At 71.9% G+C, this 81,739-nt stretch carries 77 protein-coding genes, 1 pseudogene and 1 riboswitch (1 of these 79 cut by a window edge); of the genes and pseudogenes, 22 read left to right on the top strand and 56 right to left on the bottom strand.

The window, feature by feature from the left end:
- Nucleotides 1-271: 271 nt before the first annotated feature.
- The 7 genes from truB to rimP all read right to left on the bottom strand — a co-directional run bounded on the left by truB (nt 272) and on the right by rimP (nt 7,162).
- Nucleotides 272-1,171: a tRNA pseudouridine(55) synthase TruB gene (gene truB, locus ACFYUS_RS05070; protein WP_388845914.1), complete on the bottom strand. Its 900-nt coding sequence runs from the start codon at nt 1,169-1,171 to the stop codon at nt 272-274.
- A complete protein-coding gene (gene rbfA / locus ACFYUS_RS05065) occupies nt 1,168-1,608 on the bottom strand; it encodes a 30S ribosome-binding factor RbfA (RefSeq protein WP_388845912.1) in 441 nt (146 codons plus the stop codon). Before rbfA ends, truB begins: the two co-directional genes overlap by 4 nt.
- 30 nt (nt 1,609-1,638) lie before the next feature.
- Complete coding sequence (locus ACFYUS_RS05060; protein ID WP_116158557.1) at nt 1,639-1,932, bottom strand: DUF503 domain-containing protein; 294 nt, start codon at nt 1,930-1,932, stop codon at nt 1,639-1,641.
- 143 nt (nt 1,933-2,075) lie between these two features.
- Complete coding sequence (infB, locus tag ACFYUS_RS05055; protein WP_388845910.1) at nt 2,076-5,162, bottom strand: translation initiation factor IF-2; 3,087 nt, start codon at nt 5,160-5,162, stop codon at nt 2,076-2,078.
- Between the two features lie 148 nt (nt 5,163-5,310).
- Nucleotides 5,311-5,592, bottom strand: a complete 282-nt coding sequence (locus ACFYUS_RS05050) for a YlxR family protein (protein WP_388845908.1) — start codon at nt 5,590-5,592, stop codon at nt 5,311-5,313.
- Nucleotides 5,593-5,666: 74 nt separating this feature from the next.
- Nucleotides 5,667-6,662 (bottom strand): transcription termination factor NusA, encoded by a 996-nt coding sequence (gene nusA / locus ACFYUS_RS05045; protein ID WP_376594950.1) that lies wholly within the window; start codon nt 6,660-6,662, stop codon nt 5,667-5,669.
- 2 nt (nt 6,663-6,664) lie between these two features.
- On the bottom strand, nt 6,665-7,162 hold the full coding sequence (gene rimP / locus ACFYUS_RS05040; RefSeq protein ID WP_388845906.1) for a ribosome maturation factor RimP: 498 nt from the start codon (nt 7,160-7,162) through the stop codon (nt 6,665-6,667).
- Nucleotides 7,163-7,331: 169 nt separating this feature from the next.
- Here rimP and ACFYUS_RS05035 point away from each other — a divergent pair, with 169 nt between their 5' ends.
- The 4 genes from ACFYUS_RS05035 to ACFYUS_RS05020 are packed head-to-tail and all read left to right on the top strand — an operon-like array spanning nt 7,332 to nt 10,190.
- A complete protein-coding gene (locus ACFYUS_RS05035) occupies nt 7,332-7,889 on the top strand; it encodes a hypothetical protein (protein WP_388845904.1) in 558 nt (185 codons plus the stop codon).
- The gene (locus ACFYUS_RS05030) at nt 7,886-8,302 is read left to right on the top strand and encodes a ferritin-like domain-containing protein (RefSeq protein WP_388845901.1); all 417 of its coding nucleotides are present in this window, start codon (nt 7,886-7,888) and stop codon (nt 8,300-8,302) included. Before ACFYUS_RS05035 ends, ACFYUS_RS05030 begins: the two co-directional genes overlap by 4 nt.
- A 42-nt stretch (nt 8,303-8,344) precedes the next feature.
- Nucleotides 8,345-9,244 carry an aminoglycoside phosphotransferase family protein gene (locus tag ACFYUS_RS05025; RefSeq protein ID WP_388845899.1) on the top strand — a complete coding sequence of 300 codons (900 nt, stop codon included), beginning with the start codon at nt 8,345-8,347 and terminating at the stop codon, nt 9,242-9,244.
- Nucleotides 9,245-9,290: 46 nt separating this feature from the next.
- The gene (locus ACFYUS_RS05020) at nt 9,291-10,190 is read left to right on the top strand and encodes a slipin family protein (protein ID WP_388845896.1); all 900 of its coding nucleotides are present in this window, start codon (nt 9,291-9,293) and stop codon (nt 10,188-10,190) included.
- A gap of 49 nt (nt 10,191-10,239) precedes the next feature.
- On the opposite strand, the gene ACFYUS_RS05015 is transcribed toward ACFYUS_RS05020, so the two are convergent.
- From ACFYUS_RS05015 to ACFYUS_RS04980, 8 genes are all read right to left on the bottom strand, one after another.
- Entirely contained in the window at nt 10,240-11,943 is a 1,704-nt protein-coding gene (locus ACFYUS_RS05015; RefSeq protein WP_388845893.1) for a proline--tRNA ligase, read from the bottom strand.
- 71 nt (nt 11,944-12,014) lie between these two features.
- Nucleotides 12,015-12,560 (bottom strand): GNAT family N-acetyltransferase, encoded by a 546-nt coding sequence (locus ACFYUS_RS05010; RefSeq protein ID WP_388845890.1) that lies wholly within the window; start codon nt 12,558-12,560, stop codon nt 12,015-12,017.
- Between the two features lie 42 nt (nt 12,561-12,602).
- The gene (locus ACFYUS_RS05005; protein WP_388845887.1) at nt 12,603-13,448 is read right to left on the bottom strand and encodes a GNAT family N-acetyltransferase; all 846 of its coding nucleotides are present in this window, start codon (nt 13,446-13,448) and stop codon (nt 12,603-12,605) included.
- Nucleotides 13,449-13,578: 130 nt separating this feature from the next.
- Nucleotides 13,579-14,736 (bottom strand): flavodoxin-dependent (E)-4-hydroxy-3-methylbut-2-enyl-diphosphate synthase, encoded by a 1,158-nt coding sequence (gene ispG, locus ACFYUS_RS05000; protein ID WP_388845884.1) that lies wholly within the window; start codon nt 14,734-14,736, stop codon nt 13,579-13,581.
- Nucleotides 14,737-14,839: 103 nt separating this feature from the next.
- Nucleotides 14,840-16,147, bottom strand: a complete 1,308-nt coding sequence (locus tag ACFYUS_RS04995) for a M50 family metallopeptidase (RefSeq protein WP_388845881.1) — start codon at nt 16,145-16,147, stop codon at nt 14,840-14,842.
- Nucleotides 16,144-17,394, bottom strand: a complete 1,251-nt coding sequence (gene dxr, locus ACFYUS_RS04990; protein ID WP_388845878.1) for a 1-deoxy-D-xylulose-5-phosphate reductoisomerase — start codon at nt 17,392-17,394, stop codon at nt 16,144-16,146. The genes ACFYUS_RS04995 and dxr overlap by 4 nt, the downstream gene beginning before the upstream one ends.
- Before the next feature lie 34 nt (nt 17,395-17,428).
- Nucleotides 17,429-18,664: a 3-phosphoshikimate 1-carboxyvinyltransferase gene (gene aroA / locus ACFYUS_RS04985; RefSeq protein ID WP_388845874.1), complete on the bottom strand. Its 1,236-nt coding sequence runs from the start codon at nt 18,662-18,664 to the stop codon at nt 17,429-17,431.
- Nucleotides 18,665-18,724: 60 nt separating this feature from the next.
- Entirely contained in the window at nt 18,725-20,650 is a 1,926-nt protein-coding gene (locus ACFYUS_RS04980; RefSeq protein ID WP_388845871.1) for an acyl-CoA dehydrogenase family protein, read from the bottom strand.
- A 134-nt stretch (nt 20,651-20,784) separates the two neighbouring features.
- Between ACFYUS_RS04980 and ACFYUS_RS04975 the strand changes: the two genes are divergently transcribed.
- The gene (locus tag ACFYUS_RS04975) at nt 20,785-21,087 is read left to right on the top strand and encodes a putative quinol monooxygenase (RefSeq protein WP_388845868.1); all 303 of its coding nucleotides are present in this window, start codon (nt 20,785-20,787) and stop codon (nt 21,085-21,087) included.
- A 64-nt stretch (nt 21,088-21,151) separates the two neighbouring features.
- On the opposite strand, the gene ACFYUS_RS04970 is transcribed toward ACFYUS_RS04975, so the two are convergent.
- On the bottom strand, nt 21,152-22,597 hold the full coding sequence (locus ACFYUS_RS04970; protein ID WP_388845865.1) for an aldehyde dehydrogenase family protein: 1,446 nt from the start codon (nt 22,595-22,597) through the stop codon (nt 21,152-21,154).
- A 207-nt stretch (nt 22,598-22,804) separates the two neighbouring features.
- Nucleotides 22,805-23,791, bottom strand: coding sequence for an EamA family transporter (locus tag ACFYUS_RS04965; protein ID WP_388845862.1), 987 nt, complete (start codon nt 23,789-23,791; stop codon nt 22,805-22,807).
- Between the two features lie 208 nt (nt 23,792-23,999).
- On the opposite strand from ACFYUS_RS04965, the gene ACFYUS_RS04960 reads away from it, so the two are divergent.
- On the top strand, nt 24,000-24,197 hold the full coding sequence (locus ACFYUS_RS04960; protein ID WP_388845859.1) for a hypothetical protein: 198 nt from the start codon (nt 24,000-24,002) through the stop codon (nt 24,195-24,197).
- 100 nt (nt 24,198-24,297) lie between these two features.
- Here ACFYUS_RS04960 and ACFYUS_RS04955 read toward each other — a convergent pair whose 3' ends face one another.
- The gene (locus tag ACFYUS_RS04955; RefSeq protein ID WP_388845856.1) at nt 24,298-25,857 is read right to left on the bottom strand and encodes a PucR family transcriptional regulator; all 1,560 of its coding nucleotides are present in this window, start codon (nt 25,855-25,857) and stop codon (nt 24,298-24,300) included.
- Between the two features lie 118 nt (nt 25,858-25,975).
- The gene (locus tag ACFYUS_RS04950) at nt 25,976-28,474 is read right to left on the bottom strand and encodes an ATP/GTP-binding protein (RefSeq protein ID WP_388845854.1); all 2,499 of its coding nucleotides are present in this window, start codon (nt 28,472-28,474) and stop codon (nt 25,976-25,978) included.
- Between the two features lie 257 nt (nt 28,475-28,731).
- Between ACFYUS_RS04950 and gabT the strand changes: the two genes are divergently transcribed.
- A complete protein-coding gene (gabT, locus tag ACFYUS_RS04945) occupies nt 28,732-30,066 on the top strand; it encodes a 4-aminobutyrate--2-oxoglutarate transaminase (RefSeq protein ID WP_388845851.1) in 1,335 nt (444 codons plus the stop codon).
- Between the two features lie 124 nt (nt 30,067-30,190).
- Entirely contained in the window at nt 30,191-30,925 is a 735-nt protein-coding gene (locus ACFYUS_RS04940) for a phosphatase PAP2 family protein (RefSeq protein ID WP_388845848.1), read from the top strand.
- Here the strand turns inward: ACFYUS_RS04940 and ACFYUS_RS04935 are convergent.
- The 8 genes from ACFYUS_RS04935 to ACFYUS_RS04900 all read right to left on the bottom strand — a co-directional run bounded on the left by ACFYUS_RS04935 (nt 30,891) and on the right by ACFYUS_RS04900 (nt 40,555).
- Complete coding sequence (locus ACFYUS_RS04935) at nt 30,891-32,693, bottom strand: chitinase (RefSeq protein ID WP_388845845.1); 1,803 nt, start codon at nt 32,691-32,693, stop codon at nt 30,891-30,893. The two genes, ACFYUS_RS04940 and ACFYUS_RS04935, sit on opposite strands and share 35 nt — an antisense overlap.
- Before the next feature lie 97 nt (nt 32,694-32,790).
- Complete coding sequence (locus ACFYUS_RS04930) at nt 32,791-33,258, bottom strand: hypothetical protein (protein WP_388845842.1); 468 nt, start codon at nt 33,256-33,258, stop codon at nt 32,791-32,793.
- A gap of 116 nt (nt 33,259-33,374) precedes the next feature.
- Complete coding sequence (locus tag ACFYUS_RS04925) at nt 33,375-34,793, bottom strand: NAD(P)/FAD-dependent oxidoreductase (protein ID WP_388845839.1); 1,419 nt, start codon at nt 34,791-34,793, stop codon at nt 33,375-33,377.
- A gap of 37 nt (nt 34,794-34,830) precedes the next feature.
- Nucleotides 34,831-35,625, bottom strand: coding sequence for an ABC transporter permease (locus ACFYUS_RS04920; protein ID WP_388845836.1), 795 nt, complete (start codon nt 35,623-35,625; stop codon nt 34,831-34,833).
- Nucleotides 35,625-36,554, bottom strand: a complete 930-nt coding sequence (locus tag ACFYUS_RS04915) for an ABC transporter permease (protein WP_388845833.1) — start codon at nt 36,552-36,554, stop codon at nt 35,625-35,627. The genes ACFYUS_RS04920 and ACFYUS_RS04915 overlap by 1 nt, the downstream gene beginning before the upstream one ends.
- Nucleotides 36,551-37,699: an ABC transporter ATP-binding protein gene (locus ACFYUS_RS04910; RefSeq protein WP_388845830.1), complete on the bottom strand. Its 1,149-nt coding sequence runs from the start codon at nt 37,697-37,699 to the stop codon at nt 36,551-36,553. Before ACFYUS_RS04910 ends, ACFYUS_RS04915 begins: the two co-directional genes overlap by 4 nt.
- 44 nt (nt 37,700-37,743) lie before the next feature.
- The gene (locus ACFYUS_RS04905) at nt 37,744-38,991 is read right to left on the bottom strand and encodes a PotD/PotF family extracellular solute-binding protein (RefSeq protein ID WP_388845826.1); all 1,248 of its coding nucleotides are present in this window, start codon (nt 38,989-38,991) and stop codon (nt 37,744-37,746) included.
- A gap of 49 nt (nt 38,992-39,040) precedes the next feature.
- The gene (locus ACFYUS_RS04900) at nt 39,041-40,555 is read right to left on the bottom strand and encodes a gamma-aminobutyraldehyde dehydrogenase (protein ID WP_388845823.1); all 1,515 of its coding nucleotides are present in this window, start codon (nt 40,553-40,555) and stop codon (nt 39,041-39,043) included.
- A 175-nt stretch (nt 40,556-40,730) separates the two neighbouring features.
- Here ACFYUS_RS04900 and ACFYUS_RS04895 point away from each other — a divergent pair, with 175 nt between their 5' ends.
- Nucleotides 40,731-41,279, top strand: coding sequence for an NADAR family protein (locus ACFYUS_RS04895; protein ID WP_388845820.1), 549 nt, complete (start codon nt 40,731-40,733; stop codon nt 41,277-41,279).
- 62 nt (nt 41,280-41,341) lie between these two features.
- Here the strand turns inward: ACFYUS_RS04895 and ACFYUS_RS04890 are convergent, their stop codons facing one another.
- On the bottom strand, nt 41,342-42,046 hold the full coding sequence (locus tag ACFYUS_RS04890; RefSeq protein WP_388845817.1) for a DUF4190 domain-containing protein: 705 nt from the start codon (nt 42,044-42,046) through the stop codon (nt 41,342-41,344).
- Nucleotides 42,047-42,120: 74 nt separating this feature from the next.
- On the opposite strand from ACFYUS_RS04890, the gene ACFYUS_RS04885 reads away from it, so the two are divergent.
- The 6 genes and pseudogenes from ACFYUS_RS04885 to ACFYUS_RS04860 all read left to right on the top strand — a co-directional run bounded on the left by ACFYUS_RS04885 (nt 42,121) and on the right by ACFYUS_RS04860 (nt 47,739).
- A complete protein-coding gene (locus ACFYUS_RS04885; RefSeq protein WP_388845814.1) occupies nt 42,121-43,152 on the top strand; it encodes an adenosine deaminase in 1,032 nt (343 codons plus the stop codon).
- Nucleotides 43,153-43,171: 19 nt separating this feature from the next.
- On the top strand, nt 43,172-43,861 hold the full coding sequence (locus ACFYUS_RS04880; RefSeq protein WP_388845811.1) for a glycerophosphodiester phosphodiesterase: 690 nt from the start codon (nt 43,172-43,174) through the stop codon (nt 43,859-43,861).
- Nucleotides 43,858-44,637 carry an SAM-dependent methyltransferase gene (locus ACFYUS_RS04875; RefSeq protein ID WP_388845808.1) on the top strand — a complete coding sequence of 260 codons (780 nt, stop codon included), beginning with the start codon at nt 43,858-43,860 and terminating at the stop codon, nt 44,635-44,637. Before ACFYUS_RS04880 ends, ACFYUS_RS04875 begins: the two co-directional genes overlap by 4 nt.
- 14 nt (nt 44,638-44,651) lie before the next feature.
- Complete coding sequence (locus tag ACFYUS_RS04870; RefSeq protein WP_388845805.1) at nt 44,652-45,770, top strand: sensor histidine kinase; 1,119 nt, start codon at nt 44,652-44,654, stop codon at nt 45,768-45,770.
- Nucleotides 45,767-46,473 (top strand): annotated as a pseudogene (locus tag ACFYUS_RS04865) (response regulator). The gene ACFYUS_RS04870 and the pseudogene ACFYUS_RS04865 overlap by 4 nt, the downstream one beginning before the upstream one ends.
- A gap of 96 nt (nt 46,474-46,569) precedes the next feature.
- On the top strand, nt 46,570-47,739 hold the full coding sequence (locus ACFYUS_RS04860) for a serine hydrolase domain-containing protein (RefSeq protein ID WP_388845803.1): 1,170 nt from the start codon (nt 46,570-46,572) through the stop codon (nt 47,737-47,739).
- On the opposite strand, the gene ACFYUS_RS04855 is transcribed toward ACFYUS_RS04860, so the two are convergent.
- The 4 genes from ACFYUS_RS04855 to ACFYUS_RS04840 form a co-directional block, all read right to left on the bottom strand.
- Nucleotides 47,721-48,272 carry a hypothetical protein gene (locus ACFYUS_RS04855; protein ID WP_388845800.1) on the bottom strand — a complete coding sequence of 184 codons (552 nt, stop codon included), beginning with the start codon at nt 48,270-48,272 and terminating at the stop codon, nt 47,721-47,723. The genes ACFYUS_RS04860 and ACFYUS_RS04855 overlap by 19 nt on opposite strands.
- Nucleotides 48,273-48,335: 63 nt before the next feature.
- On the bottom strand, nt 48,336-48,866 hold the full coding sequence (locus ACFYUS_RS04850; RefSeq protein ID WP_388845798.1) for an HXXEE domain-containing protein: 531 nt from the start codon (nt 48,864-48,866) through the stop codon (nt 48,336-48,338).
- An 11-nt stretch (nt 48,867-48,877) separates the two neighbouring features.
- The gene (locus ACFYUS_RS04845; protein WP_388845795.1) at nt 48,878-50,041 is read right to left on the bottom strand and encodes a PotD/PotF family extracellular solute-binding protein; all 1,164 of its coding nucleotides are present in this window, start codon (nt 50,039-50,041) and stop codon (nt 48,878-48,880) included.
- 142 nt (nt 50,042-50,183) lie between these two features.
- Nucleotides 50,184-51,620 carry a gamma-aminobutyraldehyde dehydrogenase gene (locus ACFYUS_RS04840; RefSeq protein ID WP_388845794.1) on the bottom strand — a complete coding sequence of 479 codons (1,437 nt, stop codon included), beginning with the start codon at nt 51,618-51,620 and terminating at the stop codon, nt 50,184-50,186.
- 190 nt (nt 51,621-51,810) lie between these two features.
- On the opposite strand from ACFYUS_RS04840, the gene ACFYUS_RS04835 reads away from it, so the two are divergent.
- From ACFYUS_RS04835 to ACFYUS_RS04810, 6 genes are all read left to right on the top strand, one after another.
- Nucleotides 51,811-52,317, top strand: a complete 507-nt coding sequence (locus ACFYUS_RS04835) for an Lrp/AsnC family transcriptional regulator (RefSeq protein WP_388845791.1) — start codon at nt 51,811-51,813, stop codon at nt 52,315-52,317.
- Nucleotides 52,302-53,681: an aspartate aminotransferase family protein gene (locus ACFYUS_RS04830; RefSeq protein ID WP_388845788.1), complete on the top strand. Its 1,380-nt coding sequence runs from the start codon at nt 52,302-52,304 to the stop codon at nt 53,679-53,681. Before ACFYUS_RS04835 ends, ACFYUS_RS04830 begins: the two co-directional genes overlap by 16 nt.
- A 226-nt stretch (nt 53,682-53,907) precedes the next feature.
- Nucleotides 53,908-54,636: an ABC transporter ATP-binding protein gene (locus ACFYUS_RS04825; RefSeq protein ID WP_388845785.1), complete on the top strand. Its 729-nt coding sequence runs from the start codon at nt 53,908-53,910 to the stop codon at nt 54,634-54,636.
- Entirely contained in the window at nt 54,618-55,769 is a 1,152-nt protein-coding gene (locus tag ACFYUS_RS04820) for a hypothetical protein (RefSeq protein ID WP_388845782.1), read from the top strand. The genes ACFYUS_RS04825 and ACFYUS_RS04820 overlap by 19 nt, the downstream gene beginning before the upstream one ends.
- 175 nt (nt 55,770-55,944) lie before the next feature.
- Nucleotides 55,945-57,081, top strand: a complete 1,137-nt coding sequence (locus tag ACFYUS_RS04815; RefSeq protein ID WP_388845779.1) for an LOG family protein — start codon at nt 55,945-55,947, stop codon at nt 57,079-57,081.
- Nucleotides 57,082-57,159: 78 nt separating this feature from the next.
- Nucleotides 57,160-58,134: a hypothetical protein gene (locus ACFYUS_RS04810; RefSeq protein ID WP_388845776.1), complete on the top strand. Its 975-nt coding sequence runs from the start codon at nt 57,160-57,162 to the stop codon at nt 58,132-58,134.
- Between the two features lie 4 nt (nt 58,135-58,138).
- Here ACFYUS_RS04810 and ACFYUS_RS04805 read toward each other — a convergent pair whose 3' ends face one another.
- The 11 genes from ACFYUS_RS04805 to rpsB all read right to left on the bottom strand — a co-directional run bounded on the left by ACFYUS_RS04805 (nt 58,139) and on the right by rpsB (nt 70,326).
- Nucleotides 58,139-58,786, bottom strand: a complete 648-nt coding sequence (locus ACFYUS_RS04805; RefSeq protein WP_388846002.1) for a dihydrofolate reductase family protein — start codon at nt 58,784-58,786, stop codon at nt 58,139-58,141.
- 109 nt (nt 58,787-58,895) lie between these two features.
- Nucleotides 58,896-59,924: an ABC transporter ATP-binding protein gene (locus tag ACFYUS_RS04800; RefSeq protein WP_388845773.1), complete on the bottom strand. Its 1,029-nt coding sequence runs from the start codon at nt 59,922-59,924 to the stop codon at nt 58,896-58,898.
- The gene (locus ACFYUS_RS04795) at nt 59,924-61,618 is read right to left on the bottom strand and encodes an ABC transporter permease (protein WP_388845999.1); all 1,695 of its coding nucleotides are present in this window, start codon (nt 61,616-61,618) and stop codon (nt 59,924-59,926) included. The genes ACFYUS_RS04800 and ACFYUS_RS04795 overlap by 1 nt, the downstream gene beginning before the upstream one ends.
- A complete protein-coding gene (locus ACFYUS_RS04790) occupies nt 61,594-62,688 on the bottom strand; it encodes a thiamine ABC transporter substrate binding subunit (RefSeq protein WP_388845770.1) in 1,095 nt (364 codons plus the stop codon). Before ACFYUS_RS04790 ends, ACFYUS_RS04795 begins: the two co-directional genes overlap by 25 nt.
- Before the next feature lie 77 nt (nt 62,689-62,765).
- Nucleotides 62,766-62,875: riboswitch (TPP riboswitch) on the bottom strand.
- Nucleotides 62,876-62,904: 29 nt separating this feature from the next.
- Complete coding sequence (gene rlmN / locus ACFYUS_RS04785; RefSeq protein WP_388845767.1) at nt 62,905-64,011, bottom strand: 23S rRNA (adenine(2503)-C(2))-methyltransferase RlmN; 1,107 nt, start codon at nt 64,009-64,011, stop codon at nt 62,905-62,907.
- A gap of 58 nt (nt 64,012-64,069) precedes the next feature.
- Complete coding sequence (locus tag ACFYUS_RS04780; protein WP_388845765.1) at nt 64,070-65,689, bottom strand: MFS transporter; 1,620 nt, start codon at nt 65,687-65,689, stop codon at nt 64,070-64,072.
- A gap of 138 nt (nt 65,690-65,827) precedes the next feature.
- On the bottom strand, nt 65,828-66,931 hold the full coding sequence (locus ACFYUS_RS04775; protein ID WP_388845762.1) for a phosphatidate cytidylyltransferase: 1,104 nt from the start codon (nt 66,929-66,931) through the stop codon (nt 65,828-65,830).
- A complete protein-coding gene (gene frr / locus ACFYUS_RS04770; RefSeq protein WP_026057589.1) occupies nt 66,931-67,488 on the bottom strand; it encodes a ribosome recycling factor in 558 nt (185 codons plus the stop codon). Before frr ends, ACFYUS_RS04775 begins: the two co-directional genes overlap by 1 nt.
- Nucleotides 67,489-67,582: 94 nt before the next feature.
- Complete coding sequence (gene pyrH, locus ACFYUS_RS04765) at nt 67,583-68,347, bottom strand: UMP kinase (protein WP_388845759.1); 765 nt, start codon at nt 68,345-68,347, stop codon at nt 67,583-67,585.
- A gap of 164 nt (nt 68,348-68,511) precedes the next feature.
- A complete protein-coding gene (tsf, locus tag ACFYUS_RS04760; protein ID WP_388845757.1) occupies nt 68,512-69,348 on the bottom strand; it encodes a translation elongation factor Ts in 837 nt (278 codons plus the stop codon).
- Between the two features lie 102 nt (nt 69,349-69,450).
- Nucleotides 69,451-70,326 carry a 30S ribosomal protein S2 gene (gene rpsB, locus ACFYUS_RS04755; RefSeq protein ID WP_388845754.1) on the bottom strand — a complete coding sequence of 292 codons (876 nt, stop codon included), beginning with the start codon at nt 70,324-70,326 and terminating at the stop codon, nt 69,451-69,453.
- Nucleotides 70,327-70,579: 253 nt separating this feature from the next.
- On the opposite strand from rpsB, the gene ACFYUS_RS04750 reads away from it, so the two are divergent.
- Complete coding sequence (locus ACFYUS_RS04750) at nt 70,580-71,029, top strand: peptidoglycan DD-metalloendopeptidase family protein (RefSeq protein WP_388845751.1); 450 nt, start codon at nt 70,580-70,582, stop codon at nt 71,027-71,029.
- Here the strand turns inward: ACFYUS_RS04750 and ACFYUS_RS04745 are convergent.
- The 13 genes from ACFYUS_RS04745 to trmD form a co-directional block, all read right to left on the bottom strand.
- On the bottom strand, nt 71,026-71,592 hold the full coding sequence (locus tag ACFYUS_RS04745; RefSeq protein WP_388845996.1) for a TetR/AcrR family transcriptional regulator: 567 nt from the start codon (nt 71,590-71,592) through the stop codon (nt 71,026-71,028). The genes ACFYUS_RS04750 and ACFYUS_RS04745 overlap by 4 nt on opposite strands.
- 53 nt (nt 71,593-71,645) lie before the next feature.
- Entirely contained in the window at nt 71,646-72,482 is an 837-nt protein-coding gene (whiG, locus tag ACFYUS_RS04740; protein WP_041131468.1) for an RNA polymerase sigma factor WhiG, read from the bottom strand.
- A 239-nt stretch (nt 72,483-72,721) separates the two neighbouring features.
- Nucleotides 72,722-73,996: a DNA-processing protein DprA gene (dprA, locus tag ACFYUS_RS04735; RefSeq protein WP_388845748.1), complete on the bottom strand. Its 1,275-nt coding sequence runs from the start codon at nt 73,994-73,996 to the stop codon at nt 72,722-72,724.
- Nucleotides 73,993-75,606, bottom strand: coding sequence for a YifB family Mg chelatase-like AAA ATPase (locus ACFYUS_RS04730; RefSeq protein WP_388845746.1), 1,614 nt, complete (start codon nt 75,604-75,606; stop codon nt 73,993-73,995). The genes dprA and ACFYUS_RS04730 overlap by 4 nt, the downstream gene beginning before the upstream one ends.
- Nucleotides 75,606-75,971, bottom strand: a complete 366-nt coding sequence (locus tag ACFYUS_RS04725) for a YraN family protein (protein ID WP_388845744.1) — start codon at nt 75,969-75,971, stop codon at nt 75,606-75,608. Before ACFYUS_RS04725 ends, ACFYUS_RS04730 begins: the two co-directional genes overlap by 1 nt.
- Before the next feature lie 131 nt (nt 75,972-76,102).
- Nucleotides 76,103-76,411 carry a DUF2469 domain-containing protein gene (locus tag ACFYUS_RS04720; RefSeq protein ID WP_005311352.1) on the bottom strand — a complete coding sequence of 103 codons (309 nt, stop codon included), beginning with the start codon at nt 76,409-76,411 and terminating at the stop codon, nt 76,103-76,105.
- 55 nt (nt 76,412-76,466) lie between these two features.
- Nucleotides 76,467-76,994, bottom strand: coding sequence for an NUDIX hydrolase (locus ACFYUS_RS04715; RefSeq protein ID WP_388845742.1), 528 nt, complete (start codon nt 76,992-76,994; stop codon nt 76,467-76,469).
- On the bottom strand, nt 76,991-77,758 hold the full coding sequence (lepB, locus tag ACFYUS_RS04710; RefSeq protein WP_388845739.1) for a signal peptidase I: 768 nt from the start codon (nt 77,756-77,758) through the stop codon (nt 76,991-76,993). Before lepB (ACFYUS_RS04710) ends, ACFYUS_RS04715 begins: the two co-directional genes overlap by 4 nt.
- A 74-nt stretch (nt 77,759-77,832) precedes the next feature.
- Nucleotides 77,833-78,765, bottom strand: a complete 933-nt coding sequence (gene lepB / locus ACFYUS_RS04705) for a signal peptidase I (protein ID WP_388845993.1) — start codon at nt 78,763-78,765, stop codon at nt 77,833-77,835.
- Complete coding sequence (lepB, locus tag ACFYUS_RS04700; RefSeq protein WP_388845736.1) at nt 78,698-79,714, bottom strand: signal peptidase I; 1,017 nt, start codon at nt 79,712-79,714, stop codon at nt 78,698-78,700. The genes lepB (ACFYUS_RS04705) and lepB (ACFYUS_RS04700) overlap by 68 nt, the downstream gene beginning before the upstream one ends.
- Nucleotides 79,707-80,516, bottom strand: coding sequence for a signal peptidase I (gene lepB / locus ACFYUS_RS04695; RefSeq protein ID WP_388845733.1), 810 nt, complete (start codon nt 80,514-80,516; stop codon nt 79,707-79,709). The genes lepB (ACFYUS_RS04700) and lepB (ACFYUS_RS04695) overlap by 8 nt, the downstream gene beginning before the upstream one ends.
- Before the next feature lie 69 nt (nt 80,517-80,585).
- The gene (gene rplS, locus ACFYUS_RS04690) at nt 80,586-80,936 is read right to left on the bottom strand and encodes a 50S ribosomal protein L19 (RefSeq protein WP_015036473.1); all 351 of its coding nucleotides are present in this window, start codon (nt 80,934-80,936) and stop codon (nt 80,586-80,588) included.
- Between the two features lie 127 nt (nt 80,937-81,063).
- Nucleotides 81,064-81,739, bottom strand: the 3' portion of a protein-coding gene (gene trmD, locus ACFYUS_RS04685; RefSeq protein ID WP_388845730.1) for a tRNA (guanosine(37)-N1)-methyltransferase TrmD. The gene runs 146 nt beyond the window's last position; the window shows 676 of its 822 coding nt (coding positions 147-822); the start codon falls outside the window, past its right edge — the gene reads right to left on this strand; the stop codon is at nt 81,064-81,066.

Genomic DNA, 81,739 nt, shown 5'->3' with positions numbered 1-81,739 from the left:
TGAGAGCCCGGCTCAACCGAAAAGCTCGGCCTCGGCCTGAGAGCCCGGCTCAACCGAAAAGCTCGGCCTCGGCCTGAGAGCCCGGCTCAACCGAAAAGCTCGGCCTCGGCCTGAGAGCCCGGCTCAACCGAAAAGCTCGGCCTCGGCCTGAGAGCCCGGCTCAACCGAAAAGCTCGGCCTCGGCCTGAGAGCCCGGCTCAACCGAAAAGCTCGGCCTCGGCCTGAGAGCCCGGCTCAACCGAAAAGCTCGGCCTCGGCCTGAGAGCCCGGCTCAACCGAAGACGGCGAGGCTCTTCGCCTTGCCCCGCTGGTCCTCGACGAGCGCGAGCAGCGTGCCCCCCGGGCCGTAGACCGCGACGGGCCCCTTCGGGTACTCCGGCATCTCCAGGCGGACGCCGTTGAGCAGCAGCCTGGCCCGCTTCTCGTCGACGTCCCAGCGCGGGAAGGCCGCCGCGGCCGCGTCGGCGACCGGCATGACCGTGAGCTCCTCCTGGAGCTGGTCCAGGGTCCTGGCCGAGTCCAGCTTGTACGGGCCGACCCGGGTGCGGCGCAGCGCGGTCAGGTGACCGCCCACGCCGAGTCCGGCGCCGAGGTCCCGGGCGAGCGCCCGGATGTACGTACCGGAGGAGCAGACCACCGAGACGACCAGGTCGACGACGGGCGTGCCGTCCTCGGCGGTCGCCTCGCGGACGTCGTACACGCGGAAGGAGGAGACGGTGACCGGGCGGGCCGGGATCTCGAACTCCTCGCCGCCGCGCACGCGCGCGTACGACCGCTTGCCGTCGATCTTGATCGCGGAGACCTTCGACGGGACCTGCATGATGTCGCCGGTCAGCTCGGCGACGCCGGCGTCGATCTGCTCGCGGGTGACCTTCGAAGCGTCGACCGACGCCGTGATCTCGCCCTCGGCGTCGTCGGTGATCGTCGTCTGGCCCAGGCGGATGGTGCCCAGGTACTCCTTCTCGGTCAGCGCGAGGTGACCGAGGAGCTTGGTGGCCCGCTCCACGCCGAGGACGAGGACGCCCGTGGCCATGGGGTCGAGCGTGCCGGCGTGGCCGACGCGGCGGGTCTTGGCGATCCCGCGCATCTTGGCGACGACGTCGTGCGAAGTGAAGCCCGACGGCTTGTCGACGATGACAAGGCCGTCGGGCGTCTTCTGTACGTTGCTCATTCGGCGGCTTCGTCCTCGCCCTGCTTCTTGTAGGGGTCGGCCTCGCCCGCGAAGGTGGCGCCCGAGGAGGCCTGACGCACCTGGGCGTCCGAGGCCCGCGCCTTGTCGAGGAGGTCCTCGATCGTGCGCGCGTTCTCCGGGAGGGCGTCGGCGACGAAGGTCAGGGTCGGGGTGAACTTGGTCCCCGCCGCCCGGCCCACGGCCGAGCGGAGGATGCCCTTGGCGCTCTCCAGGCCGGCCGCGGCGCTCGCCCGCTCCTCGTCGTCGCCGTAGACCGTGTAGAAGACCGTGGCCTCCCGCAGGTCACCGGTGACGCGGGTGTCCGTGATGGTCACGTGCGTGCCCAGGCGGGGGTCCTTGATGCCGCGCTGCAGCTTCTCGGCGACCACCTCCCGGATGAGGTCTGCCAGCTTCTTCGCCCGCGCGTTGTCGGCCACTGGTCCTTCTCCTTCTTTGCCTTGCTCAGATCAGTCTTCATCAGTGTGGAGCCTGCGGCGCACCGAAAGCAGCTCCACCTCGGGACGCGCGGCGACGAGCCGCTCACAGCGGTCGAGCACGTCCGATACGAATCCGGCGTCCCCGGACACCAGCGCCACGCCCAGCCGGGCCCTGCGATGGAGGTCCTGGTCGCCCACTTCCGCCGCGCTCACGGAGAACTTGCGCTGGAGCTCGGCGACGATGGGCCGGACGACGGAGCGTTTCTCCTTCAACGAATGAACGTCGCCGAGGAGCAGGTCGAAGGACAGAGTCCCCACGTACATGCGGTGCCGGATGTCCCGCCGGTTCGGGTTCGGTGGCCTGCCACGCCGTCGCTTGGCAGGGACACCAGAACCGTACACGCAACGGCCGGGGCCGATCGACGGAAATACTTCCCGCCGACCGGCCCCGGACGCAGCCCTGCGCGTTACGCGCGCGGCTTCTCGCGCATCTCGTACGTCGCGATGACGTCGTCGATCTTGATGTCGTTGTAGTTTCCGAGGTTGATACCGCCCTCGAAGCCTTCACGAATCTCGGTGACGTCGTCCTTGAAGCGGCGCAGACCGTGGATGGTGAGGTCCTCGGCGATGACCTTGCCGTCGCGGAGGAGGCGCGCCTTGGTGTTGCGCTTGACCTCGCCCGAGCGGATGAGGACACCGGCGATGTTGCCCAGCTTGGACGAGCGGAAGACCTCGCGGATCTCCGCCGTACCGAGCTCGACCTCTTCGTACTCCGGCTTGAGGAGGCCCTTGAGCGCCGCCTCGATCTCCTCGATCGCCTGGTAGATGACCGAGTAGTACCGGACGTCGACGCCCTCGCGCTCCGCCATCTGCGCGGCACGGCCGGCCGCACGGACGTTGTAGCCGATGACGATGGCGTCGGAGCCCATCGCCAGGTCGATGTCGGACTCGGTGACCGCACCCACACCGCGGTGCAGGACCCGGATGTCGACCTCTTCGCCGACGTCGAGCTGGAGCAGCGAGGCTTCGAGGGCCTCGACCGCACCGGACGCGTCGCCCTTGATGATGAGGTTGAGTTCCTGGACCAGACCGGCCTTGAGCACCTTGTCGAGGTCCTCGAGGGACACCCGGCGGACGCGCTTGGCGAAGGCGGCGTTGCGCTCACGCGCAGCGCGCTTCTCGGCGATCTGACGGGCCGTACGGTCCTCGTCGACGACCAGGAGGTTGTCGCCGGCACCCGGCACGTTGGTGAGACCGAGCACCAGGACGGGAGTCGACGGGGTCGCCTCCTCGACGTTGTTGCCCTTGTCGTCGAGCATCGCCCGGACGCGGCCGTACGCGTCGCCGACCACCACGGTGTCGCCGATGCGCAGCGTTCCGCGCTGGACCAGGACGGTCGAGACGGCACCGCGACCGCGGTCGAGGTGGGACTCGATCGCAATGCCCTGCGCGTCCTGGTTCGGGTTGGCCCGAAGGTCGAGCGAGGCGTCGGCGGTGAGGACGACGGCCTCGAGCAGGGAGTCGATGTGCAGACCCTGCTTGGCGGAGATGTCGACGAACATCGTGTCGCCGCCGTACTCCTCGGCCACCAGACCGAACTCGGTCAGCTGACCGCGGACCTTGACCGGGTCGGCACCCTCGACGTCGATCTTGTTGACCGCGACGACGATCGGGACGCCGGCGGCCTTGGCGTGGTTGAGCGCCTCGATCGTCTGCGGCATGACGCCGTCGTTGGCCGCGACCACGAGGATCGCGATGTCGGTCGACTTCGCACCACGGGCACGCATGGCGGTGAACGCCTCGTGACCCGGGGTGTCGATGAAGGTGATGCGACGCTCTTCGTCGTTGACCTGGGTCGAGACCTGGTAGGCACCGATGTGCTGGGTGATGCCACCGGCCTCGCCCGCGACGACGTTCGTCTTGCGGATCGCGTCGAGGAGTCGGGTCTTACCGTGGTCGACGTGACCCATGACGGTGACGACCGGCGGACGGGAGACCAGAGCCTCTTCGCCGCCCTCGTCCTCGCCGAACTCGATGTCGAAGGACTCGAGGAGCTCGCGGTCCTCCTCCTCCGGGCTGACGATCTGAACGGTGTAGTTCATCTCGTCACCGAGCATCTGCAGCGTGTCGTCGGAGACCGACTGCGTGGCCGTGACCATCTCACCGAGGTTCATCATCACCGCGACGAGCGACGCCGGGTTGGCGCCGATCTTCTCGGCGAAGTCGGTGAGGGAGGCACCGCGCGACAGGCGAATGGTGTCGCCGTTGCCGCGAGGCAGCATCACGCCGCCCACGGACGGGGCCTGCATGGCCTCGTACTCCTGGCGCCTCTGACGCTTCGACTTGCGACCACGACGCGCGGGACCGCCGGGACGACCGAAGGCGCCCTGCGTGCCACCACGGCCACCCGGGCCACCGGGACGGCCACCGAAGCCACCGGGACGACCGCCGAAGCCGCCGCCACCGCCGCCGGGACCACCCGGACGACCGCCGCCGCCACCGGGACCACCGGGACGACCGGCGAAGCCGCCGCCGCCACCGCCGGGACCGGCCGGACGACCGGCGAAGCCGGGACGACCGCCGCCACCGCCGGGACCGCCCGGACGACCGCCGGGGCCACCGGGGCCACGACCGCCGGGACCGGGACGCGGGCCGGCAGCGGGACGCTGCGGCATCATGCCCGGGTTCGGACGGTTACCGCCGGGCGCGCCGCCCGGACGGGGAGCCTGCGGACGAGGCATGCCACCGGGGGTCGGACGCGGAGCGCCGCCCTGGGGACGCGGGGCGCCACCGGGGCCACCCTGCGGACGCGGGGCGCCCGGAACGGCACCGGGGCCGCCGGGACGGGGAGCGCCGCCACCCGGACGGGGCGCCTGCGGGCGCGCCATTCCGGTGGAGCCACCCGAGGTGAAGGGGTTGTTGCCCGGACGGGGACCGGCCGGACGAGCACCGCCCGGACGGGGGGCCTGCTGGCCGCCGGGGCGCGGAGCGCCCTGGCCCTGCGGGCGGGGGGCACCCTGACCCGGGCGGGCGGGACGCTCGCCGGTGGGACGGGGGCCCGGAGTGGCGCCACCGGAACGCGGACCGGCGGCGGGAGCCGACGGGGGCGCGGTGAACTCCGGGGCGGCCGGAGCCGGCGTGACCGGCTTGGGCGCGGGCTTCGGGCCCGGGCGGGGGCCCGAGGCGGCCGGAGCCGGAGAGGGGGTGCTGCTCGCGGGCGCGGCCGGAGTGACCGGGGCCGGCGCCGCAGGCGCGGCGGGGGCCGGCTTGGGGGCCGGGGCGCCGGGCTTCGGGGCAGCGGGACGAGCCACGGCGGCCGGAGACGGCGCCGCGGGGGAAGGCGCCGCCTTGCGGGGCGCGCCGGGCTTGGCAGCGGTCTTGCCGGCGTTGCCGCCGGGACCCTGCAAAGCGTCAGTCAACTTGCGCACGACCGGCGCCTCGATCGTCGAGGACGCCGAACGGACGAATTCACCGAGTTCTTGGAGCTTGGCCATGACGACCTTGCTCTCCACGCCGAACTCCTTGGCGAGTTCGTATACCCGGACCTTAGCCACTTCGCTCCTTTTAGGTCCGGTTACCGCCGGACCGTCGCTACTTCATGGGCGTACTCATCGCGTACTCATCGAGTGCTCATCGCAATCTCGACCTACTTCCAACTCGCGAGGTACCTGACCGCACGGTGTTCCGTGCCGTACTTCTTGTTCACTGCGGTGCCGTCTGCTCGACGTGGTGGCGGAGTGCCTCCGTGTCGAGCGGTCCCTGGACCTTGAAGGCCCTCGGGAAGGCCCGGCGGCGGACCGCCAGGTCGAGACAGACCACGGCGGGGTGCAGGTACGCACCCCGGCCGGGCAGCGTACCGCGATGATCAGGAACACACTCGTCCTTGTTCATCACGATCCGCAGCAGATCGCTCTTGGCCGCTCGCTCCCGGCATCCCACGCAGGTTCGCTCAGGGCACGCGCAGGCATGCGTCCGGCCAGACACGATTAAGTCTACCTCCCCGTACCGACCTCACCTGTTTGGGGCAAGAATCGAACAGTCGTTGGCCAAAAACGGGCTCAGCCCTGCGGCTCGGCCGGCTCGGTGTCCGGACGGATGTCGATGCGCCAGCCGGTGAGCCGCGCGGCGAGGCGGGCGTTCTGGCCCTCCTTGCCGATCGCGAGGGACAGCTGGTAGTCCGGCACCGTCACCCGCGCGGAGCGGGCGGCGAGGTCCACGATCTCGACCTTGGAGACCCGCGCCGGCGAGAGCGCGTTCGCCACCATCTCGGCCGGGTCGTCCGACCAGTCGACGATGTCGATCTTCTCGCCGAGCAGCTCCGCCATCACGTTGCGGACGCGGCTGCCCATCGGGCCGATGCAGGCGCCCTTGGGGTTCAGGCCCGAACGGGTGGACCGGACGGCGATCTTGGTGCGGTGACCGGCCTCACGGGCGATGGCCGCGATCTCGACCGAGCCGTCGGCGATCTCCGGCACCTCCAGGGCGAAGAGCTTCTTCACCAGGTTGGGGTGCGTGCGCGAGAGGGTGACGGACGGACCGCGGACGCCCTTCGCCACCCGGACGACGTACGTGCGCAGCCGCAGACCGTGCGTGTAGTCCTCGCCCGGCACCTGCTCCTGCACCGGAAGGATGGCCTCCAGCTTGTCGTCCAGCTTGACGAGGACGTTCTTCGGGTCCTTGCCCTGCTGCACCACACCGGCGACGACATCGCCCTCGCGGCGCGCGTACTCGCCGAAGGTCACGTCGTTCTCGGCGTCCCGCAGCCGCTGCTGGATGACCTGGCGGGCGGTGCTCGCCGCGATCCGGCCGAAGTCCGACGGGGTGTCGTCGAAGTCCTTGGGCTCCTGGCCCTCCTCCAGGTCGGAGGGGTCCTCCTTCGCCCACACCGTCACGTGGCCGGTGGCCCGGTTCAGCTCCACGCGCGCGTGGCGGCGGGCGTCGGGGGTGCGGTGGTACGCGATGAGGAGGGCCGACTCGATCGCCTCGACCAGCATCTCGAAGGAGATTTCCTTCTCCTGTGCCAAGCCCTTCAGGAGCTTCACGTCGATGTCCACGGCTACGCCTCCTCTTCCTTCTTGTCCTTGCGGTTGAACTCGATCTCGACACGCGCCTTGACGATCTCGGCGAACTCGACCCGGCGGGCGGTGGGCTTGCGCCCCTTCACGCCCGGCACCTCCATGTCGAGGCCGTCCTCGTCCACGGCCAGGATGCGCGCGACCAGGTCCCCGCCCTCGGCCAGCTGGAGCTTGGCCAGGCGGCCGGTGGCGCGCACGTAGTGGCGGCGCTCGGTGAGGGGGCGCTCGGCACCGGGGGAGCTGACTTCGAGGACGTACTCGCCGTCGCCCATCACGTCGGTCTCGTCGAGCTTCTCGGAGATCTCGCGGCTCAGCTCGGCGCAGACGTCCAGCTCCACGCCCTCGTCCGAGTCGACGACGATCCGCAGCAGTCCGCGGCGGCCGGCCCGGGACACCTCGATCTCTTCCAGATCCAGGTCCTTCGCGGCGACGAGCGGCTCCACGAGTCCGCGCAGCCTGTCGCTCTGGGTGGTGCTCATCCGGGTGACTCCTCGGCCGCGTGTGCTGTTGTGGGTTCGTCGCGTGTCAGCACAAAGGGTATCCGGTCCGGGAGGGTGTTGCCGTCCATCGCCCCGGTGCCCGCGGGTACGCTCGCCTGCGGTGATCTCGACGATCTACGACCACGGACGGCGGACGGGGAGAGCAGGCGTGACGACGACGGGCAGACGCGCACTCCTCGTGGCGGGTGCGGCGGCGGGAGCGACGGCCCTCGCGGCCTGCACCTCCTCCGGCGGAGGGCCCCGGCGGCCGAGCGCCGCCGAGCGCGAGGCCGAACGGGTGGCGCGCGCCGAGGCGGCCCTGCGGCTGCGGTCGGTGACCGCGGCGCGCGACCTGCTGGAACGTTACGACGCGGCGCTCGCCGCACACCCCGTCCTGGTACCCCGGCTGACCCCGCTGCGGCACGCGGTGGCGGCGCACGCGAAGGCGCTCGGCGAGGGCGGTGCGACGCCGAAGCCCACGACGTCCGCCTCCCCGGGGGCCACCTCCTCCGCGTCCCCGAAACCCACGGCCTCCCCCTCGGCCGTACGGGTGGCGGCGGACCCCCGGACCGCCCTCGCGGAGCTCGCAGCCGCCGAGCGCACCGCCTCCGACGGGCACACGGCCGCCCTGCTCGCCGCCCCGCCCGAGTACGCCCGGCTGCTCGCCTCCGTGGCGGCGTCCGGCGCCGCCCACGCCTACCTGCTGACCGAAGGAGCCCGGGCATGAGCGCCCTCGACGCGACCCAGGCCGCGCTGGCCGCCGAGCACGCCGCGGTGTACGGGTACGGGGTCGTCGGCGCCCGGATCGGCACCGAGCGGCGGGCCGAGGCCACCGCCGCGTACGAGGCGCACCGGGCGCGTCGGGACGCGCTGCGCCGGACCGTCAAGGACCTCGGCGGGGCTCCGGTGGCGGCGGAGGCCGCGTACGCGCTGCCGTTCCCGGTCGCGGACCCGGCCGGCGCGGTACGGCTCGCGGCCGTCCTGGAGGACCGGGTGGCCGGGGTGTACTCCGACCTCGTACGGGCCGCCGAGGGCCGCGCGCGGGGCGAGGCGGCCGCCGCGCTCCGGGAGGCGGCCGTACGCGCCGTCCGCTGGCGCGGCAGCGACGTAACCTTTCCTGGGCTCGCCGAGCGGGTGTAGTCCCGCCCCGACCGAGTCCCCGACCGAAGGAACAACGTACGCATGGGTTTCGAACCGCCGCAGCGACTGGCCAGGACGCTCGGTGAGACGTACGGGGACGCCGCGGCGGCCGAGTGGCTCGGGAAGCTGCCCGGGCTCACCGATCAGGCGCTCGCCCACGCGTCCCTGGACGCCGAACGGGTGATGGCCCCCGGCGGACGCAGCAGCCTGGTCGTGCTCGTCCGGCGCTCCGACGGCTCCCCCGCCGCGCTCAAGATCGCACCCCCGTTCACCCGGCCGGAGCTCGAACGGGACGCGCTGGCGCACTGGAACGGCTGGGGCCCGGTCCAGCTCCTCGACGGGGCCGGGGAGGGCGCGCTCGTCCTCGAACGGCTGCACCCCGAGGTCTCCCTGCGCTCCCTGCCGGAGGCGAAGGCGCTCCTGGAGGCCGCGGGCACCGTACGGAAGCTGTGGGTCGATCCCCCGGCGGGGCACGGTTTCGAGACGGTGGCGGAGCGGACGGACCGGCAGGCGCGGGCGATGGCGCCCCACCGGTCGGAGGCCGCGACCGCCGAACTGACGGCGGCGGCGCTCGCGGCCCGCGAGGAGCTGGTGGCCTCCTCCCCCGAGTCCCTGCTGCTGCACGGGAACTTCCGGCAGGGCAAGGTGCTCGCCGGCGACCGGACGCCCTGGCTGGCCGTGGGCCCCGAGCCCCTGGTGGGCGAGCGGGCCTACGACCTCGCCCGGCTCGTACGGGACAGGGTCGAGGACCTCGTGGCCGCGTCCTCCGGGGCCTCGGCGGCCCGGCGACGGGTCAACAAGCTGGCGGACTCCCTGGACCTGGACCGGGAGCGGCTGCGCGGCTGGACCCTCTTCCGCGCGGTCGAGTCGGGGACGCGGGCGCTGGCGGCGGGGCGGCGGCAGGATGCCGAGCTGCTCCTGGAGTTCGCGAGCTGGCTGTAGGGGAATACCCTTTTTGTAGCTTTCGGCTCGATTCCAGGGGGCCGTGATGATCCAAGAGGTACTGATGCTGGCGGCCGGCGTGGGTGCGGCGATCGCGGTGTACGCGGGCGCGGCGGCCCGGGTCGTGAAGCAGTACGAGCGGGGCGTCGTCTTCCGCTTCGGTCGGCTGCGCGGCGACGTGCGGGCGCCGGGATTCACGATGATCGTTCCGGTCGTCGACCGCATGCACAAGGTGAACATGCAGATCGTCACGATGCCCGTGCCCGCGCAGGAGGGCATCACCCGGGACAACGTGACGGTGCGGGTGGACGCGGTCGTGTACTTCAAGGTCGTCGACCCCGCGGACGCGGTGGTGCGGGTCGAGGACTACAAGTTCGCGGTCTCGCAGATGGCGCAGACCTCGCTGCGGTCGATCATCGGCAAGAGCGACCTCGACGACCTGCTGTCCAACCGGGAGAAGCTCAACCAGGGCCTGGAGCTGATGCTCGACAGCCCGGCGATGGGCTGGGGCGTCGCCATCGACCGCGTCGAGATCAAGGACGTCTCGCTGCCCGAGACGATGAAGCGCTCGATGGCCCGGCAGGCGGAGGCGGACCGCGAGCGGCGCGCGCGGGTCATCAACGCGGACGCGGAACTCCAGGCCTCGAAGAAGCTCGCCGAGGCGGCGGGGGTCATGGCGACGGAGCCGGCCGCCCTTCAGCTCCGTCTGCTGCAGACCGTCATGGCGGTGTCCGCCGAGAAGAACTCGACCCTGGTCCTTCCCATCCCGGTGGAGCTGCTCCGCTTCCTGGAACGCGCGACGCCGACGGGCCCGACGGACGGGTCCGCACCGGCGCCGCTCCCCCTGAGCGAGGCGTATCTGAAGGGCCGCGCGGCGGCCCAGGAGGCCGTCGAGGACCTCACGGGCCCCTCGATCGAACCGGCCCCCCGGTCCAAGGGAACCTGACCCGCGCCGGGCCGCGGCGGGGCCCCGTGCGGGGCCCCGCCGCGGGCCGTCACGCCGTCAGACGGGCCAGGGCCTCGTCGACCGTGAGCTCCTCGCGCTCGCCCGTGCGGCGGTCCTTGAGCTCCAGGACGCCCTCGCCGGCGCGGCGGCCGGCGACGAGGATCTTCGGGACGCCCATGAGCTCGGAGTCGGTGAACTTGACGCCCGGGGAGACGCCGGCGCGGTCGTCGACCAGGACGCGGAGGCCGGCGGCGGAGAGCTTCTCGGAGACTTCGAGGGCGAGCTCGATCTGGAGGGCCTTGCCGGCGGCGACGACGTGGACGTCGGCGGGGGCGACCTCGGCCGGCCAGCACAGGCCCTTCTCGTCGGCGGTCTGCTCGGCGAGGGCCGCGACCGCGCGGGAGACGCCGATGCCGTAGGAGCCCATGGTCACGCGGACCGGCTTGCCGTTCTGGCCGAGGACGTCGAGCTTGAGGGCGTCGGCGTACTTGCGGCCCAGCTGGAAGATGTGGCCGATCTCGATGGCGCGGTCCAGCTTCAGGCCGGTTCCGCACTTGGGGCACGGGTCGCCGTCCTGGACGACGACGACGTCGACGTACTCCTCGACCTCGAAGTCACGGCCCGCGACGACGTTCTTCGCGTGCATGCCGTCCTTGTTGGCACCCGTGATCCACGCGGTGCCGGGCGCCACGCGCGGGTCGGCGATGTAGGTGACCTTCTCCAGGCCCTGCGGGCCGACGTAGCCGCGGACGAGGTCGGTGCGGACCGCGAAGTCCTCCTCCGTCACCAGCTCGACCGTGGCCGTCGGGCCGAAGTGCTCCTCGACCTTGTCCATGTCGACCTCGCGGTCGCCGGGGACGCCGATGGCGACGATCTCGCCGTCGACCTTCACGAGGAGGTTCTTGAGCGTGGCGGAGGCCGGCACGCCGAGGGAGGCCGCGAGGGTCTCGATCGTCGGGGTGTCGGGGGTGGGGATCTCCTCGGCGGCCGGGACGGCCGAGCCGTCGACCGGCTTCACCGTCTGGTACACCGCTTCGGTGTTCGCGGCGAAGTCGCAGTTCGGGCAGTCGGCGAAGGTGTCCTCGCCGGCCTCGGCCGGGGCGAGGAACTCCTCGGACTTCGAGCCGCCCATGGCGCCGGCGGTGGCGGCGACGATGCGGTAGTCGAGGCCGAGGCGCTCGAAGACGCGCTGGTAGGCCTGGCGGTGCAGGGCGTACGAGTGCGCGAGGCCCTCGTCCTCCGTGTCGAAGGAGTACGAGTCCTTCATGAGGAACTCGCGGCCGCGCAGGATGCCGGCGCGGGGGCGGGCCTCGTCACGGAACTTGTTCTGGATCTGGTAGAGGATCACCGGCAGGTCCTTGTAGGACGAGCACTGGTCCTTGACCAGGAGGGTGAAGATCTCCTCGTGGGTCGGGCCGAGGAGGTAGTCGCCGCCCTTGCGGTCCTGGAGGCGGAAGAGCTCGGCGCCGTACTCGTCCCAGCGGCCGGTCGCCTCGTACGGCTCACGGGGCAGCAGCGCGGGCAGGGTGACCTCCTGCGCGCCGATGGCGTCCATCTCCTCGCGGACGATCCGCTCGATGTTGGAGAGGACCTTCTTGCCCAGCGGCAGCCAGCTCCAGATGCCGGCGGCGGTGCGGCGGACGTAGCCGGCGCGGACGAGGAGCTTGTGGCTGAGGACCTCGGCGTCCGCCGGGTCGTCGCGCAGCGTCTTCGCCATCAACTGGGACATGCGCTGGACCGGTGCGTTGGCCATGGTTCTCGTACTCCTGAAGGGACGGACGGTGATGGCCCCGAGGTTAGCCGGGCGGCACCGGCGACGAGAAATCAGTTCCGGCGCTTGAGCGGCAGCGGGGCGCCCATCACGGCGTACGGGCGGGGGGCGCTCGGGAAGTGCACCTGGCGGGCGAGGTCGACGTAGCCGAGGGCCCGGTAGAGGCCGCGGGCGGGGCTCTCGGTGTCGATCGCGGAGAGGATCGAGCGCGGTTCGGCGGCGCCGTCGGTGATGGTGGTGATCAGCTCGCGGCCCACGCCCCGGCCCTGGAAGTCGGGGTGGACGTGGAGTTCGGTGATGACGAAGGAGTCGTCGAGCCAGTCGGCGGTGCCGGTGGCGCGCAGATACGTCTCGACGACGGTCGACCACCAGTGGGTGCGGTCGTTGGGCATCCCGTACACGAAGCCGACGAGCCGCCCGTCGGGGGTGGTGGCCCCGTAGGCCCGGGCGCCGGGGCTGAGGAGGTGGCGCAGCACGATGTGGCGGCGTACGGCGACCTCGCCCGCGTCCAGGCCGAAGGCGACCGCCTGCACGGCGAGGGCCTCGTCCACCCGGGCGGCGAGATTGACCGGACCGATCACGACCTCTGCGTCATCCATGCGGCGCACCCTACAAGTGCCCGCCCGCGTCGGACAGCACGTTCAGAACAGCACGCTCATGAACGCGCCGGTCTCGCGGAAGCCGACGCGGCGGTACGCGGCCCTCGCCGGGGCGTTGAAGTCGTTGACGTACAGGCTGACGAGGGGGGCGACGTCGGCCAGGGCGTACTGGAGGACGGCGGCCATGCCCGTCTCGGAGAGGCGCTTGCCGCGGTGCTCGGGGGCGACCCAGACGCCCTGGATCTGGCAGGCCTGGCGGGTGGCGGCGCCGATCTCGGCCTTGAAGACGACCTTGCCGTCCTCGATGCGGGCGAAGGAGCGCCCGGAGCCGACGAGTTCGGCGACGCGGGCCTGGTAGAGCAGTCCGCCGTCGTTGGCGAGCGGGGAGACGCCGACCTCCTCGGTGAACATGGCCACGCAGGCGGGCATGATCACCTCCATCTCGTTCTTGCGGACGCGGCGCACCAGCGGATCGGGCGTGACGGCGGCGGAGGGCTCCTCGGCGACCATCAGCGGCTGGTGGGCGCGGACGTCCCTCGCGGGGCCCCAGCTGGGCTCCAGGAGCCTCCACAGCTCGCCGGTGGCCTCTGCGGGGCCGACGATCGAGGAGCAGCGGCGGCCGATCCTGCGGGCCCGGTCCGCGAAGGCGCGGACGGCCTCGGGGGTGGCGCAGATGGGGACGAGGTTGGCGCCGGAGTAGCAGAGGGAGCGGAGCCTGCCCTCGACGTACCAGCCCCACATCTCGCCGCCGAGGCGCCAGGGATCGAGCCCGGCGACCTGGACGCGGGCGGTCACGAAGGCGTTCTCGACGGGGGCGCTCTCCAGGACGGCGAGTGCGGCGCCGAGGTCGGCGGGTTCGAGGACCCGAGTGGTGGTCTCTGTCAGCACGAGGGGGCCTCACGGTACGGATCTGCTGGTCCCCGCACTGTACCTCCGCGCCCTGTGGTGGAGCCCGTCATGCGCGAGAAGCCCCTCCACCGGGTGGGGTGGGAGGGGCTTCACGCTTCGGAGAGGCAGGTCAGGCGCCGATGGCGACCGTCGGCTCGCCGCTCGCGACGCCGTCCTTCTCCATCTGCTCGGCGATCTTGAGCGCCTCTTCGATGAGGGTCTCGACGATCTTCGACTCGGGGACGGTCTTGATGACCTCGCCCTTGACGAAGATCTGGCCCTTGCCGTTGCCGGAGGCGACGCCGAGGTCGGCCTCGCGGGCCTCGCCGGGGCCGTTGACGACGCAGCCCATGACGGCGACGCGCAGCGGGACGGTCATGCCGTCGAGGCCGGCGGTGACCTCCTCGGCGAGCTTGTAGACGTCGACCTGGGCGCGGCCGCAGGAGGGGCAGGAGACGATCTCCAGGCGGCGCTGGCGCAGGTTCAGCGACTCCAGGATCTGCATGCCGACCTTGATCTCCTCGGCCGGCGGGGCGGAGAGGGAGACGCGGATGGTGTCGCCGATGCCCTGGGAGAGCAGGGCGCCGAAGGCGACGGCCGACTTGATGGTGCCCTGGAAGGCCGGGCCCGCCTCGGTGACGCCGAGGTGCAGCGGGTAGTCGCACTGGGCGGCGAGCTGGCGGTAGGCCTCGACCATGATCACCGGGTCGTTGTGCTTGACCGAGATCTTGATGTCGCGGAAGTCGTGCTCCTCGAAGAGGGAGGCCTCCCAGAGGGCGGACTCGACGAGCGCCTCGGGGGTGGCCTTGCCGTACTTCTTCAGGAGGCGGGCGTCGAGCGAGCCGGCGTTGACGCCGATCCGGATCGGGGTGCCGGCGTCGGAGGCCGCCTTGGCGATCTCCTTGACCTTGTCGTCGAACTGCTTGATGTTGCCCGGGTTGACGCGGACGGCCGCGCAGCCGGCGTCGATCGCGGCGAAGACGTACTTCGGCTGGAAGTGGATGTCCGCGATGACCGGGATCGAGGACTTCCGGGCGATCGTGGCGAGCGCGTCGGCGTCGTCCTGGGTGGGGCAGGCCACGCGCACGATCTGGCAGCCGGAGGCGGTCAGCTCGGCGATCTGCTGGAGCGTGGCGCCGATGTCGGAGGTGCGGGTCGTCGTCATCGACTGGACGGAGACGGGCGCGTCACCGCCGACGGCCACGCTGCCGACCTGGATCTGGCGGCTCTTGCGCCGCTCGGCGAGCCGGGTCGGAACGGTCGGGATACCGAGAGAAATCGCGGTCATCTGAAGTGCAACCTCAAGGTTGTGCGTCGGCGGGCTCAGGTCTCCGAGGTTACCGCCCCGGGGGCGGGGGGCCGGACACCACCGGGTCCGGCCCCCCTGCGGGCTACGTGATCTTCACCGGGTTGACGATGTCGGCGGCGAGGACGAGCAGCGTGAAACAGACGAACACGCCGGCCACCACGTAGGCGGCGGGCATCAGCTTGGCCACGTCGAACGGGCCGGGGTCGGGGCGCTTGAAGATCCGGGCGACGTGACGGCGCAGGGACTCCCACAGGGCGCCCGCGATGTGGCCGCCGTCGAGCGGCAGCAGCGGGAGCATGTTGAACAGGAACAGCGAGACGTTGAACATGACCAGCAGGTTCATGAACATCACGAGGATCGTCGTCGGCGGGGCCTCGACGGTCATCAGCTCGCCGGTGATGCGGGCGGCGCCGACGACGCCCACCGGCGAGTCCTCGGCGCGCTCGCCGTCCCCGAAGGTGGCGTCCCACAGGCCGGGGATCTTGCCCGGGAGGGCGATCACCGAGTGGACGCCGTTCTCCATGAGCTCGGTCATGCGATCGGTGGTCTCGCCGAAGGTGAGCGGCGCGATCTCGGTCTTGGAGGCGAAGCCGAGGTAGCCGGCCTTGGTGTACTGCGCCGGCTGGACGACCTTGCCGTCCGCGTCCTTCTTCGGCACCACGTTGGGGACGAGGACGGGGTGCAGGTCGAGGCGCTGTCCGGCCCGCTCGACGGTGACCGTCGCGGGGCCGATGGTGTCGCGGATGTGGTCGGAGAGGGTGTCCCAGTCGGACACCGGCGTGCCGTTGAAGGCGACGATCTTGTCGCCTTCCCGCAGACCGGCCTTGTACGCCGGGGAGACCGGGTCGCCCGCCTTGCAGGTGTCGCGCTTCTCGCTCTGCTTGATGACGCACTTCTGGACGCCGGCGACCTGGGTCGTCTGCCCCGCGGTGCCGATCGTCATCATCGAGCCGAAGAACAGCGCCGCCGCCAGGACCAGGTTCATGAACGGTCCGGCGAACATCACGATGACGCGCTTCCACGGCTTGCGCGTGTAGAACAGTCGCGTCTCGTCGCCGGGTTCGAGCTCCTCGTACGAGGCCTCGCGGGCGTCCTCGATCATCGAGCGCCAGGGCGAGGTGGAGCGGGCCTCGATCTTGCCGTCCTCGCCGGGCGGGAACATGCCGATCATGCGGATGTAGCCGCCGGCGGGGATGGCCTTGATGCCGTACTCGGTGTCGCCGCGCTTCTTCGACCAGATCGTGGGGCCGAAGCCGACCATGTACTGCGGCACGCGGATGCCGAAGAGCTTGGCCGTGGAGAGGTGGCCGAGCTCGTGCCACGCGATGGAGACGAGGAGGCCGAGGGCGAACAGCACGATGCCCAGGGCGTACAGGAGCATTTCGGTCATGCGCGGGCCTCCGCTGTTGCCTTCGCTGCGAGCTCTCGGGCCCGGGCTCGCGCCCAGGTCTCCGCTTCGAGGACGTCCGACACCGTGAGCGAGGTTCCCCGGCTGGGCTTTCCGTGCTCGGTGACGACAGCGGTGACCGTATCCATGATTCCGTTGAACGGCAGCCGTCCGGCGAGAAACGCCTCGACGCACTCCTCGTTCGCCGCGTTGAAGACGGCCGGGGCGGTGCCGCCCAGTTCGCCCACGTGCCGGGCCAGGCCGACGGACGGGAAGGCCTCGGTGTCGAGCGGGAAGAACTCCCAGGTGGAGGCCTTGGTCCAGTCGAAGGCGGGGGCCGCGTCCGGGACGCGCTCGGGCCAGCCGATGCCGATGGCGATCGGGCCGCGCATGTCCGGCGGGGTGGCCTGGGCGAGCGTGGAGCCGTCCGTGAACTCGACCATCGAGTGGACGTACGACTGCGGGTGGACGACGACCTCGATGCGGTCGAACGGGATGTCGTAGAGCAGGTGGGCCTCGATGACCTCCAGGCCCTTGTTCACCAGGGTCGCGCTGTTGACCGTGATCACCGGGCCCATCGCCCAGGTCGGGTGGGCGAGCGCGTCCTCGCGGGTGACATGGGCCAGCTGCTCGCGCGTACGGCCGCGGAAGGGGCCGCCGGAGGCCGTCACGACCAGCTTGCGGACGTCGGCGCGGGTGCCGGCGGCGAGCGCCTGGAAGAGGGCCGCGTGCTCGGAGTCGACCGGGATGATCTGGCCCGGCTTGGCGAGCGCCTTGACCAGGGGGCCGCCGACGATCAGCGACTCCTTGTTGGCGAGGGCGAGGGTGCGGCCGGCTTCGAGGGCGGCGAGGGTGGGCGCGAGGCCGATGGAGCCGGTGATGCCGTTGAGGACGGTGTGGCACGGGGAGGCGGCCAGCTGGGTGGCGGCGTCGGGGCCCGCGAGCAGCTCGGGGAGCGGCTCGGAGCCGTACAGCGCCGTCAGCGCCTCGCGCAGCTCGGGCAGCGCCTCCTCGCGGGCCACGGCGACCGCGGCGACCTTCAGCCGGTGCGCCTGCTCGGCGAGCAGCCCGACCCGGCCGCCGGAGGCGGCCAGGGCGGTGACCCGGAAGCGGTCGGGGTTGCGCAGGACGAGGTCGATGGCCTGGGTGCCGATGGATCCGGTCGAGCCGAGGACGACGATGTCCCGGCGTCCTTCGGACACGTCGAAGGCGATGTGCGGATCGGCGAGAGGAGAGGGGCGGTCGCTCATGCCCCCCATTCTTGCCGCAAAGCCTGTGCGGTCTTCACGCGGTGTGGGCGTACCTGTGGAAAACCTGGTGGAAGTCGGGGAAGGTCTTCTTCACGCAGCCGGGGTCGTCGAAGGTGATCCCGGGGGTGCGCAGCGCGGTGACCGCGAAGGACATGACGATCCGGTGGTCGCCGTGGGTGGCGATCTCGACGGGGCCGGCCGGGGTGCCGGGGTGGATCTCGATCCAGTCGGGTCCGGTCTCGACGGTGATGCCGAGGCGGCGGAGGTTCTCGGCGCAGGCGTCGAGCCGGTCGCATTCCTTGACCCGGGTGTTGGCGACGTCCTCGATGCGGACGGGCCCGTCGGCGAAGGGCGCGATCGCGGCCAGGGTCGGCATGGTGTCGGAGATGTCCCGCATGTTGACGGTGAGTCCGCGCAGGGTGCCGGTGGAGCGGACGGTCGTCGCCGTGTCGGTGATCTCGACGTCGGCGCCCATGCGGCGCAGCACGTCGACGAAGGCCAGGTCGCCCTGGAGGGCGCCGGTCCCGAGGCCGGGGACGGTGACGGAGCGGCCCGGTTCGAGGGCCGCGGCGGCGAAGAAGTAGCTGGCGGTGGAGGCGTCGGGCTCGATCCCGTACGTCCGCGCCCGATAGCCGGTGGGGGCGACCTCGTAGGTGCGCCCCTCCTGCCGGATCTCGGCCCCGAAGGCCCGCATCATCGCGAGCGTGATCTCGACGTACGGCTCCGAGACCAGGTCCGTGACGGTGATGTCGAGGCCCTCGGTGGTGAGCGGGCCCAGCATCAGCAGGGCCGTCAGGTACTGGGAGGACTGCCCGGCGTCGAGGGTGAGCGCGCCGCCCTTCACGCCGGCGGCGTGGACGCTGAGCGGGTGGTGGCCGTCCTTCCCGGCGTGCCGCAGGTCGACGCCGAGCTCGCGCAGGGCGGTGCTGAGCGGGCCGAGGGGCCGGCGGCGCATCTGCGCGGAGGCGTCGAAGCGGTAGGTGCCGTGGCCGGCGGCGGCCAGGGTCGGCAGGAAACGGGCGGTGGTGGCGCCGTCCCGGCAGTACACCTCGGCGTCGGCGACCCCCGGCCCGGCGGGGCGGCCCTCGATGTGCCAGGCGTCGGGCTCGCGGCGGACGCCGTAGCCGAGGGCGGTGAGGCCCTCGGCGAAGCCCTCGGTGTCGTCGGAGACGAGCGGGCGCAGGAGGGTGGTGGTGCCCTCCGCGGCGGCGGCGAGGAAGAGCGCGCGGGCGGTGACGGACTTGGAGCCGGGGATGTCGATGAGGGTCACGGGGCCATTGTGTCGGGCCGCGCCACCCGTGCGGGGGATCGTTCCGCATGGCGGAACGTGCTAGGAGATCGTGCGGTGGACGTTCTCCTCCGTGGACGGTCCCGGGGCCGCCTCCGCGATCCAGGGGCCCTCGCCGCTCGGGTCCACGATGCCCGCCTCCAGCCATGTGTAGCGGCCGGCGAGGACGCCGTCGACGACGCGCCGGTCGAGGTCGTCCGTGTTGGACCAGAGGCGGGTGAAGAGTTCGTCGACGCGGAGGCGGGCCTGGCGGCAGAAGGCGTCCGCCAGCTGGTGGGCCTCGGGGCCGTGCTCCCCGGTGGTGCGGAGGAGTTCGGCCCGTACGCAGGCCGCGCTCATCGCGAAGAGCTCCGCCCCGATGTCGACGATCCGCCCGAGGAAGGCCTGCTTGAGCTCCATGCGGCCCTGCCAGCGGGACATCGCGTAGAAGGTGGACCGGGCGAGCCTGCGGGAGGTCCGCTCGACGTACCGGAGGTGGCCCGCGAGGCCGCCGAACTCGCCGTACGCACCGGGGAGCTGTCCGGCGCCGGTGACGAGCCCGGGGAGCCAGCGGGCGTAGAAGCCCCCTGCCCGGGCCCCCGCCCTCGCCTTGTCGGCGAGGGACTTCTCGGGGTCGATGAGGTCCCCTGCGACGGAGAGGTGGGCGTCGACGGCCTCGCGGGCGATCAGCAGGTGCATGATCTCGGTCGAGCCCTCGAAGATCCGGTTGATCCGCAGGTCGCGCAGGAGCTGTTCGGCGGGGACGGCCCGTTCGCCGCGGGCGGCGAGCGAGTCGGCGGTCTCGTAGCCGCGTCCGCCGCGGATCTGGACGAGTTCGTCGGCGATCAGCCAGGCCTTCTCGGAGCCGTACAGCTTGGCGAGGGCGGCCTCGATGCGGATGTCGTTGCGGTCCTCGTCGGCCAGTTGGGAGGCGAGGTCGACGACGGCCTCCAGGGCGAAGGCGGTGGCCGCGATGAAGGAGATCTTGGTGCCGACGGCCTCGTGGCGGCCGACGGGCCTGCCCCACTGCTCGCGCTCCCCCGACCACTCGCGGGCGATCTTCAGGCACCACTTGGCGGCGCCCGCGCAGGTGGCGGGGAGGGAGAGGCGGCCGGTGTTGAGGGTGGTGAGGGCGATCTTGAGGCCGGCGCCCTCGGGGCCGATGCGGTGGGACGCGGGGACCCGGACGCGGTGGAAGCGGGTGACGCCGTTCTCCAGGCCGCGCAGGCCCATGAAGGCGTTGCGGTGCTCGACGGTGATGCCGGGGGCGTCGGCCTCGACGACGAAGGCGGTGATGCCGCCGGGGTGCCCTTCGGAGGCGGGGACGCGGGCCATGACGACGAGGAGGTCGGCGACGACCCCGTTGGTGGTCCACAGCTTCACGCCGTCGAGGACGTAGGCGTCGTCCCCGTCGGGCACGGCGCTGGTGGCGAGCCGGGCCGGATCGGAGCCGACGTCGGGCTCGGTGAGCAGGAAGGCGGAGAGGTCGGTGCGGGCGAGCCGGGGCAGGAAGGCGTCCTTCTGCTCCTGGGTGCCGAAGAGTTTCAGCGGCTGCGGTACGCCGATCGACTGATGCGCGGAGAGCAGGGCACCGACGGCGGGGCTGGCGGAGCCGACGAGGGCGAGGGCGCGGTTGTAGTACAGCTGGGTGAGGCCGAGCCCGCCGTACTTCGGGTCGATCTTCATCCCGAGGGCGCCGAGCTCCTTGAGTCCGGTGATCGTCTCGTCGGGGATGCGGGCCTCGCGCTCGATGCGGGCGCCGTCGATCCGGGTCTCGCAGAAGTCGCGGAGGGCGGCGAGGAAGGCCTCGCCGCGGCGGACGTCCTCGGCGGCGGGGAGCGGGTGCGGGTGGACGAGGTCGAGGCGGAAGCGGCCGAGGAACAGCTCCTTCGCGAAGCTGGGCCTGCGCCAGTCCCGCTCGCGGGCGGCCTCGGCGACCTGCCGGGCCTCGCGCTCGGTGACCTTGGGCCGCTGGGCGGGTGCGGACATCTCCACCTCCTGGGGCTTCCTGTCCGTCGTACCCGATTCCGCCCGGTCCGGAAAGAGGAGGCGATCCCTCCGGGCATGTCCTCCTGGTGAGACGCTCCGACCGTCCCGCGGGGGCCGCGCGTAGGGTCCGCGGCATGTCTCAGCCGATCAAGCTCATCGTCCTCGTCACCACGCAGCCCGGCCGGGGTGCGGAACAGGTCGCCGCCTTCGAGGCGCTCGCGCCCCTCGTGCGGGCGGAGGAGGGCTGCCTGCGGTACGACCTGCACCGGGTGGCCGACGACCCCGACCGCTTCGCCCTGATCGAGCGCTGGGCCTCGGCCGAGGCCCTCGCCGCGCACGACGCCGCCCCGCACATGGCCGCGGCCGACGCCGCGAACAAGGCCTTCCGCGCGGGGCCGGCCGAGGTGATCCGCCTCGACGACTCCCCCGTGGCATGACGAAAGACGGCCCGAGCCCCCGCACAGTGGGCTCGGACCGCCTGGTCTCTCGGAGGCGTACGCCTTACAGGGCGAGGCCCGTCAGGACGAGCACGCGCTCGTAGGTGTAGTCATCCATGGCGTACTTGACGCCCTCTCGACCCACGCCGGAACGCTTGGCACCGCCGTACGGCATCTGGTCGGCGCGGTACGAGGGGACGTCGCCGACGATCACGCCGCCGACCTCCAGGGCGCGGTGGGCGCGGAAGGCGGTCTGCAGGTCGTGGGTGAAGACGCCCGCCTGGAGGCCGAAGTCCGAGTCGTTGACCGCGGCGAAGGCCTCGGCCTCGCCGTCGACCTTGGCGATCGTCAGGACCGGGCCGAAGACCTCGGCGCGGGCCAGGGTGACGTCGGCCGGGAGGTCGGTGAGGACGGTCGGGGCGTAGGTCGCGCCCTCGCGCTTGCCACCGGCGAGGAGCTTGGCGCCGGCCGCGACGGCCTCGTCGACCCAGGACTCGACGCGCTTGGCGGCGGCCTCGTCGACGAGCGGGCCGACGTCGGTGGCGTCGTCCGCCGGGTCACCGGTGACCTGCGCCTCGACGGCGGCGACGATCTTCGGCACCAGGCGGTCGTAGACCGAGGCGTCGGCGATCACGCGCTGCACGGAGATGCAGGACTGGCCGCCCTGGTAGTTGGAGAAGGTCGCCATGCGGGTCGCGGCCCAGTCCAGGTCGGCCTCGGAGGACCAGTCGGGCAGGACGACGGCCGCGGCGTTGCCGCCGAGCTCCAGGGTGCAGTGCTTGTGCGGCACCGACTGCTGGATGGCGTAGCCGACCTTGTCGGAGCCGGTGAAGGAGATGACGGGGAGGCGCTCGTCCTGGACGAGGGCGGGCATGCGGTCGTTCGGGACCGGCAGGACGGACCAGGAGCCGGCCGGCAGGTCGGTCTCGGCCAGGATCTCGCCCAGGATCAGGGAGGAGATCGGGGTGGCCGGGGCCGGCTTGAGGATGATCGGGGCACCGACGGCGATGGCCGGGGCGACCTTGTGGGCGCCGAGGTTCAGCGGGAAGTTGAACGGCGCGATGCCGAGGACGACGCCCTTGGGGATGCGGCGGGTGAGGGCGAGGCGGCCCACGCCGCCGGCCTCGGTGTCCAGGCGCTGGGCCTCGCCGGCGTTCCAGCGGCGGGTCTCCTCGGCGGCGAAACGGAAGACGGAGACGGCACGGCCGACCTCGCCGCGGGCCCACTTGATGGGCTTGCCGTTCTCGGCGGAGATCAGCAGGGCGATCTCCTCGGTGCGCTCGGCGAGCCGCTTCGACACGTGGTCGAGGGCGGCGGCGCGGACGTGCGCCGGGGTGGCGGCGAACTCGTCGACGACGGCGTACGCGGCGGCCACGGCCTCCTCGACCTGGGCCTCGGTGGGCACGCTGACCTTGCCGACCAGACGTCCGTCGTACGAGTTCGTGACGTCGAAGGTGGCGTCGCCGGTGGCCTCGCGGCCGGCGAGCCAGAAGGCGTGGGTGGTCGTCATTGCGTCCCGGCCCTTTCCGTTTCGGGGAGCGAGCGATTGCTCTGGTGACACGTTAGGGCCGGGGCGGCGGGCGCGGGCTTGTCCGGTATGGAGTAGTGGGGGTGGCGGCTCTGTCCGCTTCGGCCGAAGCGGACGGAGCGTGAGGGACGGTCACCCGTGCCCGAACGGCGGAGGACGCGGGTCATCCGCGTACGGGAGGACGCGTGGTCATCCGCGTCGCTCGGTCGACACGATCAGACAGACTCCGCCGACGACGATCGCGCCGCCGAGCAGGATCGGCCAGGTCAGGGCCTCGTTCAGGACGAGGGCGCCGAGGAGGACGGCGACGACCGGGTTGACGTAGGCGTAGGTGGCGGCGAGGGAGACCGGGGCGGCCTGGAGGAGCCAGGCGTACGCGGTGAAGGCGATGAGCGAGCCGAAGACGACGAGGTACGCGAGGGCGGCCCAGGAACGGCCGGAGACGGCGCCGAGGTCGAGGCCCTGGTGTTCGCCGCGCACGAGACCGAGGGCGAGCGCGGCGAGGCCGCCGGCCAGCATCTCGTACACGCTCGCGGTGAAGGGGTTGGCGGGCATCGGGAGCCGGGCGGAGGAGACGGATCCGGCCGACCAGCACAGGGCCGCGACGAGGACGAGCACGACGCCGCCGATCTTCACCTCGCCGCTCAGACCCGGGACGGTGAGGACGCCGAGGCCCGCGAAGCCGAGCAGGACGCCGCCGAAGGCGCCGGGACCGGGGCGGTCGCCGAGGACCGTGCGGAGCAGGACGACCCAGACGGGGACGGCCGCGACGAGGAGCGCGGCGAGGCCGGAGGGTATGGAGGTCTCCGCGAGGACGACGAGGCCGTTGCCGCCGAGGATGAGGAGCAGGCCGACGAGGGCGGCGGAGCCGAGTTCCCGGCGGGTGACCCTGAGGGCGGCGGGGCCCTGCCGCCAGGCGACGATCGCGGCGAGCAGCAGGCCGGCGGTGATGAAGCGGGCACCGCCGGAGAGGAACGGCGGGAGGGTCTCGACGACGATCCGGATCCCGAGGTACGTGGACCCCCAGACGACGTACACGATGCCGAGCGCGGCCCAGACGGCACCGGTGATCCGGCGGGCGGGGGCGGGGGAAGCGGTGGCGGAATCGGTGGCGGTGACGGTGGTGGTGGCGGTACGGGTTTCGGGGGAGGCCGGATCGGCGGCGGGGCTTGTCATGGACAGGAGAGTATGAAGGATGGGCCCCAACAGCCAAGAAAACTGCCCGGATTCGGGCAGGGTCAGCGGAATTCGGACGGCTCGGAGGCGCCCGGCAGCCTTGCGGAGAAGGGGAGGGATGGAGGGGGATGGAGGGGGATGGAGGGGGATGGAGGGAGGGAGGGAGGAATGGAAGGATGACCGGGACCGTACGACCCCAGGGGGAAGCATGATCCTTTACGTACTGATCGGAGTCCTGGTCCTCGCCGTCGCCGGCTGCGGCTGCGTGGTGTGGGCATCGCGGGGCGGCCCCCGCTGGGTGCGCGCGGTGGCCACCCTGACGCTGCTCGGCGGTGAGGTGGTGCGCGCCGAACAGCGCAGGAGCGTGCGGCGGTCCGGCGACACCGGTGACAACCGCGTGGACTGACGACGGCGTGGACCGACGACGGCGTGGACCGACGACGGCGTGGACTGACGACGGCACGGACCGGGAACGGCACGGACCGGGAACGGCGCGCGCCGGGAACTCAGAGCTGCTCCGCGCCCTCACCCGTGGCCTTCAGCGCCAGCCACAGCTCCATCCGCACGTCCGGGTCGTCCAGGGACCGGCCGAGGATCTCCTCCACCCGGCGCATCCGGTAGCGCAGCGTGTGCCGGTGGACGCCCAGGTCCGCCGCCGCCGCGTCCCACTGGCCGTGCCGGGAGAGCCAGGCGCGCAGCGAGGCCACCAGGTCGCCGCGGCCGGTCGCGTCGTGCTCCCGCAGCGCGCGGAGCATCCCGTCGGCGAAGGCCCGGACGGCGTCGTCGGCGAGCAGCGGAAGCACCGAGCCCGCCGCCACGTCCTCGTGCTCGACGAGCGCCCTGCCCCGCCGCCGGGCGACCGAGAGGGCCTGCTCGGCCTGCTTGTACGCGGCTGCCGCGGCGCTCGGGCCCGCCGGGGCCGAGAGGCCCACGACGACACCGGCCTCCTCCGCCTCCCGCTCCGCGTACCCCTCGCAGGCGGCGACGACCGCGCCACCGTCACCGGCGAGGACGACGAGCCGCCGCCCGCTCTCGGCGACGGTGAGCACCGCCTCGCCCGCGCGGGCGGCGGCGGCCTCCAGGGCCTCGGCGAGCACCGGCAGCGGCGGCTCCCCCGCCGGCTCTCCCCCGGCGGGCTCGGCGACGAGCAGCCGGTAGGGGGCGTCGAGCAGCCCGCCGTACACGTCCCCCGCCACCGCGCGCGCGTGCTCCGCCTGCCCCGCGAGCATCATCCGCAGCACCGCCGCGCCGAGCCGCTGTTCCGCCGCCTGGAGCGAGCGGGAGCGTTCCGTCGTGAGGGTGAGCAGGGCGATCGCCGAATGCACCGCGTACCGCTCGGCCGTGCCCAGGGGCGCGCCCGTGCCGACCGCGAGGGCGCCGCGCACCCTGCGCCCGGTGCCGAGGGACTGGAGCTCGACGCGGTCGTCCGTACCGCCGACGACCGCGCTGGCGGGCGCGGGCCGCTCGCGCAGCCGCTCCACGTCCGGGGTGAGCCGGGCGGCCCGCCGCGCCGCCCATTCGGGCGAGACGGCGACGACGGAGCCGGAGGCGTCGTACAGCGCCGCCCAGCCGTCGACATGCGCCGCGAGCCGGGCGACGACGGCCTCGGGCCCCTCCGCGAGCGCGGCCCTCGTCAGCTCGCGCTGCGCCTCGAAACCGGCCGTCACGGCCCGGTACTGGTCGGCGGAGATGGCCGCCGACACGGCCTTGCTGATGGCCAGGAACGGCGTCCTGCGCGGCACCTCCAACAGCGGCAGATGCTCCTCGCGCGCCGCCGCCAGCAGCGCCGGCGGAATCTCCTCGTAGTTCACCCCCACGGCGAACCCGAGCCCGACCACCCCCGCCCCGAGCAGCCGCCGCACATACCGGCGCATCGCCTCCAGATCCTCCGCGTCCAGCGTGAGCGCGGTCGTCAGAAGCAGCTCGCCCCCCTCCATGTACGGAACGGGATCGGCGAGCTCACTGACATGCGCCCAGCGGACCGGGGTGTCGAGGCGGTCCTCACCCGCACGGACGATGAGCTTGAGGGCGGAGTGGTGCACGAGCGAGGCGAGGGTGGGCGGCATTGGGGACCGTCGAACCTTTGAGCGAGGACCGCGCACGGCCGAAACCGTACCCGGCGGCGGGGAGGCGCCGCTCAGTTGAGCGGCGTCCCCGATTGTGCCAGGGGTGGGGGGTGGGTGCTCAGCCGCGGAGGTCGACCAGGACCGGTGGCGTGTGCGCGCCCTGGACCGTGGTCAGCGACACGACGGCGTGACCGGGCGGCACGGAGTGGGCGAGTTCGGACGCGGACCACCGCTCGCGCTCGACCTTCCGGGTCGTGACGGCGTCGGTGGTGACGGCCCGGCCGGTGATCTTCTTGCGCAGGAAGTGGATGAACCGGGTCATCGGCTGGGCGGCGAAGACCGTGTGGTGCGCCACCTCGGTGGTCTCCACCCACTCCTTCCCCCAGGTCTCGGCGAAGCCCCGGCCGTCCCAGGTGGTGATGCCCGAGAGAGCCACCCTGCATCCGACGGCGCCGAGCAGCGGGCCGTGCAGGGCCTCGGGCACCTCGCCGAGGGTACGGATCCCGAGGACGACGCCGGCGTTGTGCGGGCGCAGCCGCTGGAGGGAGCGGACGGTCCCCGTGGTGAGTGCGCCGGTTGCGTCGTCGAGGACGAGCGAGACGAAGTGCGCACGCTTGCTGCCCGTCCGGGCCGCCGCCACGAACTGGGCGAGGAGCAGCCGGGCGAGGAGCCGCGACGCCTCCTCGTGGCCGCGCTCGGGCAACTTGATCCGGACCCGCAGCGGGTGGTGGACGACGGACTTCAGCGAGAAGGGCCGTACGACGCTCCCGTCGGCCCCGAAGAACTCGGCGAAGGCCGGGCGGTCGAGCAGTGACAGGCGGTCCGCGAGGGCCGGCCCGACGTCGGCAGCGGTGCCGGCCTGCCGGATCCGGGCCTCCAGCTCGCGGCGCATGCCGGACGCGCCGTCGGCCGGCAACCGGTCCAGCAGCGCCGTCAGCCCCTCCGGGCCTGCTTCGAGGAGTTCACGGAGGACCGGCACGGACGGGAAGCGGCCGTACGCCGCCCGGTAGGGGCCGATGAGCTGGGCGAGGACGGTGGCGGCCCGCCGGGTGTCGAGGTTCTCGACATCGCCCACGAGGCCCTCCGCGAGCAGCTCCGCCGCCTCGTCGGGGTCGGGGAGACCGGCGTACAGGTCGAGGTCGTACGGCGAGGCCGGGTCACCCGGACGGATCACGACGTCGTACGCGGTGTCCGGGCCCAGCTGTGCGTCCGCCGTGCCCACGGCGACGACCGCGCAGGCGCCGGTGAGGGCCTGCAAGGTGAGCGACTCGACGATCGGGGCGGTCAGGCGCGCGGTCTTCCCGGCGCCGGAGGGGCCCACGACGAGCAGCGAGGTGGCGAGCGCCGCCGGTTCGAGGGCGAGGCCCGCGCCCCGGTAGGCGGCCGGGTTCCGCTCCTCGGCCGCGCAGCGGCCGATGCGTACCTGTCCGACGAGGAGATCGTGGGTGGCGGCGCGAACCGGCAGGTCGCGGTCGCCGGAAGGGTGCGCGCCGGCCGCGGCGCCGTGGCGCAGCACGGTGTCGACGAAGGAGGCGAGGCCTCCCGCGGACGTACGCCCCTGCTCCAGGCTCCGGCGGACCCTCGCGCAGTCCACGTCGTTCATGTGTCCGGCGTGCAGCTCGGCGGCGAGCAGGTCCGCCGCCGGCCACTCCCCGGCGGCCCTGAGGTCGGGCCACTGCGAGAGGGGCGGAGGCGCCTCCGGGTCGAGCGGCGGTCGGGTGCCGTCCGCGGCGGGAGCGGTTCGGGACCTGAGCCATGTCCGGACCAGGTCGAGCCAGCCGCCGAGACGCGCGAAGGGCCACAGGACGGCGATGTCGATGAGGACGTACAGGGTGTACACGAGGAACGGCGAACTGAGCACGTCGATTCCGCCGAGCAGCACCACGAGGGAGAGCACCGGCTTGACGACCGGCAGCGCGTCCCAGCCGACGCCGGGGAAGGCGTCCGGCCAGACGAACGACAGGGCGATCAGCGCAGCGCCGGCCGTGATCGCGGCGCGCACGGGCGGGCGGCGGTCGGCGAGGAGGTGACGGGAGAGTTCGGCCCAGGCTCCGAGGCGGGCGATCGCGTAGAGGAGGACGGCGAAGAAGACCCCGTCGTAGACGACGTGGGCGTGCACGCCGTGCCAGTCGCGGGGCGAGGTGCCCCCGGCGTACCACCATTCGGAGGGGGTGAACGTGGCGAGCGGGATCCACTGGTAGGGGACCACGCCACGCCGCCAGGCCGTCCAGATCAGCAGTCCCGCCACCAGCGGGATCAGCAGCCCGGCCACGGTGACGGGCGCGAGCTTCCGCGCCTCTTTGGGCGGCGGCGGTGGCACGTGCCGGAACCGCCAGATGCCGGGCTCGGCCTCGGGGCGCGGGGCGTCGAGCCAGGCGACGACGGGCGGGGGGGCCGGCTGCACGGGGTCGGGAGCCGCTGCCGCCCCCGGTGCCGCCGTCGGCCGCGGCGGCACGCGCGGAGGCGTCGGCGCATGCGGTGGCGGCACGCGCGGCGGCGGCGGCACGTGCGCGGAGGCGTCGGGGTGCGCGGCCAGTCCGTCGATCGGCGGCGCCGTCGGGGGCGGCACCGAGCCCCCCCTGGTGTCGCGTGACTCGTACGTACCGTCGGTCTCCATGAACCCCTGCCCCCTGACCAGCCAGGTCGCCGTCTCTGTGCCATCGTCAATCTAGTGGGCCCGGAGCTCCCCGGAGGGGTTTCACCCACCCGTGCGGCTGGTCGGGGGCGGGCGGGTGGGAAAGGGCCCGTCATGTCCATCGCGGACAACGGCAGACCCGTGACCACTCCCGAACGGCGCATGCCTGACCGCCTCCACCGCGCCTAGCCTGCGGAGGAAACCCGCAAGTGCGTCCAGAACACCCCCAGGAGCCCCGCATGAACGCTGTCCCGCAGGAGCGGCGCGTCGTCACCGCCATCCCCGGTCCGAAGTCGCAGGAGCTTCAGGCCCGCCGTCTCGACACGGTCGCCGGTGGCGTCGGCTCGACGCTGCCCGTCTTCACGAAGCGGGCCGGCGGCGGCATCATCGAGGACGTCGACGGCAACCTGCTGATCGACTTCGGTTCCGGCATCGCCGTGACCTCGGTCGGCGCCTCCGCCGAGGCCGTCGTGCGCCGCGCCTCCGCGCAGCTGCAGGACTTCACCCACACCTGTTTCATGGTGACGCCGTACGAGGGTTACGTGGAGGTCTGCGAGGCGCTGGCCGAGCTGACCCCGGGCGACCACGCCAAGAAGTCCGCGCTGTTCAACTCGGGCGCCGAGGCCGTCGAGAACGCGGTGAAGATCGCCCGTTCGTACACCAAGCGCCAGGCCGTCGTCGTCTTCGACCACGGCTACCACGGCCGCACCAACCTCACCATGGGCATGACGGCGAAGAACATGCCGTACAAGCAGGGCTTCGGTCCGTTCGCGCCCGAGGTCTACCGCGTGCCGGTCGCCTACGGCTACCGCTGGCCCACCGGTGCCGAGAACGCCGGCCCCGAGGCCGCCGCCCAGGCGATCGACCAGATCACCAAGCAGATCGGCGCCGACAACGTCGCCGCGATCGTCATCGAGCCGGTCCTCGGCGAGGGCGGCTTCATCGAGCCGGCCAAGGGCTTCCTGCCGGCGATCGTGAAGTTCGCCAACGACAACGGCATCGTCTTCGTCGCGGACGAGATCCAGGCCGGCTTCTGCCGCACCGGCCAGTGGTTCGCCTGCGAGGACGAGGGCATCGTCCCGGACCTCATCACCACCGCCAAGGGCATCGCGGGCGGTCTGCCGCTCGCCGCCGTCACCGGCCGCGCCGAGATCATGGACTCCGTCCACGGCGGCGGTCTGGGCGGCACCTACGGCGGCAACCCGGTGGCCTGCGCCGGTGCGCTCGGCGCCATCGAGACGATGAAGGAGCTCGACCTCAACGGCAAGGCCAAGCGCATCGAGGAGGTCATGAAGGGCCGCCTCACCGCCATGCAGGAGAAGTTCCCGGTCATCGGTGACATCCGCGGCCGCGGCGCCATGATCGCCATCGAGCTGGTGAAGGACCCGGCCACCAAGGAGCCGCACGCGGAGGCCGCCGCCGCGCTCGCCAAGTACTGCCACAACGAGGGCGTGCTCGTCCTGACCTGCGGCACCTACGGCAACGTGCTCCGCTTCCTGCCGCCGCTGGTCATCGGCGAGGACCTGCTGAACGAGGGTCTGGACGTCATCGAGGCCGCGCTCGCGCAGATCTGAGTGCCGGTCCAGGTACGGACCTGAGCACGGATCCGACGCTCCGTGTGAAGACTCTGTGGGGGGCCGATGGTGGGATACGTTTCCCGCTGTCGGCCCCCCTTTTCGTGACGTACGGTTCCTGCAGATGAGAGAAACACCCCGGGCGGAGCCTCCCCAGCCCCGTCCGCACCGTGCCTTCGCGCACACCGCCGGGGCCTCGTGCCCCGGGACTCCTCACCGATCGGATGGCCGCCCGCCCCACACCCCCCGGGGCGCGCGGCAGCCCGGTCCCCTCGGCCGCCCTGGAACCACCCCCCCTGTTCCAGGGCGGCCGGCTCTCTTCTCGGCGCTCGTCGCCCTCGCCGTCGTGACCTGGCAGGTGCTCGTCCACGGCCCCTTGTCCAGGCTCGACGAGCGGGTGTCCGGGGCCGTGGTGGACTCCGTCCCCCGGCGCCTGACCGAACTCGCCTCCGACCTCGGCAACATGACGGTCGCCCTGCCGGTCCTCGCCTGCGCGATGGCGTACGCGGTGTGGCGCGGCCGCCGGGCCGCCGCCCTCCACGCGGGCCTCGCCATGGCCGCCGTACCGCTGCTCGTGGTTCCGCTGAAGGAGTGGACGGCCCGTCCGGGGCCGCTGGAGCCCTGGGCGCAGGGCTACTACCCCTCGGGGCATACGGCCACGGCCGCCGTCGCCTACTTCGGCGCGGCCTTCCTCGTCTCGAACCGCCTGATCCCCGTCGCCGCCCTGCTGACGGCGGTGACGGGGACCGGGCTGATCCTGCGGGGCTTCCACTGGCCGCTGGACGTGTTCGCCAGTCTGTGCCTGTCGTTGCTGGTGCTGGGGGTCAGCTCCACGTATACGCGTCGAAGTTACGGCTGAACTCCCCCTGGTTGTAGCGGTCCCAGTTGATCGACCAGGTCATCAGGCCGCGCAGGGCCGGCCAGCTGCCGTGGGTCTGGTAGCCGCCGCAGTTCGCCTTCTTCGTCAGGCAGTCCAGGGCCTTGTTCACCTCGGCCGGGGCCGTGTGGCCGTTGCCCGCCTGGGTGGAGGCGGGGAGGCCGATGGCGACCTGCTCGGGGCGCAGGGGCGGGAAGAAGCGGTCCGCGTTGCCGGCGACCGGGAAGCCGGTGAGGAGCATGTCGGTCATGGCGATGTGGAAGTCGGCGCCGCCCATCGAGTGGTACTGGTTGTCGAGGCCCATGATGGAGCCCGAGTTGTAGTCCTGGACGTGGAGCAGGGTCAGGTCGTCGCGCAGGGCGTGGATGACGGGCAGGTAGGCGCCGGCGCGCGGGTCCTGGCCGCCCCAGGGGCCGGAGCCGTAGTACTGGTGGCCGAGCTGGACGAAGAAGGTCTCCGGGGCCATCGTCAGGACGAACTCGGCGCCGTACTTGGCCTTGAGGGTCTTGACCGCCTGGATGAGGTTGACGATGACCGGGCTGGTGGGGTTGCGGAAGTCCGTGTCGCCGGTCTGGAGCGACAGCGAGTGGCCTTCGAAGTCGATGTCGAGGCCGTCGAGGCCGTACTCGTCGATGATCTTCGAGACGGAGGAGACGAAGGTGTCGCGGGCCGCGGTGGTGGCGAGCTGCACCTGTCCGTTCTGGCCGCCGATGGAGATGAGGACCTTCTTGCCGGCGGCCTGCTTGGCCTTGATCGCCGCCTTGAAGTCGGCGGGCGATTCGACGTTCGGGCACTCCGTCACCGGGCAGAGGCTGAAGCGGATGTCCCCCGACGTGACCGAGGTCGGTTCGCCGAAGGCGAGGTCGATGACGTCCCAGGAGTCGGGGACGTCGGCCATGCGGGTGTAGCCGGAGCCGTTGGCGAAGCTCGCGTGGAGGTAGCCGACGAGGGCGTGCGCGGGGAGGCCGCCCCCGCCGCCTCCGCCGCCGGAGGTGGTGGTCGCGGTGACCGCCGCGGACTTCGGGGACTCGCCCGCGGCGTTCACCGCGGTGACCCGGAAGGTGTACGGGGTGGAGGCCGTGAGGCCGGTCGCGGTGGCCGTGGTGCCGGTGACCGTCTGGATCCTGGTGGACCCCTGGTAGACGTTGTAGGAGGTGGCGCCGGGGACCGCGGTCCAGGTGAGCGGCACGGTGGTGGAGGTCGGGGAGCCCGCCGCGAGGCCGGTGGGGGCGGCCGGGAGCTGGACGGGGTCGCCGCCGGGGCCGTACAGGGAGAGGTCGTCGGCCTGGTAGGCGGGAGTGCCGTACCAGCCGTGGGTGGAGATCGTGACCGAGGTCGTCGAGGCGCCCGTGGTGAAGGTGGTGCTGAGCTTCTGCCAGTCGGGGGCGGAGGGCGTCCAGGTGGAGACGTCGGTGGTGCCGGTGCCGGACGCGCCGAGGTAGACGTAGCTGCCGCGCACCCAACCACTGAGCGTGTAGGTGGAGCCGGGCTTCACCGTCACGGTCTGGGAGCACGTGGCGTTGTCGCTGCCGGCCGGGGTCGCCTGGAGCGCCTTCGTCCCGCCGTGCACGGGTGACGGGACGACGGCGCCGCTGCCCGCCGTGCAGGTCCAGCCGTCGAGGCCGGCCTCGAAGCCGCCGTTGCGGGCGAGTTCGGCGTCGGCGGCCTGGGCGGCGGGGGTGAGTGCGAGGAGGCCGCCGGCGGCGAGGGAGGCCGCCAGCAGCAGGGGGAGGGGTCTGGTGCGGTCCACAACTGCCTCCGGGAGTGGGGGAATCGAGGTGGAGCGCGCCACAGCATGGTCCAGACCAATCGAGTGGTCAAGACCTCTGTACGGTCCGGAGTCCCGTTCAGACCTCGCTCCCCCTCGCCAGCCGGCCCGCCGCCTCGTGCATCGCCAGCTCCAGGAGAGAGGCGTCCGTGAGGGTGCCCAGGCCGTCCGGCGCCACCAGCCAGCGCGCCGCGCCGGTCACCCGGCCCGGGTACGGGACGACGATCCAGGTGCCGGAGCCCGCGCCGCGCACCCCGGTGCCGAGCCAGCGGGCGGCGGTCCCCGGCGGCACGAAGAAGCCGATCCGGGCCTCGCCGAAGTCGGCCAGGACCGGGCCCGGCCGGTCCACGAGCCGGGTCAGCACGTCGAGCGTGGGATGGCCGAGCTCCCCCGGCAGGATCAGCACGTCCCAGCGCCTGCCCGCGGGCAGCAGCGCGACCCCGTGGGGGTTGCGCTCCCACTCCCACCGGCAGGCCTCGGGATCCGGCGCGACCGAGACCAGCCATTCCACCGCGGCCTTGGCGCCAGAAGCCCCCGTACCAGTCATCGCGACGTCCTCCTCTCCGTGTGGACACGGTGTCCACACGGAGAGAGCGGGTACGGGGGCTTCTCTTACGCGGCTTCAGCCATCGGTCGATGGTGACCTGCGCCACATGGAACGGGTCAGCTGTCGAAGCCCAGACCCAGGCGGTCCATGGTCTTCAGCCACAGGTTGCGCCGGCCGCCGTTCTCGTCGGCGCGGGCGAGCGACCACTTGGTGATGCCGATGCCGGCCCAGGCGACCGGCTCGGGCGGGAAGGGCAGCGGCTTGGAGCGGACCATCGCCAGGTCGGTGCGCTCGGTGCGCTCCCCCGCGAGCAGGTCGAGCATGACGTCCCCGCCGAAGCGGGTGGCGCCGACGCCGAGGCCGGTGAACCCCGCCGCGTACGCCACCTTCCCCTGGTACGCCGTGCCGAAGAAGGCCGAGAAGCGCGAGCAGGTGTCGATCGCGCCGCCCCAGGCGTGGCTGAAGCGCAGCCCCTCCAGCTGCGGGAAGCAGCGGAAGAAGTGCTCGGCGAGCTTGAGGTACGTCTCCGGGCGGTGGTCCATCTCGGCGCTGACCTTGCCGCCGTACTGGTAGACCGCGTCGTAGCCGCCCCACAGGATGCGGTGATCGGCGGTGATCCGGAAGTAGTGGAACTGGTTGGCGGAGTCGCCGAGTCCCTGCCGGTTCTTCCAGCCGATCGAGGCGAGCTGCCCGGGGCTGAGCGGCTCGGTCATCAGGGCATAGTCGTAGACCGGGACGGTGTACGGGCGGACGCGCTTGACCAGCGACGGGAAGACGTTGGTGCCGAGCGCGACCCGGCGGGCGAGCACCTTGCCGTACGGGGTGTGGACGCCCATCCCGGCGCCCACCGAGACCAGCCGGAGACCGGGGGTGTTCTCGTAGATCCGTACGCCCAGGTCGAGGCAGGCCTGCTTGAGGCCCCAGGCCAGCTTGGCGGGGTGGAGCATGGCGACGCCGCGCTTGTCCCACATGCCGCCGAGGAAGGTCGGCGAGTCGACCTCGGCCCGCACGGCGTCCCGGTCGAGGAATTCGACGCCGTCCGCGAGCCCGAGCCGGTCGAGCTCCTCGTACACCTCGGTCAGCTCCTCGACCTGGTACGGCTCGGTGGCGACGTCGATCTCGCCGGTGCGCTCGAACTCGCAGTCGAAGCCGTAGCGGGCGACGGTCTCCTCGATGGCGTCGAGGTTGCGCTCGCCCAGCCGCTCCAGCTTCGGCAGCTCGCCCGGCCAGCGGGCGAGGCCGTTGCCGAAGCCGTGGGTGAGGGAGGCCGCGCAGAAGCCTCCGTTGCGGCCCGAGGCGGCCCAGCCCACCTCGCGGCCTTCGATCAGTACGACATCCCGGGAGGGGTCGCGCTCCTTGGCGAGGAGCGCGGTCCACAGTCCGCTGTATCCGCCGCCGACCACGAGGAGATCGCACTTCTCGGTGCCGGTGAGGGCGGGCAGGGCTCCGGGCTTGCCGGGGTCTTCCAGCCAGAAGGGGACGGGCTGGGCGTCGGAGAGAGATTGTGCAGCGAGACGCATGGCGACTGGGGCCATGGTTTCCAACTCCTTCGGTGCCTGAGACGTCTTTCGCTCAGGCCGTTGCTGTTTTCTTGCGCCGGTTCGCAATCATTTGCCCGGCCACGACCATCAGTACCGCGAGGATGAACATCGCGGTGCCGATGACGTTGATCTGAACGGGGGTTCCGCGCTGCGCCGAGCCCCAGACGAACATGGGGAAGGTGACGGTGGAACCCGCGTTGAAGTTGGTGATGATGAAGTCGTCGAACGAGAGCGCGAAGGCGAGCAGCGCGCCGGCGGCGATGCCGGGCGCGGCGATCGGCAGGGTCACGCGCAGGAAGGTCTGCACGGGGCCCGCGTAGAGGTCGTTCGCGGCCTCCTCCAGGCGCGGGTCCATGGACATGACCCGGGCCTTGACCGCCGTCACGACGAACGACAGACAGAACATGATGTGGGCGATCAGGACCGTCCAGAAGCCCAGCTCGATCCCCATGTTGAGGAAGAGCGTGAGCAGCGAGGCGGCCATGACGACCTCGGGCATCGCCATCGGCAGGAAGATCAGCGAGTTGATCGCGCCGCGCGCCCGGAAGCGGTAGCGGACGAGCGCGAAGGCGATCATCGTGCCGAGGAGGACGGAGCCGAGCGTCGCCCAGGCGGCGAGCTGGAGCGAGAGCGAGAGCGACTCGCACATGTCGGCGACGCCGCAGGGGTCCTTCCAGGCGTCGAGCGAGAACTCCTGCCAGGAGTAGTTGAAGCGTCCCTTCGGCTTGTTGAAGGAGAACGCCATCACCACGAGGTTCGGCAGGATCATGTACGCGAGCGTCAGCAGGCCCGCGATGACGACCAGGTTCTTGCGGATCCAACGCATCAGACCAAGTCCTCCGTTCCCGCACGGCGGATGTAGACGGTGACCATGCCGAGCACGATCGCCATGAGGATGAAGGAGAGCGCGGCCGCCGTCGGGTAGTCGAGCACGCGGAGGAACTGCGACTGGATGACGTTGCCGACCATCTTGGTGTCGGTCGAGCCGAGCAGTTCGGCGTTGACGTAGTCGCCGCTCGCCGGGATGAAGGTGAGCAGGGTGCCGGAGACGACGCCGGGCATCGACAGCGGGAAGGTCACCTTGCGGAAGGTGACCGACGGGGAGGCGTACAGGTCCTGCGCGGCCTCGTGCAGCCGGCCGTCGATCCGCTCCAGGGAGGTGTAGAGGGGCAGGATCATGAAGGGCAGGAAGTTGTACGTGAGACCGCAGACCACGGCCATCGGGGTGGCGAGGACGCGGCTTCCCTCGGTCCAGCCGAGCCAGTTGGTGACGTCCAGGAAGTGCAGGGTGTTGAGCGCCTGCACCACCACGCTGTCGTCGGCCAGGATCGTCTTCCACGCGAGCGTGCGGATGAGGAAGCTGGTGAAGAAGGGCGCGATGACGAGGACGAGGAGCAGATTGCGCCAGCGGCCGGCCTTGAAGGCGATCAGGTACGCCAGCGGGTAGCCGAGCAGCAGGCAGAGCAGGGTCGCGGTCCCGGCGTACAGCAGGGAGCGGACGAACTGCGGCCAGTACTCCTGGAAGGCGTCCCAGTAGGTCTGGAAGTGCCAGGTGACCTCGAAGCCCTTCTCCAGGGAGCCGGTCTGCACCGAGGTGGAGGCCTGGTAGACCATCGGCAGCGCGAAGAAGACGAGCAGCCAGATGATGCCGGGCAGCAGCAGCCAGTACGGGACGAGCCGCTTGCGGGTGGAGGGCTTGCGCAGAACCGGTTCTTCGACCGGCGCCGGAGCCTCCTTCGTGAGGGTGGCGGTCACGAGGCGTCCTCCACCGTCTCCACGCCCGCGTCGATGTCCTGCGCCGCGTCGAGACCGAAGGTGTGGGCCGGGTTCCAGTGCAGGACGACCTCGGCGCCGGGGCGCAGGCGCGCGTCCCGTTCGATGTTCTGCTCGTAGACCTGGAGCTCCGCGCCCGCCGGCGAGTTCACCACGTACTGGGTGGAGACGCCGATGAAGGAGGAGTCGACGATCCGGCCGGTCACCCGGTTGCGGCCGTCGGCGATCGTGCCCGCGTCGTCGGCGTGCGCGAGCGAGATCTTCTCGGGGCGGACGCCCACGAGCACCTTGCCGCCCACGCGGACGGCGTCCGTACAGCGGTCGCCGGGCACACGGAGCTTGCTGCCGCCGGCCGTGGCCAGAACGTCGCCGCCGGTCTCCAGGACCTCGGCCTCGATCAGGTTCGAGGTGCCGAGGAAGTTGGCGACGAAGGTGGTCTGCGGGTTCTCGTACAGGTCGGCGGGGGCGCCGAGCTGCTCGACCCGGCCGCCGTTCATCACCGCGACCTGGTCGGCCATCGTCATGGCCTCCTCCTGGTCGTGGGTGACGTGCACGAAGGTGATGCCGACCTCGGTCTGGATCCGCTTGAGCTCCAGCTGCATCTGGCGGCGCAGCTTGAGGTCGAGGGCGCCGAGCGGCTCGTCGAGGAGCAGCACCTGCGGGTGGTTGATGAGCGCGCGGGCGACGGCGACGCGCTGCTGCTGGCCGCCGGAGAGCTGGTGCGGCTTCTTGTGGGCGTGCTCGCCGAGCTGGACGAGGTCGATCATCTCGTCGACCTGCTTCTTCACCGACTTGATGCCGCGGCGGCGCAGGCCGAAGGCGATGTTCTCGGAGATGTCCATGTGCGGGAAGAGCGCGTAGGACTGGAAGACGGTGTTGACCGGCCGCTTGTACGGCGGGAGGTCGGTGACGTCCTTGTCGCCGAGGAAGACGGTGCCGGTGCTCGGGTCCTCCAGGCCGGCGATCATGCGCAGCGTGGTGGTCTTGCCGCAGCCGGAGGCGCCGAGCAGGGCGAAGAAGGAGCCCTGCGGGACGGTCAGGTCGAGCGGGTGGACGGCGGTGAACGAGCCGTAGTGCTTGCTGATCCCGGTGAGACGGACGTCGCCGCCGGTGGTGTTGTCAGTCATGGGTTGCGGTCCCAGGGAGTGTAGAGAGGTGGACGAGGCCGGACTCAGGCGCCGATGAGCTTGGCGAACTTCTCCTCGTACGCCGTCTCCTCCGCGCTGGTGAGCGAGCGGAAGGCGTGCGACTTCTTGGCCATGGCCTTGTCCGGGAGGATCAGCGTGTTGTTCGCGAGCTCGGGGTCGATCTTGGAGAGCTCGTCCTTGACCCCGTCGACGGGGCAGACGTAGTTGATGTACGCGGCGAGCTGGGCGGCGACGGGGAGCTCGTAGTAGTAGTCGATGAGCTTCTCGGCGTTGGTCTTGTGCCGGGCCTGCGCGGGGACGAGCAGGTTGTCGCTGGAGGTGATGTAACCGGCGGACGGGATGGCGTACTTGATGTCCGGGTTGTCCGCCTGGAGCTGGATGATGTCGCCGGCCCAGGCGAGGCAGGCCGCGATGTCGCCCTTGTCCAGGTCGGAGGTGTAGTCGTTGCCGGTGAACCGGCGGATCTGCTTCTTGTCGACGCCCTTCTGGAGGCGCCCGATCGCCGCGTCGTAGTCGGCGTCCGTGAACTTCCCCGGGTCCTTGCCCATGTCGAGCAGGGTCATGCCTATGGAGTCGCGCATCTCGGTGAGGAAGCCGACGCGGCCCTTGAGCGACGGGTCGTCGAGGAGCTGGCTGACCGAGTCGACCTTCTTGCCGCCGGTCGCCTTGACGTTGTAGGCGATGACGGTGGAGATGCCCGTCCAGGGGTACGAGTACGAGCGGCCCGGGTCCCAGTCCGGGCGGCGGAACTGGGCGGACAGGTTCGCGTACGCGTTGGGCAGGTTGGACGAGTCGAGCTTCTGCGCCCAGCCGAGCCGGATGACGCGGGCGGCGAGCCAGTCGGTGACGCAGATCAGGTCGCGGCCGGTGTCCTGGCCGGCCGCGAGCTGCGGCTTGATCTTGCCGAAGAACTCGACGTTGTCGTTGATGTCCTCGGTGTACTTGACCTTGATCCCGGTGCGTTTGGCGAACGCCTCCAGGGTCGGACGGTGCTTCTCGTCCTCGCTGACGTCCATGTACTCGGTCCAGTTGGAGAAGGCGACGGTCTTCTCCTTGGCCGAGAAGTCGGTGGAGGCGGGGCCGTTGCCCTCCCGCTTGGCCGGCGGGATGCCACAGGCGCTCAGGCCGGCGAGCCCGCCGATCGTGAGCGCTCCGACGCCCCCCGCGCGCAGCATCGAACGGCGGCTGAGGGCGCCCCGGCCGCTCGTCATGCTGCGCCGTATCGCCGCCAGCTGCGCGGCGGACAGGGTGTCGGGCTCGTACTGCTCCATGCGCTGTGCCCTTTCGGGATGGGTGGGCCGCTGGTCGGGCGGCGAATTGCTATCGGTCCCCGAAGATCGTGCGGTGCCAGTCCTTGGCAGCCACCGCGGTGTTGTCGAACATCACGTGCTTGACCTGTGTGTACTCCTCGAAGGAGTACACCGACATGTCCTTTCCGTAACCGGAGGCCTTGGTGCCGCCGTGGGGCATCTCGCTGATGATCGGGATGTGGTCGTTGACCCACACACATCCCGCCTTGATCTCCCGCGTGGCACGGTTGGCCCGGTAGACGTCACGGCTCCACGCGGAGGCCGCGAGGCCGTAAGGGGTGTCGTTGGCGAGCCGGATGCCCTCGTCGTCACTGTCGAAGGGCAGGGCCACCAGGACCGGACCGAAGATCTCCGACTGCACGACCTCGCTGTCCTGAGCGGCGCCGGTGATCAGGGTGGGACGGTAGTATGCGCCGTTCTCGAGCTCTCCACCAGGGGCTTCGCCACCGGTGACGACGGTCGCGTAGGCGCGGGCGCGCTCGACGAAGCCCGCGACGCTGTCGCGGTGGCGGTGGCTGACGAGCGGACCGAGGTCGGTGCCGGGCGCGAAGGGGTCGCCGACGCGGACGGTCTCCATCAGCTCGGCGACCCGGGCGACGAAGGCGTCGAAGAGCGGGCGCTGGACGTACGCGCGCGTGGCGGCGGTGCAGTCCTGGCCGCTGTTGATGAGGGAGGCGGCGACGGCGCCGTGGGCGGCGGCCTCCAGGTCGGCGTCGTCGAAGACGACGAAGGGGGCCTTGCCGCCCAGTTCGAGGTGGAGCCGCTTCACGGTGGCGGTGGCGACCTCGGCGACCCGCTTGCCGACCGGGGTGGAGCCGGTGAAGGAGGTCATGACGACGTCGGGGTGGCCGACGAGGTGCTCGCCGACGATCCGCCCGGAGCCGCTGACGACGTTGATGACGCCGTCGGGGATCCCGGCCTCCTTCGCCGCCTGGGCGAACATCAGCGAGCTCAGCGGGGTGATCTCGGCGGGCTTGAGCACGATCGTGTTGCCGGCGGCGATCGCCGGGAGGATCTTCCAGGCGGCCATCTGGAGCGGGTAGTTCCAGGGGGCGATGGAGCCGACGACGCCGATCGGCTCGCGCCGGACGTACGAGGTGTGGTCGGCCTCGTACTCGGCGGCCGACTGGCCCTGGAGGTGGCGGGCGGCCCCCGCGAAGAAGGCCGTGTTGTCGATCGTGCCGGGCACGTCGAACTCGGTGGTGAGCTTGAGCGGCTTGCCGCACTGGAGCGACTCCACCCGGGCGATGTCCTCGGCCCAGTCGGCGAGGACGCCGGCGAGGCGGTGGAGGGCCTCGGAGCGCTCGCCCGGGGTGGCTCCCGCCCAGCCGGGGAAGGCGGCCTTGGCGGCGGCGACGGCCTCGTCCACGTCGGCGGTGGAGGCGAGCGTGTACGTGTAGACGCTCTTGCCCGTCGCCGGGTCGATCACGCTGTGTTCCCGATCCGAGGTTCCGGCACGGAGCCTTCCGCCGATGTACTGCGCGCCGTCCGCGAAGCGGTCCGTCACCTGGAAGCGGTTGGTCATGACGCTCTCCGTTGTCCCAGCTCGATTTGAGTGCCGATCCTGACATGGGGATAGTGGCCCAACAAGTGATTCCGTTGTTGCCTTTTGGTTACGCGACGGAATCGGTCGACCATGTGTCGAGGCGGCCGGAAAATCTCCGTACGGAGTGTCCGTGGCGGATGCCAGACTCGCATGTATGACCAAGATCGAAGAGCTGACGCAGCAGGTCACGAGGGGTGACCGAGTGAAGTGGCTGCACTTCTGGGGGCACCGTCCGCACCCCGACGGGCGTCTCTCCGCGAGCTGTCTCAGCCAGTGGTGGCCGGCGCCCTTCACGGTCGACGGCGTGGCCTACGCGACCGCCGAGCACTGGATGATGGCCGCCAAGGCCCGCCTCTTCCGGGACGCGGACGCCGAGCGGGCCGCGCTGAGCGCCCGTACCCCCGCGGAGGCCAAGAAGGCGGGCCGGCTGGTGCGGGGCTTCGACGAGGCGGTCTGGGAGCGCGAGCGCTTCGGGATCGTCGTCGAGGGCAGCGTCCACAAGTTCTCCTCGGACGAGGCCCTGCGCGCGTACCTCCTGGGCACGGGCGGGCGCGTCCTCGTGGAGGCCAGCCCGCTGGACCGCGTCTGGGGCATCGGGCTCGCCGCCGACGACCCCCGCGCCCACGACCCCGCCCGCTGGCGCGGCCTCAACCTCCTGGGGTTCGCGCTGATGGAGGCGCGGGAGCGGCTGCGGAGCGGGTGACACCCGCGCGAAAGGGGGCCCCGCACCGGTCGGTGCGGGGCCCCCTCGCGTGCGTACCGGCGTCAGTTGCCGTCCCGCTCGATCTGGAGGACCGAGGCGAACGGGTCGCTGGAACCCTCCTCGAAGGACGACGTGTCCTGGGTGGCGGCCCAGACGATGAGGCCCAGGATCACGGTGCCGACGACGATGCCGATCGAGCCGAGGATCACGCCCGCGAGCGCCATACCCCGGTTGGTCGCCTCGCCCCGGCCGGCCTTCTTCATGCCGATGATGCCGAAGATCAGCGCCAGGATGCCGAGGATGATGTTGAGTCCGTACAGGCAGAAGCCGACCGCCGCGATGATGCCGAGCACCATCGAGGCGATGCCCATGCCGTTGGACGGCTGCTGCGGCGGCTGCCAGCCGGGCGGCTGGCCGCCGTACCCCGAGCCGTACGACGAGGGGTACGACGCGTACCCCGGCGCGGTCGGCGGCGTGCTCGCCGCGGACGGGTAGCCGTAGGCGCCGGCCGGCGGCGCGGCCGACGGGTAGCCGTAGCCGGGCGTGGCCGCCGGCCCGCCGGGGGCCACCGGCGGCGGCGGGACGTCCCCGCCGGAAGCACCGGGCGCGCCGGGCGCGCTCGGGAAGGACGTCATCGTCGGCTGGTCGTGCACCGGCGAGGGCGACGGCGTCGCCGGCTTGCTCAGTTCCACCCCGTCGCGGTTCGGCGGAGCCCACGGGTCCGTCGGGTCGTACCCGCCCGGCTGCTGGTCTCGATTGTCAGACATGGGCCTCCCCCATCATGGTCACGCCATGCTACGGCCTCGCCCCCGGCGGGGAACCCCCGGCCTACGATGACCCGATGACCGACCTCCACCCTTTCATCGCGGGACTCCCCAAAGCCGAGCTGCACGTCCACCACGTCGGTTCGGCCTCGCCCCGGATCGTCGCCGAGCTCGCGGCCCGGCACCCGGACTCCAAGGTCCCCACGGATCCCGAGGCGCTGACCGACTACTTCACGTTCACGGACTTCGCGCACTTCATCGACGTCTATCTGTCGGTGGTCGACCTGGTCCGCACCCCCGAGGACGTCCGGCTGCTGACCTTCGAGGTCGCCCGGGACATGGCCCGGCAGAACATCCGTTACGCCGAGCTGACCATCACCCCGTACTCCTCCACCCGCCGGGGCATCGACGAGCGCGCCTTCATGGAGGCGATCGAGGACGCCCGCAAGGCGGCCGAGGCCGAGTTCGGCACGGTCCTGCGCTGGTGCTTCGACATCCCCGGCGAGGCCGGGCTCGTCTCCGCCGAGGAGACCGCGCGGCTCGCCACCACCGACGGGCTGCGCCCGGACGGCCTGGTCTCCTTCGGTCTGGGCGGCCCGGAGATCGGGGTGCCGCGCCCGCAGTTCAAGCCGTTCTTCGACCTGGCCCGCGCCGCCGGTCTGCGCTCGGTCCCGCACGCGGGCGAGACGACCGGTCCGCAGACGGTCTGGGACGCGATCCGCGACCTGGGCGCCGAGCGCATCGGCCACGGCACCAGCTCCGCCCAGGACCCCGAGCTCCTGGCGTACCTCGCCGAGCACCGGATCGCCCTGGAGGTCTGCCCGACCTCGAACATCGCGACCCGGGCCGTCGCCACCCTGGAGGAGCACCCGATCCGGCGGTTCGTCGACGCCGGGGTCCTCGTCACGATCAACAGCGACGACCCGCCGATGTTCGGCACGGACCTCAACAACGAGTACGCCGTCGCCGCCCGTCTCCTCGGCCTCGACGAGCGCGGTCTCGCCGCCCTCGCCAAGAACGCGGTGGAGGCCTCCTTCCTCGACGCGTCCGGCAAGGCCAGGATCGCCGCCGAGATCGACACGTACACGAACGACTGGCTGGCGCGCTGACGCCGACGAGAATGGGCCCATGCGCTCTGTGACTGCCGTGGGCCATCGCGGCGACCCGTACCGCGTCCGCGAGAACACCCTCCGCTCGATCGCCTCGGCGATCGAGCGGGGGGCGGACGCGGTCGAGATCGACGTCCGGCTGACGAAGGACGGGGTGCCCGTCCTCCTCCACGACGACACCCTCAAGCGCCTGTGGGGCCACGACCGTCCGCTCTCCGGCCTCTCGCACGAGCTGCTGCGCGAGCTCACCGACGGCGGGGTGCCGACCCTCAGGGACGCGCTGCTCACCGCCGGGGACCACCGGCTGATGCTGGACCTGCCGGGCGGGAACGAGGAGTCGGTCCGCGCGATCGTCCGCACGGTCCGCGAGTGCGGAGCCGGGGAGCGCGTCTACTACTGCGCGGGCGCCGTCGCCATGCTCCAGGTGCGGGCCGCCGACCCGGCCGCCGAGATCGCCCTGACGTGGACCTCGCTCGCCCCGCCCCGGCGGGTCCTGCTCGACGCCGTGCGGCCGCGCTGGCTCAACTACCGCTTCGGCCTGGTGAGTCGGGAGCTGGCCGAGCGGGTCCACCGGGAGGGGCTGCTCGTCTCGGCCTGGACGGCGGACACGCGGCACAGCATGCGTAAGCTGATCAAGAACGGGGTCGACTCGGTCACCACGAACCGGGTCGACACACTCGCCGCCGTGCTGCGAAAGGCTCGCGAATGAACGACCGGATCCGGACCGACATCGCCCACAACGCGCGGGTGTGGAACTACTGGCTGGGCGGCAAGGACAACTATCCGGTGGACCGCGCGGTCGGCGACCAGGTCACCGGCTTCTACCCGAGCATCGGCGAAGTGGCGCGCGCGGACCGGGCGTTCCTCGGCCGGGCGGTGACGCATCTGGCCGCCGAGGCGGGCGTCCGCCAGTTCCTGGACATCGGTACGGGCCTGCCGACCGCCGACAACACCCACGAGGTGGCGCAGCGGGTCGCCCCCGACGCCCGGATCGTCTACGTCGACAACGACCCGATCGTCCTCACGCACGCCCGTGCGCTCCTGACGAGTGCGCCGGAGGGCGTCACCGCGTACGTCGACGCCGACGCCCACGACCCGGAGAAGATCGTGGCGGCGGCCGTCGGGACGCTCGATCTCTCCCGCCCGGTCGCGGTGATGATGCTCGGCATCCTCAACTTCGTCCTCGACACGGACAAGGCCCGGTCGGTCGTGCGGACCGTGATGGCCGCGATGCCTCCGGGCAGCCATCTGGTGCTGACCCACCCGACCCTGGAGCCGGAGCTCGGCGGCGAGGGCAACAAGGCCGCGATGGACTTCTGGAACGAGAACGCGACCCCGCCGATCACCGCCCGCACCCGGGAGGAGTTCGCCTCCTTCCTGGACGGCCTCGACCTCCTGGAGCCGGGCATCGTCTCCTGCTCGCGGTGGCGCTCCGAGGAGGGCCCCGTGGTGGCGCAGTTCGGCGCGGTGGGCCGCAAGCCGTAATGGGCATACGGGGGATGCGGGAACTGCGCACCTGGGGGGCCGCCCATCCCGGGGCGGTGGACATCGGCCTCGCGCTGGTCGTGCAGGCGGCGATGACGATGCCGTTCGTGGTGCCGCGCGGGCCCGAGCTCGAACCGGCGACCTGGTCGGCGTACGGGCTGACGACGCTGACGGTGGTGCCGCTGGTCTGGCGGCGGCGCGCGCCGATGGCGGTGCTGCTCGCGATCCTGGCGACGAGCGCGCTGTACAAGCTGGCCGTCGAGGGGCCGGGGCAGCCGCTGCCGTACACGGGTCTGGTGAGCGTCTACACGATCGCGGTGCTCGCGCCTCCGTGGCAGCGGCTCGTGACGGCGGGGCTCATGGTGGTCGCGGTGCCGGCCTCGGTGTGGCTCAACACCCAGTCGGTGCGCGAACTCACCTTCTCGCTCTTCGTGTTCGGCGCGGCCTATGTCTTCGGGCGGCTCACGGACGCCCGGCAGCGGGCGCAGCGGGTGGAGGCCGAGCGGGCGGCGGCGCGCGAACGGGCCCGGATCGCCCGGGAGATGCACGACATCCTGTCGCACGCGGTGAGTCTGATGGTCGTGCAGGCGGAGGCGGGCCCGGTGGCGGTGCGGGCGGCGCCGGAGCGGGCGGAGGCCGCGTTCGAGGCGATCTCGGAGACGGGCCGGGAGGCGATGGTCCAGCTGCGGCAGATGCTGGGGCTCCTCCGCGAGGGCGGTGAGGCCGCGGCCCCCCGGGAGCCGCAGCCGGACCTCGCGGACCTTCCCGTGCTCCTGGAGCGGGTGCGGGCCGGCGGTCTGGCCGTCGGGTACGCGACGGAGGGCGGGGTGCGGGCGCTGCCCGCGGCGACCGGCGCGAGCGTCTACCGGATCGTGCAGGAGGCGCTGACGAACGTGGTGAAGCACGCGCGGGCCCGTACGGTCGACGTGCGGCTCGCGCATGCCGGCGGTGTCCTGCGGGTCACGGTGACCGACGACGGGCGCGGCCCGCAGGGCGGTCCCGGCGGGCACGGTCTGGTGGGCATCCGGGAGCGGGCCGCCGCGCACGGCGGGACGGCGGAGACGGGGCCCGGTCCGGACGGGCGGGGGTTCGAGGTGCGGGTGCTGCTGCCCGTGGGAGAGGGGAAGGGATGACGATCCGGGTGGTGGTCGCGGACGACCAGGAACTGGTCCGCAGCGGCTTCGCGATGATCCTGGACGTGCAGCCGGACATCGAGGTCGTGGCGGAGGCCGGGGACGGGGCGGAGGCCGTGGAGGCGGTGCGCCGGCTCGCGCCGGACGTGGCGCTGCTCGACATCCGGATGCCCCGGACGGACGGCATCGAGGCCTGCCGGACGATCAGCGCGGAGTCCGGCTGCCGGGTGGTGATGCTGACGACCTTCGACACCGACGCGTACGTGTACGAGGCGCTGCACGCGGGCGCGAGCGGTTTCCTCCTCAAGGACGTGCGGCGGGACGATCTGGTGCACGCGGTACGGGTGGTGGCGGCGGGCGACTCGCTGCTCGCGCCGTCCGTGGCCCGGCGGCTCGTGGAGCAGTACACGGCGGGCGGCCCGCGCAGGACGGCCGATTCCCGGCTGGACGTGCTGACGGGCCGGGAGCGCGAGACGCTGCTCCTCCTCGCCCGGGGCCTGTCGAACGCGGAGATCGCGGCGGAACTGGTGGTCAGCGACCACACGGTGAAGACGCACGTGGGGAACGTGCTCGCCAAGCTGGGGCTGCGGGACCGGATCCAGGCGGTGATCTGCGCGTACGAGACGGGCCTGGTCGCGGCGGGCTCTCCCCCGCCCGGGGGATGAGCCGGCCGGGTCCCTCCCCCGCGCCGGGGAGGAACTGAGCCGCGGAAGACCGCCGGTGCGGGCGATCCGTGGATCGCCGCCGGTCAGCAGGATGGAGCCATCGAGAACAACGGCTCACACCACCGGAGTTGACCATGAGGAAGACCACCGCCCGCACCCTGCTCGCCGCCGCCCTGGTCCTGGGTGTGGCGGGCGGCCCGGCGCTCGCTCCCGCCTTCGCCGCCACGCCGCCGGCCGCGACCGCCTCCCAGGTCTCCTCGCCCGATCTGTCGGCGGTGATCGCGGGGCTCCCCCGGGCGGACGCGACGGCCGCGCTGGTCCGGGTCGGCGGCACCGAGGGGTCCTGGCAGGGCAGCGCCGGCGTGCACGACCTGGAGACGAACGCCCCGGCGGACCCCGCGGCCCGCTTCCGGGCCGGTTCGGTGACGAAGGTGTTCACGGCGGCGACCGTCCTCCAGCTCGCCACCGAGGGCCGGATCGACCTGGACCGGACGGCCCGCTCGTACCTCCCGGACCTGATCCCCGACCAGTACGCCACGGTGACCGTGCGCCAGCTCCTGAACCACACCCACGGCATCCCGGCCGCGGACATGCCGGGCGAGACGGTCGAGGAGTGGTACGCGAACCGTTTCGACGTCCACACCCCGGAGGAGATGGTCCGCTCGGCGACGGCGCAGCCGCGCGAGTTCGCGCCGGGCACCCGGCAGCACTACCTGAACATCGGGTACACGATCGCCGGCCTGATCGTGGAGCGGGTGACGGGCGACTCGTACGAGCACCAGGTGGAGCGGCGGATCCTGAGGCCGCTCGGCCTGCGGAACACGTACTTCCCGCGCGGGGCGGCCGGGATCACCGGCCCGTACAACCACGGCTACCAGACGATGCGGCTCGACGACGGCACGACGGGCCTGCGCGACGTCTCGGAGTGGGGGACGTCGGAGTCCTGGGCCGCCGGGGACCTCGTCTCGACCACCGCCGACCTGGAGCACTTCACGAAGGCCCTGTTCAAGGGCCGTGTGGTGCGCGGTCCGCTCCTGGAGGAGATGTTCACGCTCCCGAAGGTCCCCGACCTCCAGTCGGGCGACCCGGCCGCGTTCTCCGTCGGCCTGTCGATGAAGAAGCTCGGAGGCCGCGAGGTCTGGGGCAAGACCGGCGGCCGCTGGGGCTACAACACGGCCATCGCCTCGACCCGCGACGGCGCCCGCACCCTCGTCTACAGCGTCAACGCCACCGACGCCAAGGGCCAGGACATGAACAAGACGGCCCTGCGCCTGATGGTGTCGGCCTACGGCCTGCCGGGCTGAGCGGCCTCCAGGGGAACGGTCTCCGACCGGACGGCCTCCAGCCGCTTGATCAGCTTGCGCACGTGGAGCAGCGGCAGGATGCCGATGACGCCGAAGGACATGTCGACGACCGACCACCAGAAGGGGATGTCCCGGACGGGGCCGCAGATCAGGGCGAGGGGGATGATGCCGACGCAGGCGATCATGCCGAACTCGACGACCCAGACGTTGCGGACGGGGTCGCGGTAGGGGCCGTAGAAGGCGACCGCGATGACGAGGTGGGCGAAGGCCAGCCAGTCGGTGCCGTAGAGCAGGTACGGGGCCTGTTCGTCGGCGGCCCGGACGCCTCCCTCCACGCGGTCGATCCACTCGGCGAGGCCGGGGAGGAGGTCGGCGACGGGGGACGCCCAGCCGTCCAGGGAGGCGTCGAGGAGCCGGAGTTCGGTCACGAGCGGGAACGCGGTGGCCCCGCTCAGGACCAGGCAGACGACGAAGACGATCAGCCAGACACGGATGCGCTTGAGAAGGGCTCTCGGCCCGTTCGTGTCGCTCATGGGGACAACGTACACCCGTCTTGAACACGTTCAGAAAGGCGGGGTGGTTGTTTTTGAGCGCGCTCAGAACCGGGCGGCGACCCTTCGCCCCACCGCGTGCGAGACCACCGTCGCCCCCGCCGCCAGCGCGAGTCCCGCCGCCGCCCCCTTGGCGGTGGTCGGCCGCAGCACCCCGGCCCGGCGCAGCCGGGCCCGGGCCCACAGGGAGAAGGGGATGACGACGAGCGGCGAGGTGGGCGCGCCGGGGGTCGCGTCCCGTACGACGGCGGCCTGGGCGAGGTGGACGAGCCCGTGCAGTCCGAAGCCGGTCACCGCGCCCTGGTAGAAGGCCGACCGGCCGCCGGAGCGCGCGCCCGCCACGGAGGCCGCGCCGACGATCACCGCCATCACCCCGACGGCGGCGGCGAACTCGCGCTCGTCGACGGACTCGACGGCCTTCCACACCCGCTCCGGCGCTCCGGGCCAGCGCTCGCGCAGCGCCGGCAGGTTCTCCCGGACCCAGCGCGGTCCGCGCGCCAGCTCCTCGGCGTCGTGCACGGCCCAGGCGAGGAACAGGCCATAGGTCACCAGGGGGTTGAGACGTGTGGTGGTCATGATCGTGCAACTCACAGGCCGACGATCGAGTTCCACCTCTTCGCGAACTCCTGGCGCTCCTCGGCGGTGATGTCCCGGGCGATGGCGAGCCGGCCGCGCATGTCGGCGTCCGGGAAGATCAGCGGGTCCTCGGCGAGCGCGACGAGTTCCTCGTCGCCGGAGTTCGCCAGGACGTGCTGGGCGGCCGGCACCGGGCAGACGTAGTTGACCCAGGCGGCGAGTTCGGCGGCGACCTCGGGCTCGTAGTAGTAGTCGACGAGCTTCTCGGCGTTGGACTTGTGCCGGGCCAGGTTGGGGATCATGAGGGACTCGGCCCACAGCTCGGCGCCCTCCTCGGGGACGACGAACTCGATGTCCGGGTTGTCGGCCTTGAGCTGGATGACGTCGCCGGAGTACGCCTGGCAGGCGAGGACGTCGCCGGTGGACAGGTCCTTGATGTAGTCGTTGCCGGTGAAGCGCCGGATGTGCTTCTTCCGTACGAGTCCCTCGATCTGCTCGCACAGGGCGTGGAAGTCGTCGGCGGTCCACTTGGCCACGTCGACGCCGTTGCCGAGGAGGAGCAGCGCCATGGACTCGTCGAGGCCGGAGAGCAGGGTGACCTTGCCGCGCAGGTCGTCGGCCCACAGTTCCTTGGTGGAGCGCAGTTCCCGGCCGAGCTTCTTCCGGTTGTACGCGATGCCGGTGATCCCGGACTGCCAGGGCACGCTGTGCAGCCGGCCGGGGTCGAAGGCGGGCTCGCGCAGCTGGGGGCTGAGGTTCTTCGCGACGTTCGGCTGGGCGGCGCGGTCCATCTCCTGGACCCAGCCGAGGCGGACGAAGCGGGCGGCCATCCAGTCGCTGACGACGATCAGGTCGCGGCCGGTCTCCTGGTGGTTCATCAGGGACGGGCTGATCTTGCCGAAGAACTCGTCGTTGTCGTTGATCTCCTCGGTGTACCGGACGGAGATCCCGGTCCGCTTCCGGAAGGCGTCCAGGGTGGGCCGCTTCGAGGCGTCGTCGTCATCGGTGTCGATGTACAGCGGCCAGTTGGCGAATTCGAGCCTCCGGTCGCGCGCCGAGAGGTCGCGGCCGGCCCGGTCGCCCTCCTCGACGTAGGCGGCGGGGACCCCGCACCCGGCGAGCAGGGTCGCGGCCCCGACACCGCCGATGCCGCGAAGGAGGGACCGGCGGGACATGTGTTTCCTGGCTGTCGCTCTCACCCGAGCAGCATCCCGGCCCGCTGCGACCTGCGGCAATGGACGGTCCGTCGAACGACGGCGCGCGGCCCCGACACCCTGTCGATCAAGGTGTCGGGGCCGCGCGGACGTGCCGGGGGATTTAGCCCAGGGAGGTCATGACGTGCTTGATGCGCGTGTAGTCCTCGAAGCCGTAGGCGGAGAGGTCCTTGCCGTAGCCGGACTTCTTGTAGCCGCCGTGGGGCATCTCGGCGACGAGCGGGATGTGGGTGTTGATCCACACGCAGCCGAAGTCGAGGGCCTTGGACATGCGCATCGCGCGCGCGTGGTCCTTGGTCCAGACGGAGGAGGCGAGGGCGTACTCGACGCCGTTCGCGAACTCCAGGGCCTGGGCCTCGTCCGTGAAGGACTGGACGGTGATGACCGGGCCGAAGACCTCGTTCTGGACGATCTCGTCGTCCTGCTTGAGGCCGGAGACGACGGTCGGGGCGTAGAAGTAGCCCTTGTCGCCGACGCGGTGACCGCCGGCCTCGACCTTGGCGTGGGCCGGGAGGCGCTCGATGAAGCCCGCGACCTGCTTCAGCTGGTTGGCGTTGTTGAGCGGGCCGTACAGCACGTCCTCGTCGTCCGGCTGGCCGGTCTTCGTCTCGGCGGCGGCCTTGGCGAGGGCGGCGACGAACTCGTCGTGGATGGACTCGTGCACGAGGACACGGGTCGCGGCGGTGCAGTCCTGGCCGGCGTTGAAGAAGCCCGCGACCGAGATGTCGCCGACGGCGGCCTCGATGTCGGTGTCCTCGAAGACGACGACCGGGGCCTTGCCGCCCAGCTCCAGGTGGACGCGCTTGACGTCCTTGGCCGCCGACTCGGCGACCTGCATGCCGGCGCGGACCGAGCCGGTGATGGAGGCCATCGCCGGGGTCGGGTGCTCGACCATGGCCTTGCCCGTCTCGCGGTCGCCGCAGACGACGTTGAAGACGCCCTTGGGGACGATCTGGCCGATGATCTCGGCCATCAGGACGGTCGACGCGGGGGTCGTGTCCGAGGGCTTGAGGACGACGGTGTTGCCCGCGGCGAGCGCCGGGGCGAACTTCCACACGGCCATCATCATCGGGTAGTTCCACGGCGCGACCTGCGCGCAGACGCCGACCGGCTCGCGGCGGATGATGGAGGTCATGCCCTCCATGTACTCGCCGGCGGACTTGCCCTCGAGCATCCGGGCGGCACCCGCGAAGAAGCGGATCTGGTCCACCATCGGCGGGATCTCCTCGCTCGCGGTGAGGGCGACCGGCTTGCCGGTGTTCTCGACCTCGGCGGCGATGAGCTCCTCGGCGCGCTCCTCGAAGGCGTCGGCGATCTTCAGGAGCACCTTCTGGCGCTCGGACGGCGTGCTGTCGCGCCAGGCGGGGAAGGCGGCCGCGGCAGCCTCCATGGCGGCGTCGACGTCGGCCTGCCCGGAGAGCGGGGAGGTGGCGTACACCTCGCCGGTGGCCGGGTTGGTCACCTCGATGGTGCGGCCGTCGGCCGCGTCGCGGAACTCCCCGTTGATGTAGTTACGCAGCCGGCGCAGCTCGGTGGTCACTTGCCACCCCTCCTGTCACGTTCTGTCTTCGCACGTCCCTGTGCGGTGTCCCGGTGGGCGAGACACCTCAGCCTAATCGCTCGACAGACGCTTTCCATAGCCCCGACCCCCCTCAACTTCGGATTCAGCATGATCGGGAGCCCATCACAACGAATTTCATCGCTCCGGGCTTGCATGACTGACAATCTCGGTGCACAGTGAAGGCGTGGCAAGTCAAAGCAACCACTCAAGAACCGGAACCGGTTCGTCCCCGACGATCGATGCCGTCTCCCTGGCGATCATCGAACAGCTCCAGCAGGACGGACGCCGTCCCTACGCGGCGATCGGAAAGGCCGTCGGCCTCTCCGAAGCGGCCGTGAGGCAGCGCGTCCAGAAGCTGCTCGACCAGGGCGTCATGCAGATCGTCGCCGTCACCGACCCGCTCACCGTGGGATTCCGGCGGCAGGCGATGGTCGGCATCAACGTCGAGGGTGACCTGGATCCGGTCGCGGAGGCGCTGACGGCCATGGCCGAGTGCGAGTACGTGGTGATGACCGCGGGCTCCTTCGACCTCATGGTGGAGATCGTCTGCGAGGACGACGACCACCTGCTGGACGTGATCAACAAGCGGATCCGCACGCTCCCCGGCGTGCGCTCCACCGAGAGCTTCGTCTACCTCAAGCTCAAGAAGCAGACCTATATGTGGGGAACTCGATAATCGTGACCCAGGACCTGTCCAAGACCGCGTACGACCACCTGTGGATGCACTTCACCCGCATGTCGTCCTACGAGAACAACCCCGTCCCCACCATCGTGCGTGGTGAGGGCACCTACATCTTCGACGACAAGGGCAAGCGCTACCTCGACGGTCTCGCGGGTCTCTTCGTGGTCAACGCCGGACACGGCCGCCAGGAACTGGCCGAGGTCGCGTACAACCAGGCCAAGGAACTCGCGTTCTTCCCCGTGTGGTCGTACGCGCACCCCAAGGCCGTCGAGCTCGCCGAGCGCCTCGCGGACTACGCCCCGGGCGACCTCAACAAGGTCTTCTTCACCACCGGTGGCGGCGAGGCCGTCGAGACCGCCTGGAAGCTGGCCAAGCAGTACTTCAAGCTGCAGGGCAAGCACACCAAGTACAAGGTCATCTCGCGTGCGGTCGCCTACCACGGCACCCCGCAGGGCGCCCTGTCCATCACCGGTCTGCCGGCCCTGAAGGCCCCCTTCGAGCCGCTGGTCCCCGGCGCGCACAAGGTGCCGAACACCAACATCTACCGCGCCCCGATCCACGGCGACGACCCCGAGGCCTTCGGCCGCTGGGCCGCCGACCAGATCGAGCAGCAGATCCTCTTCGAGGGCCCCGACACCGTCGCGGCCGTCTTCCTGGAGCCGGTGCAGAACGCCGGTGGCTGCTTCCCGCCGCCGCCCGGCTACTTCCAGCGCGTCCGCGAGATCTGCGACCAGTACGACGTGCTGCTCGTCTCCGACGAGACGATCTGCGCCTTCGGCCGCCTCGGCACGATGTTCGCCTGTGACAAGTTCGGCTACGTGCCGGACATGATCACCTGCGCCAAGGGCATGACCTCGGGCTACTCCCCGATCGGTGCCTGCATCGTCTCGGACCGCATCGCGGAGCCGTTCTACAAGGGCGACAACACCTTCCTGCACGGCTACACCTTCGGTGGCCACCCGGTGTCCTCGGCGGTCGCGCTCGCCAACCTCGACATCTTCGACAAGGAAGGCCTCAACCAGCACGTGCTGGACAACGAGGGCGCCTTCTACTCGACGCTGTCGAAGCTGCACGACCTCCCGATCGTCGGCGACGTCCGCGGCAACGGCTTCTTCTACGGCATCGAGCTCGTCAAGGACAAGGCCACCAAGGAGTCCTTCAACGACGAGGAGGTGGAGCGCGTCCTGTACGGCTTCCTCTCCAAGGCGCTGTACGACGCCGGCCTGTACTGCCGCGCCGACGACCGTGGCGACCCGGTCATCCAGCTGGCCCCGCCGCTGATCGCCGACCAGGGCACCTTCGACGAGATCGAGGGCATCCTGCGCAACGTGCTCACCGAGGCGTGGACCAAGCTCTGAGAGGCGTGGACCAGGCTCTGAAGGTCCCCCAGCATCACGCCGCCCTCACGGCGTGACCCCCGCGGCCCGGGCATGCGCCATCCGAGTGGATGGCGACTGCCCGGGCCGTGTGCTGTCCGTACAAGCGGATCTGAATCCTTACGGTGCCGAGTGACCGACAGGCCCGTCCCTTCGTTCCCCCGGACGGGGGAAGGCGAGTATCGGATCCGACATCGAGGTGTACGCGATGGCCCCACCGGACAACGACGTGCTCTGGGCGCGTTCCCTGCACTGCGCCCTGAGCGGTTCGGACGCCCTCAGCGGCGTCTCCCTCGGCGTCCGCGAGGGCGAGATCCTCGCCGTCGTCGGCCCGCGCGGCAGCGGCAAGACCACCCTCATGCGCTGCCTCTCCGGCCAGCTCGTCGCCCAGCAGGGCGAGGTCTGGTTCAACAGCAGCCCCGTCCACACCCTGAGCCCCGCCCAGCGCGAACGGCTCCGCCGCGACCGCTTCGGCTGGATCGACCCCGAGCCCGGCCTCGTCCCCGAGCTCACCGGCTGGGAGAACACCGCCCTGCCGCTGCTGCTCCGCGGCACCTCCCACCGGGCCGCGAAGACCGCCGCCCTGGAGTGGCTGGAGCGGCTCGACATCGGCGGCTGCGCCCGCAGGCGGCCGCACGCCCTCACCCCCTCCGAGCGCCAGCGGATCGCGATCGCCCGCGCCCTGATCACCACCCCGTCGGTCCTCTTCGCCGACGAACCCACCGCCACCCTGCACCGCGCCGACGGCGCGCAGGTCCTGCGCACCCTGACGGCCGCGGCCCGCTCGCACGGCATCACCGTGCTCCTCGCCACCCACGACGGCGAGGTCGCGGCGCTCGCCGACCGCACGATCGCCCTTCTCGACGGACGCCGGGTCGGCGCCGTACCTCCGGCGTCAGGGGCGGAGGGCGTCGCCGCGTGCTCGCTCTCCGTCTAGCCCGCGGGACCCACCCCCTCGTCCTGACGCGCCGGCTCCTCGTCGCCGCCGCGGCCGCGGGGGTGGGCTTCCTCCTGCTCTGCACCCTCGGATACGCCGTCGGGCACCCGGAGCGGTCCTCGGCCTCGGCCCTGCGGCTGCTCTGGTGCGTCCTGCCGCTCGCCGCCACCGTCCAGTTCGCCGTCGCGGTGGCCCGCACCGACCCCAGCACCCGGCCGCGCCCCGGGCTCTCCGCCGTCGGCCTCGGCCCCGCCCGGCTCACCGCGATCGCCGCCGCCTCGACGGCCCTCGCCTGCACGCTCGGCTCGGTGGTCGCGCTCCTGTTCTACCTGCACCTGCGCGGCGACATCACGGGGCTGCCCTTCGACGGGGCGGCGGCCGGACTCCTCGCCGCCGACCGGCCGGTCCCGCTCGCGGCCGCCCTCACGCTGCTCGCCGTCCTGCCGGTCGTCGCCGCCACGGCGGCCGGCCTGGCGCTGCGCCCCCGCACCGCGCCCGCGGCACCGGAGGGCGCCGAGCGGACGATGCCGTCCGGGCTCCCGTGGGGCGTCGCCCTCGTCGCGGTCGGCCTCGCGATCGAGACGTACGCGGCGCGGAGCGGCACCGGGAAGGGGCTCCCCCTGCCGGGACGCTTCGACGGCAACCCGGCGGGCGTCCTCGCCGGCTGGGTCCTCACCGCCGTCGGCCTCGCCCTGGCCGGCCCGGGCCTCACCCACGGCTGCGGCCGGCTCCTCCAGGCCGTCCGGCCGGGCGCCACCCGGCTGCTCGCGGGCCGCGTCCTGATGGACGAGTCCCGCCGCATCGGCCGCCCGCTCGGCGTGGTCAGCGCGGTGATCTCCGGGACCCTCGCGGCGGCCGCGCTGTACGACGCGGACGCGGGCACCGGCGCCTTCGGCCCCCTCACCGGCCTCGGCGCGGCCCTGATCCTCGCCTGCACCACCGCCACCCTGCTGACCGCCGCGCTGGAATCCAGGCAAGGCCGCACCCACACCACCGAGGCGCTCCTCCGCCTCGGCGCCCCACCCACCGTCCTCCGCACGGCCGCCCTCCTGCGCGCCGGCGCACTACTCGCCGTCTTCCTCCCCCTGACCTGGCTGATCGCGGAACTGGCGGCCCTGCCGCTGACCGGCTGAGCGACCCTGCCCGGTTGATCCACCCAGCCGACCGAACGGCCCGGACCGACCGAACGGCCTCGATCGGCCGAGCCACTCCGACCGGCCGAGCCACCTCGACCGGCCGAGCCTCCCCGACCCGGCCCAGCCGCCCGCACGAGGGGCCGCCCACCACGGCGGCCCCTATCGTGGGCCCATGGCGACGCTTCCCCCGGCACACCGCCCGCCCAGACCGCGTGGGCATGAACGCGAGATCCACACCCTCGCCGAGTTCGACGCGGCGCTCGGCCGGCCGGGCTCGCTCGCCGGGCAGCGGATCCAGTCGGTCGACCTCACCGACCGGACCTTCGCGCTGCTCGCCGCGGCCACCAAGGACGCCGTCTTCCTCGGCTGTCCCATGGAGCCGGAGGCCGCCGCCAAGGTCCGCGCCGACGGGGCGCTCGTCTTCCCTCCCGTCCCCCAACTGCCCTTCGACCCCTACCGGGCGCGGCTCTACACCCCCGGGGAGCTCTACGAGGGGATCGCCGAGACCGGGTACGAGTCGACGCCCGACTTCCTGGCGTACGCGTGGTTCGGCCGGACCCGGGCCGACGGCGACATCTTCTCCTCGATGCTCCGCTCCCTCCACGACGACGCCGTCTCCGACGCCCTCGACGAGCTCCTCGACGGGGCCGGGGTCGTCGGCGTCATGGGCGGGCACGCGATGGGCCGGGGCACCGAGGCGTACGCGGGCGCGGCCCGGCTCGGCAGGTCCCTGGCCCGCGCCGGGCTGACCGTGGCGACCGGCGGCGGGCCGGGCGCGATGGAGGCGGCGAACCTCGGCGCGTACCTGGCGCCCCACGAGGACGAGGCCCTCCCCAAGTCCCTGGACCTCCTCGCCCGGGCCCCGTCCTTCGCCCCGTCGGTGACGGACTGGGCCCGCGCCGCCTTCGCCGTACGGGCCCGGTGGCCGGGCGGAGGGGACTCGGTCGGCATCCCCACCTGGTTCTACGGCCACGAGCCGCCGAACCCCTTCGCCCAGCACATCGCCAAGTACTTCGCCAACGCCACCCGGGAGGACGGCCTCCTCGCCCGCTCGACGGCCGGGATCGTCTTCCTCCCGGGCGCGGCGGGCACGGTCCAGGAGATCTTCGACAACGCGACCCCGAACTACTACGCCTCCCGGACCGCCCCGACCCCGATGGTCCTGGTGAACCGCGCCCACTGGACCACCCGCCTCCCGGCCTGGCCCCTCCTGGAGGCCCTCGCCGCCGGCCGCCCGATGGCGGCCCGGATCGCCCTGGTGGACTCGATCGACGAGGCGCCGGCGGCGCTGGAGCGACTCGGGAGGTAGCCGGCCTCCGCCGCGCGGCGGAGACGGCCGCGCCCGGGGGCCGATGCCCCGGGAGTCCTCCGACGACAGTCTCGGGCCATGACTCCGAAGACACTCCTGTCCACGTGGCCGTCCTGGGCGGGCCGCGCCGCGTTCGTCTGGTCGCTGCTGTACGCCACGGGCGCGGCCCTCGCCGCGCTCACGGGCCCCGCCTTCGGCTACGCCCTCCTCGCCAAGGGCACGGGCACCGGACCGGAGACGGCCGCGGCGGTGCTGTACGGGGCGGCCGCCGTCCTCGCGTACGCCCTGCTGCGCCGCCCCGGCGTCCGGTGGCTCCCGACGGCGGCGTGGGCGGTCGTCGCGCTCTGCCTGACCTCGGGCTTCCCGGCCCTCCTCAGCCCCGTCCACCTGCTGTTCTTCCTGTCCCGCAACCAGGACCCGGTCGACTGGGCGGCTCTCGTCAACCAGTTCCTCGCCGTCCTGGGCGCGGTGTTATGGGGCTGCGCGGCCCTCGCCCGTCGGCGCCGGACGCAGGGCACGTGCCCGTACTGCGGCGGGCGCGGCCCCCGCACCGGAGCCACGGCCGCCCGGCCCGCCACCCGCGCCGGTCTCGTCGCCGTCGCCGCCCTCGTCCCGTACGCCGCCCTGAAGACGCTCTGGGCCCTGGGCATCACCCCCGGCTACACGGGCACCGGCCGCCCCGGTGTCGACCCGCGGTACACCAGCGACCTGGGCATCCGGCTGTACGACCACGGGATCGACGTCACCGCCGTCCTGGCGCTCCTCGGCATGGCCCTCGCGCTCGCGCTGACCCGCCCGTGGGGCCGGCGGCTGCCCCGGCTTCCGCTGCTCGCGCTCGGGTGGACGGGGGCGGGCGCGCTGGCGCCGTTCGGGGCGTTCCTGGCCGTCTTCGGCCTGCTGGCCTGGACGGGAGTGATCACCGTCGGCATGGCGGACCACGCCCCGTGGGTGGTCGTCGTCGCGTACGGCGGCTTCTGCGGCTACGGCCTCGCCCTCGGCCGGGCCGCCCGCGCCTACCAGCGGGCGACCCGGAGGGCGTGCATCAGGTGCTAGGACCTCACTTCCGCCAGAACAGATGGTGCGTCACCCGACCACCAGGACTGGGCACGATGTCGCAGTGGAAGCGGTCGTACAGCTCCTCGGGGGACTCCCACAGCCGTGACCCGGATCCGAGCTTCACCGGCGACACGGCGACGTGCAGCGTGTCGACGAGATCCGCGTCCAGGAACTCCCGGATCGTCATGGCCCCGCCGCCGAGGCGGACGTCCTTGCCGCCCGCCGCCTCCTTCGCCATCCCGAGGACGGTCGCGGGGTCGGCGTCGACGAAGTGGAAGGTGGTGTCGGCGAGCGTGAACGAGGGGCGCGGGTGGTGCGTCAGGACGAACACCGGCGTGCGGAACGGCGGCTCCTCGCCCCACCAGCCGCGCCAGTCCTCGTTCTCCCAGGGCCCGCGCAGGGGCGAGAACTTGTTGCGGCCCATGATCTCGGCGCCGATGTTCCGCGCGTAGTCCCGCGTCAGGTAGTCGTCGAGGCCACGGCTGCCGCCGGGGTCGGTCCGCATGGGCCAGCTCGCCGTGGCGCCGGCCCAGGAGAACATCTCCCCGGGCTCGGCATGGCCGAACGGCCTTTCGAGGCTCTGCCCCTCACCGGCACCGTATCCATCGGACGAGACGTTGAAGTTCTGGACTCTGAGCAGCTGGCCCACGGCTTCCTCCTGCGTGGTCGACGGGAAAACGACGAACACACAGGAGACTCCCCCGGCGACGAAAACTCATCGCACCCCGCGCTACGGAGCGTCGTCCCCGAGCACCCCTCTAGGGAGCGTCGTCCCCGAGCACCACCACGTCCTCCGCCCGGAACTCCACGCCCACCCCGGCGCCCTCCTCCGGCGCCTCCCGCAGCGGGAGCTCGGCCTCCAGCGCCGGTCCTTCGGCCGGGCGGAGCCGTACGAGGACCTGACTGCCCCGGAAGGTCCGGGACTCCACCGTCCAGACCGCCCCCGGCCCCGCCTCCACGAGCCGCACCCCGCCCGGGCGGACGAGGAGCCGCCGCTCCCCCTCCGGCGAGCCGTCCGGGACGGGCATCTTCCCCCACACGGTCTGCGCGACCGCTCCGGTCACCCGCGCCGCCACCACGTTGTCGAAGCCCAGGAACCGCGCCACGAACTCCGAGGCGGGCCGCCGCCACACATCGGCGGGCGCACCCGACTGGGCGATCCGCCCGTCCCGCATGACCACGAGCCGGTCGGCGAGCGCGAAGGCCTCGCCCTGGTCGTGGGTGACGGCGAGGACCGTCGTCCCGAGCCGTCCGAAGAGCTGCCGCAGCTCCACGACGAGCCGCTCCCGCAGCCCCCGGTCGAGCTGGCCGAGCGGCTCGTCGAGCATCAGGAGCCGGGGCCGGGGGGCCAGGGCGCGGGCGAGCGCCACGCGCTGCTGCTCGCCGCCGGAGAGCGCGGCGACGGACCGCCGCTCGGCGCCCGGGAGGCCGACGAGGTCGAGCAGCTCCCGTACGCGCTCGGCCTGCTCGCTCTTCCCGGCGCCCCGCATCCGCAGCCCGAAGGCGACGTTCCCGCCGACGTCCCGCTGCGGGAACAGCTGGTGGTCCTGGAACATCAGGCCGACGCCCCGCTTGTGCACCGGCACCCCGGTCTGGTCGGCGCCGCCGAGCAGGATCCGGCCGCCGTCGAGCGCCTGGAGCCCGGCGACGGCCCGCAGCATCGTGGACTTGCCGCTGCCGCTGGGGCCGAGCACGCACACGATCTCGTGCTCGGCGACCTCCAGGTCGACGGCGTCGAGCACGGCCCGCTCCCCGAACCGTACGGTCGCGTCCTCGATCGAAAGCATCAGAACTCCCCGGAGGTCCGGTCGGTGCGGAGTCGTTCGAGCAGCAGCAGGGACACCGCGCACACCACCATCAGAATCGTCGAGAGGGCCATCGCCTGGCCGTAGTTGAGCGCGCCGGGCCGGCCGAGCAGCCGGGCCACCGCCACGGGGAGCGTCGGGCTCTCGGGCCGGGCGATGAAGACGGTCGCCCCGAACTCGCCGAGCGACACGGCGAAGGCGAACCCGGCCGCGACGAGCAGCGCCCGCCGCACCATCGGCAGGTCCACCTCCCGCCAGGCCCGCCACGGCGAGGCGCCGAGCACGGCCGCCGCCTCCCGCAGCCGCTCGTCCACCGCCCGCAGGACCGGCAGCATCGTCCGTACGACGAAGGGGACGCCGACCAGGGCCTGTGCGAGCGGTACGAGGATCCAGCTGGCCCGCAGGTCGAGCGGCGGCTCGTCGAGGGTGATGAGGAAGCCGAAGCCGACGGTGACGGCGGAGACCCCGAGCGGCAGCATGAGCAGCGCGTCGAAGCCCCGTACGAGCCGCCCGGCCCGTCGGCGGGTGAGCGCCGCCGCCGCGAGCCCGCCGATCACCACGGCGATGGCGGTGGCGGCCACCGCGTACCGCAGCGAGTTCCCGATCGCCTCCAGGGGCGGGACGAGGAAGGTCCCGGCCTCGTCGAGCGTGCCGAGCGCCCGGTAGTAGCCGAGCCCGTACCCGCCCGGCTCCGCGAAGGAGCGCTCCACGAGCACGCCGAGCGGCAGCAGGATCAGCAGCGCCACGGAGGCGAGGACGCCCGCGAGCAGCGCCCACTGTCCGGCGCCGCGCGGCCGGCGCGCGGTCGTCTCCGGCGGTACGAGCCGGAGCGCGGTCTCCCGCCGCCGTACCGTCCAGGCGTGCACGCCGAGGATCGCGCCGACGGCCGCGAACTGCACCAGGGTGAGCACGGCCGCCGTGGGCAGGTCGAGCAGCCGGGCGGTCTGCCGGTAGATCTCGGCCTCGAGGGTGGAGTAGGCGTTCCCGCCGAGGATCTGCACGACGCCGAAGGAGGTGAAGGTGAAGAGGAAGACCATCAGGGCGGCCGCCGCCACCGCCGGCACGAGCGCGGGCAGCGTCACCGTCCGCCAGGCCGTCCAGCGGGAGGCGCCGAGGACCCGGGCGGCCTCCTCCTGGCGCGGGTCGAGCTGCGACCAGAGGCCGCCGACGGTCCGGACGACGACCGCGTAGTTGAAGAAGACGTGCGCGAGGAGGATCGCCCACACGCTGGTGTCGAGCCGCAGCCCCCACAGCTCGTCGGTGAGCCCGCCCCGGCCGACGAGCGCCAGGAACGCCGTGCCGACGAGGACCGTCGGCAGCACGAACGGCACCGTGACGACGGCCCGCAGCACGCTCTTGCCGGGGAAGTCGAAGCGGGCGAAGACGTACGCCCCGGGCAGCGCGACCAGCAGGGTGAGCCCGGTGGAGGCGAGCGCCTGCCACACGGTGAAGCCGAGCACGTCGAGGATGTCCGGCCGGCTCAGCGTCTCGCCGATCCGGCCGAACCGCCAGGCGCCGTCGGGCCGCAGCCCCCGGTCCACGATGGACACGACGGGCCAGGCGAAGAAGACCCCGAAGAACGCGACGGGCAGGGCCATCAGCCCCAGCCGCGTCACGCTCCCCCGGACGTCCCGCCCTGCCGCAGGACGCGCTACTTCAGAACGAGCGACGACCACTGCTGGATCCACGCGTCGCGCTTCTCGGCGATCTTCTGGGGCGCCATGGTCTGCGGCTTCTCGATCACCACGCCGTGCTTGGTGAAGAGCTCCGGCAGGGCCGCGTCCTTCGCCACCGGGTTGACGAACATCTGGAGCGGCATGTCCTCCTGGAACTTCTTGGAGATCAGGAAGTCGATCAGCGCCTTGCCGCCCTCGGGGTTCTTCGCGCCGTTCAGCAGGCCCGCGAACTCGACCTGGCGGAAGCAGGTGCCGGTGGAGACCCCGGTGGGCGCCACCTTCGGCTGCGGCTCGCCGTACAGCACCTCGGCCGGCGGGCTGGAGGCGTACGACACGACGAGCGGCCGGTCACCCTTGGCCTGCTTGCCGCCGGCCGAGCCGGAGAACTCCTGGTTGTAGGCGAGCTCCCAGCTGTCGACGGTCTTCACGCCGTTGGCCTTGAGCTTCTTCCAGTAGTCCTGCCAGCCGTCGTCGCCGTACCGGGCGGCGGTGCCGAGGAGGAAGCCGAGGCCCGGGGAGGACCGCTCGGGGTTCTCCACCACGAGGAGGTCCTTGTACGCCGGCTTCGCCAGGTCGTCGAAGGTCACCGGCGGCGCCAGCTTCTTGTCCGCGAAGTACTTCTTGTCGTAGTTGACGCAGATGTCGCCGGAGTCGATCGGGGTGACCCGGTGCTCCTTGTCGAGCTGGTACGCGGCCGGGACCCGGTCCAGGCCCTTCGCCTCGTACGGGACGAAGATCCCGTTGTCGAGGGCGCGGGAGAGCAGCGTGTTGTCGACGCCGAAGAAGACGTCGCCCTGCGGGGAGCCCTTGGTCAGGATCTCCTTGTTGACGGCCTCGCCGGCGTCGCCGCTCTTCAGCACCTTGACCGTGTAACCGGTCTGCTGGGTGAACGCCGCCAGCACCTCCTTGGAGGCGTTGAACGAGTCGTGGCTCACCAGCGTCACGGTCTTCGGCGCGGGCCGGTCGGTCTTGCCGGCCGATTCCCGGATCTCGTCGGCGCCGCACGCGGCGAGGCTGGTGACGCCGAGCGCCGCGACGAGCGCGACGGCGGCGGCCTTCTTGATGCTCACTGGTTTTCCTCCTGGGCATGACCAGGAAGAGACGCGGCCCTGCCCGCGTCCGGACGGACGCGGGCAGGGCGCAACAGCTTGAGTTACGACCGAACTTCCTACCCAGAATGACCTGGGCGAGGTTCAGAGGGTCTGCGGTCTACGGTTACCGCACTCTCAGCGCTGTGGCGCTCCCCTGTCGGAATATGGAGATGTGTTCGAGCTCAGACTACAAGGTCAGCGCTCGGCGGCCGCGAGCTGTCCACAGGCACCGTCGATCTCCTGGCCGCGGGTGTCCCGGACGGTCACCGGCACGCCGTGGCGGGCGATCGCCTCGACGAAGGCCTTCTCGTCCTCCGGGCGCGACGCCGTCCACTTCGAACCGGGCGTCGGGTTCAGCGGGATCAGGTTGACGTGCACCCGCTTGCCCTTGAGGAGGCGGCCCAGCAGGTCGCCGCGCCAGGCCTGGTCGTTGATGTCCCGGATGAGGGCGTACTCGATGGAGATCCGGCGCCCGGACTTCTCCGCGTACTCCCAGGCCGCGTCGAGGACCTCGCGGACCTTCCAGCGCGTGTTGACGGGCACGAGGGTGTCGCGCAGCTCGTCGTCGGGCGCGTGCAGCGAGACGGCGAGACGGCACTTGAAGCCCTCGTCGGCGAAGCGCAGCATCGCCGGCACGAGACCGACGGTGGAGACGGTGATGCCCCGCTGCGACAGGCCGAGCCCGTCGGGCTCGGGGTCGGTCAGCCGGCGGATCGCCCCGACGACGCGCTTGTAGTTGGCGAGCGGCTCGCCCATGCCCATGAACACGATGTTGGAGAGCCGCGCCGGTCCCCCGGGCACCTCCCCGTCCCGCAGCGCCCGCATGCCGTCCACGATCTGGTGCACGATCTCGGCGGTCGACAGGTTCCGGTCGAGGCCCGCCTGCCCGGTCGCGCAGAACGGACAGTTCATGCCGCAGCCGGCCTGCGAGGAGATGCACATGGTCACCCGGTCGGGGTAGCGCATGAGCACCGACTCCACGAGCGTGCCGTCGTGCAGCTTCCACAGGGTCTTGCGGGTGGTGTCGTCGTCGCACGAGATGTGCCGCACCACGGACATCAGGTCGGGCAGCAGCTCCCCGGCCAGCTTCTCCCGCGAGGCGGCCGGGATGTCGGTCCACTCGGCGGGGTCGTGCGCGTACCGCGCGAAGTAGTGCGTGGACAGCTGCTTGGCGCGGAAGGGCTTCTCGCCGATCGCGGCGACGGCCTCCTTCCGCTCGGCGGGCGTGAGGTCGGCCAGGTGCCGCGGCGGCTTCTTGGCTCCGCGGGGGGCGACGAAAGTGAGTTCTCCGGGCTTCGGCATGGTCCTACCAGTGTCGCAGACACGCGCCGGTGTCCCGGCGCGTGAAGGACGCGGGGGCTCAGGGCCCGGGACGGCCCGGCTGGGTCGTGGGGATGCGCGAGGTGAAGAAGAGCGCCACGACGGAGACGGCGGCGAGGATCGCGAGGGCCGCGCGCAGGCCGTCGAGACGGGCGGCGGCGTTCGCGTCGAGCGCGGCCGAGGTCACCTCCGGGCTGGCGCCGGCCTCGTCCAGGGCGGTGGTGAGCTGCTCGTCCGAGAGGAAGGGGACGCCGCTCGCGAGCTCCACGACGGCCGTCTCCTTCACCTCGGCGGGGACCGCCGGGTTCTGTTCCACGGAGGCCAGGAACGACGAGGTGAGCACGCCGATCATGAGCGATCCGGCGAGGGCGGTGCCGATCGAGGCGCCGAGGTTGGTGACGGAGTTCTGGATGCCGCCGACCTCCGCGCTCTGCCGGTCCGGGACGGCGGACACGGTGACCGCGCCCAGCTGGGAGGCCAGCGCGCCCATCCCGAAGCCGACGAGCAGCAGCGGCAGGGTGACGACCTCCGGCCCGGCGTCCGCGTCGAGCGCGGCCATCAGCACGACCGCGCCCGCGAGCAGCGCGAACACCCCGATCCGTACCACCCGGCGCGGGGACGCGTCGGGGAAGAGCCGGGGGATCAGGAGGGCGGCGGCCAGCAGGGTCACCGACAGCGGCAGGATCCAGGCGCCGGTGGCGAGCGCGGACAGCCCCAGCGCGACCGACAGATAGAGCGGGACGACGAAGAAGACGCCCATCTGCACCAGGTACTGGAAGAAGAACATGGTCAGGCCGCCGGCCAGCTGCCGGTTGCGCAGCATGTCCGGGTGGACGAGCGGCTCCCGGTGACGTGCGACGAGCCGGGACTCCCAGCGCAGGAAGAACCAGATGAGCAGCAGTCCCGCCAGCATCAGCCACACGACCAGCGACACCCCGAGCCAGGCGGGCGCGTCCGTCTTCGGCCGCACCCAGCCCCACTCGTCCGAGCGGAGCACGCCGTACACGAAGACCCCGAGTCCGGCCGCGCAGAGCAGGGCGCCCAGGTAGTCGACCCGCGGGCGCTCCTCGCTGACGGCGTCGGCGATGCGTCGGGCGAACACGAGGATCACCAGGACCAGCAGGACCTCGCCGGCGAAGACCCAGCGCCAGGAGAAGTACGTCGTGGCGATGCCGCCGATGAGCGGCCCGAGCGCGATCGCGACGGCTCCGGCCGCCGCGACGACGCCGTACGCCATGGGGCGCCGCTCGGTGGGGAAGTTGCCGGCCACCAGGGCCACGATCGCGGGCATGATGAGCGCCGCCCCGACGCCTTCGAGGAACGACCAGCCGAACAGCAGCAGCGGGAGGTTGGGCGCGAGGGCGGTGGTGAGGGAGCCGGCGCCGTAGACGCAGCAGCCGATCATGAAGGCCCGCTTGCGGCCGATCAGGGTCCCGACCTTGCCCCCGGGGATCATGAGCATCGCCATCACCAGCGTGTACGCGGTGATGGCGCCCTGGATCCCGGTGATCGTGGTGTCGACGTCCTCGGCCACCGTCGCGATGGACACGTTCATGACGGAGCTGTCGAGCGCCATGAGGAACTGCCCCGCCGCGAGGGTCAGCAGGACCGAGAGGGCCCCCGAGGGCTCCTCGGCCGGGCGTGCCGTGGGTGGTGTCATGGTCGGCATCCTTCCCGTGCGGGCGCGGCGTGCCGCCGATCGGGCTTCCTCTTCCCCTACATGGCGGACACCGGAACGCGGACGGGCCCGCTGCCACGAAGGCAGCGGGCCCGTCCACGGAAAACGGGGTCGAACGGCTCAGCCGGTCCCGACGAACAACGCCATCAGCAACCACACCACCGGCGCCGTCGGCAGCAGCGAATCGAGCCTGTCCATGATGCCGCCGTGGCCCGGCAGGAGCGTGCCCATGTCCTTGATGCCGAGGTCGCGCTTGATCATGGACTCGCCGAGGTCGCCGAGCGTCGCGCTCGCCGCCACCGCGAGACCGAGGATCAGGCCCTGCCACCAGGCCCCGTCGTCGATCATGAACTGCATGCACAGCGCGCCCGCCGCCATCGCGAACGTCACCGCGCCGACCAGACCCTCCCGGGTCTTGCCGGGGCTGATCCTCGGGGCCAGCTTGTGCTTGCCGAAGCGCCAGCCGATCGCGTACGCCCCGGTGTCGCTGACCACGGTCAGGATCAGGAAGGTCAGCACCCGCTGCGGCCCGTCGTCCGCGGTCAGCAGCAGCGCCACGAACGTCGCCAGGAACGGCACGTAGAACGCGGCGAAGACCCCCGCCGTGACGTCCTTGAGGTAGCCCTCGGGAGGCTCCGTCATCCGCCAGACGAGCACCGCGAGCGCCGTCAGGGCCATCGCCACCCAGGCGCCCTCGGCGCCCCGGACGTAGCCGGCGACGACCATCGCCGCGCCGCCGACCGCGAGCGGCACCAGCGGAGCCTTGATCTCCTTGCGCTCCTGGAGGCGGGAGGTGAGCTCCCACAGGCCGACGACCACGGCGACCGCTATCACCCCGATGAACGCCGGCTTCCAGATGAACAGCGAGGTGATGATGACGGCACCGAGACCGACTCCGACGCCTATGGCCGCGCCCAGGTCACGGCCCGCGCTCTTCTTCTGCCGAGGCGCCGGCGGCGCGGGCGGCGGAGGCGGGGTGGGGCTGGACATGGGCTCCTGCGGGTGCTCGTGCGGCGGCTCGTCACGGAACAGGGGACCGCTCTGGTGAGCGGCCCCCCGGTCGTGACCGTCCTGGAATCCGCCGGCGGGAACGTCGGGCACGATGGGCATGGGCCGAGTCTGCGCCGCCTGCTGCCGATCGTATGCGGGACCCGCCGGGGCAGGCCCCTGGTCGGGTCCCCCGCGGCCGGAACCGGCCGGGGCCCCCCAGGAAGAGTCGTTCATCAGACCTCGAGCAGCTCGGCTTCCTTGTGCTTGAGCAGCTCGTCCACCTGCGCGACGTACTTCGCGGTGGTGTCGTCGAGCTCCTTCTCGGCGCGGCGGCCCTCGTCCTCGCCGACCTCGCCGTCCTTGACGAGCTTGTCGATGGTCTCCTTGGCCTTGCGGCGCACCGAGCGGATCGAGATCTTCGAGTCCTCGGCCTTGCCCTTGGCGACCTTGATGTACTCCCGGCGGCGCTCCTCGGTCAGCTCGGGGAACACCACACGGATGATGTTGCCGTCGTTGCTCGGGTTGACGCCGAGGTCCGAGTCCCGGATCGCCTGCTCGATGTTGCGCAGCGCGCTCTTGTCGAACGGCGTCACCACGGCCATGCGCGGCTCCGGGACGGAGAAGGACGCCAGCTGGTTGATGGGGGTGATGGCACCGTAGTAGTCGGCCACGATCTTGTTGAACATCGCCGGGTGCGCACGGCCGGTGCGAATCGCGGCGAAGTCCTCCTTGGCGACCACGACGGCCTTCTCCATCTTCTCCTCGGCCTCGAGGAGGGTCTCTTCGATCACCACTTGCTCCTGCGTGTCGTCGCGTTGTGTCCTGCACGGTGTACGACCGGCAGGGCTCTGTCCATCCCCTTGCGGGGCGGTTCCCCGGTTCGGGTCAGGCCCGGGTGCCCTGGTCGCTCACGAGCGTGCCGATCTTCTCACCCTTCACCGCGCGAGCGATATTGCCCTCGGTGAGCAGTTCGAAGACGAGGATCGGGAGATTGTTGTCCCGGCACAGGGTGATGGCGGTGGCGTCGGCGACCTTGAGGTCGCGGGAGATCACCTCGCTGTACTCCAGCGCGTCGAACTTGACCGCGTCGGGGTTGCGCTTGGGGTCGGAGTCGTAGACGCCGTCCACGCCGTTCTTGCCCATGAGCAGGGCCTCGGCGTCGATCTCCAGGGCGCGCTGGGCGGCGGTGGTGTCCGTGGAGAAGTACGGCATGCCCATGCCCGCGCCGAAGATGACCACGCGGCCCTTCTCCAGGTGGCGCACGGCGCGCAGCGGGATGTACGGCTCGGCGACCTGGCCCATGGTGATGGCGGTCTGGACGCGGGAGTCGATGCCCTCCTTCTCCAGGAAGTCCTGGAGGGCGAGGCAGTTCATCACGGTGCCGAGCATGCCCATGTAGTCGGAGCGGGCCCGGTCCATGCCGCGCTGCTGGAGCTCGGCGCCGCGGAAGAAGTTGCCACCGCCGATCACCACCGCGATCTCCGCGCCGTCGCGGACGACGGCCGCGATCTCACGCGCGATGGCGTGCACGACGTCCGGGTCGACGCCCAGCCCGGTGCCGCCGGAGAAGGCTTCTCCGGACAGCTTCAGCATGTAGCGGCCGAACTTCTTGCCGTTGTTGTCGTCGCCCTGTGCGGCGCCCTGATTCATGGAGATCTCCTCGTACACATACGAAGGAGGCCATTGCCCTGGATCCTCGCGGTATCCCGTACGGCAATGGCCTCCTCGTCAGATCTGCGGTCGTCCTGCGCGTGCGCGGACGACTGCCTCAGACCCTACCTGGGGTCCGGCGTCCGTCGCGTTCGCGTACGGACTCAGATGCCGACCTTGATGCGCGTGAAGCGCTTCAGGGTGACACCGGCCTCGTCCAGGACCTTCTGGACGGACTTCTTGTTGTCCAGGGCGTACGGCTGGCCGAGCAGCGTGGCGTCCTTGAAGAAGCCGTTGACGCGACCCTCGACGATCTTGGCGATCGCGGCCTCGGGCTTGCCCTCGGCGCGGGTGGTCTCCTCGGCGATGCGACGCTCGGACTCGACGACCTCGGCCGGGATCTCTTCCTTGGTGAGGTACTTCGGCGCGAAGGCGGCGATGTGCTGGGCGACACCCTTGGCAACGTCGGCGTCGGCCTTGTCGAACTCGACGAGGACACCGATCTGCGGCGGGAGGTCCGGCATCGTGCGGTGCATGTACGCGTAGACGAAGCCGTCGGCGTACTGCGCGAAGCGGTCCAGGACGATCTTCTCGCCGAGGTTGGCGTTGGCCTCGTCGACGAACGCCTGGACGGTCTTGCCGGCCTCGATCTCGGAGGCGAGCAGGGCCTCGAGGTCGGCCGGGGAGGTGGCGGCGACGTGCTGGGCCAGCTCGGCGGCGACGGCCTGGAACTTGTCACCCTTGGCGACGAAGTCCGTCTCGCACTTCAGCTCGACGAGGACGCCCGAGGTGTTGTCGTCGGCGATGAGGGAGACAACGGCGCCGTTCTCGGCAGAGCGGCCCTCGCGCTTGGCGACGCCCTTCTGGCCCTTGATGCGGAGCGCCTCGACGGCCTTGTCGACGTTGCCGTCGGCCTCGTCCAGGGCCTTCTTGCAGTCCATCATGCCGGCGCCGGTGAGCTCGCGGAGCTTCTTGACGTCAGCGGCGGTGTAGTTCGCCATGAGTCTGTTTCTCTCTCGAAGTCTGAAAGATCGGGCGGGTCCACGGGTGGACGGCGGGGGCTTCGTGGGCCCCCGCCGTCGTCACCCGAAGGTCCTGGAGGGTCAGGCCTGCTCGGCGTCCGCGGCCGGAGCCTCGGCGGCGGCCTCGGCCGGGGCGGCCTCGGCGGCGGGGGCCTCGGCGGGGGCCTCGTCGGCCTTCTTCTCACCCTCGAGCAGGTCGCGCTCCCACTCGGCGAGCGGCTCGCCGGCGGCCTTCTCGCCCGGCTTCGAGTCGCCGGTCGCGGCGCCGGAGCGGGCGATGAGGCCCTCGGCGACGGCGTCGGCGATCACGCGGGTGAGCAGGGTGACGGAGCGGATCGCGTCGTCGTTGCCCGGGATCTTGTAGTCGACCTCGTCGGGGTCGCAGTTGGTGTCGAGGATCGCGACGACCGGGATGTGGAGCTTGCGCGCCTCACCGACGGCGATGTGCTCCTTCTTGGTGTCGACGATCCAGACGGCGCTCGGCACCTTCTGCATCTCGCGGATACCACCGAGGGTCTTCTCCAGCTTGGCCTTCTCGCGGGAGAGGACCAGGAGCTCCTTCTTGGTGAGACCCGAGGCGGCGACGTCCTCGAAGTCGATCTGCTCGAGCTCCTTGAGGCGCTGCAGACGCTTGTAGACGGTGGAGAAGTTGGTGAGCATGCCACCGAGCCAACGCTGGTTGACGTACGGCATGCCGACACGCGTCGCCTGCTCGGCGATGGCCTCCTGGGCCTGCTTCTTCGTACCGACGAACATGATGGAGCCGCCGTGCGCGACGGTCTCCTTGACGAACTCGTAGGCGCGGTCGATGTACGACAGCGACTGGAGCAGGTCGATGATGTAGATGCCGTTGCGCTCGGTGAAGATGAAGCGCTTCATCTTCGGGTTCCAGCGACGGGTCTGGTGACCGAAGTGGACGCCGCTCTCCAGCAGCTCCCGCATCGTGACGACGGCCATGGCCATCTCCTTGGTTTTCTCGGTTGTTTTCCTGACGCCCCGGCGCGCCGTGCCACGAAGGACCGAAAGGCGCTGCCACCCGCCTCAGAGACAGGTGGCGGGGCGTGCGAAGTCGACCCGGTGACCCGAGTCGCCATAGGAAGTGTACGGGACCCCGGGAGCGCCGGGTGACGGCGCTGTCCACAACCGCCGGGTGGTCCACAGATGTCGCCGGTGAGCGGCACGGGCCGGACGCACGGGAAATCCTTCCCCCATGTACCTGCTCACCCTGCTCGCGACCCTGACCCTGCTCTGGCCGGTGGGTCCGCCTCCGCCGGAGATCCTCCGCGGCTGGCAGCCCCCGCCCGGCCCGTACGCCGCGGGTCACCGCGGCGTGGACCTCGCCGCTCCCCCGGGCACCCCGGTCCTGGCCCCGGCGGCGGGCACGGTCGCCTTCGCGGGCCCGGTGGGCGGCCGCGGCGCGCTCACCCTGACCCTCCCGGGCACAGGTGTTCCCCCGCTCCGCATGACCTTCACCCCGGTGACCCCGCTGGTCCCCCGGGGCACCCGGGTCTCACCGGGCACCCCGATCGCCGAGGTCACGGAGAGCTCCCACTGCCCGAGGTCCTGCCTCCACTGGGGCCTCCTCAGGGGCGAGGCGTATCTGAACCCCCTCCTCCTGACGAGAAGGGCCCCCTCGCGTCTGCTCCCGCTCGCGCCCTAGCCCTGGGGGCCGGCCACGCCGTGGAGGGCCATGGCGACGGCGGCTTCGGCGACGGTCGTGGGGTCCTCGGCCGCGCCGAGTTCGATGCGGCGGACGGCGGCGTCGACGACGCCCTGGAGGAGCATGGCGCCCAGGCGGGGCTGGGGCTGGCCCAGGGCGGCGAGGGCTTCGACGATCATGGCGACGAGGCCGCCGTGGGCGGCGCGGATCTTCTCGCGGGCGCCGTCGTCGAGTTCGCTCGCCGAGATGGCGACGACCGCCCGGTGGCGCCGGTCCCCGACGAGGTCCAACTGCGTGCGGACGTACGCCTCGACCTTGTCGCGCGGCGTCTCCGCGCCGGCCATGGCGGCCTCGACCTCGGCGGCCCAGACGGGGAAGTCGACGGCGCACAGCTCTTCGACGACGGCGGCGCGCGACCGGAAGTACTCGTAGACCGACGAGCGGGCCAGCCCCGTGCGCTCGGCGAGGGCGGGGAAGGTCAGCGCCTCCGTACCCCCTTCGGACAGCAGGGAACGCGCGGCGTCCAGGAGGGCGCCGCGCTGCATGGTCCGGTGCTCGGCCACCGAGGCCGCTCGAATCCTGGGCACGGCTCCACTGTACGACCGGCCCGCAAGGGTCAGCGCCCGACGTCGGCCAGCTTGGCGCGGAGCTGGAGGACGGATTTGGTGTGGATCTGACTGACGCGGCTCTCGGTGACGCCGAGGACGTGGCCGATCTCCGCGAGGGTCAGGCCCTCGTAGTAGTAGAGCGTGACGACGGTCTTCTCGCGCTCGGGGAGCGTGTTGATGGCGCGGGCGAGCAGCCGGCGCAGCTCGCGGTCCTCGGCGACCTCGACGGGGTTGTCCGCGGCGGTGTCCTCCAGGGTGTCCATGAGGGAGAGCCGGTCGCCGCCCTCGCCGCCGACGTGCAGCAGCTCCTCCAGGGCCACCACGTTCGCCAGGGACAACTGGCTGAAAACCGCGTGCAGTTCCTCCAGCGTGATCTCCATCTCCGCGGCGACCTCGCTCTCGGAGGGGGTCCGGCGGAGCTGCGCTTCGAGGGTGGCGTAGGCCCGCTCGACGTTGCGGGCCTTCTGGCGGACGGAGCGCGGGATCCAGTCGAGGGCGCGGAGTTCGTCGATCATGGCGCCGCGGATGCGGGTGATCGCGTAGGTCTCGAACTTGATCGCCCGCTCGACGTCGAACTTCTCGATGGCGTCGATGAGGCCGAAGACCCCGGAGGAGACGAAGTCGGCCTGTTCCACATTGGACGGCAGCCCCACGCTGACCCGTCCGGCGACGTATTTGACGAGCGGCGAGTAGTGCAGGATCAGCTGCTCCCGCAGCCTCTCGTCGCCGGTGTCCTTGTACGAGCGCCACAGCTCGTCGAGTGAGGTCGGTGCGGGTGGTCGCACGGTGCCCCGGGCTGCTGGGGGCACCGCAGCGCGGTCAGACCCGGAGGTGTGCTGGGGCATGCGTTGCCTTGAGCCGTTCTGCTGTCGGGTGTGTCGGTGTGGGTGTCCTGTCGGGAATCCTGGTGAGCGTAGCGTGAGTGCGCCGTCGCGGTGAGCGAACCTCGGCGGATCGCTCCGCTCCGGGTGGACGCCGTCGGTCGCATCTTCGAACCCGGGCCGTGGCGCGTGTCGGCCCCTCGGGTGCGGCCGAGAGAACTCGGTTGTTCATCGGCCTCACCTTTTCACCCGAATGCTCCAGGTCAAGTACCGCCTCGCCGCGCGTTCGACGCTTCTGTCGCGGTGTTCGTCAACCGCCAGCCCTCCCCGTGCCGTTCGACGAAGCCGAGCGAGTGGAGTTCGTACAGCTTGGCGAGGGTGTCGTCGGGGGTGGTTCCGGCCCGCCGGGCGACGACGGTGGTGGGCGTGGGGCCGCGGGCGGGGACGGCTTCGAGGACGTGCGCGGTGGCGGGGGCGAGGAGGTCGCGGGGCAGGACGGGCCCCCGGCGCGCGGGGGCGAGCCGGCCGATCTCTCCGACGAGTTCGACGATCTCGTCGGCGTCGGTGACGAGGGTGGCGTCGCCGCGCAGGAGTTCGTGGACGCCTGCCGAGAGTGCGCTGGTGACGGGTCCGGGGACGCCCATGACGTGGCGGCCGAGGCGGCCGGCGGCGCGGGCGGTGACGAGGGAGCCGCTGCGGTGCTGGGCCTCGATGACGACCGTTCCCCGGGTGAGGGCGGCGATGACGCGGTTGCGGAGGATGAAGCGGCTGGGGGTGGGGTGGCTGTCGGGTGGCAGCTCGCCGACGACGAGTCCTTGTTCCGCGACGCGCCGGATGAGCCGGTCGTGGCCGCGGGGGTACGGGGTGTCGATGCCGCAGGCGAGGACGGCGACGGTGGCGCCGCCGGCGGCGAGGGCGCCCCGGTGGGCGGCGCCGTCGATGCCGTAGGCGGCTCCGGAGACGACGACCCAGCCCTGTCGGCTGAGTCCTGCGGCGAGGTCGGCGGCGGTGTGGGCGCCGTACGGGGTGCAGGCGCGGGCGCCGACGAGGGCGACGGAGCGCAGGGCCCAGGTGCGCAGGTCGGCGGGGCCGCGGACCCAGAGGCCGAGGGGGCGGGCGTCGCCGAGGTCGTCGAGTTGACGCGGCCATTCGGTGTCGCCGGGGACGAGGAAGCGGCCGCCGAGGGCGTGGACGGTGTCGAGGTCGTGGCCGGGGCGGGCGGCGGCGGCGCGTCGCCGCCAGGAGGCGACGCGTGTGGCTCCGGTGCCGGGGAAGGGCGAGGTGTCGCCCCCGGTGTGGAGCAGTCGGTCGAGGAAGCCGGTGGCGCCGTACTCACGGAGCCACCGCCCGGCGTGTTCGTCGCCGGGTTCGACGGCGCGGCTGAGGGTCGCGCGGGCGAGGCGCTCGCCACTGGGGGCGGGTCCGGGAGCGGAGGTGGGGTCGGGGGCGGGCGCGGGGTCGGCGGTGGGCACGGGGGCGGGGGTGGGGTCGGCGGTGGGCACGGGGTCGGGGGTCTCGGGTCCGGGCGTGGCGGTCATGCGTGCTCCCCCGCTCCGACGGGCACGCCGCGGGCGACGCCGGTGCGCAGTTCGAGGGCGAGGGCGATCTCCTCGCCGCCGGGCCGGTCGCGGCCGTTCAGGTCGGCGATGGTCCAGGCGACGCGGAGGACGCGGTCGAGGCCGCGGGCGGTGAGCAGTCCGCGTTCGACGTCGCGTTCGGCATCGGCGAGGGCGCCGGGTGCGGCGAGGTGGCGGGTGCGGAGCTCGTGCCCGGGGATCTCGCTGTTCACCTTCCAGGGGGTGTCGGCGAGCCGTGCGGCGGCTCGGGCCCGGGCTTCGTGGACGCGGGCGGCGACGGTGGCGGTGGTCTCGCCCCGGCCGCCCTGTCCGAGGAGGTCGGCGCGGGTGACGGGTTCGACTTCGACGCGGAGGTCGACGCGGTCGAGCAGGGGTCCGGAGAGTCGCGCCTGGTAGCGGCGGATGACGGAGGCGGGGCATTCGCAGCCGGCGCCGTGAAGGGTGTGACGGCCGCAGGGGCAGGGGTTGGCGGCGAGGGCGAGGAGGAAACGGGCGGGGAGGCGCACGACGCCGGCGGCGCGGGCGATGACGACGTGCCCGGATTCGAGGGGCTGGCGGAGCGCGTCGAGGGCCTTGCCGGAGAACTCCGGGGCCTCGTCCAGGAACAGGACTCCTCGGTGGGCGAGGGAGACGGCGCCGGGCCTGGGGAGACCGTTCCCTCCGCCGACGAGGGACTGCATGGTGGCGGAGTGGTGGGGTGCGCAGTAGGGCGCGCGGCGGACGAGGGGTTCGCCGGGCGGGAGGATGCCGCCGACGGAGTGGACGGCGGTGACTTCCAGGGATTCCTGTCGGGTGAGGGGCGGGAGGATGCCGGGGAGGCGCTCGGCGAGCATGGTCTTGCCCGCGCCGGGCGGGCCGGAGAGCAGCAGGTGGTGGCTGCCCGCGGCGGCGACCTCCAGGGCGAGGCGGGCCCGGCGCTGGCCGGCGACGTCGGCGAGGTCGGGGCCTTCGGCGGGGTCCGCGGAGAGTCCGGTGCCGATGCCGGCGCCGGGGACGAGGAGTCCGGCGAGCATGGCGTCGGGCCGGCCTTCTTCGGTGGCCTCCTCGTCGGGGACGGGTTCGTCGGCGAGGACGGCGATCAGCTGGCGGAGGCTGCGGACGCCGAGGACGGAGACCCCGGGGACGAGGGAGGCCTCGCCGGCGGTCTGCTCGGGGACGACGACCTGGTCGTATCCGGCTTCGGCGGCGGCGAGGACGGCGGGCAGGACGCCGCGGACGGGCCGGACGCGGCCGTCGAGGCCGAGTTCGCCGATGAGGACGAGGTCGGCGATGGCCCGCGGGTCGATCCGCTCGGCGGCGCCGAGCACGGCCGCGGCGACGGCGAGGTCGAAGCCGGAGCCGCCCTTCGGGACGGATGCCGGGCTGAGACCGACGGTCAGCTTCTTCTGGGGCCATTCGGCGCCGGAGTTCACGACGGCGGCGCGGACCCGGTCGCGGCTCTCGATGAGGCTCTTGTCGGGGAGGCCGACGAGGGTGAAGGCCGCGACGCCGGGTTCGAGGTCGGCCTGGACCTCGACGACGACGCCTTCGACGCCGACGAGGGCTACGGAGCAGGTGCGGGCGAATCCCATCAGGCCACCCCCTGGGCGTGGGTGAGGACGGGGGCGCCCTTGCGCGGCAGGACGATGCCGACGAGGTCGATGCGGACGCCGCCGACGGGTGCCGGGGTGTCGTTGCGGTCGAGCCAGCAGGCGGCGAGGCGGCGGAGCCGCTCGGCCTTGCGCGGTGTGACGGCGGCCATCGGGTGTTCGTAGCCGTCGTCGCGCCGGGTCTTGACCTCGCAGATGACGAGGGTGTCGCCGTCGCGGGCGACGATGTCGATCTCGCCGGTCCGGCCGCAGCGCCAGTTGCGGGCGAGGATGTGCATGCCGGTCGCGGTGAGCCGGCGGGTCGCCAGCTCCTCCCCGTACCGTCCGAGGGCTTGGGTCCTGTTCATGCGGTACCACCTCCGTCACCGAATGTGACGGAGTGCGGCGGACCGCGTGCGGCGCTGTGGACGGCCGGGAGGCTGTGGAGAATCCCGTCACCCCTGCGGGTGGTTTCCGCGGGAGGGGCGCGGGAGAGGTCTCAGCTGCCGGGAAGTTCGAGGTCGCTCTTGTTGAGCTCCTCGATGTTCACGTCCTTGAAGGTCAGGACGCGGACCTGCTTGACGAACCTGGCGGGCCTGTACATGTCCCAGACCCAGGCGTCGGCCATGCTGACCTCGAAGAAGACCTCGCCCTGCACCGAGTGCACCTGCATCTCGTAGTCGTTGGTGAGGTAGAAGCGCCGCTCGGTCTCGATCACGTATTTGAACAGCCCGACGACGTCGCGGTACTCCCGGTAGAGCTTCAGCTCCATCTCGGTCTCGTACTTCTCGAGGTCCTCGGCGCTCATGGCATGTTCCCCTTCAGCCGTGCGTCCCCCTATTGTGCGCCAGCCGTACGCGCCCCTAAACGATTTCCGGGGCGAGAACCACCGGTGCACTCGGAGGTCCCTCGTCGAGCAGCGTCTGGAGCAGCTCGGCGAGCCTGGTCGGGTACACCGTCTCATGGGCCGCCGACAGTTCGGCGGAGGTCCACCATCTCAGGCCCGCGAGGCTGCGGGTCTCCAGTTCCGTGAGGGCCCGCGGCCGGGGCGCGGCCTCGACTTCGCGGGTGCGGGCCAGGTAGTACCACTCGTCCTGGTCCCAGCGGCGCCCGTCGAAGGGGAAGGAGCAGTACCGCTTCCAGAGCACGGGGCCGAGGTCGACCTCGGTGATGCCGGTCTCCTCCGCGAGTTCGCGCAGCGCCGCCTCCTCCCGGGTCTCGTCGCCCTCCAGGCCGCCGCCCGGGGTGAACCACCAGCTCTCGGCCGGGTCGTCGGGCTCGTGGCCGTGCAGGAGCAGAACGCGGTCGTCGGGGTCGAGCAGCACGACCCGCGCGACCCGCCGGGACTCGGTCGCGTCCGGCACACCTTCCGGGGTCCCCGCGTCCGTCATGCCTCCACCCTCTCCCGTACGCCCGGCCGCGGCCCGTCGGGGCGGCGGCGGGTCAGGAGGCGGGCCACCGGACCGTACGCGGCCCCCAGGAGGATCAGCGCGACGCCGGCCGTGATCGCCGTGCGGAGTGCCGTGAAGGGGCCCGGTCGCGAGATGCCGCCCGGGAGGCCGGCGAAGCCCTCGGCGGGCTCCAGGAGGCCCTTGGCGGGCCAGACGACGGCGTCGACCCTGCCGACGACCGCGGAGCGCGGCACGGAGCCCCGTCCGGCCTCCTCCAGGTGCGTGCGGGAGTCGAGCGAGGTGTTCCGGTCGTCGCCGAGCAGGAAGAGGTTGCCCGCGGGGACGGTCGCCGAGAAGTCCTGGCCCGAGGCGACCGTCCGGCCGCCGATTCCGGGCCGCAGGTAGGGCTCGTCGACGGGCTTGCCGTTCACGGTGAGCCGGCCGTCCCGGTCGCAGCAGGCGACGGTGTCGCCGCCGACGGCCACGACCCGCTTGACCATGGGCGAGGCGCCCCAGAGCGGGTCGCTGAAGACGACGACGTCACCGCGCCGCACCTCGTCGCCGTCGATCCGCTGGGCGAGGATCTTGGAGCCGACGTCGAGGGTGGGGGTCATGGAGTCGGTGGGGACGGTGTACGGCTGGTAGAGCACCGCTCCCCAGCCGAAACCGCCGAGGAAGAGCACACAGCCGACGGCCACGGCCAGCCCCGACAGCACGCTGCCGAGGCGGCCGCGGCCGCCCTTGGTCCGTATGGTTCCGCTCATGTGCGCACCCCGTAGGTCTGTCGGCGGACCGTGGTCCTGTCGACGGTCCGGGACGGCACCCTACCCGCGGGTCGCTACTCGGCGGTATGCCGTGCGGCCTGCTTCTTCCGGCGCCACAGCACGATCGGGAGCGCTCCGGCGAGACCGGCCGCGCCGAGGGGCGCGGCGCCCAGGGCCTTGTTGAGGGCCGGCTGGTCGAAGACGTCGGGCACGGGGAGCGTGGCCCAGCGGGTGACCGGCCAGGCGATCACGACGGCGCGGCCCACGACCTCGTCGTTGGAGACGGTGCCGCCGCCCGGGAGCTGCTGGTGGAAGCGGGAGTCCAGGGAGTTCTGCCGGTTGTCGCCCATGACCCAGATCCGGTCCTTGGGGACCTTGATCGGGCCGAAGGAGTCCTGGCAGGGCACCGCGCCGGGGGCGAGGTACGCGCTCTCGTCGAGCGCCACGCCGTTGAGGACGACCTTGCCGCCCTCCTTGCAGGAGACGGTGTCGCCGCCGACCGCGATGACGCGCTTGATGAGGTCCTTCTCCTCGGCGGAGGGCATGAGGCCGATGAAGCTGAGGAACTTCTGCACGACGTTCGGCTTGGGCGTCTCCTGGCCCTCCAGCCAGCCGCCCGGGTCGTGGAAGACGACGACCTCGCCGCGCTCGGGCTCGGAGCCGAACCAGGGGGTCAGCTTGTCGACGAGGACCCGGTCGCCCTTCTGGAGGGTGTTCATCATCGACTCCGACGGAATCGAGAACGCCTGCACCAGGAAGGTCTTGATCAGCAGCGCGAGCACCAGCGCGATGCCGACGAGGAGGGGCAGTTCCTTCCAGAAGGAACGCTGCTTCTTCGGGCCCTCGCCGGACCCGCCCGCCGCTTCGTCGTCGCCTTCGCCCGGCGTGCCGCCCGGCGGCTGCGCCTGCTCGTCACCCGTCACGTCGCCACCCGTCGTGTCATCGCCGAAGGCCCCGTCGGCCCTCTTCTCCGGCCCATCGTGTCCGGATCGTGCGCCGACGGCCAAATCCCCCACATCCACTCCTCAGTCCGTGCGAACGCCCGCCCCAGGTCAGGGACAGGCCCACCACTCCCATAACGAGCAGAAGTTCCGCAGGGGTCGGGAGCCCGGGCAATCCGTTCAGATTCCGCTGGGACACACTATGCGACAGATCGGATGCGGTCCCGGAACTCGCACGTGCGTCCGGTACGGAGGAGAAGGCGTCCCGCTCCTCCAGGGTGCGCCAGTGCCCGAAGGGCCAGGCGATCACCACGGCACGCCCGACGACCTGCTCCTCGGAGACGGTGCCGTGGCCCTCCTCGTCGAGGTGGAACCGGGAGTCGGCCGAGTCCGAACGGTGGTCGCCCATGACGAAGATGCGGCCCTGCGGGACCTTCACCTCGAAGGGGATCTTGGACGGCGGGTTCCCGGGATGCAGGTACGGCTCGTCCAGCGGCACGCCGTTGACGGTGATCCGCCCGTCCTCGCCGCAGCAGCGGACGGTGTCGCCCCCGACGGCGATCACCCGCTTGATGAGGTCCCGGTCGTCGGCCGAGGGCAGCAGTCCGATGAAGGTCAGGGCCTGCTTGGCCTGCTTGACGCCGATCGGGTCGTCGGCGGGCGGCGTGGCCTCCTGCTGGAGCCAGTTCCCGGGGTCCTTGAAGACGACGACGTCACCGCGCTGCGGGCGGGAGCCGAACCAGGGCGTGAGCTTGTCGACGAGGACCCGGTCGGAGATCCGGATCGTCTGCTCCATGGAGCCGGAGGGGATGACGAACGCCTGGACCAGGAAGGTCTTGAGGACGAGCGCGATGAGCACGGCCACGGTGATCAGGACCGGGATCTCCCGCACCGCGGAGCGCTGTCGGCGCCGCTTGACCTTGCGGGCCAGCCTGCGGCGCTCGGCCCGGCCCGGCAGGGCGGCGGAGCCGTGGTCGGTCCCGGCGGAGGATCTGCCGCGGCCCCTGCTACCCATGGGCTCCCGCTCCGTGCCCGCCGGCCGGCGGAGCCGGTACGGCCGCGAAGGCGTCGGTGCCGGGCACGGTGGACCAGCGGCCGAAGGGCCAGGCGATCCAGTCGGCGCGGCCGACGACCTTGTCGACGGGGACCATGCCGCCGCCGGGCTCACCGAGGTGGTCGCGGGAGTCGCTGGACTGGCTGCGGTGGTCGCCCATGACCCAGAGCCTGTCCTGCGGGACGACGATGTCGAAGGGCACGCTGGAGGGCCGGTCGCCGAGCATCACGTACCGCTCCTCGACGGGAACGCCGTTGACGGTGAGCCGGCCGTTCTTGTCGCAGCAGACGACCCGGTCGCCGCCGACGCCGACGACCCGCTTCACGAAGTCGGTCTCGTCGGGCTCGACGAGCCCGAGGGCGGCCGCCCCGTCGTGCAGGAGCCCGGTGACCGGATTGCCCTGGGGCCGCTCCCGTACGAAGGAGCCGGTGCCGTCGAAGACGACGACGTCGCCCCGGGCCGGCTCGCCGCCGAAACGGTACGCCAGCTTGTTCACGAGGATCCGGTCGCCGACCTGGAGCGTCGGCTCCATGGAACCGCTGGGGATCAGGAACGGCTGGATCACGAAGTGGCTCAGGAGCAGCAGGAAGACCACGCAGGCACCGCCCACGAGGGCGGTGCGGCGCCAGGAGGAGCTCCGCCCGGAGTCGCCGGGGTCGCCCGAGTCGTCGGAAACGCGCGCGGAGCGCGACCCTTCCTCCGTACCGGACGAATCCGTGTCGGAAGAGGGGTCGCGCTCCGTGTGCTGTGCTTCGGTGTCCATCGCCGGGAGAGCCTATCCGGCCTTCCTGTGCGGGGAGCGTGAAGCGGTGAGCGTGCCGGGAGCCGAGGCTCAGCGGTCGCGCTTCTCCTTGATCTTGGCAGCCTTGCCACGCAGCTCACGCAGGTAGTAGAGCTTGGCGCGACGGACGTCACCGCGGGTCACGAGCTCGATCTTCTCGAAGATCGGGGAGTTCACCGGGAAGGTGCGCTCGACGCCGACGGAGAACGAGACCTTGCGGACCGTGAAGGTCTCGCTGACGCCCGAGCCCTGGCGGCGGATGACGACACCCTTGAACTGCTGGATGCGGGAGCGGTTGCCCTCGATGACGCGGACGTGCACGTTGACGGTGTCGCCCGGGCGGAAGGCGGGGAGGTCGGAGCGGAGCGAACCCGCGTTGACCTGGTCGAGCAGGGAGGCCATGGAGGTCTCTTTCCTCGCTGATGCCACAGGTCATCAGCGGTACGTTCGAATGATTCGGGATGTCGTCCGTTTCTGGCGGCGTCGTTCCCCCTGTGGCAGGGGCGCGCGCCGGACGGACGACAGCGGCCTATTCTTCCACGCCCTCGACCCTGCGCCAAAATCGGCCGCCGGGCTCGGGCGCCCACCCCAGCAGGGAGAGGGTCTCGCGGTCCTTCTTGTCGAAGGCGGAGGGGTCGCAGCGCTCGATGAGGTCGGGCCGGTTGGCGACCGTACGGCGGAAGGCCTCGTCGCGCCGCCAGCGGGCGATCTTGCCGTGGTGCCCGCTGAGGAGGACGTCGGGGATGCCCCGGCCGCGCCACTCGGGGGGCTTGGTGTAGACGGGGCCCTCCAGGAGGTTGGCCATGGCGCCGGGGGCGAAGGAGTCGTCCCGGTGGGACTCGGCGTTGCCGAGGACGCCGGGCAGCAGCCGGGCGACGGCCTCGGTGACGACGAGGACGGCCGCCTCCCCGCCGGCGAGGACGTAGTCGCCGATGGAGACCTCGTAGACCGGCATCCGGGTGGCGTACTCGTCCATGACGCGGCGGTCGATGCCCTCGTAGCGGGCCGGCGTGAAGATCAGCCAGGGCCGCTCGGAGAGCTCGACGGCGAGCTCCTGGGTGAAGGGGCGGCCGCTGGGGGTCGGGACGACGAGGACCGGCCCGTGGGCGCCCGCCTCGTAGCCGTCGGCGAGCGTCTGGTCGAGCGCGTCGCCCCAGGGCTCGGTCTTCATGACCATGCCGGGGCCGCCGCCGTAGGGCGTGTCG

The organism is Streptomyces sp. NPDC004284 (assembly GCF_042874035.1).
GTDB lineage: Bacteria > Actinomycetota > Actinomycetes > Streptomycetales > Streptomycetaceae > Streptomyces.
This window is presented reverse-complemented; position numbering and strand designations above follow the sequence as displayed.

Bases quoted from the DNA above. Each gene is read 5' to 3' on its own strand.
- truB (WP_388845914.1), bottom strand. From the start codon at position 1,171: ATGAGCAACGTACAGAAGACGCCCGACGGCCTTGTCATCGTCGACAAG.
- ACFYUS_RS05060 (WP_116158557.1), bottom strand. From the start codon at position 1,932: ATGTACGTGGGGACTCTGTCCTTCGACCTGCTCCTCGGCGACGTTCAT.
- rimP (WP_388845906.1), bottom strand. From the start codon at position 7,162: ATGAGCACCACCCAGAGCGACAGGCTGCGCGGACTCGTGGAGCCGCTC.
- ACFYUS_RS05030 (WP_388845901.1), top strand. From the start codon at position 7,886: ATGAGCGCCCTCGACGCGACCCAGGCCGCGCTGGCCGCCGAGCACGCC.
- ACFYUS_RS05025 (WP_388845899.1), top strand. From the start codon at position 8,345: ATGGGTTTCGAACCGCCGCAGCGACTGGCCAGGACGCTCGGTGAGACG.
- ACFYUS_RS05020 (WP_388845896.1), top strand. From the start codon at position 9,291: ATGATCCAAGAGGTACTGATGCTGGCGGCCGGCGTGGGTGCGGCGATC.
- ACFYUS_RS05015 (WP_388845893.1), bottom strand. From the start codon at position 11,943: ATGGCCAACGCACCGGTCCAGCGCATGTCCCAGTTGATGGCGAAGACG.
- ACFYUS_RS05010 (WP_388845890.1), bottom strand. From the start codon at position 12,560: ATGGATGACGCAGAGGTCGTGATCGGTCCGGTCAATCTCGCCGCCCGG.
- ispG (WP_388845884.1), bottom strand. From the start codon at position 14,736: ATGACCGCGATTTCTCTCGGTATCCCGACCGTTCCGACCCGGCTCGCC.
- ACFYUS_RS04995 (WP_388845881.1), bottom strand. From the start codon at position 16,147: ATGACCGAAATGCTCCTGTACGCCCTGGGCATCGTGCTGTTCGCCCTC.
- dxr (WP_388845878.1), bottom strand. From the start codon at position 17,394: ATGAGCGACCGCCCCTCTCCTCTCGCCGATCCGCACATCGCCTTCGAC.
- ACFYUS_RS04980 (WP_388845871.1), bottom strand. From the start codon at position 20,650: ATGTCCGCACCCGCCCAGCGGCCCAAGGTCACCGAGCGCGAGGCCCGG.
- ACFYUS_RS04975 (WP_388845868.1), top strand. From the start codon at position 20,785: ATGTCTCAGCCGATCAAGCTCATCGTCCTCGTCACCACGCAGCCCGGC.
- ACFYUS_RS04970 (WP_388845865.1), bottom strand. From the start codon at position 22,597: ATGACGACCACCCACGCCTTCTGGCTCGCCGGCCGCGAGGCCACCGGC.
- ACFYUS_RS04965 (WP_388845862.1), bottom strand. From the start codon at position 23,791: ATGACAAGCCCCGCCGCCGATCCGGCCTCCCCCGAAACCCGTACCGCC.
- ACFYUS_RS04960 (WP_388845859.1), top strand. From the start codon at position 24,000: ATGATCCTTTACGTACTGATCGGAGTCCTGGTCCTCGCCGTCGCCGGC.
- ACFYUS_RS04955 (WP_388845856.1), bottom strand. From the start codon at position 25,857: ATGCCGCCCACCCTCGCCTCGCTCGTGCACCACTCCGCCCTCAAGCTC.
- ACFYUS_RS04950 (WP_388845854.1), bottom strand. From the start codon at position 28,474: ATGGAGACCGACGGTACGTACGAGTCACGCGACACCAGGGGGGGCTCG.
- gabT (WP_388845851.1), top strand. From the start codon at position 28,732: ATGAACGCTGTCCCGCAGGAGCGGCGCGTCGTCACCGCCATCCCCGGT.
- ACFYUS_RS04940 (WP_388845848.1), top strand. From the start codon at position 30,191: ATGAGAGAAACACCCCGGGCGGAGCCTCCCCAGCCCCGTCCGCACCGT.
- ACFYUS_RS04930 (WP_388845842.1), bottom strand. From the start codon at position 33,258: ATGACTGGTACGGGGGCTTCTGGCGCCAAGGCCGCGGTGGAATGGCTG.
- ACFYUS_RS04925 (WP_388845839.1), bottom strand. From the start codon at position 34,793: ATGGCCCCAGTCGCCATGCGTCTCGCTGCACAATCTCTCTCCGACGCC.
- ACFYUS_RS04920 (WP_388845836.1), bottom strand. From the start codon at position 35,625: ATGCGTTGGATCCGCAAGAACCTGGTCGTCATCGCGGGCCTGCTGACG.
- ACFYUS_RS04910 (WP_388845830.1), bottom strand. From the start codon at position 37,699: ATGACTGACAACACCACCGGCGGCGACGTCCGTCTCACCGGGATCAGC.
- ACFYUS_RS04905 (WP_388845826.1), bottom strand. From the start codon at position 38,991: ATGGAGCAGTACGAGCCCGACACCCTGTCCGCCGCGCAGCTGGCGGCG.
- ACFYUS_RS04900 (WP_388845823.1), bottom strand. From the start codon at position 40,555: ATGACCAACCGCTTCCAGGTGACGGACCGCTTCGCGGACGGCGCGCAG.
- ACFYUS_RS04895 (WP_388845820.1), top strand. From the start codon at position 40,731: ATGACCAAGATCGAAGAGCTGACGCAGCAGGTCACGAGGGGTGACCGA.
- ACFYUS_RS04890 (WP_388845817.1), bottom strand. From the start codon at position 42,046: ATGTCTGACAATCGAGACCAGCAGCCGGGCGGGTACGACCCGACGGAC.
- ACFYUS_RS04885 (WP_388845814.1), top strand. From the start codon at position 42,121: ATGACCGACCTCCACCCTTTCATCGCGGGACTCCCCAAAGCCGAGCTG.
- ACFYUS_RS04880 (WP_388845811.1), top strand. From the start codon at position 43,172: ATGCGCTCTGTGACTGCCGTGGGCCATCGCGGCGACCCGTACCGCGTC.
- ACFYUS_RS04875 (WP_388845808.1), top strand. From the start codon at position 43,858: ATGAACGACCGGATCCGGACCGACATCGCCCACAACGCGCGGGTGTGG.
- ACFYUS_RS04870 (WP_388845805.1), top strand. From the start codon at position 44,652: ATGCGGGAACTGCGCACCTGGGGGGCCGCCCATCCCGGGGCGGTGGAC.
- ACFYUS_RS04860 (WP_388845803.1), top strand. From the start codon at position 46,570: ATGAGGAAGACCACCGCCCGCACCCTGCTCGCCGCCGCCCTGGTCCTG.
- ACFYUS_RS04855 (WP_388845800.1), bottom strand. From the start codon at position 48,272: ATGAGCGACACGAACGGGCCGAGAGCCCTTCTCAAGCGCATCCGTGTC.
- ACFYUS_RS04850 (WP_388845798.1), bottom strand. From the start codon at position 48,866: ATGACCACCACACGTCTCAACCCCCTGGTGACCTATGGCCTGTTCCTC.
- ACFYUS_RS04845 (WP_388845795.1), bottom strand. From the start codon at position 50,041: ATGTCCCGCCGGTCCCTCCTTCGCGGCATCGGCGGTGTCGGGGCCGCG.
- ACFYUS_RS04825 (WP_388845785.1), top strand. From the start codon at position 53,908: ATGGCCCCACCGGACAACGACGTGCTCTGGGCGCGTTCCCTGCACTGC.
- ACFYUS_RS04815 (WP_388845779.1), top strand. From the start codon at position 55,945: ATGGCGACGCTTCCCCCGGCACACCGCCCGCCCAGACCGCGTGGGCAT.
- ACFYUS_RS04810 (WP_388845776.1), top strand. From the start codon at position 57,160: ATGACTCCGAAGACACTCCTGTCCACGTGGCCGTCCTGGGCGGGCCGC.
- ACFYUS_RS04800 (WP_388845773.1), bottom strand. From the start codon at position 59,924: ATGCTTTCGATCGAGGACGCGACCGTACGGTTCGGGGAGCGGGCCGTG.
- rlmN (WP_388845767.1), bottom strand. From the start codon at position 64,011: ATGCCGAAGCCCGGAGAACTCACTTTCGTCGCCCCCCGCGGAGCCAAG.
- ACFYUS_RS04780 (WP_388845765.1), bottom strand. From the start codon at position 65,689: ATGACACCACCCACGGCACGCCCGGCCGAGGAGCCCTCGGGGGCCCTC.
- ACFYUS_RS04775 (WP_388845762.1), bottom strand. From the start codon at position 66,931: ATGAACGACTCTTCCTGGGGGGCCCCGGCCGGTTCCGGCCGCGGGGGA.
- pyrH (WP_388845759.1), bottom strand. From the start codon at position 68,347: ATGAATCAGGGCGCCGCACAGGGCGACGACAACAACGGCAAGAAGTTC.
- tsf (WP_388845757.1), bottom strand. From the start codon at position 69,348: ATGGCGAACTACACCGCCGCTGACGTCAAGAAGCTCCGCGAGCTCACC.
- rpsB (WP_388845754.1), bottom strand. From the start codon at position 70,326: ATGGCCGTCGTCACGATGCGGGAGCTGCTGGAGAGCGGCGTCCACTTC.
- ACFYUS_RS04750 (WP_388845751.1), top strand. From the start codon at position 70,580: ATGTACCTGCTCACCCTGCTCGCGACCCTGACCCTGCTCTGGCCGGTG.
- whiG (WP_041131468.1), bottom strand. From the start codon at position 72,482: ATGCCCCAGCACACCTCCGGGTCTGACCGCGCTGCGGTGCCCCCAGCA.
- dprA (WP_388845748.1), bottom strand. From the start codon at position 73,996: ATGACCGCCACGCCCGGACCCGAGACCCCCGACCCCGTGCCCACCGCC.
- ACFYUS_RS04730 (WP_388845746.1), bottom strand. From the start codon at position 75,606: ATGGGATTCGCCCGCACCTGCTCCGTAGCCCTCGTCGGCGTCGAAGGC.
- ACFYUS_RS04725 (WP_388845744.1), bottom strand. From the start codon at position 75,971: ATGAACAGGACCCAAGCCCTCGGACGGTACGGGGAGGAGCTGGCGACC.
- ACFYUS_RS04720 (WP_005311352.1), bottom strand. From the start codon at position 76,411: ATGAGCGCCGAGGACCTCGAGAAGTACGAGACCGAGATGGAGCTGAAG.
- ACFYUS_RS04715 (WP_388845742.1), bottom strand. From the start codon at position 76,994: ATGACGGACGCGGGGACCCCGGAAGGTGTGCCGGACGCGACCGAGTCC.
- lepB (WP_388845739.1), bottom strand. From the start codon at position 77,758: ATGAGCGGAACCATACGGACCAAGGGCGGCCGCGGCCGCCTCGGCAGC.
- lepB (WP_388845736.1), bottom strand. From the start codon at position 79,714: ATGGGTAGCAGGGGCCGCGGCAGATCCTCCGCCGGGACCGACCACGGC.
- lepB (WP_388845733.1), bottom strand. From the start codon at position 80,516: ATGGACACCGAAGCACAGCACACGGAGCGCGACCCCTCTTCCGACACG.
- rplS (WP_015036473.1), bottom strand. From the start codon at position 80,936: ATGGCCTCCCTGCTCGACCAGGTCAACGCGGGTTCGCTCCGCTCCGAC.